This is a genomic window from Roseomonas sp. CECT 9278, assembly GCF_918698155.1.
GTDB lineage: Bacteria > Pseudomonadota > Alphaproteobacteria > Acetobacterales > Acetobacteraceae > Neoroseomonas.
Map to the genome: position 1 here is coordinate 56,558 of NZ_CAKKLX010000010.1, position 83,274 is coordinate 139,831.

The following is an 83,274-nucleotide window of genomic DNA, read 5'->3' on the forward strand; positions in this document are numbered from 1 at the left end:
CCCGACCCGCTGTTCAGGTTCTCGAAGCCGCTCAGCCTGTCGGTGCCGGCGCCGGTGACCTGGCCGGTCGTGACGTCGAGGCTGACCGTGATGTTCACGGATTCGGCGGAGTAGTCCGCCAGGTCGTTGCCGGTGCCACCGAGCAGGACGTCATCGCCCGCGCCGCCGCGCAGCGTGTCATCGCCGCCGATACCGTCGAGCGTGTCGTTGCCGCCGCCGCCATCGATCAGGTTGCGGGCGCCGTCGCCGGTCAGCAGGTCGCCCTGCGCGCTGCCGAGGATGTTCTCGAACCCGTTGATGTTGGTGAGGCCGGTGCCGCGATAGGTGCCGAGGTCCGCGGTGACGCCCGAGCCCGTCCAGAAGCTGTAGTCCAGCGTGTCGGTGCCACCCGAACCTTCGATCCAGGTCGAGATGTTGGACCCGTTGCGGATGATCAGCCGATCATCGCCGCTGTCGAGGATGACACTGTAGAAATCATCCACCGGAGACGTAATCACCCCCGCATTATCGAGCACGACATCGATATCGCCCGAAATGAATATGGCGATGCCGTTGGATTGTATCGTGCCCGTGTTTATCAATGTCAGAGCACCAGAAGTCGGAGCGGTAGCGAAGATCGCCGTGCCTTCCCCACCCTGCGAAATTGTCCCGGCATTATTGATAACCGCACCAGTAGGACTGCTGACGCTGATCAGGTCAGAGACGCTGTTGACGCCGATGAAGGCCCCAGCCTCCAGCGTGCCGGTCTCGGCGCCCGAAAGGTTCTGCTGCCCGCCTTGCTCGCCGGCGAGGATCGTGAAGCTCGTCATGTCAGGGAGTGCCCTTGCTGGTCTGAATGGCGCGGGGAGCGGCAGAGTTATTGAACGAGCTTCGCGTATCGGACGCCTTCGTCCTCGACACCTTCGAATGGCAGACCGGCGACGGCGGCGCCCGCTGGCACCGCCGGACGACGCACCGTGTGGGTGAAACCGCTGAGCCTGCGGGCGTCCCTTGCAGGTTCATGCCCGTTGCGGATAGCGCGGCGGGAGGATCATCGCGGCCACCATGAAAGGTGACCTCGATGCCGACGACGCTGGGCGTATTCCGAAGGTGGGCCTGTTCCACGAACGCGTTGACGGGCTGTCCGGTCGATCAGCTCCGTCGTCGGGAACTGGCGCCGTCATCCAAATGGGTGGCGCCCACGCCCTCCGGCACTGACGAATGCCCGCACCCAAGGCGGTGCGTCGGACCCGGCCCGGCTCACCGGGGCAGGACGCGGCAACGTCGGGATGACTTGGGCATCAGGTCTGCCCAAGGTTGCTCCACATGTTCGAATAGCTTCGGACGCCGCCAAACGCTTCAGGTCCCATGCCCGCGTCGCCGCGGACAGGACTGCTGCCCCCGCTCGCAGAGCAGAGCAGCTTCAGCATGCATAAACAATACGGCATGGCTCAAGCCGGGCGCGTTCCGCAGCGCGCGTCAAGAGCGACGCCATGCCTGAGGTGTCTGCGTGGCTGGGGCGCCAGGATTCGAACCTGGGAATGGCGGTACCAAAAACCGCTGCCTTACCGCTTGGCGACGCCCCATTAAGCCAAGGTATCGTCCGGCCTTCCCGCCTCCACCTCGCCCGCCCTCGGCAGGTCCGGCTGGCGGGCGACGCGCCAGATCGAAAAGCGACCGTCAACCCTGCTGCCGCCCGGCCGCGTGGCGCCGGGCGACCGCCTTATCCTAAACGCGCGCCGCGCGCGCAAGCCGCTTTGCCGCCGGCGCTCGGACATTGGGTCGGCTGTCGCGCAGTGCAGGACTATCCGCCGCCGCCCGACGACGTCTGGCGCAGCCGGGCGTCCCTGCCGATCGCGCAGCCGCGACGTCGCCGCAGCGCGGCCGGCATGCCGCCCACCGCAGCGTCCCGAGGTGCCGGGACGGCCCCGCATGATGGCCGCGACGCGACGAACCGCCCCGCGCGGCCATCCGCTGGTGCATGGCGCGCCCCATCCGTCACACGCGCTGCGCGTGCAGCCCGCCGCCCCATCGCCACCATTCCCCTGGCAGCCTTCCCGCGGCCTGCCGTGCGGCGGCCGGGTCCGCGAAGATCGCGAAGCAGGTCGCGCCGGATCCGCTCATGCGCGCCAGCAGGCATCCCGGCAGCCCGCGCAGCGCGGCCAGCACCTCGGCGATCGGCGGGCACAGCGCGATCGCCGGCGGCTGCAGGTCGTTGCCCGTGGCGGCCAGGTCGCGCGCCATCGCGGCGGCGTCGTCCCATGCCGCGGGCAGCACCGCGGGGGCGGAAAATCGCGCCGCGCGCGCGCGGAACACCGCTGGCGTCGCCAGGGCCACCCGCGGATTCGCGAGCAGGATGCCGAAGGCCGGCAGGCGCGGCGCCGGTCCCAGCACCTCGCCAATGCCCGCCATCCGGCAGCTGCGCGATCCCACGCAGCAGGGCATGTCCGCCCCCAGCGGCAGCGCGACCGCGGCCAGGCGCGCCTCGCTCCAGCCCAGGCCCCACAGCGCATTCAGCGCACGCAGCGCCGCCGCGGCATCCGCGCTTCCGCCGCCGATGCCCGACGCCACGGGCAGCGCCTTGTCCAGCACCAGCGCCGCCGCCGGCGCGATCCCCGCCGCCGCCGCCAGCGCGCGCGCCGCGCGCAGCACCAGGTTGTCCGGCTCCGCCGCGAGACCGGCGGCCTCGGCGCCGGCCACCGTCAAGTGCAGGCCGGCCGACGGCGCCGCCTCCAGCCAATCAGCCGCGCCGGCGAAGACCACCAGGCTGTCGAGCAGATGATACCCATCCGCGCGCCGCCCCGTGACATGCAGGAACAGGTTGACCTTGGCCGGCGCGGGCTCCCGCAGGGCCGCCGCGCTCAGCGCCGGTTCTCCGCCACCGGATTGGCCGGAAGGCCGTGGCGGATCTTGGCCTCGATCTTCGGACCCTCGTCGCCCTCGGGGCCGAGCGCCAGCGCGCGCCGCCACTGGAACTGCGCCTCGCGCTGGCGGCCCGCGGTCCAATAGGCGTCGCCCAGGTGGTCGTTGATCACGCTGTTGCGGGGCTCGAGCTCGACGGCGCGTTCCAGCCAGCGGACCGCCCCGGGCATGTCGCCGAGCTTGTACAGCGCCCAGCCCAGGCTGTCGGCGATATTGCCGTCCTGCGGGCGGAGCGCCACGGCGCGCTCCAGCATGCGGCGGGCCTCGGCCAGGTTCTCGCCGCGCTCCACCCAGGTGTAGCCGAGGTAATTCAGCACATAGGGCTGCTCGGGGCTGAGCTCGAGCGCGCGGCGGAAATCCGCCTCGGCCAGCGGCCAGTTGCCGCTGCGCTCGCGGGCGATGCCGCGCGCGTAGAACAACGGCCAATGCCCGGAGACCGGCGCCGGCACGCGCAGGATGGCATCGTCATAGGCCGCCGCCGCCTCGGCCCAGCGTTGCCGGCTGCGCAGCATGTCGCCCAGCCGGGCCTGCGACTGCGACGCTGTCGGATACGCGGCGGCGACGCGACGGAATTCGGCGATCGCCTCCTCCGGCCGATCGAGCCGGTCGAGCAGCGATGCCCGGCGCAAGCCCGCCAGGCCGGCCAGCGGATCATCCGCCGGCACCTGGTCCAGCTGCGCCAGCGCGGCGGCGTACTGCGATTCATCGGACAGCGCATCGGCCGCCAGCAACAGGGCCGGCGAGAAGCCCGGCCGCAGCCGCTGCGCCAGGCGCGTCAGCGCCAGCGAGAACTCGGCCGCGCCCTGCCCGCGCAGCGCCCCGGCCAGGGCCAGGTGCGCCTCCGCCATGCCTTCGACCGCCGAGGTCACCGGCCGCGTGGCAATCAGCTGGCGCATCGCCTGTTCGCCGGTGGCCAGGGCCAGGTCGTCCTGGCCGCGGGCCAATGTCTCCAGCAGCCGCTCGGCTTCGGATTCCCGGCCGCCGCGCGCCAGGATGCCGGCCGAGATCTGCACCAGGCGCAGCGTCGGGGGGCTGTTGTCGCCGATGGCGATGCGCACGAAGCGTTCGGCTTCCCGCGCGCGGCCCGCGAGGTCGCAGATCAGCGCGGCATGCAGCGCGTACAGCGTGCGTAGCCGGCCGGATTCCGACAGCGGCCGCAGCAAGGCCACCGCGGCATCGGTCTGGCCCTTGCCGTGCAGCGTCCAGGCCAGCAGCAGCGGCTGCAGCAGTTGCGCCGCCCCCTGGCGCGGCAGGGATCGGATGCGCGCCTCGGCACGGTCCCAACGGCCCGCCTGCGCCTCGGTGCCGGCGATCAGCATGGCGGCCAGCGGGTTGTCCGGCAGGCGGCGCGCCAGGCGAACGGCCTCGGGTCGCGCATCCAGCAGCGTGGCGACGAAGGCGCGCTGGATCACCTCGGGCTGGTCGGGATCGGCGCGCAGCGCGGCCAGCAGCGCATCGGCCGCGACCCGCGTGTCGGATTCGGATGTCGCGAAGCGCCCCGCCAGGTAGGCGCCGAAGGCGTTGCTCGGCGATGGCGTGAAGGTGGCTTCCCCGGCCCGGCCGCTCTCGGCCGCCGCGCAGGCGGACAGCAGGGTGGCAGCCAGCAGCAGGGCGCGCGATGACGGCAAGGTCAGCTTCATGCCAACATCCTAGAGCAGCGCCCCGTCCGATGGAACCGCGAGCGGCTCTCCCGCACGGCCCTGTGCGGCCCGGCTGCGATACTGTCCGGGGCAGGCAATCCGACCGGATGACTGCATCCGGGCTGAGCTTGGCCGCCATGCTGCGCGCCAGGGCTGATCGCCCTGGCGCGCGGTGCTATTCGATGGTGATGCCGGCGGCGCGGATCACCGCGCCGAGCTCCACCACCTCGCGACGCGCCAGCGCGTCCAGCTCCGCCAGGCTGAGCGCGGCGGTCGAGGCCCCGCCCTGTTCGGCGCGCTGGCGGATCGCGGGCGTCACGGCCAGGGCGCGCATCGCGGCGTTGATCCGTTCCTGGACCGGCGCCGGCGTGGCGGCGGGCGCGGCATAAGCGAACCACGCATCGAGGGTGAAGCCGGGCAGCCCGGCCTCCGCCGTGGTCGGCACATCGGGCAGGCCGGGGGCGCGGCGCGCGCTCGCCATCGCCAGGGCCTTCACGCGCCCGGCCTGGATCAGCGCGATGGCGGAGGACGGGGTGGTGATGAACATCTCGACCCGCCCGCCCGCGACATCCTGCAGGGCCGGTGCGGCGCCGCGATAGGGCACGTGGACCATCTCGGCGCCGATCGCGCGGGCGAACAGCACGCCGCCGATGTGCTGGATCGATCCGTTGCCGGAGGATGCGTAGTTCAACCGGCCGGGATTGGCGCGGGCATGGGCGATGAACTCGGCCAGCGTGGTCGCCGGCAGGTTCGGCGCCACCAGGATGACGTGCGGCGCCGTGGTCGCCATGCCGACCAGCGACAGGTCGCGGATCGGGTCCCAGGGAAGGTTCTGCATCATCGCCGGATTGCCGGCGTGGTAGCCGTTGTACTGCAGCAGCAGCGTGTGGCCGTCCGGCGCGGCGCGCGCCACCGCGCTGATGGCGATGTTGCCATTGGCGCCGGGGCGGTTCTCGATCACCACCGGCTGGCCGAGCGCCGCCGTCAGCCCTTCCTGGAACAGGCGCGCCGCGAAATCCGAACCGCCGCCGGGCGGATTGGGCACGATCACGGTGATCGGGCGCGACGGGAAGCCGGCCTGCGCGCGCAGCTGCGCGGGTGTGGCCAGGGCGGCGCCGGCGCCGAGCGCGGCGCGGCGGGTGAGGCGGGGCATGGCGGGTCCTCCGGTGCGGCGCCTCTGCGGGCGCGCTGATGCCGCAGGATCGGGCAGCCCTGCGCCGGGGGCAAGCCGTCGCGACTGGCCGCGCGGCGGTCGCGCGGCTAGGGTGCGCGCCAAATCCCACCGCGGAGGAATGCGCCGATGTCCTATCCCAACACCCTGCTGCACGTGAACGGCGAATGGCGCGCCGCGCGCTCCGGCAAGACGCTGAACGTGCTGAACCCCGCCACCGAGGAAGTGATCGGCACCGTCGCCCATGCCGAGAAGGCCGACCTCGATGAGGCGCTGGCCGCGGCGGAGAAGGGCTTCGCCACCTGGCGCAAGGTCTCGGCCTTCGACCGCTACAAGCTGATGCGCAAGGCCGCCGAGATCTTCCGTGGCCGCGCCGACGCGACAGCGCGGCTGATGACGATGGAGCAGGGCAAGCCGCTGCCCGAGGCGAAGATGGAGGTGATGGCCGCCGCCGACATCATCGACTGGTTCGCCGAGGAAGGCCGCCGCGCCTATGGCCGCGTGATCCCGGCGCGCGCCGAGGGCGTGTACCAGCTGGTGGTGAAGGAGCCGGTCGGCCCGGTCGCCGCCTTCACGCCGTGGAACTTTCCGATCAACCAGGTGGTCCGCAAGCTGTGCGGCGCGGTGGCGACCGGCTGCTCCATCATCGTGAAGGCGCCGGAGGAAACCCCGGCCTCGCCGGCCGAGCTGATCCGCGCCTTCGTCGATGCCGGCCTGCCGCCCGGGGTGGCGAACCTGGTCTATGGCGTGCCGGCGGAGATCAGCGAGTACCTGATCGCCCATCCGGTCATCCGGAAGGTCACCTTCACCGGCTCCACCCCCGTGGGCAAGCTGCTGGCGGGGCTGGCCGGCCAGCACATGAAGCGCGTGACGATGGAGCTGGGCGGCCATGCGCCGGCGATCGTGTTCGACGATGCCGACCTCGACCTTGCCGCGAAGACGCTGGCGGGGGCGAAGTTCCGCAATGCCGGGCAGGTCTGCGTCTCCCCCACGCGCTTCCTGGTGCAGGAGAAGCTGTACGACGGCTTCGTCGAGAAGTTCGTCGAGCACACCAAGGCGCTGAAGGTCGGCGACGGCCTGACCGAGGGCACCACCATGGGCCCGCTGGCGCATGACCGCCGCGTGCCCTGGGTCGAGATGCTGGTGCAGGACGCGCAGTCGAAGGGGGCCAAGGTCCATACCGGCGGCAAGCGCATCGGCAACAAGGGCTATTTCTACGAACCCACGGTGATGACCGACGTGCCGATGAACGCGCGGGCGATGAACGAGGAGCCGTTCGGGCCGATGGCGATGATCTCCCGCTTCAAGGACCTCGATGAGGTGGTGACCGAGGCGAACCGCCTGCCCTACGGCCTCGCGGCCTATGCCTTCACGCGGTCGGCCAAGACCGCCAATGCGGTGGCGAACCGGGTCGAGAGCGGGATGATGACGATCAACCACCTGGGCCTGGCGCTGCCGGAAGTGCCCTTCGGCGGGATCAAGGACAGCGGCTACGGCAGCGAGGGCGGGACCGAGGCGATCGAGGCCTACCTGAACACGAAGTTCGTGTCGCAGGCGGGGATCTGACGGGAAGGTTGGGGGAGGAGAACCTCCCCCAAACCCCCACCCTTTTTCTGGCACCTGGGAACTGACTTCGGCGGTCAGTCCCCAAGTGCCAGAAGAAGGAGGGGGCTCGGGGGAGTTCTCTCCCCCGACCTTGCCTTCGTCATGCGAACCCTTTTCCACGAGCGCGACTTCCTCCGCCTCTGGATGGCGGGCCTGTGCATCTTCGTGGTGCGCTGGCTGGAGATCCTGGCGGTGGGCGTGTTCGCCTATGCCGCCACCGGCTCGGCCTTCGTGGTGGCCGTGCTGACCATGCTGCGCCTGTTGCCGATGGGGCTGTTCGGCGCCTTCCTGGGGGCGGCGGCCGACCGGATGGACCGGCGGCGCGCGCTGCTGCTGGTGGTGCTGTCGCAGGCGGTGACCTCGGCGGTGATCGCGGCGCTGGCCTTCTTCGACGCCGTCGCGGTCTGGCACCTGGCGGTGGCGTCCTTCATGAACGGCATCGCCTGGGCGGCGGACAACCCGGTGCGCCGCGCGATGATCGGCCAGGTGGTCGGGCCGGCGCGCATGGGCGTGGCGATGTCGGTCGATGTCGCGACCAGCAATGGCAGCCGCGTGCTGGGGCCGACGCTGGGGGGCGCGCTGCTGGCGACGGTCGGGCTGGATGGCGCCTTCCTGCTGAGCGTCGTCATCTATGCGCCCGCGGTGGCGGCGGTGCTGCGGCTGCCACGCACGCCGCCGGCCGACGGCGCGGTGGCGACGCCCGTGCTGGCCAGCATCGCCGAGGGCTTCGCGCTGGTGCGGCGGGAGCCGCGGCTGGTGGGCGCGCTGCTGGTGACGCTGCTGTTCAACCTGTTCGGCTGGCCCTGCACCAGCATGATCCCGGTGATCGGCAAGGACAGGCTGGAGCTGGGCCCGCAGGGGGTGGGGCTGCTGGCGGGCATGGATGGCGTGGGCGCCTTCCTGGGCGCGGTGACCATCGCGCTGCTGGCGCGGCCGGCGCAGTACAAGGCAATCTACCTGGGCGGCATATCGCTGTTCCTGGCGATGACCGTGGCTTTCGCGCTGGCGACCGGGCCGCTGGTGGCAGGCGCGGCGCTGGTGCTCTCGGGCGTGGGCGGGGCGGCCTTCGCGATCATGCAGCCAACACTGGTCTTCCTGGGCGCACCGGCGGAGATGCGCAGCCGCGTGCTGGGGCTGCTGTCGGTCTGCATCGGGCTGGGGCCGATCGGGTTCCTGGCGCTGGGCGGGTTGGCGGAACTGTTCGGCGCCTCGGCGGCGACCGCCATGATGGCGCTGGCGGGGCTGGCGGCGATCGCCGCGACGCGGCGGTGGTGGAAGCACATCTGAACGGAGGACGACGCGATGGACATGCTGCTGCCCGGCGCACGGGCGATCGGCGAGAGGCTGAAGGCGCGCGGCGAGACGGTGGCGGTGGCGGAGAGCTCGGCCGGCGGGCTGGTCTGCGCCGCGCTGCTCGCGGTGCCGGGGGCGTCGGCGTATTTCCTGGGTGGGGCGGTGGTCTATACCAAGGCGGCGCGGGGCGGGCTGCTGGGCATCACGGATGCCGAGATGGCGGGGATGCGGTCGTCGTCGGAACCCTATGCGATGCTGCTGGCGCGCAAGGTGCGGGCGCGGATGGGCGCGGATTGGGGCTTCGCGGAGACCGGCGCGGCGGGGCCTTCGGGCAACCGGTATGGCGATGCGGCGGGGCATGCCTGCCTGGCGGTGTCCGGGCCGGTCGAGCGCGTCATCACGCTGGAGACCGGCGCGCCGGGGCGGGAGGCGAACATGCGCGCCTTCGCCGCCGCGCTGTTCCGCCTGGCGGCGGAGGTGCTGGAGTGACCAGGGCTTGCGCGTTTCCGGGTCCGGCCCGACCTTGACGCCGGGACGACCAGGGGAACGGGACGTGGCGCAATTCAAGGGCACCGAGCAGTACGTCGCGGGGCGCGACCTGGAGGTCGCGGTCAATGCCGCCGTGGCGCTGCAGCGCCCGCTGCTGGTGAAGGGCGAACCGGGCACCGGCAAGACCGTGCTGGCGCAGGAGATCGCGAAGGCGCTCGGCTATCCGCTGATCGAATGGCACATCAAGTCCACCACCAAGGCGCAGCAGGGGCTGTACGAATACGATGCCGTGTCGCGCCTGCGCGATGGGCAGCTCGGCGACCCGCGGGTGCACGACATCGCCAACTACATCGTGCGCGGCAAGATGTGGGACGCCTTCGAGAGCGAACAGCCGGTCGTCCTGCTGATCGACGAGATCGACAAGGCCGACATCGAATTCCCGAACGACCTGCTGCTCGAGCTCGATCGCATGCAGTTCTTCGTCTACGAGACCCGCAAGACGGTGGCGGCGAAGCACCGCCCGGTGGTGATCATCACCTCCAACAACGAGAAGGAGCTGCCGGACGCCTTCCTGCGCCGCTGCTTCTTCCACTACATCCGCTTCCCCGACCGCGAGACGATGGAGATGATCGTCAAGGCGCACTACCCCGACATCCGCCAGGGGCTGCTGCGCGAGGCGCTGAACGTCTTCTTCGAGATCCGCGAGGTGAACGAGTTGAAGAAGAAGCCGGCGACGAGCGAATTGCTGGATTGGCTGAAGCTGCTGACCATCGAGGACATGCCGCCCGAGGCGCTGCGGTCCTCCGATGCCAAGACCGCGCTGCCGCCGCTGTATGGCGCGATGCTGAAGAACGAGCAGGACGTGCACCTGTTCGAGCGGCTGGCGTTCCTGGCGCGGCGCCGCGGGCAGTAGCAGCGTGTTCGCGCCCTTCATCCTCGCGCTGCGCGCGGCGGGCGTGCCGGCCTCCATCATGGAGTACCTGGCCCTGCTGCGCGCGATGAAGGAGGGCGTGGCGGATTTCAGCGTCGATGACTTCTACCATCTGTGCCGCGCGGCGCTGGTGAAGGACGAACGGCACCTCGACCGTTTCGACCGCGTGTTCGGGGAGATCTTCAAGGGGCTGGAATCGCCACAGGGCGAAGCGCCGCGCAGCCTGCCCGAGGAATGGCTGCGCAAGATCGCCGAGAAGACCCTGACACCCGAGGAGATGGCGGCGATCGAGGCCATGGGCGGCTTCGACGCGCTGATGGAGACGCTGAAGAAGCGGCTCGAGGAACAGAAGGGCCGGCACCAGGGCGGATCGAAATGGATCGGCACGGCCGGCACCTCGCCGTTCGGCGCCCATGGCTACAATCCGGAAGGCGTGCGCATCGGGCAGGACAAGTCGCGCCACCGTCGCGCGGTGAAGGTCTGGGACGAACGCAACTTCAAGGACCTGGACGAGGACGAGGCGCTGTCCTCGCGCAACATGAAGGTGGCGCTGCGCCGCCTGCGCCGCTTCGCGCGCACGGGGGCGGCGACCGAGCTCGACCTGCCCGGCACCATCGGCGCCACGGCGCGCAATGGCGGGTCGCTCGACCTGCACATGGTCCCGGAGCGGCACAACGCCGTGAAGGTGCTGCTGCTGATGGATATCGGCGGGTCGATGGATGACCACATCCGCATCTGCCAGGAGCTGTTCACCGCCGCGCGGTCCGAGTTCAAGCACCTGGAATTCTGGTACTTCCACAATTGCCCCTACGAGCGCGTGTGGCGCACCAACCGACGCCGGCGCGAGACCGAGCGGCCGATGATGGAAGTGCTGCGCACCTACGGCCCCGACTGGCGCCTGGTGTTCGTCGGCGACGCCACCATGAGCCCCTATGAGATCATCCAGCCCGGCGGGTCCGTGGAGCACTGGAACGAGGAAGCCGGCCAGGTCTGGATGGCGCGCCTCACGCGGCACTTCCGCAAGGCCGCCTGGCTGAACCCGGTGGACCAGTCCCACTGGCGCTATACGCAATCCATCGGCGTGATGGAGCGGCTGATGGAAAACCGCATGTACCCGCTGACGCTGGCGGGGTTGGAATCGATGGCGCGCCAGCTCGCGCGCTGAACCATGTCCGCTTGCGCGATCCAGGCCGCCGGCCATCGCGCTGAATGAGGGAACGACCATGTCCGCTGCCACCCGCATCCCCCGCGGCCGCCAGTTCTTCGCCAATCCCGGGCCGACCAACATTCCGGACTCCATCATGAAGGCGGTGGCGCATGTCTCCGTCGACTTCAACGATCCCGCCTTCCTCAAGGTCTATGACGATGCCGTCGCCGGCGTGAAGCGCATCCTGCGCACGCAGCATGACGTGTTCCTCTACACGGGCTCGGGCCATGCGGCGTGGGAAGCGGCGCTGGTGAACCTGTTCTCCACCGGCGACGAATTGCTGGTGATCGAGACCGGCTATTTCTCGGAATCCTGGGCGAAGATGGCGCAGGATTTCGGCCTGGTGATCCGCACGCTGCCGGCCGACTGGCGCCGTGGTGCGGATTTCGCCGCACTGCGCGCGATGCTCGCCGCCGACAGCGCGCACGCCATCAAGGCGATCTGCGCCGTGCAGAACGAGACGGCGACAGGCATGGAACTGCCGCTGACGGAGGTGCGCGCCGCGCTGCAGGCCACGAACCATCCGGCGCTGCTGCTGGTCGACACCATCTCCTCGCTGGGGTCGATGGAATTCCGCATGGACGACTGGGGCGTCGATGTCGCGGTGGGCGGCAGCCAAAAGGGGCTGATGCTGCCCACCGGCATGTCCTTTACCGGTGCCTCGCCGCGCGCCATGGCGGCGCATGCGGCCTCCAGCCTGCCGAAGTCGTACCTCAACTGGTCGAACATGCTGACGCGCCGGCACAAGTCGTTCATCGGCACGGTGCCGACCTCGCTGTTCTACGGGCTGCAGGAATCGATCCGCCTGATCGAGGAGGAAGGCCTCGATGAGGTCTGCGCGCGACACGCGCGGCTGGCCGAGGCGGTGCGCCGCTGCGTGCGGCACTGGTCGGGCAATGACGGGCCGCAGCTCTTTTGCCTGTCGCCCGACCGCGTCTCCAACTCCGTCACCGCGGTGATGATGCCCGAGGGCCATGACGCGGACGCCGTGCGCCGCATCGCGCTGCAGATGTTCAACGTGTCGCTCGGTGGCGGGCTCGGGAAGCTGGGCGGCAAGGTGTTCCGCATCGGGCATCTGGGCGATCTGAACGAACCCATGATCCTCGGTACGCTCGCCACCGTGGAGGCCGCGCTGCGCGTCGCCGGCGTGCCGCATGCGCCAGGCGGCGTGAGCGCCGCGATCGAATACCTGGCGGACGCCGCGCGGCCGGCATAGGCGCCCATGGGCATCGAGATCGAACGCCGCTTCCTGGTCGCCGGCGATGACTGGCGCGGCCAGGCGCTGGGCCGGCAGCGGCTGGTGCAGGGCTACCTGGCGCGCGAGGACGGCGTGGTGGTGCGCGTCCGCCTGGCCGATGCGGGCGCCCGGCTGACCATCAAGGGCCCGGGCGGCCTGTCGCGCGCGGAATACGAATACGAGATCCCGCGCGACGACGCCCAGACGATGCTGGAGACCCTGTGCCGCGGCCGCGCCCTGGCCAAGACCCGTCACACCGTCCCGCATGGCGCCCTGCGCTGGGAGGTCGATGTCTTCGAGGGCGTGCTGGCCGGGCTGGTGATCGCCGAGGTCGAACTGCCCGCGCCCGACCATCCCGTGGCGTTGCCGCCATGGGTCGGCGCCGAGATCACCGGCGACGGGCGCTACGCCAATGCCGCGCTGGTGTCGGCCAGCGCGCCGCCGGAGGGGTGACGGCGCGCGCGACCACCCCTAGGCTTGCCCCCGTCCAAGCAAGACCCAGGGAAACGTCCGCATGAGTGCCACGACCCGCGCCGTCTATCGCCACGGCGACATGGCCCGCCTGTTCAACCCGGCCTCGATCGCCGTGATCGGCGCGAGCCCGCGCGCCGGGTCCTTCGCCGACCGCACCATCCAGGCGCTGAAGGACTATACGGGCCGGCTGTACCTGGTGAATTCGCGCTACGAGACGATCGGCGAGCGTGCCTGCTTCCCCTCGGTCGGCGCCATCCCCGAGAAGGTCGATTGCTGCATCGTGGTCGCCGCCAAGGACGCCATCGAGGAAATCGCGACCGACTGCGCGAGGGCCGGTGTGGGCGGCATCATGGTCTATGCCTCCGGCTTCGCCGAGACGGGGCGCGAGGCCGACATCGCGGCGCAGCAGCGCCTGGCGGCCCTGGGGCGCGAGGCCGGCATGCGCATCGTCGGCCCCAACTGCATCGGCATGCTGAATTTCGGCACCAAGGCGGGCGTGACCTTCATGATCCCGCCGCCGATGGAAGCGCCGCTCGGTCATGCGGTGGGCCTGGTCAGCCAGTCGGGCGCGCTCGGCTTCTCGCTCGCGCAGTCGGTGATGCGCGGCGTGTCGGTCAGCCACCTGCTGACCACCGGCAATTCCTCGGATGTCGATGTCGCGGATTGCGTGTCCTTCCTGGCGGATGATCCGGGCTGCCGCGCCATCGCCTGCGTGTTCGAAGGCATGCCCGATCCGCTGCGCTTCATCCAGGCGGCCGAGGTGGCGGACCGGGCAAACAAGCCGCTGGTGGTCTTCAAGCTCGGCACCGGGGAGGCCGGCGCGGCGGCGGCGATGTCGCATACCGGCTCGCTGGCGGGCGAGACCGCGGCCTACCTCGCGGCGTTCCACCGCGCCGGCGCGGTGGTGGTGAAGGATTTCGAGGCGCTGGTGGAAACCGCCGCCTTCCTCGCGAAGGCGCCCGCGCCCAGGGCCCGCGGCGTGGCGGTGGTGGCGGTCTCGGGCGGCGCCGCCATCATGTCGGCCGACAAGGCGGAGGCGCATGGCGTGCCGCTGCCGCAGCCCACGCCGCCCGTGCAGGCCATCCTGGAATCGCGCATCCCGGATTTCGGCTCGGCGCGCAATCCCTGCGACGTGACGGCACAGGTCGCCAACGACCCGGAAAGCCTGACCGTGTGCGCCGGCGCGATGCTGGGCGAGGAGCACTACGGCGCGCTGATCTACGCGCAGATCTACTCGACGGAATTGTCCGCCAAGCGCCCCGGCGAACTCGCCGCCATCGCCGAGAAGGCCGACAAGCCGATCTGCGTGGTCTGGACGACCGAATGGCTGGAAGGCTTCGGGTCGAAGGAAGCCGAGCAGAACCCGCGCATCGGCCTGTTCCGCTCGATGGACCGCTGCTTCGCCGCGCTGTCGCACTGGCATGACCGCGAGGCGCGCCGCGCCGCCGGCCCGCGCGTGCTTGCGCGCCTGTCGCGCCCGGAAGCGGCCGCCGAGGCCGCCGCACTCATCGCCGCATCGCAGGACCGCACGCTGACCGAACGCGAGGCCAAGGCCGTGCTCGCGGCCTATGGCGTGCCCGTGGTGCCCGAACGCCTGACCGGCAGCGAGGATGCCGCCGTGGCGGCGGCCGAGGCGCTCGGCTTCCCCGTCGCGATGAAGGTCGAGAGCCCCGACCTGCCGCACAAGACCGAAGCCGGCGTGATCCGCCTGAAGCTGAAGGATGCCGCCGAGGTGCGCGAGGCCTATCGCGCCGTCATGGCGAACGCCGTGCGCCACGCGCCTGGTGCGCGCATCAACGGCGTGCTGGTGCAGCCCATGGCGAAGCCTGGCGTCGAGGTGATGGTCGGCGGGCGCGTCGATCCGCTGATGGGTCCGCTGATCGTCGCAGGGCTCGGCGGCGTTCTGGTGGAGCTGATGCGCGATTCCGCGCTGGCACTGGCCCCGGTGACCAAGGCCGAGGCACGCGCCATGTTCGAGGGGCTGCGCGGGCGCGCCGCACTGGAGGGCTTCCGCGGCGCGCCGGCCGCCGATCTCGATGTACTGGCGGGGATCGTGGTCCGGCTGTCGGAGTTCATCGCCGACCAGCGCGGGCGCATCAGCGAACTCGACGTCAACCCGATCATCGTCGCTGGCAGCGACGCGGTGGCGGTGGATGCGCTGATCGTGAAGGCCTGACGCGCGGCGCGGCGGGCGTCACGCCCCGCCGCGCCGCAGCCTCAGGCCCATTCGGCCGTGGCGCGGTCGATCGCGCCGGTGCCGGCGGCGCCAACCAGCGGGCAGGCCAGCAGGATCGGCAGCGCCTGCGCGGCCAGGCGCAACCCGGCCTCGCTGTCGCTCGGGTAGTGCACGCCGAGCACCTCGCGGTTGCGCGCGATGCGTTCCGCGATCCGCCACAGCGGCGTGTTCTTCATGCGGTCCGCCACGCCCGGCAGGTCGCGCACCCGATCCGTGATGTCGCCGGCGATCGCGCCGTCGGTGGCCTCGGTGGCGCTGACCGGCGCGCGTGCGCCGCCGACACCCTCGCCCCAGGCCGGCCCGGGCATCACCTGGCCCAGCAGCAGCGCGAGCAGATAGGCCTCGGTGGCATGGCCGCTGGGGTAGGCGGCGTGGCCGGGCGGGTCGATCGGCGGCATCAGCGCCGGGAACAGGCGCGAGGGCCGCGGCCGCGCGTGCTGCATCTTGTGGTGCATCGCCAGGAACTGCCCGACGCGGATCGCGACATGCGCAAGCCGCGTGGTCCAGGGATGGGTCTGCCCGCGGAAGGTCAGCACGCCGCGGAAATAGCCCAGCACGTTGTCGCGCTGCTCCAGCGCCTCGGCCAGGACGCCGGCGCGGAATTCGGCGATCTCCTGCAACTCGGCCAGTTCCTGCTCGATCGGCGTCATCGCGGGCGGGGCCGGCGGCACGGGCACGATGGCCGGTGGCGGCGGGATGGCGATCGATGTCCAGACCGGCGTCGCGCCGCCCATCGTCTCCTGGGCGAATTGCGTCGTCGCGACCACGGCGAAATGAACGAAGGACCAGTCCTCCGGCCGGAAGGCGACCGGCGCATTGGCCAGCGTGCGACTGCGCAGGTCGGTGGCCAGGATCGCGAGATCCTGGGGCGGCCACCGGTTGGCGCGGAACCAGTCCTCGTTGGCTTCGAACGCCAGCGCGGGGCTCAGGCCGACGGGTCGCCCGCCCGAGGCCCGGCCACGTCCGCCGGCCGCCGCATTGTCCGCGTTGTCGGCATTGTCGGCGTTGTCCGCATTGTCTGCGTTGTCCGCATTGTCCGCCGGCCCGATACCGCCCATGCCCTCGCCTCCGTTCTGCGCGCAGCGCGCTAAGCTGGCAGACCCGCCGCGTGCAGGTCTGTGATGTAGCGCGCCCTGATGCGTTCGTCGCGGAACGGCATGCGCGTGCGCGCGTAGTCCGCGATGGAAAAGCCCGGCTCGACCGCGAGCAGCCGCGCGGCGATGTCGCGCGCCCGATCCGCCTCGCCGGCTGCCGCGAGCGCGGCCGCATAGACACGCAGCGTCGCGGTGAAGTTCGGCATCTCGGTGTAGGAGAGGTGATACCACTTGATCGCCTGCGCCATGTCGCCATGCGCGTAGTGCGCCAAGCCGAGCAGGTTGTAGTAGCTGAACAGGCTCTGGTCGAAGGGCGACAGCCGCAGCCCGTGCTCGGCATGGCGGATCGCATCGGCCGTCCGCCCGACATAGGACAGGGTGGCGGAGGACAGCAGCCAGGCCAACGCGCTGTTCGGGCAGGCCGACAGCGCGCGTTCGAAGAAGACCAGCGCGGTATCGTAGTCGTGGAACAGGAACGACCGCAGGTGCGCGTGCGTCGCCAGCGCGACGGCATTCTGGCGATCGAGCTCGATCGCGCGCGCCGACAGGTTCGCCGCCTGCTCCATGTCCGCGCGCGGATCCAGCGACCAGCCCTGCCCGACATTCAGGCTGTACCAGCGCGCGGCCCAGGCGGCCGGCAGCGCGAAGCCGGGGTCGTGCGCCATGGCGGTGGCGAACAGGCCGCGCGCCTCCGTGAAGCCGGCCCCGTCCAGTCGATGCAGCAGGCCGATGCCGCGCAGCGTCAGGTCATAGGCGGTGAAGCTCTCCGGCCGCTTGCGCAGCGCGCGCTGCAGTTCCGCGGCGCGGACATGCGGCGCGACGCCGGCGAGGATGCGTTCGACCAGGCGGTCCTGCAGGGCGAAGATCTCGCCGCCCTCGGTCTCGGCGCGATCGCCCCACAGGCTGGTGCCGGTCTGCGCATCGCACAATTCCACCTGCACGCGCACATGCCTGCCCGCGCGCCGCACGCTGCCGCTGACGACATAGCGCACGCCCAGCGCGCGGCTGACCTCCCGCGGGTCGATGTCGCGCCCCCTCCAGGCCAGTGTCGAGCTGCGCGACACCACCATCAGCTCGCGCAGGTTCGCCAGCGACACCACGATGTCGTCCACCACGCCATCGGCGAAGTAGTCGTCCTGCGGATCGCCGCCCAGGTTGCGCAGCGGCATCACCGCCAACGAGGGCAGCGGCGAGACGTCGGGCGGGCTGGGCAGGCGCGTCGGCGGCGTCTCGGGGTCGATGGCGAAGGCGCGCTCGGGCTGCGGCAGGTGCTTCAGCGTCAGCCAGCCGAGGTCGCGCACCGGCTGCGCCAGCGCGCCGGCCAGCCTGTCCTGCACCAGGGCCGACAGCAGCACGCCCCCCGCCGGCGCGTGTTCCTGCAAGCGCGCCGCGACATTCACGCCCTGCCCATAGATATCATGCGCGGTGGCGGTGATGTCCCCGGCATGGACCGCGATGCGCAGGGCCAGCGTCGGCGCCTCGGGCTCGGCCTTGTCCTCCTGCGACAGGCGCTGCTGCACCGCCAGCGCCCAGGCCACCGCACCCCGCGGCGCGTCGAATTCGGCCAGCACGCCATCGCCGGTGGACTTCACGATGCGCCCGCCGTGATCGGCGGCAAGGGGTCGCAGCACGCCGTCCAGCACCGCCATCCATCGGCGATGGGTGCGCGCCTCCTCGGTCGCCATCAGGATCGTGTAGCCGACCACGTCCGCGAAGGCGAAGGCGGCGAATCGGCGCGCGCCGGGCGCGTCCTCCGTCTCCAGCACTCGCGTCATGGGTTGGGCCGACATGGACCGACAGGTTCCAAAATTGTGCTGCGCCGCGATGACGGAGATTTCACGAAACGGGCCGGAAGTGCAAGGATGGCCACGTCCGCTGCACGGAGACCCTGACGATGGCGATCAAGGGCGAGAAGGAACGACCACCCCCGCCGGTGCGGCGCTGCTTCGTGTTCCGCGACGCGCCCTGGCTGCGGGAGGATGGCGAGCTCGCGAAGGCGTATGCCGATCCGGACCCCCTGCCGCTGTCGCGCCTGCTGGTGCGGCGGCTCGACCTCGATGGCGCGGATGCGCCGCCGGGCGAATTGCCGCTGCGTGTCACCCACCGCCCCCTGAACGACTGGCAGTTCGCCCTGCCGGAGGATCGCGAAGCCGCCGCCGAGCTGCCCGCGCGACGCCCGCGGCCGACCCACGCCGCGCTGGCCATCCGCTTCGCCTCGAAAGATGTGGCGCGCGCCTTCCGGGACCGCGCGAAGTCGGCGCTGGGCGGCTTCGACGACCCGGTCGCGGACCTGCGCCTGAACGCCGCGCTGCACTGGGGCACGGGGCGCGGCGAGGGCAGTTCCTTCGGCGACCTGGCCGATGCCCACCGCCTGATCCGCGCCGATGCGCTGGGCGCGGCCGGGCTCGATGGCGAAGGCGTGAAGGTCGTGATCATCGACCAGGGCGTGGATGCCAGCCGCCTGCCGCCAGGCAGCCGCTTCATGGGCGGCTGGTGGAAGCCCGGCCAGCCGGGCGCCGTGCCACCGGGCCAGGCGGCGAAGGACAACCGCCACGGCACGATGATCGCGCGCAACGTGCTGGCGCTGGCGCCGCGCGCCATGATCTTCGACTGCCCGCTGATCCCGCCGCGCATCCTGGGCAACATGCCGGCCTTCCTGTCGGATGCCTTCGGCGCCATCACGCGCATGGCGATCGATGTCGAGCTGCTCGGCCTGATCCGGCCCAAGGTGTTCCGCGGCCGCTGGGTCTTCGTGAATGCCTGGTCGATCTACGACGCGCGCGGCGAGGCGACGCCAGGGGAATACACCCGCAACCGCTACCATTGGGTGGCCTGTGCGGTGGATCACGCGGCAACGGTCGCCGATGTGGTCTTCGCCGCCGGCAATTGCGGCGCCTTCTACCCGGACGGGCGCTGCGCCGATGAGGTGATCGGGCCCGCCCGCAGCATCCTCGGCGCCAATTCGCTGGACAGCGTGCTGACGGTGGGCGCGGCGCGCACGGACGGCACCTGGGCGGGCTATTCGTCGCAGGGGCCGGGCCAGTTCCCGGCGTATCGCGGGCCGCCCCAGCAGAAGCCCGACCTGGCCGCGCCGAGCCACTTCCTGGTGCCGGACACCGCGCACCGCATCGCCACCGGGTCATCGGCCGCGAGCGGCGTGGCCGCCGGCGTGGTCGCAGCGCTGCGCACGCGCTGGAGCGACGCGGCCCTGCCCTCCGCCAAGCTGTTCGGCCGCCTGCGCGATGCCGCCTGGCAGCCCGATGGCAGCAGCGGCTGGAACAATCGCCACGGCCATGGCGTGCTGGATTGCGACGGCGTGCTGCAGGGCCTGGCCGGGGTGCCCGGATCGTGACCCGCGTCACGCCCGCCGCGCCGCCCGGCGTCGCAGTCTGTGCGCCATGGCGCCGTGGCGGCGCCGCGCCGGAGGCCCCCCATGCGCGCGATCCAGGACCCCGCCTTCCCGCATCTGGTGTGGTTGCGCCCGACCATGACTGAGCCCACGCGCACGCCCACGCTGGCCGACATCGCCTTCTTCCGCAACGCCGACCCGGCCGCGCTGGCGAAGCTTGCCGCCGCCGTGCGCTGGCGCACGGTGGAACCCGGCCAGGTGGTGGTGGACGAGGACGAGCCCTCGACCGACATCTTCTTCGTCACCACCGGCGCGGTGCGCGTGCAATTGCGCGCGGCATCGGGGCGCGAGGTGCTCCTCAACGAATTCGGCGCCGGCGAATTCTTCGGCGAATTGTCGGCGATCGACGGCGCGCCGCGCGCGGCCAATGTCACCGCCATCGCGCGGTCGCGGCTGTGCATCGTGCCGGCGCAGGCCTTCCTCGACTTCGTCTTCGCCACGCCGGCCGCCTGCCACGGTCTGCTGCGCACGCTGGCGGCGAAGCTGCGCCTGCAGACCGAACGCACGCTGGAGCGCGAGGCGCTGCCGGTGCGCCTGCGGCTGTTCTCGGAACTGCTGCGCCTGTCGCGCCCGCGCGCATCCGCGCCAGGCGAACGCGTGGTGTCGCCACCGCCGCCGCACCATGAACTCGCGGCGCGCATCGGTGCGCGGCGCGAAGTGGTCTCGCGCGAATTGTCGGAGATGACGCGCGAGGGCTGGCTGGCGCGCGACCGCCGCGCCATCCGCATCCTGCGCGTGGCGGAGATGCAGAAGCTGGTCTCGGCCGAGCTGCGCGCGCCCGCCGCCTGACCTGGACGCGCCCCGCCGCCTGCCGCAGCATCGCGGCAGGACGGAGGACTGCGATGACCAAGCCGCTGCTGCTGCTGTGGACCGACGGGGCCGAGCCCTATGCGCGCGCGATCGCCGAGGCAGGGCTGGCCGACCGCTTTCGCATCGAGACACTGCCGCGCGCCGCCACGCCCGATGATGCGTCGCTGGCCGAGACCGAGGCGATCCTCTCCTGGGGCCCGCCGGCCGGAATGCTCGCGCGCATGCCGAAGCTGCGCTTCGTGCAGGCGCTGACGGCGGGGGTCGAGCATTGGCTCGCGCGCGCCGACCTGCCGCCTGGCCTGGCGCTGTCCTGCGCGCGCGGGACGCATCGGGTGCAGATGCCGGAGAACATCCTCGGCGCGCTGTTCCACATCACCAAGCCCTATGCGGCGATCGCCGGCGACAATGCGGCGTCGCGCTGGACGCGACGCGTGTCCGCCACGCTGGCGGGGCAGACGCTGGGCATCCTGGGCCTGGGCGCGATCGGCGCGGAACTGGCGCGCAAGGCGGCGGCGCTGGAAATGCGCGTCATCGGCACCAAGCGCGGCGTCGCCGAGATCGCGCATGTGGCGAAGGTGGTGAGGCCGGAACGCACCGACGAGATCCTGGCCGAGAGCGACTTCGTGGTGCTGCTGCTGCCCGCCACGCCGGCGACCGAGAACTTCATCGATGCCGCGCGGCTGTCGCGCATGAAGAAGACCGCCTGGCTGCTGAATTTCGGCCGCGGCGCGCTGATCAACGATGCCGACCTGGTGGCTGCGGTGCGCGCGGGCACCATCGCCGGCGCCGTGCTGGACGTGTTCCGCACCGAACCCCTGCCCGCCGAGCACCCCTTCTGGGCGGAGGAGAAGATCATGGTCCTGCCCCATATCGGCGGGCTGCATCCGCAGCGCGATTCCATGGTGGCGGCGCTGCTGGTCGACAACCTGCGCCGCTTCGTGGACGGCGCGCCGCTGACGCAGCTGGTGGACCGGCAGGCAGGCTACTGATGGCCTACGCGCCCTTCGACCTGGCCGGCAAGGTCGCGCTGGTCACTGGCGGGAATTCCGGCATCGGCCTGGGCATTGCGGAGGCGTTGGCGCAGGCCGGCGCCGATGTCGCGATCTGGGGGACGAATGCGGCGAAGAACGCGCAGGCCGCGGCGGCGCTGACGGCGCATGGCGTGCGCGTGCATGCCGCGCTTTGCGACGTGGGGGACGAAGCCGCAGTGGATGCCGCCTTCGAAGCGACGCTGGCGGCGCTCGGGCGCGTCGATGCCTGCTTCGCCAATGCCGGCACCTATGGGCGCAAGGTGAAATTCACCGAGCTCGACAGCGCGGAATGGCATCGCGTGACGCGAGTGAACCTGGACGGCGCCTTCTACACGCTGCGCGCGGCGGCGCGGCACATGGCCGAACGCGGCGGCGGCGGGTCGCTGGTGGGCACGGCGTCGCTCGCGGCCATCGAGGGTGCCGCGCGCAACACGCAATATGCCGCGACCAAGGGCGCGATGGTCGCGATGATCCGCGCGCTGGCGGTCGAGATGGCGCGGCACGGTATCCGCGCCAACGCCGTGCTGCCGGGCTGGATCGAGACGCCGATGACCGCGCGCAGCGTGGGCGACGAGAAGTTCGCTGCCGCCGTGCTGCCGCGCATCCCGGCGCGGCGCTGGGGCAAGGGCGCGGATTTCGGCGGGCTCGCGGTCTACCTGGCTTCCGATGCGTCGGCCTACCACACGGGCGACGGCCTGGTGGTGGATGGCGGGTATTCACTGTTCTGAGGCAGATCCCGACCGGATCCACGCATCCGATCGGGAGTCGCGCTACGCGGTCGCCGGCAGCGCCCGCGCGCGCATCCAGTTCAGCGCGAGCACAGGCGCGGCGATGACCGCCCCCGCCGCCGTCATCACCACCGAGGGCGAGATCATCAGCAACGACGCCAGCACCAGCACGCCCTGCGACACCAGCCCCATATGCGTGAAGGCGTAACCCGTCATGCCGATGCCCAGCAGCAGCACGCCGATGGCGCAGGTGATGGTGGTGAACAGGAAGGCGCTGAGCGTGAAGTCATCCACCATGATCAGCATCACCGGCGCATAGGCGAAGACGAAGGGCACGGTCGCCTTCGCCATGCCGAGCCGGAACGCCGTGATTCCCGTGCGGAACGGGTTGGACCCCGCTATGCCGGCAGCGGCATAGGCGGCGACGCAGACCGGTGGCGTCAGGTCGGCGAGGATCCCGTAGTAAAGGATGAACAGGTGTGCGGCGAGCGGCGGCACGCCGAGCTGCTGCACGGCGGGCGCCGCGATCGCCGCCAGCACGATGTACAGCGCCGTGGTCGGGATGCCCGCACCCATCGCGATGCAGATCAGCGCGATGAAGACCAGCGTGATGAACAGCGTCAGCCCCTGCATCGAACCGATGCTGGCGGGCAGCATCTCGACGACGGGGCGGAAGAATTCCGCCGTCTGGACCGCCGCCTGCGTGACGATGAAGCTGACGCGGAAGCCCGCGCCGGTCAGCGTGACCACGCCCACCACGATGCCCACCGCCGCCGCCGCCGCACCGACCGCGAGCGCATAGCGCGCACCCATGTCGAAGGCGTCCCACAGGTCCTTCAGCGTAATACGGTTGCGCGGGTTCAGGAAGCCCACGACGATGCACGCGCTGATGCCCACGAAGGCCGCGAGGTAGGGCGTGTAGCCCTGCATGATGACATAGACCAACAGCACCAGCGGGATGACGGTCGGCCAGCCGTCGCGGATGGTCGGCCACAGGCGCGGGATCTCGTTCGGCTCCATGCCGCGCAGGCCGAGGCGCTTGGCTTCGAAATGCACCTGCACGAACACGCCCCAGAAATGCATCGCCGCCGGCACCGCGGCCGCGATCAGCAGCGTGGTCAGCGGGATTTCGAGGAATTCGATCATCACGAAGGCCGCCGCCCCCATGATGGGTGGCGTGATCTGCCCGCCCGCGCTGGCGGCGGCTTCCACCGCGCCGGCGAAATGCGGCTTGTAGCCGACGCGCTTCATCGCCGGGATGGTCAGCGACCCCGTGGTGACGGTGTTGGCGATGGACGACCCGCTGATCGACCCGAACATGGCGGAGGACACCACCGCCACCTTGGCCGGCCCGCCCGGATACTTCCCCGCGATGATCGACGCGATGTCGATGAAGAACTGCCCGAGCCCCATGCGCGTGGCCAGCACGCCGAACAGCACGAAATGGAAGACGAAGGTCGCGACCACCTTCACCGGAATGCCGAAGATGCCTTCCTGCGTGAGGTACACGTGGCTGAGGAAGGCCTCCCACGACGACCCGGGATGCGCCAGCACGCCCGACAGGTGGTTGCCGAACAGCCCGTACAGGATGAACACGATGACGATGGCGGGCAGCACCCAGCCCATGGCGCGGCGCGTGGTCTCCAGCACCAGCACGATCATGATCGTGCCCATGATCATGTCCGGCAGGTTCGGCATGCCGATGCGGAAGGTGAGCTCGTCGAACACCAGCGGCAGGTAGAAGCAGGATGCCGCGACAAGCGCCGCCAGCACCCAGTCCGTCACCGGCACGTTGCCGATGCGCGGGCCGAATTCGTGCTTGGTGGGGAACATGATGAAGATCAGGCCGAGCACCGCGGCCAGGTGGATCGACTTGTGCCAGTGCTCGGTCAGGATGCCGAAGCCGGCGGTGTAGTAATGGAAGGCCGACAGCGCCACCAGCATGGCCGAGACGAAGATCGCCGTCGGGCCATGCAGGTCGCGAAACGACACCTCGGTGTCGTACTTCTTCTCAAGCTCGGCGGCGGCGTCGAGGTCGAGCTTCGCAAGACCGGGCGCAGCGCCCGTGCCCTTGGGATCAGATGCGGACACGGGCCCTGCCTTCAGATGATCAGCGGAGGATGCCGGCTTCGCGGTAGAAGCGCTCTGCACCCGGGTGGAAGGGAACCACGCCGCGGCCGCTCAGCGCATTGGCGCGCACGATCTCGCGCCCCTTGGCATGGCCGCGGTCGAGCAGACCGCGCGTCGTGTCGGACCACAGCGCGCGGGTGATGTTGTAGACCAGGTCGTCCGGCAGGCTGTCGCGCACCACCAGCACGGCGCCGACGGTCAGCGTCGGCACGTCCTCGGTCAGGCCTTCATAGGCGGTGCGCGGAATGACGCCGCGACCGTAGAAGGGCGCGCGCTCGATCACGCGGGCGGCCTCGGCTTCCGGCACCGGCAGGAAGCGGCAGCCGGTGCGCGAGCAGAATTCGGTGAAGGCGGCCGCCGGGTAGCCAACCACGGTGATGGTGGCGTCCAGCCCGCGATCCTGCATGCGCTCGGTGCCCTGCGCCTGATTCAGGTATTCGGCGGTGAAGCCCTGCCCCGCCGTCAGGCCATAGGCCGACAGGATGAGTTCGGACCCGATGCGCGCACCGGACGCCTGCAGGCCGATCGCGATGCGCTTGCCGCGCAGGTCGCTGAAGGTCTGGATCGGGCTGTCGCGGCGCACCGCGGCGTGGATGTGCTCGGGGAACAGGTGGCCGACGAAGCGGATGCGGTTCTGCGCCGGCCGGCCCTGGAATAGGCCGGTCGCGGTATAGGCCCAGTGCGTCACGTCGGATTGCGCGAAGCCGGCCTCGGCATTGCCGGCCTGCACCATCGCGACGTTCTGCACGCTGCCCTGCGTGGCCTGCGCGACAGCGACCATGCCGGGGATGCCATCGGTCGCGCCGGCGGTGTTGCAGGGCGAACCCGGCGGGCAGGACAGCGCGTTCGCGATGATGCCGCCGATCGGGTAGTAGGTGCCGCCGGCGCTGCCGGTGCCGATGCGGAAAAATTGCGGCGCCTGCGCGAAGGCGGCGCCCGGCAGGGCGATGACGGCCGCGGTGGCGGCGGCAAGGATGTTTCGGCGGAACGTCATGGCGCGTCTCCCGATTCGTTGAACGGCGGGAGCCTACAGCGAAGCGTCGCGCGCGGGAAACCCGCCCCGGTCAGAAGGATCCGCCGGTGCGGAAGCCCCCGCCCTGGTCGCTCTTGCCGCCGGTGCGGAAACCGCCGCCCGTCGTGCCGCCGCCGCCGCCCCAGTCGCCGCCCTTCGGCCCGGCGCTGCCTGCCTGCTTGCCGCCGCGGTCCCAATAGGGCGCGGCATCCTCGCCGCCCCACCAGCCGCCGCCGGGTTGCTGCGGATTGGTGTGCCACGGCCCGGGCGCCGGCTTGCCCCAGGGCCCCGGCAGGGAATTGCCCCAGGGGCCGGGATGCGCGGTGCCCTGCGTGCGGTCGGGCACGCGCTGGCGTTCCATCCGGTCCCAGAAGCCATCGCGCGACAGCGCGCCGCGCAGCACCTCGCTCAGCAGCGCACCGACCAGCGCGCCGCTGGCGAAGCCCCATTCGCTGCGCTCGACGCCGCGGCTGCGCATGTCGCTGCGCAGCGCCTGCATCTCGGCGAAGCGGCGCCGCGCGCCCTCGGCCTGGCCCTGTGCATCCGCCAGGTCGCGTTCGATCCGCGCACGCTCCGCCGCGGCGATCTCGAGCCGCGCGACGATGGCATCGTCGTCGCGCGTGGGCGTGCGGGCCGCTTCCTCGCGCAACGTGCGCAGCGACCGCGCGCCGATGGCCGTTTCCAGCGCACGGATCGCGGCCTGCGAATCGGCGTCCTCCCCGGCAGCGAGCGCACTGCGCTTCGCCTCGGCGGCGGCAAGCGCGGCCTGCGCGGCCTCGACCGCATCCTCGGCGGCTTCCAGCGCATCGACCGGCGGACGGGCATCGCCCTCGGGCAGGCCGGCGATGACGCGGCGGCGGTCGAGCATGGCGCGCACCGCCGCATCCGCCGCGGCGCGCATCCGCTGCGCATGGCCGGTCATGTTGCCGGGCAGTTCCGACAGCAGGTGGTAGCTGCGCCGCGCCGGCTCGAAGTCGATCAGCCGGGCGACCCAGCCATCGATCATCGCGACCAGCGGGAAGGCCCGGTAGCGACCGGTGCCGTAGCCACGGTCCCACAGATACGCGAAGAGCGGATCGGCGCGGTACGGGCGGCCCTTCTCCTCGAAGTCGCGCGCGGCGAAGCCGGATTTCTGCTCGGCGTGCTGGGCGGTGCGCTCGGCCTCCTCCGCGGCGGTGGCCAGGCGGCGGTAGTCGGCATCCTCGGCGGCCTTGGCATCGGCGGCGCGCAGCGCGGCGGCCTCGGCATCCTGCGCGGCGCGGTGGCGGGTGGCCTCCGCGTCGCGCGCTGCCTCGGCGGCCATCAGCGCATCGCGCGCATCGAGCACGGCGCGCTGCGCGGCTTCGAGCTCGCTCGCGCGGCGGCGCAGGCTGGCCTGCACCTGCGCGCCCGCGGCATCCAGCGCATCGAGCGCCGACCGGCCATCGGCCAGTTCCAGCACACGCAGGCGCGCGAGCTCGCGCAGCGCGCCGGCTTCCTCGGATCGCAGGCCCTCGCGCCGCGCCGCCAGCGTGTCGGCCTCGGTCTGCGCGGCCGAGGCCTCGCGCTGCGCCTCGGCCAGGCGCTGGTCCATCTCCTGCAGGACCGCGACGCCGCTCACCATGACAGGATCGCCCCCCCGTTGGTCTGCACCGTCCAGTTCGTGGTGGTGCTGCCGGCGACCTTCTGCCCGATCACCGGCTGGTCGATGATGCCGTCCGCCAGCTTGTCGCGGCGCACGCGTTCGAATTCGGCCTCGGGGACGCGCAGGGCCCAGCGCGACACGCGCGCGACGCGGCCATCCTCCTCGCTGGTGATCGGCACCTCCACCGGGCGGCCGTCGCGGTCCACCGCCTCGACCACCAGGTAGTAGTTGCGCGCGCGCGGGTTCGCCGCCGGCACGCGCCACACGGCGGACGGCTCGCCGGGCCGGTTGACGATGCGGACCGTGTAGGCGGCGGCGAGGCGCGCCGCGAGGTCGTTCAGCGCGGTGCGGCGTGCGCGGGCCTCGGTTAGGTTGGCGGCGCGCGCCGCCGCCTCGCCCTCGGCCAGCAGGCGCGCGGCCTCGGCGCGCGGCGCGGCTTCCTGCGTGCCGGCGAGGACGCGGTCATGTTCGGCGCGCAGCGCACGCGGCAATTCGGTTTCGAGTTCGCGCGTGATGGCGGCCGCTTCGCGCGCACGCGGCATGGCCACGGTGACGAAATACACGCCCCAGCCCAGCACCAGCACGCCGAGGCCGGCGGCCGCGAACTTCCCCCACCGCCCGCGCGTCGCCCAGGCGGTGGCCAGGCTGCGCTGCCAGCCTTCGCCCTTCGGCGCATAGGCGAAGCGCTTTTCCTCCAGCGCCGCGATGCCCTGGTCGAGCACATGGTCCGACACCACGATGCCCTGCGAGGTGTAGATCTCGCGCAGGCGTTCGCGCAGCCGCGCCTGGCGGTCGGTGCCTTCCAGCTCGCGCTCGACCAGGCGATCGGCGTGGCGGATCGTGTCCACCACGTCCATCGCCAGCATGGTCTCGGTCAGGGCGGGCGCGGGCGCGCCCGCGCGCGTCTCACCCATTCGCGGCGGCGACCACGGTGGCGCGCTGCGCCAGCCTCGCCATGCGCTGCTTGGCTTCCTCGACCGACCGGCGGATCTCGTCGCTGTTCTGCGTCGCGGCGGTGCGCATCTCGTCGATGATCTCGATCGAGCGCTCCTGGTAGTTCACCACCGATTCGACCAGCTTCTTCACCGCGTCCGCCTGGATGGTCGGGCCGTAGCCGGCGCGCAGCGCGGCTTCCTGCACCTTGCCGCCGATCTCGGCGAGGACTTCCAGCGACTGGTTGACGCCGGCCTTCATGCTTTCCAGCGCGCGGGTGCTCTCGTGCAGCCCGTGCATGCCGGTGAAGGATGCGGTCAGCGCGGTCAGCACCGCCTCGTTGGTCGAGAAGAAGGAGACCGACTGCTGGTAGACGCGTTCCTTCGCCGTGGTGATCTGCACCAGGCGCGCCATGATCACTTCGGACGTGTTGTAGGAAACGGTCAGGTTGTCGGCGAGGTCCTTGGCGATCTGGTACTTGCCGTCCTCGGCCTGGAGGTGGCGCAGCGCCTCGTCGCGGGCGAGTTCCAGGCGGGCGCGCTCGGCCGGTTCCGCCGCCGCGGCGGCCTCGGCGGCCTTCACCGCCACGTCGGTCGCGTCCTTCGCGACATTGAGCCGCCCCTCGGCATTCTTCAGGACTTCCAGCGCCAGCACCTCGCCCTGCTTCATGGCGCCGCGGAAGTCGCGATAGGCTTCCAGGATGGCGTGCTCGCGGTCGATGTTCTCCTTGGTGTCCTTGGACACTTCCAGATAGGTATCGCGGATGGTGTTGAAGCGCGAGGCGATGTCGCCGCGCGTCGCCTTCTGCCAGATGTTCGACAGCCGCTCCATGGTGGAGATCTTGCCGTCCTCCATCTGCGCGACCATGCCCTTCGCATCGTCGCGGATGGAGTTGAAGGCGGTGGTGATGGTCTGGTAGCGCTCGCCCACCTCCATCGCCTTGATCTGCTCGCGCACCACCTCGTTGAAGTTGGAGGCCTGGTTCAGCACCCGCGCGATCAAGGTCACGCGGTCGGCGTCCAGCTCCATGATCTTCGACAGCAGGCCGGTGATCGGGGTTTCCTCCGCCGAGGCGGTCGGCATGGGCAGGCCGAGGTCGCGCAGCGCGCCCATCGCCTTGTCGAGGTAGCGCATGGGCTGCACGGTGACGGCGGTCTCGCTCATGCTCGTAGGTCTCCTGGCCTGTCGTTCCTGGCGGGCCCTTCATAGCGCGCCCGGGGCGCCGGAGTCAGCCTGTGATCGCGGTTGCGCGCGTCACACGACCGACACGTTGCTGCCCAGCAGATAGGCGGCGCCCGACCTGTCGCAGATGCCGCGGATCAGCGTGTCGAGGCTGCCCGGCACCGGGATGCCGTCGCGCAGGCGGCGCTGGCGCTCGGCTTCCTCGGGCTCGCCGGCGACCAGCACGGGCTTGGCGGGGTCGGCCGCCGGTGTGGCGTGCAGCACGTCGATCACGTCGTCCAGGTCGTCTTCGAAGTCGCCGGGCATGCGGAAGGCAGCCGGGTCGATCGCCATGAAGAAATGGCCGATGTCGTCGGGGTCGCCGGGCTTCTGCGTGCGGTTGCGGATCGGGCTGAAGGAGGAACCGACCAGCGTGCCGCCCAGGATATGCACCATCATCGCCAGGCCATAGCCCTTCGCGCTCGCCATCTCCGCCGAACCGCCGAGCGGCGAGAGCCCGCCATCGGGCCGGTTGAACACGATGTCGAAGCCCTGCTTCGGGTCGGTGACGGGCTGGCCCTTGGCGTCCAGCACCCAGCCCGCGGGCAGCGGGCGGTCATTGAGGTCGTAGACCTTCACCTTGCCCGCGGCCGTGGTCGTCGTCGCCATGTCCAGCACGAAGGGCGGGTGGCGCCTGGCCGGCGCCGCGAAGGCCAGCGGGTTGGTGCCCAGCACCGGCGCCGCGCCGCGCGTGGGCACCATGGTCACGCCGCGCGTGGCGGAGGTGACCATGCCGATCGCACCACGCCGCGCGGCGATGCGCGCATAGACCCCCGCCGCGCCGAAATGGTGCGAATTGCGCACGCCGACGATACCCACGCCGGCCTGTTGCGCCTTGTCCACCGCCAGGTTCATCGCGAAGGCAGAGACCGGATGGCCCAGCCCCGCCCCGCCATCCACCAGCGCGGTGCAGGCATTCTGCTTCTCGATGCGCGGGCGGGCCTGGAGGTTCAGCGAACCGTCCTTCACCCGCTTCTCGTAGGTCATCAGCATCGAGATGCCGTGGCTGTCGACGCCGAGCAGGTCGGTCTCGATCATCGCCTCGACCGTGGTGGCGAGCAGGTCGGGCGCCATGCCCCAGGATTGCAGGATGGCCTCGATCTGCGCGCGCACGCGCTCATGCGGGACGTTCACGGGGTGCCTTCGCGGATGACGGGGTTGGTCAGGTGGCCGATTCCGGTGATCTCGATATCCACCACATCGCCATGCTTGAGGTCCGGCGACGACCCATCCGTGCCCCACCAGATGATGTCGCCCGGATGCAGCGTGACGTTGCGCGTCATGGTGGCCATGAACTTCGCCACGCCGAACAGCATGTGGCTGGTGCGGAAGCGGGTGCGGACCTCACCGTTCAGCCGCACGATGGTCTCGGCGGCGTCGAGGTCGAAATCCGTCTCGATCCAGGGGCCCATCGGCTTGAAGGTGTCGGTGTTCTTGGATCGCCAGAAGGTGCGGTCGGATTTCTGCCAGGTGCGTTCGCTGACATCATTGCCGATGGTCCAGCCGAGCAGGCAGTCCAGCGCGTTCTCCTCGGTCAGGTGCTTGGCCTTGCGGCCCACCACGGCCACCAGCTCGCCCTCGTAGTGCACCTTCTCGGTCGCGTCGGCGGGGATGACGATGGTCTCGCCATGGGCGATCAGCGCATTCGCGGCGCGGTAGCCCATGTCCGGCTTGTTCGGGATGTTCGGCACCTCGCCGCGCTTGGCCGCCCCTTCCTTGACATGTTCCACGTAGTTGAGGCCGGCGCAGTAGAAGGTCGGCGGGATGACTGGCACCTCGATCTTGACGGCGTTCAGATCATGGCGGCGCGACGTGGCCTCGTGCCCGCGGAACGGGTCGCCGGCCACCTCGGCGATGCGGTCGCCTTCCAGGATGCCATAGGCGGTGCGGCCCTCGGCCGTGAAGCGGATCCAGCGCATCAGGCGGCCAGCGCCTGCTGGATGAAGCCGGGCTGGAACACCTTGTCGGCCATCACCTGGCAGCGCTTCATCAGGCGATGCTCGTTCGGCCCGTAGTCGGGGATGGCGTTGTGCAGCGTGCCGATATTGTCCCAGATCAGCAGGTCGCCCTCGGTCCATTGGTGCGTGTGCAGGAAGCGGTCCTGCAGCTGGTGTTCGAACAGGGCTTCCAGCACGCGATCGCTCTCGGCCTCGTCCAATTCGTTGATGCGCACCGCGTAGCCGGGGTTGCAGTAGAGCACGCGCCGCCCGGTGACCGGATGCGTGAGGAACACCGGATGCACCGAGGGCGGCCGCTTGGCGCGTTCCTCCGGCGTCAGCGGCTTGCGGTTGGCCGTCCCGCGCTTGACCATCATGTCCCAGAACTTGTTGAAGTCGTGCGTCGCCGTGGCGGTCTCCAGCCGCGTCTTCAGAGACGGGTCCAGCGCGTCATAGGCTGCATGCATGTTGGCGAAGACGGTGGAGCCCAGCACGCGCCCGTCGCGCCGCGGCACCTTGTGCGCGTTCAGCACGTTCACGAAGCCCATCGTGTCGCGATAGGACATGTCGGTGTGCCAATCCTGCCCGGCATCGGCCAGGCCGATCGGCGTCCCGTCCTCGACGATGTTGGACAGGATGCCGACCTCGGGGACCTGCGGGTCCTGAAACCTGCCCGACAGCGAGGTCTGAATCGACCCGAAGCACCGCGAGAAATCCCGCAGCGCCGCCGGTTCCAGCAGCTGGTTCGGGAAGCACAGCACGCCATAGCGCCCCAGCGCGCGCAGGATGGTCGCGAAATCCGCCGGATCCATCGGGCGCGACAGGTCGATGTCGGTGACGTTGGCGCCGAGAACGCCGCTGGTCGGACGGATGGTGGGCATGACGGTGTCTCCCTTCCTGCCGGTGCTGGAGCCATGGCGCGACCGGATGCGGGCGCATCCCGCGCGGAGCTTCGCGTCCCGCCGGGGCATCCCGGCCCCGTTGCGCCGACGCTACGCCCCGGCCCGGCCGCCGGCAAATCGCGACCGCGGGATTGGCGCGCGCCGCCCTTCGCGCCACCTTCCCACGGCAACAGCAGGCACTGGCAGGGCAAGATGACGACACCGGTGGTGGCCATCCTGGCGCAGGGCGCGATGGGGGCCGGCGTGGCGGCGCGGCTCACCGCGCGTGGCGTAAGCGTGCTGACCAACCTCGATGGCCGCAGCGCCGCCAGCGCGGCACGCGCGGCGGCGGCTGGGATGCGCGCTGTGCCGTTCGCGGGGCTGGCGCAGGCCGATGCCTTCCTGTCGATCCTGCCGCCCGACCAGGCGGAGGCGACCGCCGCCACCCTGGCGCCGGTGCTGGCTGCCGCACCCAAGCCGCCGATCTATGCCGACTGCAACGCGATCAGCCCGGAAACGATGGGGCGCATCGCCGCGACGCTCGGCAGCCATGGGCTGCGCGTGGTCGACGCCGGCATCATCGGCGGGCCGCCGCGGGAGGGTTACGCGGGCCCGGTGGTCTATGCCTCCGGCCCTGACGCGACAGCCTTGGCCGCGCTGCTGGCTGGCCGCGGCATCGACCTGCGCGTGGTGGAAGGGCCGCTCGGCGCCGCCTCCGCGCTCAAGATGTCCTATGCCGGCATCACCAAGGGCCTGGTCGCGATCGGTTCCGCGATGATGCTGGCGGCGACGCGTGCCGGCGCGGCGGATGCGCTGCGCGCCGAGCTCGCCGCGAGCCAGCCTGCGCTGTCGGCCTGGTTCGCACGCATGGTGCCGTCGATGTACGACAAGGCCTACCGGTGGGCGGGCGAGATGCAGGAGATCGCCGACTTCACGCACGCGGATGCCGGGGCCAGCGCGATCTATAATGGCGCCGCGGCCTACTACGCGCGGCTGGCCGAACCGGGGGCGGCGGAGGAGATCGCCGCGCTGCGTGCCTTCCTCGACGGCGGCGCGCCGCCGCGCGCATGAACGGCGCGCCGGACCATGCGGGCAGGACGCGGTTCTTCCGCGACTTCCTGCATTTGGCCGGGCCGTTCTGGCACGACGGGCCGCAGCGCTGGCGCGCGCGCGGGTGGACGTTGGCGATGGCGGTGCTGGGCGTGGCGCAGGTTGCGTTGGCGATCCGCCTGAACCTGTGGAACGCGGATTTCTTCGATGCGCTGGAACGGCGATCGATGGATCGCTTCCTCGCGCAGATCGGCGTCTTTGCGCTGATCGTCGCCGGCGCCGTGATCGCCAATGCCTTCCACATGGTCGCGCGGCGCCGTCTCAACATCGCCTGGCGCGCATGGCTGACGCTGCGCGTCGTCGGCGAATGGATGCAGGATGCGCGGCACTACCAGATCGCGCAGATTCCCGGCGATCACGACAATCCGGACGGGCGCATCGCCGAAGACATCCGCATCGCGACCGAATACGCGATCGATCTGGCGAACAGCCTGCTCTACGCGACGCTGCTGCTGGTCACCTTCGTGGGCCTGCTGTGGACGCTGTCGGGGCGGATCATGGTGTTCGGGTTCGACCTGCCGGGGCATATGGTGGCGCTGTCCCTTGCCTATGCGGCGGCGGGGTCCGTGGTGGCCTTCCTGCTCGGCCGACCGCTGGTGGGCGCGACCGACCTGCGCCAGACGCGCGAGGCCGACTTCCGCTTCGGCCTGGTGCGCGTCCGCGAAACCGCCGAACCCATCGCGCTCGCGCATGGCGAGGCGCGCGAGCGCGGCCGCATCACCGCGCTGTTCGACGGCATCCGCCCGGCCTGGGCGGCGCAGACGCAGGGGCTGTCGCGCCTGACCGGGTTCTCCGCCGGCTACCTGACGCTCGCGCCGGTCTTCCCGATCCTGGTGACGACGCCGCGCTACATGGCGGGCACGATCACGCTCGGCGGCGTCATGCAGATCGCGCAGGCTTTCCAGCAGGTGACGGCGGCACTGTCCTGGCCGGTCGACAACCTGCAGCGCATCGCGGAGTGGCGTGCCTCGGTCGAACGCGTCCTGTCGCTCGACGAAGCGGTGCGCGTTGTCGCGGCGGAGTCGGCGCGGACGGGGGCGGAGGCCATCGTGCTCGACCGCGGCGTCGGCCATGGCCTCGGCGCGCGCGACCTGTACGTAGCCGCACCGGACGGCACCGCGATCCTTTCCGACATCACGCTGCACGTCGCGCCTGGCGAACGCGTGCTGGTCGATGGCGACCCGGAAGCCGCGCAGGCGCTGTTCCGCGTGCTGGCAGGGATCTGGCCCTGGGGCCGTGGAATCGTGGACCTGCCGCCGGACGCCGACGTCACGACGATCGGCGAGAAACCGCATCTGCCCGAAGGCCCGCTGCACGATGCGCTGACCTTTCCCGAAGCCGCCGAGCGCTTTCCGCCCGAGGTCGCATCCGCCGCGCTGGCGGCCGTCGGTCTCGATGCGCTGGTGCCACGGCTGGCGGAGATCGCCGACTGGGACGCGATGCTGGGCGCGGTCGACCTGCAGCGCCTCGCCATCGCGCGGGTGCTGCTGCATCGGCCACGCTGGATCCTGCTGGGCGACACCACGACCGCCTTCGAACCGGCGGATGCGGACCGCACGGTCGACCTGCTCGCGACCGCGCTGCCGGACTCGGCTCTGCTGGTGCTGGGCCGCCATCCGGGCGCGACGGAACGCTTCACCCGGCGCCTCACGCTGCGCCGCGTGGCGGGCGGCGATGTCCTGCTGCACGAGATCCATGCGCGCCGCCAGGCGGCCACCCAGCCGCGCCGGCGCCCGCTGCCGCTGGTGGACTGGCTGCGCCGCGGCTACGACCACCGCGACATGCGCTGATCAGGCGGGGCTGTTCACGCCGAGGCGCGTCGCGGTCGCGAGGATGTTCGACCAGGTGTCCCCGGGCAGCGGCACGCCGCCGGCGGTGCGTTCGGCGCGGCGCTGTTGCTCAGGCTCACCGGGCAGCAGCACCGGTGCGGCGGCGTTGGCCGGGCGGCAGGCGGCGATCCAATCGGCATAGGCCAGGCCCATGCGTTCGAATTCCGCCTGGGTGCCGAAATGCTTCGGCGACAGGAACACCGAGAGCATCCCGTTGGCGATCCGCCCGCGCCCGCTGACCGGGCCGGAGGTGCCGCCGGCGGTCAGGCAGCCGGCCAGCATCTCGCACATGAAGGCCAGGCCCGATCCCTTGTGCTCGCCGAAGGCGCGGATCGCGCCCTGCCCGTTCGCCGGGTTGCGCGGGCCGACCGCATCATAGGGGCCGTACAGCGTGTGCGGGTCGGTGGACAGCCGGCCATCGGGTTCGATCAGCGCGCCCTCGGGCAGCTTCTTGCCGCCCGACGACGCGACCAGCACCTTGCCTTCCGCCACCAGGGAGGTCGCGAAATCCAGCACCAGCGGGCGGCCCGGCAGCGGCACCCCGATCGCGACGGGGTTGGTGGAGAAGCGCCGCTCGACACCGCCGAAGGGTGCCACCAGCACACTGCCGGCGACGTTGACGAAGTGCATGGAGATCAGCCCGGCGGCGATCGCCTGTTCGGCATAGTCGCCGACGCGGCCGATATGGCCGGCATTGCGCAGCGCGGTGACGCTGACGCCGTGCTGCTGCGCGCGCGCGATGCCCAATGCGACGGCCTGCGGCGCCACGGTCTGCCCGAAGCCCCACTTGCCGTCGACCAGCGCGAAGGCGCCGCCATCGGTGACGATTTCGGCATCCTGCCCCTTCACGACGAAGCCGGCTTCGAGCCACTCGACATAACGCGGCACGCGCACCACGCCGTGGCTGTCATGCCCGGCCAGGTTGGCGCCGACCAGGTGCGTGGCGATGCGGTTCGACTCCGCTGCGTCGCAGCCCGCCGCCAGGAAGACGTCGCGCACCAGCGCGGTCAGGGTGGGGACGGGGATGTGGTGCATCTGCATGTGCGTCGTTCCGACCTTCGCGGTCAGTCTCCAGGTGCCGGGAAATTGGGCCAGCGGTCCCCGCGGCGCTGCACGGCAACGTCGCGGGGCCCCGGTTCGGGGGAGGTCCCCCGTTCCTACATCGCCGCGATCTTCTTCGCCTGCGGCGCCAGCAGTCGCATGTAGGTGGGCGTCACCAGCATCTCGGTGATGTTGGCGCGGGCGGGCATGGTGGCGACGAACAGCGCCATGGCGGCGATGTCCTCGGGCTGCAGCAGGCGCTCGATGTCCTCGGCAGGCACGGGTTCGGGGCGGTTCTTGAGGATGTCGGTCGCGACCTCGCCCGGGCAGATGCAGCAGGAGCGGATGTTGTGGATCCCGTTCTCCTGGTTGATCGACTGCGACAGCGCCACGAAGCCGTGCTTGGCCGCCGTGTAGCCGGGCCCCGACAGGAACGAGATGCCCTTGCCCGCCATCGACGCGATCTGGATCAGGTGCCCGCCGCCGCGCTTGCGCATCCCCGGCAGCACGGCGATCGAGGTCATGAACGGCGCGGTCAGGTTGCCGTCGACCAGCGCGCGGATCGACTCCGGCGTCAGCTGGTGCATGTAGCGCCTGGGCAGGTTCACGCCGGCATTGTTCACCAGGATGTCCGGCCCGCCGATGCTGGATTCCACGGTCGCGAGGGCGGCGGCGATCTGCTTTTCGTCGGTCAGGTCGCAGGGCACGATCACCGCGCCACCGCCGATCATCGCCGCGGTTTCCTCCAGCGGCGCGGTGCGCCGGCCGGTCAGCGCGACCTTCGCCCCTTCCTGCGCGAACAGGATGGCGATGGCGCGGCCGATGCCGCTGCCCGCCCCGGTGACCCAGGCGGACTTTCCTTCCAGGCGCTTCATTCAAATGACCTTGTCGGTGGTGGGGTCGATCAGATGCATCTGGTCCATGTGCGCGATCAGCCGCAATGGCTGGCCCACCGCGGCCGGCGTCGCGGGATCGAGCCGCGCGGTCAGCTCCGCCCCCTCGAGCTTGAAGTGCGCGAGCGTCTCCATGCCCATGGGCTCGATGACTTCCGGCGTCAGGATCATCGGCGCGGGGTTGGTCTTGTCGGTGGGCTTGTCGTCGGTCAGGTGCTCGGGGCGGATGCCGAAGACCACGTCACGGCCGGCATAGGCGCGGTAGCGCGCGGTGCGGGCCTCGGGCACGTCCACGCTCATGCCCGCGGGCAGGTGCAGCCGCAGCGCGCCGGACATCTCCTCGAGCTTCGCCGGGATGAAGTTCATCGCCGGTGATCCGATGAAGCCCGCGACGAAGCGCGTGGCGGGCGTGTGGTAGAGCACCTGCGGCGGGCCGACCTGCTCGATCACGCCGTGGTTCATCACCACCACGCGGTCGGCGAGCGTCATCGCCTCGACCTGGTCGTGCGTGACGTACACAGTGGTGGTCTTGACCGTCTGGTGGACCTTCTTGATCTCGGTGCGCATCTGCACGCGCAGCTTGGCATCGAGGTTCGACAGCGGTTCGTCGAACAGGAAGACCTTGGGGTCGCGCACGATGGCGCGGCCCATCGCCACGCGCTGCCGCTGCCCGCCCGACAGCGCCTTGGGCTTGCGGTCGAGCAGCGGCGTGATGTCGAGGATGCGCGCGGCTTCCTTCACGCGGCGGTCGATCTCGGCCTTGGGGAATTTCCGCAAGGTCAGGCCGAAGGCCATGTTGTCGTAGACCGACATGTGCGGATAGAGCGCGTAGTTCTGGAACACCATCGCGATGTCGCGGTCGCGCGGCGGGATGTCGTTCACCACCGTGCCGCCGATGGCGATGTCGCCGGAGGTGATCTCCTCCAGCCCCGCGATCATGCGCAGCGTGGTGGACTTCCCGCAGCCCGAGGGGCCGACCAGGACCACGAATTCATGGTCCTCGATCTCGAGGTCGATGCCCTTGACCGCCTGCACGCCGCCTTCATAGGCCTTGATGATCTTGCGGAGCGAAACCTGCGCCATCTTGCGTTCAGCCTTTCGTCGCGCCGGCGGTCAGCCCGGCGATGTAGTAGTCCATCAGGAAGGCGTAGACGATCACCGGCGGCAGGGCCGCCAGCAGCGCACCAGCCATGATCTGCCCCCACACGAAGGTATCGCCGCGCACCAGCTGCGACACCACGCCGATGGTCAGCGGCATCTGGTCGGGCGTGGTGATGAAGGCGGTCGGATAGACGAAGGCCGCCCAGGACACGGTGAAGGCGAAGATCGTCGCCGCGATGATCCCCGGCAGCGCCACCGGGATGAAGATCTTCAGCAGCATCTGCGACCACGTCGCGCCATCGATCAGCGCCGCCTCGTCCAGCTCCTTCGGGATGGAGGCGAAGTAGCCGATCATGATCCAGGTGCAGAAGGGCACGGTCAGCGTCGGATAGACCAGCATCAGCCCCCAGATCGAGTTCAGCAGGCCGAGCCCGCCGACGATCTGGTACAGCGGGATGAACAGCAGCGTGTCCGGCACCAGGTAGGTCAGGAACACGCCGGTCGCGAGCACCTGGCTGCCCCAGAACCGCATGCGCGACAGCGCGAAGGCCGCCAGGATCGAGATCACCATCGTTAGGAACACCACCACCAGCGTGATCAGCACGCTGTTGATGAAGAAGCCCTGGAACAGCGGGTTCTCGATCAGTGCCCAGTAGTTCTCGAGCGTGGGGCTTCGCACCAGCCAGGGGTTGCCCTGCTGGTCGGCGATCTCGGCACTGGTCTTGAGGCTGGTGATGAACATGTAGACCGGCGGGGTCAGGAAGATGACCGCCGCTACGATCAACGAGATGTAGGACACCACCAGCGCCCAGCGCCGTTCCGACCGCAACGAGCCGGCCTTGTGGTAGATGCCGGGCAGATCCCGGGACGCCGTGCCGGCCGACATCACATCTGCTCCTTGTTGCGACGGGTCACGCCGCGCAGCACGAAGAAGGCGCAGATCGCGAGGATGGGGAACATGAACAGGGACACCGCCGCGCCGCGCGGGATGTTGCCCGACAGGATGCCGACCTGGAACGCATAGGAGGCGAAGACATGCGTGAGGTCGCGCGGCCCGCCATTGGTCAGCACGCGCACGATGTCGTAGTTCGCGAAGGTCACGATCAGGCTGAACAGCACGGTGATCGAGATGATGTTCGCCATCATCGGCAGCGTCACGTAGCGCAGCCGCTGCCAGGCGGTCGCACCGTCGATCGCCGCGGCTTCGTACAGTTGCTCGGGCACCGACTTCAGCGCCGCGAGATACATGATCATGAAGAAGGGCGCGCCGTACCAGACGTTGACGATGATGATCGACAGCCGCGCCCACCAGGGCTCGCCCAGCCACGGCACCTCGGGCACCGCGAACACCTGCAGCAGCCAGTTGATCGACCCGTAGGACGGGTCGAACATCCACCACCAGCCCAGCGTAGACAGCGCCGGCGGGATCACCCAGGGCACCAGCAGCATGCCGCGCCACTTGCGCTGCCCCTTGGTCGGGATGTGGTGCAGCATATGCGCCAGCCAGAAGCCGATCGCCGCCTTCAGCAGCACCGCGGTGATGGCGAAGATGCAGGACTGCCAGGCGACGTTCCAGAAGGTCTCGCTCTCGAACAGGATCTCGAAATTGCCGAGGCCCGTGGGCAGCCATTCGCCCTCCATGAAGCCGGTCATGCGCCGGTTCAGGGTGGACAGGTACATGCCGTAGGCCGCGGGGTAGGCGACAAGCCCGATCACGACCGCCAGCAGCGGCACTGTCATCACGAAGGCGATGGTCGATCGCCGGCGCGCAAGGCGCTGCAGGGACGAGACGCGGTTGCCCTCGATCGGCGGGAGCGCGGATGCGGCGACGCTGCCGTCGGCTGCCATGGCAGGTTTCCTTGGAATGGCGGGGAAAGGCGGGCGGCGCGGGGCCGCCCGCCGGCCCGGCTCAGCCGCCGCGGCGGATGGTGTTGAGCTCGCGCTCCACCCAGCCCAGCGCCTGGTCCAGCGTCTCGCCGCCCTGCACGATGCGCGCGATCAGCTTGGTGTTCAGGCCCTGGTTGTACATCTGCACCGCCATCGAGGCCGGCGCCGGCGCCATCGCGATCGACGTCTGCGACTGGTGATGCGGACGCGACGGGTAGTTGAACACCGACCCGACCGGCGGCCCCTCGGTCTCCCACACGCGGAAGTCGGTCATGCTGAGGAAGGGCGGGATGTCGTAGCCGCTCGACCCGTTGGTCTGACGTTCCGCCTGCGGGCGGTCGGACAGCCATTCCAGCAGCCCCTTCGCCGCCGGCTTGGCTCGGCTGAAGTTCCAGATGCCCCAGAAATACGGCAAGTAGGCGAGCTGGCGGCCCTCGGGCCCCGCCGGCATCGGCACCGTCCAGCACTGCTCGGCCACCTGCGGCGCGTCGCGCTTGGCGACCGCCCAGGCGGAGGGCGGGTTGAAGATCAGCGCCGACCGGCCGGAGATCAGCGCGCGGTTGTTGCCGCCATCGTCCCAGGCCCAGACATCGTTCGGCAGGAAGCGCGAGATGCGCGCGCACATCTCGACCGCCGCGCGCAGCTTCGCGTTGTTGCGCACCGTGACATTGCCGCGCGCATCCATCATGTGCGCGCCATAGGAATTGAACAGCGCACCCACCCAGTCCACCGCATCGGTGAACGACCCCATCGGCAGCCCGAAGGAGAAGCCGGCGCGATGGCACTTCTCGGCGGCCTGGGCGAAGGTCTCCCAGTTCCAGGTATCGGCGCCCGGACCGCGTTCATTGCGCGCGGGCCACATGGCGCGGATGTCGATCCCGGCATGCTGCTGCATGAGGTCGAAGCGCACGCAGGCGGGCTTGGTCTGCGTGCCGGCCACCGCCGGGATCGCCGCCCACTTGCCGTCATGCTTGCCGAGGTACTCGGCCGCCGGATTGACCGGGCCGTACTTGGCGATCAGCCGGCCCATCACGTCGTCCACCGGCTCCAGCATGCGCTGGTGGTTGGACGGCTCCCAGGTCGGGAAGGACATCAGGTCGTAGCCGGTGCGCGACTGCGCCTGCGCGTTGATCGTCAGCAGGATCTGGTTGCCGTTCGACGTGACGGTGTCGACCTGCACCTCGACCCGGTTGGCCCGGCCCCACTCGGCACAGAGTTCGCGCATCACCACGTTGCCGTTCGGCACCCAGTGGTCCCAGAAGCCGCAGCGCAGCGTGCCGCCGGTGCCCTGCGCGTGCACCATCGGCGCGCCGAGCGCGCCGGCCGCCAAAACGCCTGCCCCATTGCGCATCACGTGGCGCCGGGTGATCCCGTGTCTGGACATGCTTTCCCTTCCGTTCTCTCCCCGGGGCGGGCCTTTGCGTCGTGCCCGCTTCTCGGTCGGGGCAGGTTAGTCAGGGAAAAACATGGCTGGCAACAACCTTGACTCAGGTAAGCGCGCCGCCTTGCCCGTTGCCCCGCCGCGGCGCAGGCTGGCCCATCATGGATACGCACGCCTTCGATGCCATCGTCATCGGCGCGGGGATCGCCGGCGCCACCGCCGCCGCGCATCTCTCCGCCACCCGCCGCGTGGCCCTTCTGGAAGCCGAGGACCGCGCCGGCTACCACGCCACCGGCCGCTCCGCCGCCATCTGGATCCGCAACTACGGCAGCCCGGACGCGCGCATCTTCACCGCCGCCTCGCGCGCCTTCTTCGAATCGCCGCCGCCGGGCTTCGCCGATGCACCGCTGATGCGCCCGCGGCCTGTCGTGCACCTGGCACCACCCGACCAGGTCGACCACCTGCGCGAGATGGTCGCCGAGGGCGACGACATGCGCGAAATTCCCGTGGCCGAGGTGCAGGCCATGGTCCCCGCGCTGCGCCCCGGCTACGCCGCCATGGCCGCGATCGAATCCGACTGCTTCGACATCGACGTCGCCGCCATGCACCAGGGCTTCCTGCGCCAGGCGCGCGCCGCCGGCGGCACGCTGGCCCTGCGCGCACGCGCCGGGCGCATCTGGCGCAACGGTGCCGCGTGGTGCGCGCAGACCAGCGACGGCGCCGTCTTCACCGCCCCCGTCATCGTCAACGCCGCCGGCGCCTGGGGCGACGAAGTCGCGGCCATCGCCGGCCTCGACCCGATCGGCCTGCAACCCAAGCGCCGCACCGCCTGCATCATCGACCCGGGCGACCACGACTGCGCCGACTGGCCCTTGCTGGGTGATGCCGGCCACGGCTGGTACGTGCGCGCCGAGGCCCGCCGCAAGCTGATGGTCAGCCCCGCCGACGAGACCGACTCCGACCCCTGCGACGCGCAGCCCGACGAATACGACGTGGCGGTGGCGGTGGACCGCATGCAGCAGGCGCTCGACATACCCGTGGCGCGCATCGAGCACCGCTGGGCCGGCCTGCGCAGCTTCACGCCCGATCGCGGCCTCGCCATCGGGCAAGGCACCGAGCGCGGCTTCTACTGGATGGTCGGCCAGGGCGGCTACGGCATGCAGACGGCCCCTGCGGCGGGCGCGCTGCTGGCGGCGCTCGCCGATGGGCGCGACCCCGGCGCGCTCGCCCCCGCGGTGTCGCTGTGCGACCCGCTGCGCTTCGCACGAAAGGCCACGGCATGAGCGACACGCTGCCCAGCTTCGACGACGTCCGCGCCGCGGCCGATCGCCTCGCGGGGCGCATCCTGCGCACGCCGCTGATCCGCCACCGCCTGCTCGACGAGATCGCCGGCGCCACCGTGCTGGTGAAGCCCGAACCGCTGCAACGCACCGGGTCCTTCAAGCTGCGCGGCGCCACCAACGCGGCGCTGCTGCTGGATGCCGAGGCACGACGCGGGGGCATCGTCACGCATTCCTCCGGCAATCACGGCCAGGCCTGCGCGGCGGCGGCGCATATGCTCGGCATGAAGGCGACCATCGCGATGCCCAGCGACGCCCCCGCCATCAAGGTCGCGGCGACGAAGCGCTGGGGTGCGGAGATCATCCCGTATGATCGCCACGGCGTCGATCGCGACGCACTCGCCGCGACGCTGGCCGCCGAGCGCGGCGCCACCGTCATCCCGCCCTTCGACCATCCGCATGTCATCGCCGGCCAGGGCACCGTCGCGCTGGAATTGCTGGAAGATGCCGGCGCGCTCGGCCTTGAGCCCGACACCGTCGCGGTCTGCACCGGCGGCGGCGGGCTGATCGCCGGCTGCGTGCTGGCGCTGGAAGCCCTCGCCCCCAAGGCCGAGGTCTGGGCCGTCGAACCCGAGGGCTGGGACGATACGCGGCGCTCGCTTGAAGCCGGCCGTCGCCTGGCCAACAGCGTCACCGGCAGCCCCTTCTGCGATGCGCTGCTGGCCAGGCAGCCCGGCGCGCTGACCTTCGCCATCAATCATCGCCACCTGGCCGGCGGCGTGGTGGTGACCGAGGCCGAGGTGCTGCGCGCCATGCGCTTCGCCTTCGAGCACCTCAAGATCGTGGTGGAACCCGGTGGCGCGGTGGCGCTGGCCGCGGTGCTGGAAGGCCGCGTCGCGGCGCGCGGCGGCGTGGTGGGCGTGGTGGTCAGCGGCGGCAATGTCGACCCGGGGGTGTTTGCGCGCGCACTTGCCGGCTGAAGGTGCCGCACAACTCCTGATTGGTTGCGGCGCGCTCCGGCGCCAAAATACGATGCATCATCGGTACGATCGGGAGCAGCGCGCGTGTCGGGCACCTACACCGTTGCGATCAACGGCATCAACCCCAATCCCCCCTTTCCGGTGAACGAGAACATCCTGAACCGGATCACCCTGGGGCTCCTCACCGACTTCCTCGAAATCGACCTGCGCGACACCGTCAGGTCGGTCGGCAACATCATCACCACCGGTTCCGCGACGGCCGCAACGCTGAGGGTCAGCGGCCTCGCCGATGACGACATCATCAGCCTGCTCGACACCGGCACCGGGACCGGCGGTGTGCGGATCGAAAGCGGGATCGTGCTGTGGCAGGGCACGCCCTACGGCACCGTACGCGGCGGCGTGGGCGAGGATTTCATCATCGACTTCACCGGGTCGAGCAACATCACCTCGACCCTCGTGATCGAGCGGATCATGGAGGAACTCAGCTGGCGCAACCTGAGCCATGAGCCGACCCTCGAGAGGACCTTCGTCTTTTCGCTGACCGTGCCCTTGTACAACGCGACGGGCAGCGCCCAGACCAGGATGCGCATCACCGCCGAGAACGACCTGCCGCTGGTCACCAGCGGCGCGGCCACGAGCGTCATCACCGGCCTGAACCCGCTCAAGGTGGCCTATCGCGCGACCGCCGAGGACCTCGACGGCACCATCATCGGCTGGCGCCTGCGCGGCGCCGATGCCGCGCTGTTCACCGTGGATGCGAATGGCGGCGTGCGCTTCGTCGAATCGCCCGACATCAACGCGCCGGCCGATGCCAATGGCGACAACGTCTACGAGATCCTGCTCTCGGCGCAGGACGACGATTTCGGGCGCAGCGTCGACAAGGCGGTGCAGATCAGCGTGCGCGGGGGCAATGCGCCGCCCTCGGGCGAGGTCGTGCTGTCGCTCAACACGGCGAATGATGCGCTGCGCGCCAGCAGCACGCTGGCCGATGCCGACGGGCTCGGCGCCATCACCTACCTCTGGCAGATGCGCAACGAGACCACCGGCGCCTGGAGCAGCGTGCCCAATTCCATCAGCGCCACGCTGGCGGCGCTGCCCGGCCTCGATGACGTCACGCTGCGCGCGCTCGCCCGCTACACCGATGGCGAGGGCCGCGTCACCTCCGTGGCATCCACCACCTGGGCGGAACGCGGCGGTGCGGGCGACGACATCCTGACCGCGCCGGCCAACCGCCGCATGATCCTCTCGGGCGGCGCGGGCGACGATACGCTCACCGGCGGCAACTATGCCGCCACGCTGGAGGGCGGTCTCGGCGACGACCTGCTGCGCGCCGGCGCCGCGGCGGATCGTCTCGGCGGCGGCAGCGGCAACGACACGCTCTCGGGCGGCAATGGCCATGATTCGCTCGCCGGAGGCATCGGCAATGATTCCCTCGTGGGCGGCTTCGGCAATGACACGCTGTCGGGCGGCGCCGGGCAGGACACGATGTCGGGCGGGCCAGGCCAGGATGTCTTCGTGTTCGATTCCCGCGCGCCCTACGACCGCATCGTCCGCTTCTCCTCCGCCGACGACACCATCCTGGTGCGCGGTGCCGCCTTCGGCGGGCTGCCCGCCGGCCCGATCGGCGAGGCGCGCTTCGTCCTCGGCACCGTGCCCGACGCGGCGACGGCGCAGTTCCGCTACAACGCCGGCTACCTCAGCTTCGACCCCGACGGCACCGGCAGCGCGCCCTCCGTGCTCATCGCCGTGCTGGCGGGTGCGCCCGTGCTCACCGCCGCCGACATCGTCGTCGACTGACCCGCGGCGGGCTTGCCCCGCGCGGCGTTCGGCGCTTCCCTGCGGCAGCACCCGATCCTGCGGCCAACGCAGGACGCCCCGGAGGAACACGCCCCATGCGCCGTCGCAGCCTGCTGGCCGCCCCGCTTCTCGCCCTGCCCGCCACCGCGCGCGCGCAGGCCTTCCCCGCCCGGCCCATCACGCTGGTCAGCGGCTATGCGCCGGGGGGTTCGACCGACATCTCCGCCCGCCTGGTGGGCGAGCGCATGCAGGGCTTCCTCGCCCCCGACGCCCGCGTGGTGGTCGAGAACCGCCCGGGCGCGGCCGGGCGCATCGCCTCGGACTGGCTGCGCCGGCAGCCGGCCGACGGCTACGTGCTGATGCTGACCGAAAGCTCCTCGCACGCGCTGCTGCCGCATGCGGTGCGCCGCGGCACGCCCTATGACCCGGTCACCGATTTCACGCAGGTCGCGATGGTCTGCACCACCCCCTATGCGCTGATCACGCGCACGGATTTCCCAGCGCGCACGGCCCAGGACATGGTGGCGCAGCTGCGCACCGCCGAACCCGAATCGCTGCCCTTCGCCACCTCCGGCGTGGCCAATGCGACGCATTTCGCCGCGGAACTCCTGGTCAACACGCTCGGCCGCGGCGGGCGCTTCCCGAACGTGCCGTATCGCTCGGGCGGGCTGATGGTGGAAAGCATCGCCCGCGGCGAGACCGGCTGGGGCACCGCCGCGCTCGCCTCGGCGGCCGCGCAGATCCAGGGTGGGCGCATCCGCGGCATGGCAGTCACCTCGGCGCAGCGTTCGGCGTCCTTCCCCGACATGCCGACGCTCGCCGAAAGCGGCGTGCCGGGCTTCGACCTGGTGAACTGGTACGCCATCATCGGCCCGCCCAACATGCCGGCCGCGGTGACGGTCGCGCTGAACCGCGCCATCAACCAGGCGCTGGCCGATGCGCAGCTGCGCCAGCGCTTCCTGACCGCGGCACTCGACCCCTGGCCGGGCGACAATTCGCCGGAGGCCGCGCGCGCCTATTTCGCCGCCGAGCAGGACCGCTGGCGCGACTACGTCAGCCGAACGAACCTGCGCCTCGACGAATGACGCCCGACGCCGACATCGTCATCATTGGCGGCGGGTCGGCCGGCTGCATCCTGGCGGCGCGGCTGAGCGAGGACGCATCCTGCCGCGTGCTGCTGCTGGAGGCCGGGCCGCCGGATCGCGACGTCTGGATCAGCCTGCCCGCCGGCTATGCGAAGCTGTATGGCAGCGGCAAGTACGACTGGCGCTACGAGACGGAACCCGAGCCGCATCTGAACGATCGCCGCATCCACTGGCCACGCGGGCGCGTACTGGGCGGGTCCGGCAGCGTGAACGGCCTCGTCTTCCTGCGCGGATCCCCGCACGACTACGACCGCTGGGCGCAGGCGGGCGCTACCGGCTGGGCGTATCGCGATGTCGAGCCGGTGTTCCGCCGCATCGAACATTGGGACGGCGCACCCGACCCGGCGCGCGGCGCCGATGGCGCCATCCATGTCCGCGAACCGCGCAGGCTCGCCCCCGCCGCCAGGGCCTTCGTGGACGCCTGCATCGCCGCCGGCCTGCCGCGCAACGCCGACTGGAACAATGGCCAGCCGATCGACGGCGCGGGGCCGGTGCAGCTCAACGTCAATGGCGGCACCAGGTCCTCCACCGCGAAGGAATACCTGCGCCCGGCGATGGGACGGCCGAACCTGCGCGTCGAGACCGGCGTGCTGGCCACGCGCATCGTGGTCGAAGGCGGCCGCGCCGTCGCGGTCGAGGCGTTGCAGAACGGCCAGCCCGCCACCTTCCGCGCGGCGCGCGAGATCGTGTGTTCCGCCGGCGCGATCGAGACGCCGAAGCTGCTGATGCTGTCGGGCATCGGCGACGGCGCGGCGCTGCAGGGGCTTGGCATCCCGGTCGTGCATCACAGCCCGCAGGTCGGCCGCAACCTTCAGGACCACCTGATCGCGAAGTTCATCTACCGCTCGAAGCCCTGCGGCACGCTGAACGAGATCCTGCAATCGCCCTTCCGCAAGGCGAAGATGGGGCTCGACTACCTGCTCTCGCGCGCCGGCCCGCTGGCGATCGGCGCTGGCGAGGCGAATGCCTTCGCGCGCGTGACACCGGGTGCGGAGGAAGCCGAGGTGCAGTTCCTCTTCGTGAACTTCTCCACCTTCGACTACATGAAGGGCCTGCAGGACTTCCCGGGCTTCATGTTCAACTACGGCGCCTGCCGGCCCGACAGCCGAGGCGAGGTCTTCCTGAAATCCCCCGACGTGCGAGACAAGCCCGGCATCCGCGCCAACTACCTCGACCATCCGAACGACGTGCGCGTGATGCTGGGTGCGGCGCGGCTTGGCCGGCGCATCGCGCAGCAATCTCCGCTCGCCGCACTGATCGAGGAAGAACTCCGCCCCGGTCCCGACGCCACCACGGATGACGCGCTGCTGGACAACATCCGCGCCACCGCCGGCACGGTCTTCCACCCCTGCGGCACCGCGGCGATGGGCAGTGTGCTCGATCCGCAACTGCGCCTGCGCGGCGTGGCCGGGCTGCGCGTGGCGGATGCCTCGGCGTTTCCGCTGATCCCCTCGCCCAATATCCAGCCGGCGGTGATGCTGGTGGCGGAACGCGCCGCCGCCTTCATCGGGGCCGGCGCGAGCGTCCCCGCGTAGATCCGACGGCGCACACGACGCGCCGGAGGCATGGCCGCGAGCCCGCGCGCGCGGACATCGCTCTACGCATAGGCGAACATCGCCAGCCACCGCGCCAGCACGCGGTCCATCTGGGCGCGCTGCGCCTCGCTCAGTTCCTCGCGATGATTGCCGGGCGCGACCTGGCGGATATGCGCCGTGGGGTCCGGCGTCTCGGGCCGCACATCGTGGCGGTCGGCGATGCGCGCGCGCTCGGCCGCCGCGACATCCCAGCCGAACCAGGCGCAGATCGCATCGACCCAGGCGCGCTTGCGGAAGATCACGTCCTCGTAGCGGAACACCGCGGTGCCCTCGCGATGCAGGATGCCGCTGCCGACCAGCCTGTCGAACTGCGCATCCAGCCCGCGCGCCACCTGCATCACATGCGCATCCTTGCCGCGGGCGATCGCCCGGGCGCGGTTGCGCGCCATGAAGTGCTCGCCCTCCTCGGCCTTGGGCACGACATGGCTCTGCGTCACGGAATACCAGTGGGACACGGCCATGTCGCGCGGGTCGCGCACCAGCACCACGCAGCGCGCGGCGTCCAGGATCGGGATGGCGTAGGGCGGCGGGCCGCGGAAACCGCCGTAGCAATACCCGCGCGGGCGGAACAGCGCCCCGGCCTCGTGCGGCTGCTCGGTCAGGCGCAGCCCCTGGACGAAAAAGAAATCCTGCAGCGAGACATAGGCGAGCCCGGCCTGCGGCGCGAGGTCCTGCAGCAGCGCGAACAGCAGCGTCGACCCGGCCTTGGGCAGTGACATCGCCACCACGCTCGGCGCCTCCGACGGCGCCGGCGGCAGCTCCGGCAGGCGGATGCCGGTCGGCGCGAAGCGGAAGCGCAGCGCGTCCAGCGCCTCAGCCATCGAGGTAGCGGGCCGTCAGGTGATCGATGAAATCCTGCGGGTCGAGCGGCTTGCCGGTCGCCGCGCGCAGCAGCTCCTGGAAGCCGAGCAGCGATCCCTTCGCATGCACATGCACGCGCAGCCAGGACAGCAGCGGCGCCATGTCGCCCTGCGCCAGCGCGGCATCGAGCCCCGGCTCCGCCGCCCGCGCCGCCTTCATCAGCTGCGCGGCCGCCATCGCCCCCAGCGTATAGGACGGGAAATAGCCGAAGGCGCCGTCGTGCCAGTGGATGTCCTGCAGGCAGCCCCGCGCATCGTCGGGCGGGGTGATGCCGAGCATCCGCTGCATCCCCTCGTTCCAGGCGCCGGGAAGGTCGGCCACCTCCAGCCTGCCCTGGATCATCGCGCGTTCCAGCCGGAAGCGCAGGATGACGTGGGCGGGATAGGTGATCTCGTCGGCATCGACGCGGATGAAGCCGCGTTCCACCCGCCGCCAGTTCGCCGCAAGGTTGCCCGGTGCATAGGCCGCCGCATCGCCGCCGAAGGCCGCGCGCAATTCGCCGCCCAGGAAGCCCAGGAAGGCATCGGACCGGCAGGCCTGCATCTCGACGATCAGCGACTGCGATTCATGCGCCGCCATGCCCGCGGCATCGCCGACCGGCTGGCGCGCGAAGGCCGCCGGAAGGCCGCGTTCGTACAGCGCGTGCCCGGTCTCGTGCAGCACGCCGAGCAGCGCCTTCGACACGTCGCGCGCGTCGTAGAAGGTGGTCAGGCGCACATCGGTCGGCGTGCCGCCGCAGAACGGATGCAGCGATTCATCGAGGCGCGCGTGCGCGTAGTCGAGCCCGATGCGCGCCGACAGCCGGGCGCACAAATCCCGCTGCGCCGGCACCGGGAAGGGGCCGGGCAGCGCCACGGCCGGGGGGCGGGCGGCCTGGATCGCCTCGGCGCGCGGCAGGGCGTCGGCCAGGAAGGCCTCGTAGGCGGCGAAGACCGGTTCGACATCGGCGGCCGCCACGCCGCGCTGGTAGCCGTCCATCAGCGCATCGTAGGGGTCCATGGACAGCGCCGCGGCCAGCGCCTGCGCGGTCTCCCGCTGGAGGCGCACCACCTCCGCCAGGGCCGGCGCCACGTGGGCGAAGTCGGCCCGCGCCTTGGCCTCGCGCCAGATCTTCTCGCAGGCCGAATTGGCGCGGGTGCTCGCTTCCACCAATTCGGTCGGCAGGGCGGTCGCGCGGGCATGGCTGCGCACCATCAGCGCGAGGTTGGTCTCCTCCCACACGCCTTCGGGCCGCGCGATCTCGAGGTCCTCGGCGACCACCGGCGCGGTCAGCAATTCGTGCGCGAGGCCGGCCAGCGCGGCGAGCTGTTCGCCACGCGCCTCCCCCCCGCCCGGCGGCATCATCGCCGAAGCATCCCAGTGCAGCATCGCGGCGGCCTCGCCCAGCGCGGCGATGCGCGCGAAGCGGGCCTTCAGGCGGTCATAGGCGGCGTTGTGCATCCCGTGTTCAGTCCTTCAGCCGCCGCCGCGCCCAGACCAGGAACACCCCGGCAAGCGCGACGGCCAGGCCATACCACGTGATGGCATAGCCGAGATGGTTGTTGGAGGGGCGTGGCAGGCGGCGGTCAGCCTGCGGCAGGCCAGGCCCCTGCCCCAGCGCCACCAGCCCGAAGGGTGCCAGCTGCGGCAGGTCCAGCGCGGGGCCGATCACCACCGGGTCGAAGGTGTAGAAGCGGCGCCCGGCGGTGTCGTCGGTGGCGGAGAACATCCCGACGCGCTCGACCGGGCGCACCCAGGCGGTGACGCGCACCTCCCCCGCGGGCCGGTCGACCGTGGCGCGGCCCTCCAGCGGCACCCAGCCGCGGTCGACCAGGATGGCCGGCGCGCCGTCGCGCAGCAGCGGCGTAACGAGGCGCGCGCCGAGCGTCGCGCCGCGCACCTCGATACCGACCAGCGACTCGCGCCCATGATCCAGCCGTCCGGCGGCCTCGACCTTGGTGAAGGGGACCGGGTCGGCCGGCAGCGGCTGGGCGGGGCCGGCCTCGGCGGCATCGATGCGCGCCAGGATGCCGGCCTTCCAGCCCAGGCGCTGCGCCTGCCAGGTGCCGAGGGCGAGCAGCACCGCCAGCACCGGCAGGGTCACGAGGAGCGGCAGGATCAGCCGGCGCAGGCCGGGGCGTGATGACATGGCGCGGCTATATGGCCTCCGGCGCCCGGCCGGAAGCCCAGGCGGGATCAGCCCGCGTCGCGCCGGTGCCGCCATTGCAGCGCCGCCAGCGCCGCCTTGGCCACGCGCATGGTCAGCACGGACAGCGGCAGCACCACCGCCGGCCACAGAACGGCATGCACCCAGAGCGGCGGGGTGAAGCGCACATCGACCCAGATGGCGAGGCCCACGGTCAGCGCGCCGATGACGAAGATGCCCGCCACCGCCGGCCCGTCGCCGGCATCATGGGCGCGCAGGTCGAGCCCGCAGGCATCGCAGGTGTCGCGGATGTCGAGCAAGCCGCGGAACAGCGCGCCCTGTCCGCAGCGCGGGCAGCGCCCGAGCAGCGCGACCTTCCAGACCGGCGCGGCGATGGTCATGCCGGACCTCCCCAGACGAAAGCGGCCCGAGGCACAACCTCGGGCCGGGAGCGCACGGCACGACCGCGCCCAACCTGTGCTTCGCCGCCAAGGCTGCCGTGCACGGCGCGCAAGCCAAGCTGCCGGATGGCGGCGCCGGCGCTTGAGGCGAGATCAGTGTTCCGCGATGACGCCTGCGCCCCACCAGTAGATGCAGACGAACAGGAACAGCCACACCACGTCCACGAAGTGCCAGTACCAGGCGGCGGCCTCGAATCCGAAATGCCGTTCCGGGCTGAAATGCCCCTTGATGGCGCGGACCAGGCACACGATCAGGAAGGTGGTGCCGACGATCACGTGGAAGCCGTGGAAGCCGGTGGCCAGGAAGAAGGTGGAGGAATAGATGCCGCCGCCCGCGAAGGGGAAGGGCGAGATCGAATACTCCCAGGCCTGCAGCGAGGTGAACAGCAGCCCCAGCGCCACGGTCAGCGACAGGCCGGTGATCAGCGCCCTGCGGTCGTTCTGGAGCAGCGCGGCATGCGCCCAGGTGACCGTGCAGCCCGACAGCAGCAGGATCATGGTGTTGAGGAAGGGCAGGCCCCAGGGGTCGAAGGTCTCGATCCCGCGCGGCGGCCAGATGGACGGCGCGACGGCGCCCGAGACGTGTTCGGGGTACAGCGCGAAGTGGAAATAGGCCCAGAAGAAGGCGACGAAGAACATCACCTCGGAGGCGATGAACAGGATCATGCCGTAGCGCAGGCCGATCTGCACGATCGGCGAGTGCAGGCCGGGCGTCGCGCTCTCCTTCAACACGTCGCGCCACCACATGAACATGGTGCCGAGCGTCATCGCCAGGCCGAGGAAGAACACCCAGGTGATCGACGAATGCGCCCACAGGACGATGCCCAGCACCAGCGCGCCGCCGCCGAAGGCGCCGGTCAGCGGCCAGGGCGACGGATCGACCAGGTGGTACGGGTGCTTGTAGTGCGGCGCTGATTCGCCCTGGGTGCTGCTGGCCATCGGAGTTCCTGGACCTCGGATCCTGTGCAGGGGGGCTCGGCGCCCCTGCTGGTGTCGCGCCGCATCAATCCCGAAAAGCCGCGGCGGATCAAGCCCGCCGGCGGCATGAACGGGGGATGCCGCGCTCAGTTGGTGCGTGCCCCCGCCCGGCCGACATGCGGCCCCGCATTGGCCATCGCGCCGGCGCGCTGCGCGTCCTCGATGGTGCGGTAGAAGGTGTAGGAGAGCGTGATGGTGGTGATGTCGCGCGTGTTGGGGTCCTCGGCGATGCGGGGATCGACCCAGAAGCTCACCGGCATGTCCACGCGCTGGCCGGGCGCCAGCGTCTGCTCGTCGAAGCAGAAGCAGGCGACCTTGTGGAAGTACCGCCCGACCTTCTCCGGCGTGACGTTGTAGACCGACACCCCGGTCACCGGCGTCTCCGCGCGATTGGCGGCGGTATAGAAGGCGAGGCCTTCCTCGCCGAGCCGTACGGTCATGGCGGGCTGCTCCGCCTGGAAGCGCCAGGGCAGGGACCGGTCGGTCTGGGCGGCAAAGCGCACGGTGATGGTGCGGTCGGTCGCCCCCGGCGCGGCGAGCCCACGCTGCGTGGTGCCGTTGTAGCCCGTCACGCGGCAGAACAGGTCATAGAGCGGGACGGCGGCGAAGGACAGGCCGACCATGCCGAAGGCCACCCCGCCCATCACCAGGCCGAGCCGGCGGTTGCGCGTGCGGATGTCGGTCATCCGCGCATCACCCGCGCCATGCCGACGAAATAGAACAGCACCGACAGCGCCACCAGCACGAGCAGGATGGCGATGTTGCGCCCGCGCCGGCGCCGGTGGAACAGGGCGAGTTCCTCGGGCGTCATGTGGGCAGGACCAGACGGTCGATCGCCAGCGCGCCCAGCAGCACAAACAGGTAGTAGAGCGAGAATCGGAAGCAGGCCTTGGCCGGCGCGTCCTTGGTCAGGCTGCGCCCGGCCTCGTCCTGCTGGTCCCGCAGCACGGCCAGGGCATGGCGCAGGAACATCGCGCCGAGCACCGCCGCCACGATGGCGTAGACCGGCCCGGCGAAACCCACCAGCCAGGGCGTCAGGCTGAGTGGCACCAGCAGGGCGGTGTAGATCATCACCTGCCGGCGGGTTTCCTTCGCACCGGCGGTGACCGGCAGCATCGGCACGCCGGCGCGCGCGTAGTCATCATGCGCCCACAGCGCCAGCGCCCAGAAATGCGGCGGCGTCCAGGCAAAGACGATGGCGAACAGCAGGATCGGCACCAGCGTCACGTCGCCGGTCACCGCCGCCCAGCCGATCACCGGCGGGAAGGCGCCGGCCGCACCGCCGATGACGATGTTCTGCGGCGTGCGGCGCTTCAGCCACATGGTGTAGACGAACACATAGAAGGCGATGGACAGCGCCAGGATGCCGGCGGCAACCAGGTTCGTCGCGACCCACATCACGCTGACCGAGCCCACCGACAGCCAGATGCCGAAGGCGAGGGCCGCCGCCGGCGCGATGCGCCCGGCCGGAATGGGGCGCTTGGCCGTGCGGCGCATCACTGCGTCGATGTCTCGGTCGAACCACATGTTGATGGCACCGGCAGCGCCGGAGGCGACCGCGATGCACAGGATGGCGGTGATGGACAGCACCGGCGGCATGGCCAGCGCACCCGGCGCCACCAGCAGCCCGACCACGCCGGAGAAGACCACCAGCGTCATCACGCGCGGCTTCAGCAGCGCGATCCAGTCGCGCACCTCCGACATGTCATAGGAAGCAGGAAGGGGGGCCGTGCCCCCCTGTCCCCTTTGCAGCGCGGTGTCGCTCATGGCGGCTCCGTTCCGGCGCGCACCCTCAGCGGATGCGCGGCAGCTCGTCGAAGGAATGGAAGGGCGGGGGCGAGGAAACCTGCCATTCCAGCGTGGTCGCGCCGGGGCCCCACGGATTGGCCGCCACCTTCTCGCCGCTGCGGAAGGTCAGCCAGATCACGTAGAAGAACAGCACCAGCGACGCCGCCGAGATGTACGCCCCGACCGAGGCGATGAAGTTCCACGCCGTGAAGGCCTCCGGATAGTCCGGGTAGCGGCGCGGCATGCCCTGGTTGCCCGAGAAGTGCATCGGGAAGAAGGTGATGTTCACGCCGACGAAGGTCATCCAGAAATGCACCTTCCCCCAGAATTCGGGGTACTGGCGGCCGCTCATCTTGCCGATCCAGTAGTAGAAGCCGGCATAGATGCTGAACACCGCGCCCAGACTCAGCACGTAGTGGAAGTGCGCCACCACGTAGTAGGTGTTGTGCAGGATCTGGGTGATCGGCGCATTGGCCAGCACCACGCCCGTCACGCCGCCCACGGTGAACAGGAAGATGAAGCCGATGGCGAACAGCATCGGGGTCTTCAGCTCGATCGACCCGCCCCACATGGTGGCGATCCAGGAGAAGATCTTGATGCCCGTCGGCACCGCGATCACCAGCGTGGCCGCCATGAAGTAGGCGCGGGTGTCGACATCCATGCCCGACTGGAACATGTGGTGCGCCCACACCACGAAGCCGACGAAGCCGATCGCGACCATGGCGTAGGCCATGCCGAGGTAGCCGAAGACCGGCTTGCGGCTGAAGGTGCTGACCACGTGGCTGATGATGCCGAAGCCCGGCAGGATCATGATGTAGACTTCGGGGTGGCCGAAGAACCAGAACAGGTGCTGGAACAGCACCGGGTCGCCGCCGCCCTCGGGCCGGAAGAAGGCCGTGCCGAAGTTGCGGTCGGTGATCAGCATGGTGATCGCCCCCGCCAGCACCGGCACCGCCAGCAGCAGCAGGAAGGCGGTGACCAGCATCGACCACACGAACAGCGGCATCTTGTGCAGGGTCATGCCCGGCGCGCGCATGTTCAGGATGGTGGTGATGAAGTTGGCCGCGCCCATGATCGACGACGCGCCCGCCAGGTGCAGCGAGAACAGCGCCAGGTCCATCGCCATCGACGGGTGGAACTGACGGTCCGACAGCGGCGGGTAGATGGTCCAGCCCGCACCTGGGCCTTCGCCCACGAACAGCGAGGCGCCCAGCAGCAGGAAGGCCGGCACCAGCAGCCAGAAGCTGATGTTGTTCATGCGCGGGAAGGCCATGTCCGGCGCGCCGATCATCAGCGGCACGAACCAGTTGCCGAAGCCGCCGATCAGCGCGGGCATGACCACGAAGAACACCATGATCAGCCCGTGGGCCGACACGAAGGCGTTCCAAACCTGGCCGTCGCCGAAGATCTGCAGGCCGGGGTGCTGAAGCTCCATGCGCATCAGCACGGACAGCGCGACGCCGATCACCCCCGCGAACAGCGCGAAGATGATGTAGAGCGTCCCGATATCCTTGTGGTTGGTCGAGAACAGCCAGCGGTTGACGAAGCCGGGCTTGTGGTCGTGGTCGTCGTGGTGCGCGTCGGTTGCGGTGGCCATCGTCTGTCCTCTCGCGCCTTAGCGGCGCGCCTCCGCGATCTGAAGGCTGTCGGTCTGCTCGGGTGCGGCGGCCTGCACCGGGGCGGGCGCATCATCCGCGCGGGCGAAGCGCGTGCGCGCCGCGGCCACCCAGGTGTCGAATTCGGCCTGCGGCACGGCACGCACCGCGATCGGCATGAACCAGTGGTTGGTCCCGCAGATCTGGTTGCACTGGCCGTAGAACACGCCCTCGCGGTCGGCGCGCATCCAGGTCTCGAGCGCGCGGCCGGGGATGGTGTAGCGCTGGATGCCCAGCGCCGGCACGAAGAAGGAATGGATCACGTCATAGCCGGTGGTCAGCACGCGCACATTGGCGCCGATCGGGATCACCAGCTCATTGTCCACCGCCAGGCGGAACAGGTGGCGGCGTTCCGGCGGCAGTTGGTCCTCGGTCAGCGGATAGCTGTCGAAGTTGAAGTTGCCGTGGTCCGGATAGGTGTAGTTCCAGTACCACTGGCGGCCCTGCACGCTGATCGTGATGTCGGCGTCGGGCGTACGGTCCTGGTAGTAGATCAGCCGGAAGGACGGGATGGCGATGACCACCAGGATCAGCACCGGCACCACGGTCCAGGCCACTTCCAGCAGCGTGTTGTGGCTGGTGCGCGACGGCGTCGGGTTCACCTCGGCGCGATAGCGGAACACGCACCAGGCCAGCAGCACGAGCACGAACACCGTGATGACGACGATGATCCAGAAGACCAGCGAGTTGAAGCTGCTGATTGCTTCCTTGATCGGGCCGCCGGATTCCTGCAGGCCCATGCCCCAGGATTGCGGGGCGCCGACCATCCCCTGCGCCAGGACCGGGCCGGCCGCGAAGGCCAGGACCAGACCGAGCATTGCCGCCCACAGGCGCTTCGCGTCGCTCAACCGCATCACCATTCCCCGGGCGCGTTGCCCGCGCCGCCCCGCCAGAAACATGCACATGCGCCGATGGACTGGCGCGCGCGGACCATAGTCGCGGCACCCCGCACCGCACAAGTGAGCACGACCCGCGATCCGCCAACCCTGCGCCGGCGCAACGATGCGTCAGGGATGCCGACCGCGCGGCGTGATCCAGACCCCGCCCGGCGCGCCCCAGGGCTGCGCCGGCTGGATGGTCGGGTCGGGCGGGCACATCGGCCGCATCACGCCGCAATCCCAGACGAAGCGATCGGGCCGCCCGGTCATCTGGCCGCCGCGTTCGAACCGGCATTCGCACAGCTTGCCGGCCATGCAGGCCACCTGGCCCTCGATTTCTGCGGTGCAGGCGGGCGGCGCCTGCGCGGCCGCAGGGCCAGCAAGAATCAGGGCGAGCAGCCGGATCATGCGCATGCCGCGCAGCCTGCCCCGGCAAGGATTGCGGCTTCGTGCACGGACCGCCCCTTGCGCCCCGCCGCGCGCCGGCCTTCCTTCCGGCCATGACCCACCCACCATCGGCGACCGCGCCCTGGATCCGCTGATCCGCATCCTGGTGCAGGCGGCGCAGTGGCTTCGGCACCCGCCCTCGCGCACGCATGTCCGCATCATGGTGGCGGTGGTGGTGCTCGCGCTGGCGCTCGTGGCAATCGAGACCTGGGTCGGCTGGCCGGATTGGGGGCGGGTGGACCAGCGCGGCGGCCTGGTTGTCCGGCCCTGAGGCGGTCGCGCCACCAATATCTTGACGTGCCCCCCACGCGCCGCGATACGAACCCTGACCGGCGGGAAGACCGGCACCCATCGCATGGCCAAGGGTTATGCCATCGGGGGATGGGCCAGGCAGACCAGATTGACCGGGCGCCATTCGGGCGCCGCATCTCCGGCCTCTTGCGGGGCCGCCGCGAGACGTGAGGCCGTGCCATGCCGCTACCCGATTCGTCCCCCGACGCCGCCGTGCCGGCCGCCTTCGCGCGGCTCTGCGGCGCGCGCGCCTGGTCCGCCCGGCTGGCGGACCTGACGCGCCGCGCACAGGCCGGCCCGCTGTCCGGCCGGGCGGCGCAACAGCGCCATGCCCTGGAATTCGCCCTCGCCCGCGCCGCCGATGCCGGGGCCGCCGGCCGGCTGTCGCTGGCGGAACGGCGCGTGCTGGCCTTCGCGCAGGATGCGGTGCGCCTCGCGCGCGGCCTGCCGGAGGCCCCGCGCGCCCGCCTGCGCGCCCTGGTCCAGCACGGACTGACCGGCGAGGCGACGCTGATCCCGCTGTTCCACCTGCTGCGCACCGCGGCGCTGTACCGCGAGCGCGGCTTCGCCGTGGAATTCGCCGGCCTGGCCGAGGATGCCTCCTTCGACCTGCGCGTCACGCGCGAGGGCGTGACGGCCGAAGTGGCCTGCGAGACCGTCTCGGCCGAGGATGGCCGCCCCATGCATCGCGGCGACTGGTGCGCCCTGGTGGATCGCGTGCATCCGGAACTGCAGACCTGGCTGGCCGCCCATCCCGGCCGCTACCTGCTCAAGATGACCCTGCCGGATGGCCTGTCGGGCCCCGACAAGGCGGTCGAATTGCAGGGCCGCATCATGGCGCTGCTGGCCGCGCAGAAGCGGCAGGATTCGAGCGCCGATGCGGTGCTGAAGCTCGACCCGCTGGTGCTGGCCGGGGCGCAGGCTGCGACCGCCCTGCCGCGCAACCTGCGCGCCCAGTTCGGACCCGAGGCGCACCTGGCCGTCACCGGCGACCCCGCCGGCGGGTCGGTCTTCGTGATGGCGGCGCGCGCAGGGCGCGAGAATGCGGTGGCCGCTGCCGTGGTGGGGCGGATGCGGCTCGCGGCGGAAAGCCGCCTGACCGGCGCGGCCCCGGGCATCCTGTCGATGTTCGTCGAGGACATCGACCGCGCCGAATGGCGGTCCCTGCGCGAGACGCTGGAGCTGGAAGGCGCAGCGCGTCGCTTCCTGACCGAACCGGCGGCGCGGCGCGTGGTGGCGGCGGCCTGCGCCTCCCGCATGGAGATGTTCGGCCTGGCCCCGCCGGATGCGGCGGAAGATGGCGAGCTGCGCTTCCGCAACCCATCGCACCCGGCGGGCAAGCTGGCGGCGCTGGCGCCGGCGGTGACCTCCTCGATGTGACGGGCGCCGGTGTCGCCGTTCGGTCGCGCGCACCGCGGCATGCCGCGGCGGCCTGGACCGGACGGGGACGCGGGCTGGACGCTGCGCGGCTTGTCGCCTGCGCCGGCAGGGTGGCAGTCTTGCCAGGGCCCGCCCACGCGCGGGACGACCAGCAGGAGACACCGCCATGCGCCGTCGTTCCTTCCTCGCCGCCGCCGCGTCGGTGCCTGCCGCACCTGCTTTCGCGCAGAATTCGCGGGCGCGCACGCTACGCTTTGTGCCGCAGGCCAACCTGACCTCGCTCGACCCGATCTGGACCACCGCCGCGGTCACCGAGAACCACGGCTGGACCGTGTTCGACACGCTGTACGGCATGACCGACGACCTGCGCGTGCAGCCGCAGATGGCCGAGGGGCACAGTGTTTCCGACGACGGCCTGACCTGGCTGATCCGCCTGCGCGAGGGCCTGCGCTGGCATGACGGGGAGCCGGTGCGCGCGCAGGATTGCGCGCCATCGCTGGCGCGCTGGGCGCGGCGCGACACCTTCGGCCAGTCGCTCGGCGCCGTGGTCGATGCGTGGGAGGCCGCCGATGACCGCACCATCCGGGTGAAGCTGAAGTCGCGCTTCCCGCTGCTGCTGGAGGCGCTGGCCAAGCCCGCCGCCGTGGTGCCCTTCATGATGCCCGAACGGATGGCGCGCACCGACCCGTTCCAGCAGGTGACCGAGACGGTGGGCTCCGGCCCCTACCGCTTCCTGCGCGACGAGTATGTGTCGGGCTCGCGCGTGGCCTATGCGAAGTTCGACGGCTACGTGCCCCGGCAGGAGGCGGCGTCGCGCACCGCCGGGGGCAAGGTCGCGAATTTCGACCGCGTCGAATGGACCATCATGCCCGACAGCGCGACGGCCTCGGCCGCGCTGCAGGCCGGCGAGATCGACTGGTGGGAACAGATCAACGCCGACCTGGCACCGCGGCTGCGGCGCACGCGTGGCGTCGAGGTCGCGGTGCTGAACACGCTCGGCTACATCGGCGTGGCGCGCTTCAACAACCTGCATGCGCCCTTCAACAACCCGGCCATCCGCCGCGCGCTGCTGGGCGCCATCACGCAGGAGGATTTCCTGCGCGGCGTGACCGGCAACGATCCCTCCGCCTTCCGGCAGTGCCTGTCGATGTGGCCCTGCGGCACGCCGTATGAGAGCACCACCGCGAACACCGCGATGCAGGGCGCGCGCAACCTCGATGCCGTGCGCGCCGCCATTCGCGCCGCCGGCTACAACAACGAGAAGGTGGTCATCATCAACCCGACCGACTTCCCGACCATCGGGCCGTTCGGGCAGATCATGGCCGACCTGCTGAAGCGCCTGGGCATGAATGTGGACCTGGTCGAGACCGACTGGGGGTCGGTGGTGCAGCGCCGCGCCAGCAAGGAACCGCCCGAGCGCGGCGGCTGGTCGATCTTCCACACCTGGTGGCCGGGCGTGTCGATCATCAATCCCGCGGTCAACGCCACGCTGCGCGGCCAGGGCGATCGCGGCTGGTTCGGCTGGTACGACAATCCGCGCGTCGAGGCCGCGGCCGCGCAATGGCTGCTGGCCGAGACCGAGGCCGAGCAGAAGCGCCTGGCCGACGTGATCCAGCGCGAATCCTTCGAGAACGCGCCGATCCTGCCGCTCGGGCAGTTCTTCATCTCGACCGCCTACCGCAGCGGGCTGTCGGGCTTCGTGCAGGGATCGGGCGCCTATCCCTGGAACATCCGGCGGGCTTGAGCACGATGGCACGACTGACGCGCGACGAGATGCGCGGCAAGGCCCAGACGGTGCTGGGCCTGGTGGACCCGGCGGTGCTGGGCAGCACGCTGATGCACGAACACCTGATCTGGGACATCCGCCCGCCGTCGATCCGCGACCGCGACCCCGGCGCGGAACCGGGCCTGGCGAACCATTGGGGCATGAGCAGTTCGACCGCCGCCTCCCCCGCCAATGCCTGGCAGCCCAGCGTCGAGGTGGCGAGCGAGGCGGTGGCGGAGGCCGTGGCGGCCGGCTGCGAGACGATCGTCGAGTTGTCGATCGGCGGTCTCTCGCCCGACCCCGACGGGCTGGTGAAGGTCGCGCAGGCGACCGGCTGCCACATCGTCATGGGCTGCGGCCACTATGTCGAGGACTACCAGTTCCCGGCGAACCACACCCGCACCATCGACGACTTCGCCGCCGAGATGGTCGCGCAGGTGCAGGACGGCATGTGGGGCACGCGGGTGCGCGCCGGCCTGCTCGGCGAGATCGGCTGCCAGGATGCCTGGACGCCGCTCGAGCGCCGGGTGATGGCGGCGGCGCTGATCGCCCAGCAGGAGACCGGCGCGGCACTGACCATCCACCCGGCCCGCCGCCAGGATTCGCCGCAGGAGGTGATGGACTTCATCGCCGCGCATGGTGGCGCCGACACGTCGCGCATCATCATGGACCACATCGACCGCACGGTGTTCGACGACGATGCACTGTTCCGCCTGGCGGATACCGGCGTGGTGCTGGAATGGGACCTGTTCGGGCAGGAGAGCAGCCTGTACGTCCACAACCTGGACATCGACATGCCCAATGACGCGGGCCGTCTGCGCGCCATTCGCAAGATCCTGGACCGCGGGCACCGCGGCCAGGTCGTCATCAGCCACGATATCTGCCACCGCGCGCACATGACGCGCTGGGGCGGGTGGGGCTACGCCCATATCCACCGGACGGTGCTGCCGCTGATGCGGCGGCGCGGGTTCAGCGCGGCGGAGATCCAGGAGATCCTGGTGGATACCCCCCGCCGGCTGCTGACCTTCGTGTAGCGGCCGCGCGCGCCGTCAGGCCGCGCGCATGTCCATCGGCACCACGGGCACGCCGGGCTGTGGCGTGGGCTGCCAGGCAGCGCCGCGGCCGATGGTCGGGTCGCGCAGCACATAGCCACGGCCCCAGACCGTGCCGATCAGGTCGGTGGCGCCGGCTTGCGCCAGCTTCTTGCGCAGCTTGCAGATGAACACGTCGATGATCTTCACCTCCGGTTCATCGATGCCGCCATAGAGGTGATTCAGGAAGGCCTCCTTGGTCATCACCACGCCCTTGCGCAGCGCCAGGAGTTCCAGGATGGCGTATTCCTTGCCGGTGAGGTGGACCGTCCGGCCTTCGACCGTCACCTCGCGCGAGCCGAGGTTGAGGTTCAGCGGACCAACCTGCAGGGTCGGCTGGCTGAAGCCCTTGGCGCGACGCACGATCGCCTGGATGCGGGCGACCAGCTCCTGCTGGTCGAAGGGCTTGGTGATGAAGTCGTCGGCGCCCATGCCGAAGACCTTCACCTTGGTCTGCGGGCGCGACACGCCCGAGAGGATCAGCACCGGCGTCTCGATCCGGGCGGATCGCAGGCGGCGCACCACCTCGGATCCGTCGATGTCCGGCAGCATCAGGTCGAGGATCACGATGTCGTAGTCATAGAGGCGGGCCAGTTCGACCGCCTCCTCCCCGGTGTCGGCGGTGTCCACGATCATCGCCGCCTGCTTGAGCATCAGGGTGATGCCGCGAGCAGTTGTGAGATCATCCTCAACTAACAAGACGCGCATTTTGGTGCCCTCTCACGCTACAGGCGTAGAATACCACCTATGCGCGTATCCTCAAGCGGTTTTTCATCCCCTTTTTGCATCAAGAATGGTTGGTAAACGCTTGAATTGAGGAATGATAGCGTTTTTGAGACAAACCGACCCTTCAAGATTATCGCGGAAGGGAGAGCAACGCCTCTACCCAGGGTTGTGGCGCCTCGCGCGGCAGGAAATGGCCCGCACCCGGCACCACCAGGCGGCGAAACGGCCCCGAAAACCACCGCCCGCACCCCTCGCTGTTCGCCGGCGCGTCCACGCCGTCCTCCGCGCCATGCAACACCACGCCCGGAACCGTGATCGGCGGGCGCATGGCCAATTGGGACTCGATCCCCTCCAGCGCCGGATCGCCCGGCGCGGCCCGGTGCCGATGGCGATAGGACTGCACCACCGTCGCCACGAAATCAGGGTTGTCGAAGCTCGCGGCCGTCATCGCGTATTCGGCATCGCCCAGCGCATAGGTCGGCGACCACAGCCGCCACAGCAGCCGGCAGAATGCCGAGCGGTCGGCGGCAAGCCCGGCCGCCCCGCGCTCGGTGTGCAGGTACCACTGGTACCAGTACCGCAGTTCACGCTCCGGCGCGGCCGGTTCGCCCGACCTGGCGATATCCTGGATATTGTACCCGGTCGCCGAGACCAGGCCGATCACCCGGTCGGGCCACAGCGCGGCGACGATGCAGGCCGCCCGCCCGCCCCAGTCATATCCCGCCAGCAGCGCGCGGCGGATGCCCAGCGCATCCATCAGCGCCAGCAGGTCCGCCCCGAGCGCCGCCTGCTGGCCCGACCGCGGCGTGGCGGGATCGCGGTAGCGTGTGGGGCCATAGCCGCGCAGATACGGCACCACGACCCGCAGCCCGGCCGCCGCCAGCGGACCCACCACGCCGTCATAGGTGCGGGTGTCGTCGGGAAAGCCGTGCAACAGCACCACCGGCACGCCGGACTCCGGCCCGTGCAGCTCGACCGCGACGTCGAGCGCCCCGGCGGTGACCATGATATGCGCCATCTGCGCCGTCCTCCTGCGGTGTGGGCGCCGATGGTCTACCGACGCCGAGAAGGCTTCCAGAGCCCGACCGCCGGATGTGATGAACCTGAAGGCTCCGCGCCCGTGGCGGTGACACCAAGCCGCCGCCGGCGGCCACGCCGACTCCCTGGCCTACCGCCAGCGCCGATGCATCCACAGCCACTGCCCGGGATTCTCGCGCACCCAGCCGGCGATCACGTCGTTCATCGCCTGGGTGGCGGCCTCGACATCGATCAGCCCCTCGGCGTCGCGCGGCAGCGGGATTTCGTCGGTCAGGTCCAGGCGGAAGCGGCCATCGGGCAGGCGGATGGCGCGCGCGCCATGCACCGGGCAGTCGAAGCGCCGCGCCAGCTGCGCCAGCAGCGGATTGGCCTGCGCCGGGCGGCCCAGGAAATCGACCCGCGGCCCGCGGCCGAAGCGCTGGTCCACCAGCATGCCGATGTGCTGGCCGCGCTCCAGCGCGCGCGCCAGCTTGAAGGGCGCGGACATCCCCGCCGCCACCAGCGTGCCCATGCTGTCCTGGCGCAGGCGCAGGATTTCCTTCGCCACCGCCGGGCTGTTCGGCGTGCGATACAGCACCGCGCTCTCGATCCCGTGGCGCGCGGCGGCGATCGCCGGCAATTCCCAATTCGCCAGGTGGGCGGAAAACACGATCGCCGGCTTGCCGTCATCGCGCAGGCGTTCGTACAGCGCGACGGTCTCGGGACTGGCGGTGATGCGCCCGGCATCGGGGTGCGCGGGGTCGAAATCCCAGATGCGATCCATATGGACGTATTCGCAAGCGACGCGGCCCAGGTTGTCCCAGGCTTCGCGCAGGATCGCGGCGCGCTGCGCCTCGGTCTTGTCCGGGAAGGCGCCGGCGATGTTCTCCCGCGCGATGCGGTGCGCGCTGGTCAGCGGCCCCAGCGTGCGCGTGATGGCGGCGCCGATCTTCGGCCCGGAATCCGGACCCAGCAGGCGCAGCAACGCAAAGACCGCCCGGACCAGAAGCCCGAACAGGCGGTCGGCGAACAGCCACGCGCGAACCTTAAAGCGTAACAACGATCTTCCCGAAGACGCGCCGGCTTTCCAGCCGGTCGAGCCCCTCCGTGAAGTGCTCCACCGGCAGCACGGTGTCGAGCACCGGCAGGATGCCGCGCGCCATCTTGGCGTAGCCATCGGCGATGTTGCGCATCGATGCGCCGAACGACCCGAAGATGCGCAGCTGGCGCTGGAAGATCATCATCAGGTTGGTCTCGGCCGACACGCCGCTGGTCGACCCGCAGGTCACCAGCCGCCCGCCCATGCGCAGCGACAGCAGCGATCCCGCCCAGGTGGACGCACCCACATGTTCGAACACCACGTCCACGCCGACCTTGCCGGTCGCGCGGCGCGCCACGGTCGGGAAGTTCTGCGTGGAATAATTCACCACGATATCGGCGCCGAGCGCCTTGGCCTTCGCGCATTTCTCGTCATCGCCCGCGGTGGCGATGACCGTGCAGCCGAGATCCTTGGCGATCCGCACCGCCACCGTGCCGATCCCCGAACCGGCGGCGTGCACCAGGATGGTTTCGCCCGGTTCCAGCTTCGCGTTGTCGAACAGCATGTGCTCGACGGTCGAGAAGGTGATCGCCCCGCAGGCGGCATCGTCCCAGGCGATGCCATCGGGCACGCGCACCAGCAGACGCGCCTCCTGGTTCACCAATTCGCAGGCGAAGCCGCCGACGTGGAAGCCCTTCACGCCGCGGACGTTCTCGCAAAGATTATCCTGGCCCGCGCGGCAGCGCCGGCACGTCCCGCAGGTCAGCGCGCCATAGGGCGCGGCGCGGTCGCCGACCTTCCAGGCGGTCACACCCTCGCCCACCGCGACCACCTCGCCCACGGCTTCCGCGCCCACGATCAGCGGCATCTCGCGCTTGGCGAAGGCCATGCCGCGGAAGCCCCAGACATCGATGTGGTTCAGCGCCACCGCCTTGATCCGCAGCGTCACCTCGCCCGGGCCGGGCGGCGGCGGCGCGGACACGTCTTCCAGCCGCAGGTCGCGGTCGCCATGCAGGCGCAGCGCGCGCATCGTGGTCATGGCGCGGCACTCACCACCAGGCAGACATTCTGCCCGCCGAAGCCGAAGGAATTGGACAGCACGTGCCGCAACCCGCTCACCTTCCGCGCCGTGTTCGGCACGACATCCAGCGTGATCGCCGGGTCGGGCTCATGGTGGTTGATGGTCGGCGGCAGCACCTGGTCGCGGATGGTCAACAGAGACAGCGCGGCCTCGATCGCGCCCGCGGCCGAGAGCGTGTGCCCCAGCATCGACTTGTTCGACGAAATGGGCGGCGGCGCATCGCCGAAGACGGCGCGCATGCCCAGCGTCTCCATCTTGTCGTTCTCCGGCGTGCCGGTGCCGTGCGCGTTGACATAGCCGATATCCGCGGGCGCGATCCCGGCATCGGCGATGGCATTGCGCATCGCGCCGATGATGGCGTGGCCATCCGGGTTGGACCGCGTGCGGTGGAAGCTGTCCGCGCGCTCGCCGCAGCCGGACAGGATGCCCAGCACCGCAGCGCCACGGGCCGTCGCGTGCTCCAGGCTTTCCAGCACCAGCGCGGCGGCGCCCTCGCTCATCACGAAGCCGTCGCGCGTCTTCTCGAAGGGGCGCGATGCCCGTTCCGGGTCATCGTTGCGCGCCGTCAGCGCCGAGAGCAGCGAGAAGCGGATCACCGCCTCCGGCTGCACCGACCCGTCGGCGCCGAGGGCGATGGCAGCGCTCGCCTCGCCGCGCTGGATCGCCTCGACCGCCATCTGGATGGCGGAGGCCCCCGTAGCGCAGGCCGTGGTCAGCGCGATCGGCGCGCCGCGCGTGCCGAAGCGGGCCGCGAGCCGTTCGCCCACGCCGCCGAACATGAAGGTTTCATACAGATCCGACCGCCCGGCCGCGACATCCGTCGCCGCGCGATACGACCCATCGCCATTCGCCCGCCGCGCCAGCTCGAAACGCTGCGGCCATTCGTATTCGACCGGCGGCATGCCGACCATCAGCGGGCCGGGGAAGCCGCCCTCGGCGATCGCCGCCTGGGCCAGGGCCTCGGCCACCGCGGCGGCGGCCATGCGCTCGACCCGCTCGGGTGAGCTGACCGCGGCACCGCCCGCCGCTTCCTCCGGCAATTCGACCGTGCCGGCGATGGTGGTCCGCAGCTTGTCGGTGGGAAAGCGGCGGATGCGCGAAATGCCGGACTTGCCGGCCACGATCGCCGCCCAGTTCTCCTCGCGCCCCCAGCCGAGCGGGCTGACGATGCCGATGCCGGTCACCGCGACCAGCGGGCGCCCCAGATGGTCCTTCATGCCGCGCGCTCCAACAGGGCCAGGGCCTCGCCCCGCCACTGGCCGAAGCCGGTGACCAGGATGCGATCGACCGGCCCCTCGCCGGCATCCGCCGGGTCCATCGCGGGATAGAAGCCGCCGCGCGACAGCGCCAGCGCGCCCAGCGCGACATTGGCCGGGAAGGCCGCTTCGACGCCATGCCCCAGCAGCGACCCGGTGCGCCGCACCGCCGCCGCGCCCAGCCCGGCCAGGAAGGCCTCCTCCTCCGCCCGCGCCTCGGCCACGCCGGTCATGCCCGACAGCACGCCAAGGCCCGCGCCTGACGGTGCGCCGAGCGCCGCGTGCAGCGCCCGCGCCGCGCCGGCGGAAGCCCCGCCCGCGCGCTTGTGCGTCGCATCCGTCGCCACGCCCGCGATGCGCGCCAGCGGCACCGCACCGCGCGCAGCGGCGTGCTCCGCCGTCTCCAGCACCAGGAAGGCGCCGAGCGCCCCACCCACGAACCCGCCCGCGCCATCGCGCGCCGAGACCGCCGCGAAGGGCCCGCGCCACACCGCCCCGCCCGCGCCGTACAGCAGCACCAGGTCCCAGCGCTGCGACGCATAGGCACCGCCCACCAGCGCGATGCCCCCGCGCCCCTCGGCCAGCCGCGCCGCGGCAATCCGCACGGCATCGGCCGCGGCCGCTTCCTCGCCCATGAAGGTGCGCGAGGAGCCGGTCACGCCATGAACGATCGAGATATTGCCCGCCAGCAGGTTCGACAGCTGCGCCAGGAACAGCGTCGGCCGCAGGTCGGTGGCGAGGCGTTCATTCAGCACCGCCCCGGCCTGGTCGGCGGGCGTGGTGCACAGCGCCGTCGCCACTGCCTCGTCCACCGCCACGTCGCGCTCGCCCCCGCCGGCGGCGACGATCAGGTGCATGTCCGCCACCAGCCCGCGCGCGCCGGCCTGGTCGATGGCCAGCCCGGCGGCATAGGTGCCCAGCCGCTGCCAGGGCTCCATCTGCCGCTGGTCGCCCTTCTTCGGGATCTGCGCGTCGAAGCTCATCGCCGGCAGCGGATGCACGGCATAGGGGGCGAAGGCGGCCTCATCGACCACCGGCGTCGCGCCGGGCTGCGACAGCACGGCCCAATGCGCGTCCGGCCCCTCGCCCAGCGAGGAGACCAGCCCGATCCCGGTGATCACCACATCCTGCCGCGTCATGCGAGGCCGAGCTCCTGCCCACGCTGCTTCATCGCAGCCGCCAGTTCGGGCGCGGGGAAATCCATGATCCGCAAGGTCAGCTCCGCGTCGCAGATGCGCTTGCCGGCGGCCTCGATGCGCGCCTTGGTCACCGCATAGCCCGACCCGTCATGCAGCCGCTGCGCATGCACCGTCACCGGCGTGCCGGGACCCACGAAGGAGCGGAACTTCGCCTCCTTCACCCCCATCAGGAAGGGCATGCGCTCGAAGCCCATCAGCTTCAGCAGCAGCCAGCCGGAGGCCTGGGCCATCGTCTCGACCAGCAGCACGCCGGGCATCAGCGGGTAGCCGGGGAAATGTCCCTCGAAGACCGGCGAGGCCTCGGGGATGGTGCTTTCGACCACGATGGCCTCGCCTTCCAGCGCGGCCACCCGGTCGATCATCTGGAAGTATTCGAGGCGCATTTGTCTGGGCCGGCCGATTCAGACTTTCGCGCCTGCGGCGCTCAAATCGCTCCGCGCGCGTGCCGCGCGACAGTCATCGGACGGCCGGCACCATTCGCACACGGCCTCAGCCCCCCTTCGCGGCGACCAGCTCATCGATGCGCGCCGCCAGGTTCTTCATCACGAAGTACTGTTCGGCGGGCGCCGTGCCGGCATTGACTTCCTGCGTCCAGGCCTCGACCGGCACCTTGATGCCGAAGGCCTTGTCGATGGCGAAGACGATGTCGAGGAAATCCAGGCTGTCGATGCCCAGGTCATTGATGACATGGCTGTCGGGCAGGATCTTGTCGCGCTCGACCTCGCTGTTCTCGGCGATGATGTCGGCGATGCGGTCGAAGGACGAGGCCATGGGTGGCCCTCCGTGGGGAATCCGGGGTGGGGAGAGGGATGGGGGGCGTCTTTGGCGCGAATGGGGGCGGAAGGCAAGATTCGGGGACGCGACCGGGTGGCCGCGGCGCCCCGCCCCTCCCCCCCCGCATGGCTGGATCTGTTGCTGGGCTGCCGGGCCCGCGCGATCTTGCGTGCCGACCCCGGCCGCGCCGATATCATTCCGCATGCCGCACCGGCCAGGGACAGGAGGATGATTGAGCGGCAAGGAACCTGAGCAGGCCGGGAGTCCGGCCGCCCGGCACGGGCCGGCGGAAGCCGCGCGCCATCGGCTGAACCGGGCCTCACGGCCGCGCGCCCCGGCCCTCGGCTTGCTGCTGCCGGTCCTGGCGGTGCCGGCCTCCGTCCTGATGCTTGCCGGCAAGCTGAGCTGGGACGGCGTGATGGCGGATGGCACGACGGAAGTCGTGCGCATGGCCGATGCCGCCGCCGAGACCGCCGACCGCGCCCTGAGCAGCTATGCCATCGCCGCGGCGCGCATCAACGACCGGCTGGCCGAGCTGGCGGCCGCGACGCCGCCCGATGCCGACCGCCGGGCCCACGACCTGCTGGCCGAGCTGGTGGCCGAGTTCAACGCGGCGGTGATCGCCTTCGCGGTGGACGGCGCCGGCACGCCGATCGCCGCCAGCCACCTGTTCCCCGTCCCGACCCGCCCGTCGCTCGCGGATCGCGACTTCTTCCAGGCGCTGCACCGCGACGATGCGCCCGCCGTCCACATCAGCCGGATGTTCACCGGCCGCTTCGATGGGCGGCTGTTCTTCGCGGTCAGCCGCGGCCGCAGGGCCGGGGCGGCGGCGGCCGAACCGGGCCGCTTCGATGGGCTGGTGACCATCTCGGTCGACCCGAACTCGGTCGGCGCCAGCCTGCGCCGGCTGCTGCCCGAGCCCACGGACCGGCTGTTGCTGCTGCGCCAGGATGGCGAGCCGATCGCCAGCAGCCTGCGGCACGACGCACCCCTGGCGGCCGATCCGCGCGATCCGGGCTTCGACGCCCTGGCGCTGCGCGGTGCCGTGTCCGGGCAGTACTGGTCGGTGCCGCGCGGCGACACGCAGGAATGGCTGGTCGCCGTGCGCCGGCTCGATGGCTTCCCGGTCTATGCGCGCGCCAGCCGGCCCTACGCATCCATGCGGTCGCGCTGGCTTTCGGTCTTCGCACCCTACCTGGCCTTCGGCGTGCCCGCCATCGCGGCGCTGCTGGCGCTCAGTCTGCGCGTGCGGTCCGACCAGCAGCGGCTGGTGCAGGCCAATGCCGCGCTGCTGCGCGATGTCGAACGGTCCGCCGAGCGGCTGCGCCGCGCCGAGCGCTTCGCCCTGGTCGGCACCTTCGAGGTCGACCTCAGGAGCGGTGCCAGCCTGCGCTCGCCGGAATACATGGCGGTGCACGGCCTGGCCGCGCGCGGCGCGCGCGAAGTCCATGCCGACTGGGTCCGCCGGCTGCACCCCGATGACCGCGTGGCCGCCGAGGCCACGCTGCTGCGCGCCATCGCCGACGACAGCCCGGCGACCGACTACGCGCAGACCTACCGCACGCTCACGCCGGCAGGCGAGGTCCGCTGGATCGCGGCACGCGGGGAGATCGAGCGCGACGCCAGCGGCCGTGCGGTCACGCTGCGCGGCATCCATGTCGATGTGACATCCCTGCGCTCCACCGAGGTGGCGCTCGCCGAGACCGATGCCCGGCTGGTCCTGGCGCAGGATGCCGCCGGCATCGGCGCATGGGAATGGTCGCCATCGCTCGGCACGGTGTTCCTGGCGCCGCGTGCGCTGGATCTGCTCGGCTTTCCCCCGTCCGGGCCGCCGCCGGGCTGGCGCGAGGTGGTGCGGCGCGTCCTGCCCCAGGATCGCCCTGCCTTGTGGTGCGCGCTGCGCGACGCCCTCGCCACCGGCACGCTGCGGGTGGAGCTGCGCCTGGTGGCGCCCGGCGCGGGTGCCGCGATGCCGTGCTGGCTGATGGTGCGCGCCAGCGCGATCGACCTGCGCGACGGCAAGGGCCCGCGCATCCTGGGCGTCGCCTACGACATCAGCGAGCGCAAGCACGCCGAGACCCGCACGGCCCTGCTGGCGCGCGAGGTCGAGCACCGCGCGCGCAATGCCATGACGCTGGTCGGCGGCCTGGTACGCATGACGACCGCGCCGACCCACGAGGAATTCGTCGAGACCCTGGAAGGCCGCATCGCGTCGCTGGCGCAGACCATCACGCTGCTGGGCCGGTCGCGGTGGTCGGGGGCCACGATCGGCGACCTGGCACGCAGTGAGCTCGCCGCCTACCTGTCGGCGGCCAACGGCGGCAACGCCGTCCGCATCGAGGGGCCGGAGGTGATGCTGGCGGTCGACGCGGCTCAGCACCTGTCGATGGCGTTGCACGAACTGGCGACCAACAGCGCGAAGTATGGCGCGCTGTCCTCACACGAGGGCGTGCTGACGCTGGATTGGCAGGTCGAGGCGGCGAGGGTGACGATGCGCTGGACCGAACGCGGCGGACCGCCGGTGATGGCGCCGCCAGCGCATGAGGGCTTCGGCAGCTTCCTGATCCGCTCGACGGTCGAGCAGCAGCTCGGCGGCAGCCTCGACATGGCGTGGGCGACGGAAGGGCTGCGCTGCACCATCGTCTTTGCGCTGGATGCCGGCTGAAGCGCTCCGCCCGGCGGTCCCCGCAGGGTCCGCCGGGCGGATGCAGGCTCAGCCCCGCTCGGGGTAGGTGAAGGCGGGGCGCGCCTTCAGGCTGTCAACCGTGGCGCCGGGCAGCGTCCAGCGCGAACGGTCGGCGTTCCACTGCAGCTCGGACAGCGGCAGCGCCACGTAGCGTTCGCCGATGCCCAGGAAGCCGCCGACCGACAGCACCGCGATCACCGGGCCACCGGCGGGCGCGACCATCAGGTCATGGACCTCGCCGACGGTGCGGTTTTCCTCGTTGATGATGTTCGCGCCGATCAGGCGGCTGGCGCGCTGCGACTGCGCCGTCGTCATCGGCATCACCGCCGCGCCCTGCGGCGCCGGCACGTTGGCGCGCGGCATCGGGGCCGGGGACATCGGGGTGCCCGCGGCCGGCGGCGTGGTGGTGGACGGCGCGGAAGGCGCGGTCTGCGCCATCGCGATCGCCGGCAGCGTGACGGCGGCGGCGGCCATCGCAAGGGTCCTGAAGGTGGTGCGCATGGTGTCTCTCCGGTTTGTTTGCAGGCAGGAGTGCCGTGCGGGGTCAACCACGCAGCGCCGCCAAGGTTGCCCGGCGCGGATCCTTTTCCCCGGAACCACCGTTCACGATCGCGATGCATCCCGATGCCGCCTGGCGCGTTGCAGCGTGAACGCACGGAGGGTCGACGCATGGCCGCAGAGGATGGCGCGACGACGCCCGCGCTGGATCGCGCACGCCGCTTGGTGGGGGACGACCTGCAGGCGCAGCGCCGCGTCTGGCGCCTGCAACGCCTCGGCTGGGCGGGCATGATCGTGGTCGTCGCGGCATCGGCGGCGGGGCTGTTCGGCGCGGGGGGGCCGCTGGCGGGCGTATCGACGCGCGGCGCCACCGGGCTGGCGGTGGACTACGAGGCCGTGGTGCGGCGGTCGCGCGCCACCACCTGGACCATCGCGCTGCCGCCCGGCGCGGATACGCTGGTGCTGGCCGACCCCGCCACGGACCTGTTCCAGCCCCGCCTGGTGCTGCCGCGGCCGATCGACGAACGGCGCGTCGATGGCGGCCTCGCGATGACCTTCCACCCGGCGGCCGGCGGGCGGCCGAGCGTGCAGCTCAGCCTCACGCCCTCGGCGCCGGGCTGGCACGCGGTGCGGCTGTCCGCCGGCGGATCGTCGACGCTCCTGCACATCGCGACGCTGCCTTAGGAGGACCGCGATGGACACCGTGCTGCGCGCTGCCGCCGTCTACCTGGTGTTGCTGCTGCTGTTCCGCATCGCCGGGCGGCGGTCGCTGTACCAGATCACCACCTTCGACCTGGTCCTGCTGCTGGTGATCGGGGAGGCCACGCAGCCGGCGCTGCTCGGCGACGACCTGTCGGTCACCACCGCGGTGATCGCCATCACCACGCTGCTGACGCTCGACATCGTCTTCTCGCTGGTCAAGCGGGACGTGCCCGTGGCCGACCGGGTGCTCGATGGCCGGCCGACCCTGCTGGTGTTGCGCGGGCAGCCGTTGGATCGCGAGATGCGGATGGCGCGGATCGACCTGGCCGACATCCTGCAGGCCGCGCGCGAACGCCAGGGGATCGTGCGGATCGAGGATATCGGCATGGCGGTGCTCGAGGTCGGCGGGGCGATCTCGGTCATCCCGCGCGGGCATCTCGACGCCGCGATCCGCGCATGAACAAGGCGCACCGCCAGGGCCCTCGCGACCCGGCGCCGCCCGCGCCAGGCTTCACGGCGGCCGGCGCAACGGGAATTCTGTGCCTGGGCGCCACGCCGTGCGAAAGAGGATCGATGAAGCCCTTCGTCGCCCGCCATGCCGCACGGCTGCGGCTGCCGCAGATCACCGGCGCCGCCCAGCGGTTGCGCGACTTCGTGCTCGACCTGCGGGCGATCGGCGGCAATGCCGCCGCCGCCGCCGATCCGCACCCGCCGCACCCGTCCGACCTGCGTGTCGCGTCGTGGAACCTGCACAAATGCGTCGGCGCCGATGGCCGCTTCGACCCCCATCGCTCGGCCACGGTGATCGCGGAGCTCGGCGCCGACATCCTGGCCCTGCAGGAGGTCGACAAGCGGTTCGGCCGCCGCGACGGGCTGCTCGACCTCGCTGCCGTGCGGCGCCATGCGGGGCTGAAGCTGGTGCCGGTCTCGGACGCGCCGGCCGGCCATGGCTGGCACGGCAATGCGCTGCTGCTGCGCGAGGACCTGGCGGCGCGCGTCCAGCGCATCCGCCTGCCCGGGGCCGAACCGCGCGGCGCGCTGGTCGCCGAGATCGACCTGCCGCAGGGCCCGCTGCGCGTGATCGCGGCGCATTTCGGCCTGCTGCGGCGCTGCCGCACGCGCCAGGGCCACGCCATCCTGCGGACGCTGGCGGACGGCACCGAGATGCCCACGATCCTGCTCGGCGACCTCAATGAATGGAACCACGGGCCGCGTTCGTCGCTGCGCGTGCTGGAGCCGGTGTTCGGCCCCGCCACGCCCGCGCCGGCGAGCTTCCCGGCGGCCGTGCCGGTGCTCGCGCTCGACCGCATCCTCGGCCAGCCGGAAGGGCTGGTCACCGAGGTCCGTGCCTATGCCAGCCCGCTGGCGCGCGTCGCCTCGGACCACCTGCCGCTGGTCGGCCGGCTGCGGCTGCATGCGGTGGCCAACCGCGTCGCCACCGGATGAGCACGGGGCTGGAACGCCCACGCGCGCGCAGCCCGGGTCCGGTACGACCCGACGGGTTGGCGCAGGATGTCGCGGCCGCGCTCGACCGCCGCGGCGCGAATGCGGCGCAGGACGACCTGGTCGCGCTGGTGGCCGATGGCGCCACCGCCTTCCTGGCCCGCGCGGCGAGCGCACGGCGCGCCACCCGCAGCCTGGACCTGCAGTACTACATGTGGCGCAGCGACGTGACCGGGCGGCTGCTCGCGCGCGAGGTGCTGGCGGCCGCCGACCGTGGCGTGGTCGTGCGGCTGCTGCTGGACGACGTGTATGCGCCGGGGCGCGAGCGCACCCTGGCGGCGCTGGACGAGCACCCACGCATCGCGGTGCGGCTGTTCAACGGCACGCGCTGGCGGCGCTTCGGCGCGCTCGGCTTCCCGCTCGAACTGGCGTTCGGCGGCTGGCATCTGAACCGGCGGATGCACAACAAGTCCTGGATCGCCGATGGGTGCCTGGCGGTGGTGGGCGGGCGCAATGTCGGCGACGAGTATTTCGACCTCAGCGCCGAGGACCTCATCACCTTCCGCGACCTCGACCTGGTGATCGCGGGCGAGGCGGCGGCGCAGGCGCGGTCCGTGTTCGAAGCCTATTGGGCCAGCCCGCTGGCACGGCCGGCGGCCAGCACCGCCGCGACGGCGGCGCGGTCGGGCGGGCTGCGCGCGCTGCGGCCGGTCCTGGCGGCCGCAGCGCAGGCCCCGCAGGCGCAGGTGCTGCTCGCCGCGCTGCAGGACAACCCGCTGGACCATGTGCGCGACGACCTGGTGCGCGTGCCACGGCGGGCCGTGCAGATCGTCGCGGATCGGCCGGAGAAGGCGCGCCGCGGCCTGGGCGCGCGCAAGCGGGCGCGCGCGGCCGGCGGCATCGCGGCCGAGATCGCCGACGTGCTGCGCCTCGCACGGCACGAGGTGCTGCTGATCTCGCCCTACCTCGTGCCGGGGCGGGCGGGCCTCAGGCTGCTGCGCGAATTGCGCGGGCGCGGCGTGCGGATCAGCGCGGTCACCAATTCCCTGCTCGCGACCGACGTGGTCGCGGTGCATGGCGGCTATGCCAAGTATCGCCGCGCGATGCTGCGCATGGGCATCGACCTGCATGAACTGAAGCCGGGCACCGAGGATGAGCGCGCGAGCCTGCTGGGGTCGCGCGGCGCCGCGCTGCACACCAAGGCGGTGGCGGTGGATGGCGCGGTCGCCTTCGTGGGGTCGTTCAACCTCGACCCCCGTTCGGCGGCGCTCAACACCGAGATGGGCGCCTTCATCCGCCACCCCCGCCTGGCGAGCGCGGTCGCTGACGAACACGCCCGCCTGACCGACCCGGCGGTGAGCTGGCGCGTGGTGCTGGACAATGACGTGATGCGCTGGTGCGACATGGGTGCGGACGGGCCACGCCAGGTCGCGCAGGAGCCGCCGGCATCCTGGACGCGCCGCATCCTGGCCTGGCTGGTGCGCCGGCTGCCGGTCGAGGAACAGCTCTGACGCGCGCCGCGCCGCCGGGCGCCGGAGGGCATCGCCATCGCCCCGCGATGCCCGGGTCGGTCTGGCTGCGCGCGGCCTTCGCGCACGGCATGTCGTGCTGAGGCAGGCCGCGCGGCAGCCGCCACGGCCCATCGTGAAGCGTCAGCCGCGCCCGCCGGGAGCAGCCGGCACGCCATCGCGCGGGACGGACGCCAGGACGGCGCTATCGGCGCTGGCGCGCCCTGGGTGCGGCACGCGGAACCCCACGCGCCGCGCCGCCGTCAGGCCGCTTCGCCAGGCATCATCGCGGTGAACCACGACCCGCCATCGTCGCGATAGACAACCCACCAGGGCTCGCCCTGCTGCCTGGGCTCGATCGCAAAACGCGCGAAGCGCCAGCCATGGGGGGTCTTCACCTTCACGGGCATGGCCAGGATGCGGAACATCGGCGTCTCCTCGGGCAGCGGGTCGGTCTGCGCGGGCAACGCCGGCGGTGGCCTCGGGTTGCGCCGCCACCGCATCACGGCTTCGCGCGCGGCCCGGCGCGCCGTGCGCCGCAACCGCGGCAGCGCCGCGGCGTTGCGACCTCCAGCCGGCCCGCCCAGGGCCACGACCGGAGCACAGGAACATGCCACCGACCCCACACTGGTCCCGCCACCATGCAACCGCGCCGCGGCGCGGATCGTGAGTGTCGCCATGGACCGGCGTGACTTCATCCTTGGCATGATCGGCAGCGGCGCAGCGATGGCGATGCCTGCTGGCAGCCCCACCACCGGTTCGGGCGCGCGCCAGGCCATGGCGCCATCGGACGTCAGCGTGGCGTTCGGCGAGACCACGGTGGCGGAGATCGCCGCGGCCCTCGCAGCGCAACCGCATCGCCCGGCGCGCGCGGCGCTGCCGCAGCCGCTCGCGGACCTCGACTATGATGGCTATCGCCGCATCCGCTTCGACGCAACGCAGGCGCTGTGGGCCGATACCGACCTGCCGTTCCGCCTGCTGCCGCATCACCGCGGCTTCCTGTTCCGCGACCGCGTGGACCTGTTCGAGGTGGCCGAGGGCCGCGCGACGGCGCTGCGCTACGATCCCGCCCAGTTCGACTTCGACGGCATGGCCGCGCCCGACGCGGCGGCCGAGCTCGGCTTCGCGGGCTTCCGGGTGACCGGGGCGCTCAACCGGCCGGATCACTTCGACGAGATCTGCACCTTCCTCGGCGCCAGCTATTTCCGCGCCCTTGGCCGCGGCCAGGTCTATGGCATCTCGGCGCGCGGGCTGGCGGTCCGCACCGCCGACCCGGCGGGCGAGGAATTCCCCGCCTTCACCGCCTTCTGGATCGAACGCCCCGCCGCCGGCGCCACCAGCTTCACCATCCACGCGCTGCTCGAGAGCGCGAGCCTGACCGGCGCCTGGCGCCTGGTGGTGCAGCCTGGCGAAACCACGGTGATGGACGTGACGGCCCAGCTTTTCGCGCGCCGCGCCGTGCCGCGGATCGGGATCGCGCCCGGCACCAGCATGTACTTCTTCGGCCCCGGCGACCGCGCCGGCATCAGCGACTACCGCCCCGGCGTGCATGACTCCGACGGCCTGCTGATGGTGACCGGGCGCGGCGAGCAGATCTGGCGGCCGCTGCGCAACCCACGCGAACTGCAGGTCAGCGGCTTCCAGGACAGCACGCCGCGCGGCTTCGGCCTGCTCCAGCGCAGCCGCGACTTCGCGGCCTTCCAGGACCTCGAAGCCGCGTATCATCGCCGGCCGCATCTGTGGGTCGAACCGCTCGAGGATTGGGGGCCCGGCGAGATCCAGCTGGTCGAGATCCCGTCGCGTGACGAGATCCACGACAACATCGTCGCGGCCTGGTGCCCGCGCGGCGGGGTGCGGCCGGGCACGCCCGCCACGCTGCGTTACCGCCTGCACTGGTCGTCGCGCGAGCCCGCCGATGGCCGCCTGCTGCGCTTCGCCGCAACGCGCACCGGCACCGCCCAGGACCCGCGCGGCCGCCTGTTCGTGCTGGACACCTCGCCCACCGGCGGGGCGGCCGCGCCGCTGCCTGAGATCGCGATCGAGGCGAGCGCCGGCACCACGCGCCATGCCGTGGTCCAACCCAATCCCGAGACCGGCGGGCTGCGCGCGACCTTCGAACTGGTGCCCGGCACGGCGCGCGTCGCCGAACTCCGGGTGCGCCTGATGCGCCTGGGCGTACCGGTCTCCGAGAGCTGGGCCTACCGATGGACGGCATGACCGCAGCCGCGGCGGCGGACGAGATCCTGCCGGCCGAGGCGCCCCTTGCGATGCCGGTGCAGGACCTGCGGCAGCACGCCGAACCTGCGCCCGGCCGCTTCGGCTGGCGCATGGCGCTGCGGCGCGCGCTGGTACTGGGCGGGGCGGGCATCATCACCGGCTTCGCCAGCGCCGAGATGTCGCTCGTGCTCGGCCTGGCGCGCTGGACGGTGACCGGCGCGGCCCTGACCCTGCTCTATGCGGTGCTGCTGTTCTGGATCGCGCTGGCCTTCACCACCGCGCTGGCGGGCGCGGCGGCGATGCTGCGCGCGCACCGCGTGGTGCACGTGGCCCCCACCCCCGCCAGCCGCACCGCGCTGCTGATGCCGGTCTGCCACGAACACGTACCCGCTTTGCGCGCCACGCTGGTGGCGATGCGCGCCGGCCTGCTGCAGGCGGGTGTCGAGGACGATTTCGACATCTTCCTGCTGAGCGATTCCCGCGTGCCCGAGACGGTCGCGCAGGAACGCGCCCTGGTGCGCGACTTGCGCGCCACGCCCGGCCCGCCGGTGTGGTACCGCCGGCGCACCGACAATGAAGGCCGCAAGGCCGGCAATGTCGCCGAATGGATGCGCCGCTTCGGCGCGGCCTATGGCCAGTTCCTGGTGCTCGACGCCGACAGCGTGATGGAGGCGGATACGCTCGTCACGCTGGTCGCGATGATGGAGCGCGACCCGCGCGCCGGCCTGCTGCAGACGCTGCCGGTGCTGGAGGGCGGTCAGACCCCCTTCGCGCAGCTCCAGCAATTCGCCAGCGCGGTCCACGGGCCGGTGCTGGCGCATGGCCTGGCCTGGTGGCATGGCCGCGAGAGCAACTACTGGGGCCACAACGCGCTGATCCGCACGGTGGCCTTCGCGCAGGCGGCAGGACTGCCCGTGCTGCCCGGCCGCCGCCCCTTCGGCGGCGAGATCCTGAGCCATGATTTCGTCGAAGCCGCGCTGCTGCGCCGCGCCGGCTGGTCGGTGCAGATGGTGCCGGGCCTGGGCGGCAGCCACGAACGCGGCCCACCCACCCTGGCGGAGATGGCGCAACGCGACCGGCGCTGGTTCCAGGGCAACCTGCAGCATGCCGCGGTGATCGGCGCGCGCGGCCTGCACCCGATGGGGCGGCTGCACATGGCCTCGGGCATCGCGGCCTATGCCAGCGCGCCGTTGTGGCTGGGCTTCCTGGTGCTGGGCCTGGTGGCCACGGCGCAGGCGCGCCTGCTGCGCCCCGAATACTTCCCCGACACGCATGCGCTGTTCCCGCAATGGCCAGTGTTCGATGGCGAGCGCGCGGTGTGGGTGCTGGCGGGCACGATGCTGCTGCTGCTGGCGCCGAAGGTCATCGGGCTGCTGCTGTCGATGCTGCGGCCGGATCGCGCGCTTGGGCTGCTCGGCGCGCTGCGGCTGGTGGGCGGCGCAGTGCTGGAGATCCTCGTCTCCATGCTGCTGTCGCCGATCACCATGCTGACGCAATCGCTGCAATGGATCGGCGTGCTGCGCGGCGTCGATGGCGGCTGGGCGGCGCAGCGCCGCGACGGCGGCGGCGCGCGGCTGCGCGATGCGATCCGCGCCACGCGGGCGCAGGTCGTGCTGGGCCTGACGCTTACGGCGGCGGCCTTGTCGATCGACCCGATGCTGTGCCTGTGGATGTGGCCGGTGCTGGCCGGGCTGGTGCTGGCGCCGCTGGTGGTCGCCGCGACGTCCAGCCTGCGCCTGGGCGACTGGCTGCGCGCGTCGCGCCTGTTCGAGACCACCACCGATGTCGCGCCGGGCCCGGTGCTCCGCCAGGCGCGGCACGAGGCGCTGCAGGCGCCCGCCGCGCCCTGCGTGACGTGCCCGCCGATGCGCGCGCGATCGCCCGCCATGACGTGAGCGGCCACGCCCGCGCGACCGGCGCCCCACCACCCGGCGTGCAGCGCGCCACGCGCAGCGCAGGTCCCTCGGCGGTGCCGCACCCGCGGCAGCCCTATCGCGCGCGCGTCCGCGGCGTATGATCGCGCCGGGCGGGGGCCATGCAGCAGGGGGATCGTGCCGTGCGGGGGATGCGCATCCTCCTGTGGTATTGGGGGCGACGTGGCGGCGGGGCGCATTTCTCGCTGTGCCTGGCGCGAGCGCTCGCCCAGCGATCCGCCGGCATGGCGCTGTCGGTCTCGCGCCAGGGCGACCTGATCGATGCCTTCCGCGCCCTGCCGGTGCCGCGGCAGGAGGTCGACACCTATGTCGACCTGCTCGGCTTCGCCACCGGTTTCCTGCGCGTGCGGTCCCTCACCCGCGGCCTCGTCGCCTTCGCGCACGAACAGAAGGTCGATGTCGTGGTCTCCGCCATGGCGCATCTCTGGACGCCGCTGGTGGCCCCGGCGCTGGCGCGCGCGGGCATCGCCTATGTCCCGGTGGTGCATGACAGCGTGCAGCACCCCGGTGACGGCGACACCTTCTGGGAATGGCGCCTGCGACGCGAACTTGGTGCCACCCGCGCCGCCGTGGCGCTGAGCGATTGCGTCGCGGCCGCCATCGCGGCGCGGCGGCCGGGGCTGCCTGTCATCCGGCTGCCGCTCGGCGCGCTGGCGCCGAGCGGGATCGCCGGCGCGATCGGCACGGCCAAGACCTCGGACGTGCTCTTCTTCGGGCGCATCCGCGCCTACAAGGGCCTCGACCTGCTGCGCGATGCCTGGCGGCTGGTGGTGGCGGCGCATCCCGGCGCCACGCTGCGCGTGGTCGGCCAGGGCGACATCGCGCGCGCCGCGCCGGGCCTTGGCGACCTGCCCGGCGTGACGCTGGAACCCCGCTGGGTCGCCGACGAGGAGATGGCCCCGCTGCTCGCCTCGGCCCGCGCGGTGGTGTTCCCCTATCGCCAGGCGAGCCAGTCGGGGATCGTGCCGCTGGCGCTCAGCCTCGGCGTGCCGGCTGTCGCGACCGCGGTGGGCGGGCTGGTGGAGCAGGTGCGCGACGGCGTCTCCGGCCTGGTGGTCCCGCCGGACGCCGCGGCACTGGCCGCCGGCCTGCTGCGCATCCTGGACCCCGCGACGCGCGCGCGCCTCGCGGCCGGCGCCAGCGCGGAAGGGGCGCGCCTGGCGGATTGGAATTCGCCGGCCACGGCGTTGCAGGATGCGCTGGACCGGCTGCTGGGCACGGCCGCGGCACCCGCCCGTCCATGACGCCGCGCCCGGCGGCCGCGCCCGGCCCGCGCGTGCACGGCCCGCTGCATCGCATGTGGCGCCTGTTGCCACCGCGCCTGCGGCGCGAGGCGCTGTTCACGGCGATGGAATGGCTCGCGCCGCGCCCCGACGCCGCCGCGCCGCCGGCCTGCCGGCCGATCACCGTGGCAGGGTATTTCCGCGCCCCGAGCGGCCTGGGCGAGGGCGCCCGGCGCCTGGCGGACATGCTGGAGGCCGCCGGCGCGCCGGTGCATCGCGCCGACCTCACGGCCGCGCTGCGCCAGGGCCCGCCCGGCCCCGCGCCGGATGCGCCGGCCGGCCCCGGCACGCTGATCGCGCATGTGAATGGACCGATGCTGCCCTGGGCGCTGCGCGCGCTCGGCCGCGACGCGGTGCGCGGCAAGCGCGTGCTGGCCTTCTGGAACTGGGAACTGCCGCGCCTGCCGGCGGACTGGACCCGCGGCTACCGCTTCGCGCACGGCATCCTGGCCTCCACCAGCTTCGTCGCCGCGGCGGTGCGCCGGCCCGGCGGCCCGCCGGTCGAGGTCGTGCACTACCCCGTGCCGGACCCCGACCCCGCGCCCATGACCCGCGCCGCGATCGGCCTGCCGGAGGACGCGATGGTGTTCCTGTCGGTGTTCGATGCGGCGTCGTCGGTGGAACGCAAGAACCCGATCGGCGCCATCCGCGCGCATCGCGCCGCTTTCGGCGACCGGGCGGACCGCGTCCTGCTGCTCAAGACCTACAATACCGGCATGGGCGGCGCGGCCTGGCGGCAGGTGGTGGCGGCCTGCGACGGCGCGCCGAACATCCGCATCATCGACACCGAGATGACCCGCCGCGAGGTCTGGGGCCTGATGCGCCTGTGCGATGCCTTCGTCTCGCTGCACCGCGCGGAAGGGGTCGGGCTGTCGCTGCTGGAGGCGATGCGCCTGCGCCGCCCGGTGATCGCGACCGGCTGGTCCGGCAACATGGATTTCATGGACGCCGACAGCGCCCTGCTGGTCGGCTGCCGCATGGTGCCGGCACGCGATGACCGCGGCACCTACGGCGCGGCGCATGCCGACTGGGCGGAACCCGACGCCGCCGAGGCGATCGCCGCGCTGCGCCGCCTGGCGGAGGACGCCGCGCTGCGCGACCGCCTGGCGGCGGCGGGGCTGCGGCGCGCGCAGGGCCTTGGCATGGCGGCCTGCGGGGCGGCGGCGTTGCGCGCGATCGGGCTTGCCGCCGCGGTCACGCGATGCCCGGCGCCGTCGCCTCCAGCCGCGCCATGATCGCGGCCGCCGTCGCCGACCACGACGGCGCGCGGAAGCCTGCCGCGATGCGCGCCGACAGCGCGGTCACCTCGTCAGGATGCTCGAGCAGCCGGCGCAACACGGCAGTCGCGCCGGTCACGTCGTCGGGGTCGATCGGCACGGCGAAGCCACCGGCCGCCTCCGCGATCGCGCCCTGGCCGGTGGCGACGCAGGGGCGCCCCAACGCCAGGCTTTCCGCCACCGGCAGGCCCCAGCCCTCGACATGCGACGGGAACAGCGTGAAGCGGCAGCCGCGATAGAGCGCGGCGAGCGTCGCATCGTCGGGTTCGCGCACCCAGCGGATCATGCCCCCCAGCCAGCCGCAATTGCGCAGCGCCTGGAGCAGGTCGGCCACCATCCAGCCCTCCCGCCCCGCGAAGACCAGCGGCGGCACGGACCCCACCGGCAGCTCCGCCAGCAGGCGCCGCCAGGCGCGCAGCGCCAGCCAGTGGTTCTTGCGCGCCTCCAGCGTGCCGACCATCAGCACATAGCCGCCATCGCGCAGCCCCGCCGGCAGCGCCGCCGGCGCGGGCAGCGGCTGCAGGCCGACCGGCACGATGCAGGGCGCGCCGCGCAGCGCCAGGCCCTCGTGCGCCGCCCAGGCCGCGACGGCGGCGGCGGTCGCCTGCGAATTGGCGAAGACCAGGTCGGCCGCCGGCAAGGCCGCGCGCATGTGCGCCGCGAAGGCGGCGATCTGCGCGCGGTCGCAGAATTCGGGCCGCTGCACCGGGATCATGTCGTGCACCAGGATGGCGATGCGCGCCCCGGTCGCCGCCGCGGCCGCCGCCATCCGCGCCGGCTGGCCCGGTTCGGACCAGGGCGACCCGAAGGCGGCCAGCACGTCGCCGGGCCGCGCCAGGCGGCGCAGGTCGGCGCCCGCCGCCGGCCGCGCGCGCCACAGC

74 protein-coding genes and 1 tRNA gene (1 of these 75 running past the window's edge) are annotated in these 83,274 nt (G+C 71.4%); 32 read left to right on the plus strand and 43 right to left on the minus strand.

Going from position 1 to position 83,274, the window contains the following annotated elements; genetic code table 11:
• The 5 genes from LQ222_RS09065 to LQ222_RS09095 form a co-directional block, all read right to left on the minus strand.
• On the minus strand, positions 1 to 515 hold the 5' portion of the coding sequence (locus LQ222_RS09065; RefSeq protein ID WP_305800008.1) for a Hint domain-containing protein. The gene continues 1,879 nt to the left of window position 1, outside the view; the window shows 515 of its 2,394 coding nt (coding positions 1–515); it begins with the start codon at positions 513 to 515; its stop codon lies beyond the left edge, outside the window.
• A gap of 975 nt (positions 516 to 1,490) precedes the next feature.
• A tRNA-Gln gene (locus LQ222_RS09080) sits at positions 1,491 to 1,565 on the minus strand.
• 412 nt (positions 1,566 to 1,977) lie between these two features.
• Positions 1,978 to 2,844 carry a 4-(cytidine 5'-diphospho)-2-C-methyl-D-erythritol kinase gene (locus tag LQ222_RS09085; protein ID WP_230166022.1) on the minus strand — a complete coding sequence of 289 codons (867 nt, stop codon included), beginning with the start codon at positions 2,842 to 2,844 and terminating at the stop codon, positions 1,978 to 1,980.
• Positions 2,841 to 4,541 carry a tetratricopeptide repeat protein gene (locus tag LQ222_RS09090; RefSeq protein WP_230165931.1) on the minus strand — a complete coding sequence of 567 codons (1,701 nt, stop codon included), beginning with the start codon at positions 4,539 to 4,541 and terminating at the stop codon, positions 2,841 to 2,843. The genes LQ222_RS09085 and LQ222_RS09090 overlap by 4 nt, the downstream gene beginning before the upstream one ends.
• Positions 4,542 to 4,716: 175 nt before the next feature.
• A complete protein-coding gene (locus LQ222_RS09095) occupies positions 4,717 to 5,694 on the minus strand; it encodes a tripartite tricarboxylate transporter substrate binding protein (RefSeq protein ID WP_230165932.1) in 978 nt (325 codons plus the stop codon).
• Between the two features lie 147 nt (positions 5,695 to 5,841).
• Between LQ222_RS09095 and LQ222_RS09100 the strand changes: the two genes are divergently transcribed.
• The 8 genes from LQ222_RS09100 to LQ222_RS09135 all read left to right on the plus strand — a co-directional run bounded on the left by LQ222_RS09100 (position 5,842) and on the right by LQ222_RS09135 (position 15,124).
• Positions 5,842 to 7,278, plus strand: a complete 1,437-nt coding sequence (locus LQ222_RS09100; RefSeq protein ID WP_230165933.1) for an NAD-dependent succinate-semialdehyde dehydrogenase — start codon at positions 5,842 to 5,844, stop codon at positions 7,276 to 7,278.
• 141 nt (positions 7,279 to 7,419) lie between these two features.
• A complete protein-coding gene (locus LQ222_RS09105; protein ID WP_230165934.1) occupies positions 7,420 to 8,604 on the plus strand; it encodes an MFS transporter in 1,185 nt (394 codons plus the stop codon).
• A 15-nt stretch (positions 8,605 to 8,619) separates the two neighbouring features.
• On the plus strand, positions 8,620 to 9,099 hold the full coding sequence (locus LQ222_RS09110) for a CinA family protein (protein ID WP_230165935.1): 480 nt from the start codon (positions 8,620 to 8,622) through the stop codon (positions 9,097 to 9,099).
• Positions 9,100 to 9,163: 64 nt separating this feature from the next.
• Positions 9,164 to 10,012, plus strand: a complete 849-nt coding sequence (locus LQ222_RS09115) for a MoxR family ATPase (RefSeq protein WP_230165936.1) — start codon at positions 9,164 to 9,166, stop codon at positions 10,010 to 10,012.
• A 4-nt stretch (positions 10,013 to 10,016) separates the two neighbouring features.
• Positions 10,017 to 11,195 carry a VWA domain-containing protein gene (locus LQ222_RS09120; protein WP_230165937.1) on the plus strand — a complete coding sequence of 393 codons (1,179 nt, stop codon included), beginning with the start codon at positions 10,017 to 10,019 and terminating at the stop codon, positions 11,193 to 11,195.
• Positions 11,196 to 11,253: 58 nt separating this feature from the next.
• Positions 11,254 to 12,453 (plus strand): alanine--glyoxylate aminotransferase family protein, encoded by a 1,200-nt coding sequence (locus LQ222_RS09125; protein WP_230165938.1) that lies wholly within the window; start codon positions 11,254 to 11,256, stop codon positions 12,451 to 12,453.
• A gap of 6 nt (positions 12,454 to 12,459) precedes the next feature.
• On the plus strand, positions 12,460 to 12,927 hold the full coding sequence (locus LQ222_RS09130; RefSeq protein WP_230165940.1) for a CYTH domain-containing protein: 468 nt from the start codon (positions 12,460 to 12,462) through the stop codon (positions 12,925 to 12,927).
• 61 nt (positions 12,928 to 12,988) lie between these two features.
• Positions 12,989 to 15,124 carry an acetate--CoA ligase family protein gene (locus tag LQ222_RS09135; protein WP_230165942.1) on the plus strand — a complete coding sequence of 712 codons (2,136 nt, stop codon included), beginning with the start codon at positions 12,989 to 12,991 and terminating at the stop codon, positions 15,122 to 15,124.
• A gap of 41 nt (positions 15,125 to 15,165) precedes the next feature.
• Here the strand turns inward: LQ222_RS09135 and LQ222_RS09140 are convergent, their stop codons facing one another.
• Entirely contained in the window at positions 15,166 to 16,242 is a 1,077-nt protein-coding gene (locus LQ222_RS09140) for a hypothetical protein (RefSeq protein WP_230165944.1), read from the minus strand.
• 29 nt (positions 16,243 to 16,271) lie between these two features.
• On the minus strand, positions 16,272 to 18,068 hold the full coding sequence (locus tag LQ222_RS09145) for an adenylate/guanylate cyclase domain-containing protein (protein WP_230165945.1): 1,797 nt from the start codon (positions 18,066 to 18,068) through the stop codon (positions 16,272 to 16,274).
• A gap of 104 nt (positions 18,069 to 18,172) precedes the next feature.
• Here LQ222_RS09145 and LQ222_RS09150 point away from each other — a divergent pair, with 104 nt between their 5' ends.
• The 4 genes from LQ222_RS09150 (at position 18,173) to LQ222_RS09165 (ending at position 22,256) form a co-directional block, all read left to right on the plus strand.
• Positions 18,173 to 19,630 (plus strand): S8/S53 family peptidase, encoded by a 1,458-nt coding sequence (locus tag LQ222_RS09150; RefSeq protein WP_230165946.1) that lies wholly within the window; start codon positions 18,173 to 18,175, stop codon positions 19,628 to 19,630.
• 81 nt (positions 19,631 to 19,711) lie between these two features.
• Positions 19,712 to 20,476, plus strand: coding sequence for a Crp/Fnr family transcriptional regulator (locus LQ222_RS09155; protein WP_230165947.1), 765 nt, complete (start codon positions 19,712 to 19,714; stop codon positions 20,474 to 20,476).
• Positions 20,477 to 20,529: 53 nt separating this feature from the next.
• Entirely contained in the window at positions 20,530 to 21,486 is a 957-nt protein-coding gene (locus LQ222_RS09160; RefSeq protein ID WP_230165948.1) for a D-2-hydroxyacid dehydrogenase, read from the plus strand.
• Positions 21,486 to 22,256: an SDR family NAD(P)-dependent oxidoreductase gene (locus LQ222_RS09165; RefSeq protein WP_230165949.1), complete on the plus strand. Its 771-nt coding sequence runs from the start codon at positions 21,486 to 21,488 to the stop codon at positions 22,254 to 22,256. The genes LQ222_RS09160 and LQ222_RS09165 overlap by 1 nt, the downstream gene beginning before the upstream one ends.
• Before the next feature lie 42 nt (positions 22,257 to 22,298).
• Here the strand turns inward: LQ222_RS09165 and LQ222_RS09170 are convergent, their stop codons facing one another.
• The 8 genes from LQ222_RS09170 to LQ222_RS09205 all read right to left on the minus strand — a co-directional run bounded on the left by LQ222_RS09170 (position 22,299) and on the right by LQ222_RS09205 (position 31,994).
• On the minus strand, positions 22,299 to 24,347 hold the full coding sequence (locus tag LQ222_RS09170; protein ID WP_230165950.1) for a TRAP transporter permease: 2,049 nt from the start codon (positions 24,345 to 24,347) through the stop codon (positions 22,299 to 22,301).
• 19 nt (positions 24,348 to 24,366) lie between these two features.
• Entirely contained in the window at positions 24,367 to 25,380 is a 1,014-nt protein-coding gene (locus tag LQ222_RS09175; protein ID WP_230165951.1) for a TAXI family TRAP transporter solute-binding subunit, read from the minus strand.
• Between the two features lie 70 nt (positions 25,381 to 25,450).
• Positions 25,451 to 26,998: a hypothetical protein gene (locus tag LQ222_RS09180; protein ID WP_230165952.1), complete on the minus strand. Its 1,548-nt coding sequence runs from the start codon at positions 26,996 to 26,998 to the stop codon at positions 25,451 to 25,453.
• Positions 26,995 to 27,936 carry a DUF6384 family protein gene (locus LQ222_RS09185; protein WP_230165953.1) on the minus strand — a complete coding sequence of 314 codons (942 nt, stop codon included), beginning with the start codon at positions 27,934 to 27,936 and terminating at the stop codon, positions 26,995 to 26,997. The genes LQ222_RS09180 and LQ222_RS09185 overlap by 4 nt, the downstream gene beginning before the upstream one ends.
• Positions 27,929 to 29,119: a hypothetical protein gene (locus tag LQ222_RS09190; protein ID WP_230165955.1), complete on the minus strand. Its 1,191-nt coding sequence runs from the start codon at positions 29,117 to 29,119 to the stop codon at positions 27,929 to 27,931. Before LQ222_RS09190 ends, LQ222_RS09185 begins: the two co-directional genes overlap by 8 nt.
• 90 nt (positions 29,120 to 29,209) lie before the next feature.
• Complete coding sequence (locus LQ222_RS09195) at positions 29,210 to 30,310, minus strand: Ldh family oxidoreductase (protein WP_230165957.1); 1,101 nt, start codon at positions 30,308 to 30,310, stop codon at positions 29,210 to 29,212.
• Positions 30,307 to 31,095 (minus strand): fumarylacetoacetate hydrolase family protein, encoded by a 789-nt coding sequence (locus LQ222_RS09200; RefSeq protein ID WP_230165959.1) that lies wholly within the window; start codon positions 31,093 to 31,095, stop codon positions 30,307 to 30,309. The genes LQ222_RS09195 and LQ222_RS09200 overlap by 4 nt, the downstream gene beginning before the upstream one ends.
• Positions 31,095 to 31,994 carry a TauD/TfdA family dioxygenase gene (locus LQ222_RS09205; protein WP_230165961.1) on the minus strand — a complete coding sequence of 300 codons (900 nt, stop codon included), beginning with the start codon at positions 31,992 to 31,994 and terminating at the stop codon, positions 31,095 to 31,097. Before LQ222_RS09205 ends, LQ222_RS09200 begins: the two co-directional genes overlap by 1 nt.
• 213 nt (positions 31,995 to 32,207) lie before the next feature.
• On the opposite strand from LQ222_RS09205, the gene LQ222_RS09210 reads away from it, so the two are divergent.
• Entirely contained in the window at positions 32,208 to 33,065 is an 858-nt protein-coding gene (locus LQ222_RS09210; protein ID WP_230165963.1) for an NAD(P)-dependent oxidoreductase, read from the plus strand.
• Positions 33,062 to 34,894: an ABC transporter ATP-binding protein/permease gene (locus LQ222_RS09215; protein WP_230165965.1), complete on the plus strand. Its 1,833-nt coding sequence runs from the start codon at positions 33,062 to 33,064 to the stop codon at positions 34,892 to 34,894. Before LQ222_RS09210 ends, LQ222_RS09215 begins: the two co-directional genes overlap by 4 nt.
• On the opposite strand, the gene LQ222_RS09220 is transcribed toward LQ222_RS09215, so the two are convergent.
• From LQ222_RS09220 to LQ222_RS09245, 6 genes are all read right to left on the minus strand, one after another.
• Positions 34,895 to 35,974: a malate/lactate/ureidoglycolate dehydrogenase gene (locus LQ222_RS09220; RefSeq protein WP_230165966.1), complete on the minus strand. Its 1,080-nt coding sequence runs from the start codon at positions 35,972 to 35,974 to the stop codon at positions 34,895 to 34,897.
• A gap of 116 nt (positions 35,975 to 36,090) precedes the next feature.
• The gene (locus LQ222_RS09225; RefSeq protein WP_230165967.1) at positions 36,091 to 36,849 is read right to left on the minus strand and encodes an SDR family oxidoreductase; all 759 of its coding nucleotides are present in this window, start codon (positions 36,847 to 36,849) and stop codon (positions 36,091 to 36,093) included.
• Complete coding sequence (locus LQ222_RS09230) at positions 36,850 to 37,950, minus strand: ABC transporter ATP-binding protein (protein WP_230165968.1); 1,101 nt, start codon at positions 37,948 to 37,950, stop codon at positions 36,850 to 36,852.
• Positions 37,951 to 37,957: 7 nt separating this feature from the next.
• Positions 37,958 to 38,854 carry a carbohydrate ABC transporter permease gene (locus tag LQ222_RS09235; protein ID WP_230165969.1) on the minus strand — a complete coding sequence of 299 codons (897 nt, stop codon included), beginning with the start codon at positions 38,852 to 38,854 and terminating at the stop codon, positions 37,958 to 37,960.
• Positions 38,854 to 39,816: a carbohydrate ABC transporter permease gene (locus tag LQ222_RS09240; protein WP_230165970.1), complete on the minus strand. Its 963-nt coding sequence runs from the start codon at positions 39,814 to 39,816 to the stop codon at positions 38,854 to 38,856. Before LQ222_RS09240 ends, LQ222_RS09235 begins: the two co-directional genes overlap by 1 nt.
• A 61-nt stretch (positions 39,817 to 39,877) precedes the next feature.
• Positions 39,878 to 41,239: an ABC transporter substrate-binding protein gene (locus tag LQ222_RS09245; protein ID WP_230165971.1), complete on the minus strand. Its 1,362-nt coding sequence runs from the start codon at positions 41,237 to 41,239 to the stop codon at positions 39,878 to 39,880.
• A gap of 158 nt (positions 41,240 to 41,397) precedes the next feature.
• On the opposite strand from LQ222_RS09245, the gene LQ222_RS09250 reads away from it, so the two are divergent.
• The 5 genes from LQ222_RS09250 (at position 41,398) to LQ222_RS09270 (ending at position 47,973) form a co-directional block, all read left to right on the plus strand.
• Entirely contained in the window at positions 41,398 to 42,519 is a 1,122-nt protein-coding gene (locus tag LQ222_RS09250; protein WP_230165973.1) for an FAD-binding oxidoreductase, read from the plus strand.
• A complete protein-coding gene (locus LQ222_RS09255; protein ID WP_230165975.1) occupies positions 42,516 to 43,496 on the plus strand; it encodes a threonine/serine dehydratase in 981 nt (326 codons plus the stop codon). The genes LQ222_RS09250 and LQ222_RS09255 overlap by 4 nt, the downstream gene beginning before the upstream one ends.
• Positions 43,497 to 43,580: 84 nt before the next feature.
• Complete coding sequence (locus LQ222_RS09260; protein WP_230165977.1) at positions 43,581 to 45,293, plus strand: calcium-binding protein; 1,713 nt, start codon at positions 43,581 to 43,583, stop codon at positions 45,291 to 45,293.
• Positions 45,294 to 45,388: 95 nt separating this feature from the next.
• Entirely contained in the window at positions 45,389 to 46,378 is a 990-nt protein-coding gene (locus tag LQ222_RS09265) for a tripartite tricarboxylate transporter substrate binding protein (RefSeq protein ID WP_230165978.1), read from the plus strand.
• On the plus strand, positions 46,375 to 47,973 hold the full coding sequence (locus LQ222_RS09270) for a GMC family oxidoreductase (RefSeq protein ID WP_230165979.1): 1,599 nt from the start codon (positions 46,375 to 46,377) through the stop codon (positions 47,971 to 47,973). Before LQ222_RS09265 ends, LQ222_RS09270 begins: the two co-directional genes overlap by 4 nt.
• Positions 47,974 to 48,035: 62 nt before the next feature.
• On the opposite strand, the gene LQ222_RS09275 is transcribed toward LQ222_RS09270, so the two are convergent.
• From LQ222_RS09275 to LQ222_RS09320, 11 genes are all read right to left on the minus strand, one after another.
• Positions 48,036 to 48,854, minus strand: a complete 819-nt coding sequence (locus tag LQ222_RS09275) for a sulfotransferase domain-containing protein (protein WP_230165980.1) — start codon at positions 48,852 to 48,854, stop codon at positions 48,036 to 48,038.
• The gene (locus LQ222_RS09280; RefSeq protein WP_230165981.1) at positions 48,847 to 50,334 is read right to left on the minus strand and encodes a carboxypeptidase M32; all 1,488 of its coding nucleotides are present in this window, start codon (positions 50,332 to 50,334) and stop codon (positions 48,847 to 48,849) included. The genes LQ222_RS09275 and LQ222_RS09280 overlap by 8 nt, the downstream gene beginning before the upstream one ends.
• 7 nt (positions 50,335 to 50,341) lie before the next feature.
• Positions 50,342 to 51,022, minus strand: coding sequence for an SURF1 family protein (locus LQ222_RS09285; protein WP_230165982.1), 681 nt, complete (start codon positions 51,020 to 51,022; stop codon positions 50,342 to 50,344).
• Between the two features lie 47 nt (positions 51,023 to 51,069).
• Entirely contained in the window at positions 51,070 to 51,420 is a 351-nt protein-coding gene (locus LQ222_RS09290; RefSeq protein ID WP_230165983.1) for a DUF983 domain-containing protein, read from the minus strand.
• Positions 51,421 to 51,573: 153 nt separating this feature from the next.
• A complete protein-coding gene (locus tag LQ222_RS09295; protein WP_230165984.1) occupies positions 51,574 to 52,419 on the minus strand; it encodes a cytochrome c oxidase subunit 3 in 846 nt (281 codons plus the stop codon).
• Between the two features lie 125 nt (positions 52,420 to 52,544).
• Positions 52,545 to 53,144, minus strand: a complete 600-nt coding sequence (locus tag LQ222_RS09300) for a cytochrome c oxidase assembly protein (RefSeq protein ID WP_230165986.1) — start codon at positions 53,142 to 53,144, stop codon at positions 52,545 to 52,547.
• Positions 53,141 to 53,269, minus strand: a complete 129-nt coding sequence (locus tag LQ222_RS26205; protein WP_256444019.1) for a hypothetical protein — start codon at positions 53,267 to 53,269, stop codon at positions 53,141 to 53,143. The genes LQ222_RS09300 and LQ222_RS26205 overlap by 4 nt, the downstream gene beginning before the upstream one ends.
• Positions 53,266 to 54,225 carry a heme o synthase gene (locus tag LQ222_RS09305; RefSeq protein WP_374202159.1) on the minus strand — a complete coding sequence of 320 codons (960 nt, stop codon included), beginning with the start codon at positions 54,223 to 54,225 and terminating at the stop codon, positions 53,266 to 53,268. Before LQ222_RS09305 ends, LQ222_RS26205 begins: the two co-directional genes overlap by 4 nt.
• Before the next feature lie 25 nt (positions 54,226 to 54,250).
• A complete protein-coding gene (gene ctaD / locus LQ222_RS09310; protein WP_230165989.1) occupies positions 54,251 to 55,843 on the minus strand; it encodes a cytochrome c oxidase subunit I in 1,593 nt (530 codons plus the stop codon).
• Between the two features lie 18 nt (positions 55,844 to 55,861).
• Positions 55,862 to 56,755, minus strand: a complete 894-nt coding sequence (coxB, locus tag LQ222_RS09315) for a cytochrome c oxidase subunit II (RefSeq protein ID WP_230165991.1) — start codon at positions 56,753 to 56,755, stop codon at positions 55,862 to 55,864.
• 153 nt (positions 56,756 to 56,908) lie between these two features.
• The gene (locus LQ222_RS09320) at positions 56,909 to 57,193 is read right to left on the minus strand and encodes a hypothetical protein (protein WP_230165993.1); all 285 of its coding nucleotides are present in this window, start codon (positions 57,191 to 57,193) and stop codon (positions 56,909 to 56,911) included.
• On the opposite strand from LQ222_RS09320, the gene LQ222_RS09325 reads away from it, so the two are divergent.
• The 4 genes from LQ222_RS09325 to LQ222_RS09340 all read left to right on the plus strand — a co-directional run bounded on the left by LQ222_RS09325 (position 57,192) and on the right by LQ222_RS09340 (position 61,696).
• Complete coding sequence (locus tag LQ222_RS09325; RefSeq protein WP_230165995.1) at positions 57,192 to 57,497, plus strand: hypothetical protein; 306 nt, start codon at positions 57,192 to 57,194, stop codon at positions 57,495 to 57,497. The genes LQ222_RS09320 and LQ222_RS09325 overlap by 2 nt on opposite strands.
• A 200-nt stretch (positions 57,498 to 57,697) precedes the next feature.
• A complete protein-coding gene (locus LQ222_RS09330; RefSeq protein WP_230165997.1) occupies positions 57,698 to 58,897 on the plus strand; it encodes a hypothetical protein in 1,200 nt (399 codons plus the stop codon).
• Positions 58,898 to 59,063: 166 nt separating this feature from the next.
• Positions 59,064 to 60,641, plus strand: coding sequence for an ABC transporter substrate-binding protein (locus LQ222_RS09335; RefSeq protein WP_230165998.1), 1,578 nt, complete (start codon positions 59,064 to 59,066; stop codon positions 60,639 to 60,641).
• 5 nt (positions 60,642 to 60,646) lie between these two features.
• Entirely contained in the window at positions 60,647 to 61,696 is a 1,050-nt protein-coding gene (locus LQ222_RS09340; protein WP_230165999.1) for a phosphotriesterase, read from the plus strand.
• 15 nt (positions 61,697 to 61,711) lie between these two features.
• Here the strand turns inward: LQ222_RS09340 and ctrA are convergent, their stop codons facing one another.
• The 8 genes from ctrA to LQ222_RS09380 all read right to left on the minus strand — a co-directional run bounded on the left by ctrA (position 61,712) and on the right by LQ222_RS09380 (position 68,842).
• The gene (ctrA, locus tag LQ222_RS09345) at positions 61,712 to 62,461 is read right to left on the minus strand and encodes a response regulator transcription factor CtrA (RefSeq protein ID WP_230166000.1); all 750 of its coding nucleotides are present in this window, start codon (positions 62,459 to 62,461) and stop codon (positions 61,712 to 61,714) included.
• A gap of 148 nt (positions 62,462 to 62,609) precedes the next feature.
• A complete protein-coding gene (locus LQ222_RS09350) occupies positions 62,610 to 63,497 on the minus strand; it encodes an alpha/beta fold hydrolase (RefSeq protein ID WP_230166001.1) in 888 nt (295 codons plus the stop codon).
• A 150-nt stretch (positions 63,498 to 63,647) separates the two neighbouring features.
• Positions 63,648 to 64,556: a lipid A biosynthesis lauroyl acyltransferase gene (locus tag LQ222_RS09355; RefSeq protein ID WP_230166002.1), complete on the minus strand. Its 909-nt coding sequence runs from the start codon at positions 64,554 to 64,556 to the stop codon at positions 63,648 to 63,650.
• Positions 64,543 to 65,574 (minus strand): zinc-binding dehydrogenase, encoded by a 1,032-nt coding sequence (locus LQ222_RS09360; RefSeq protein ID WP_230166003.1) that lies wholly within the window; start codon positions 65,572 to 65,574, stop codon positions 64,543 to 64,545. The genes LQ222_RS09355 and LQ222_RS09360 overlap by 14 nt, the downstream gene beginning before the upstream one ends.
• Positions 65,571 to 66,833 carry a beta-ketoacyl synthase N-terminal-like domain-containing protein gene (locus LQ222_RS09365; protein ID WP_230166005.1) on the minus strand — a complete coding sequence of 421 codons (1,263 nt, stop codon included), beginning with the start codon at positions 66,831 to 66,833 and terminating at the stop codon, positions 65,571 to 65,573. The genes LQ222_RS09360 and LQ222_RS09365 overlap by 4 nt, the downstream gene beginning before the upstream one ends.
• Entirely contained in the window at positions 66,830 to 68,011 is a 1,182-nt protein-coding gene (locus tag LQ222_RS09370; RefSeq protein WP_230166006.1) for a beta-ketoacyl-ACP synthase, read from the minus strand. Before LQ222_RS09370 ends, LQ222_RS09365 begins: the two co-directional genes overlap by 4 nt.
• Positions 68,008 to 68,454, minus strand: a complete 447-nt coding sequence (locus tag LQ222_RS09375) for a 3-hydroxyacyl-ACP dehydratase FabZ family protein (protein WP_230166007.1) — start codon at positions 68,452 to 68,454, stop codon at positions 68,008 to 68,010. The genes LQ222_RS09370 and LQ222_RS09375 overlap by 4 nt, the downstream gene beginning before the upstream one ends.
• 106 nt (positions 68,455 to 68,560) lie before the next feature.
• Entirely contained in the window at positions 68,561 to 68,842 is a 282-nt protein-coding gene (locus tag LQ222_RS09380) for an acyl carrier protein (protein ID WP_188965576.1), read from the minus strand.
• A gap of 349 nt (positions 68,843 to 69,191) precedes the next feature.
• Here LQ222_RS09380 and LQ222_RS09385 point away from each other — a divergent pair, with 349 nt between their 5' ends.
• Positions 69,192 to 71,510, plus strand: a complete 2,319-nt coding sequence (locus LQ222_RS09385) for a PAS domain-containing protein (protein ID WP_230166008.1) — start codon at positions 69,192 to 69,194, stop codon at positions 71,508 to 71,510.
• A gap of 48 nt (positions 71,511 to 71,558) precedes the next feature.
• On the opposite strand, the gene LQ222_RS09390 is transcribed toward LQ222_RS09385, so the two are convergent.
• The gene (locus tag LQ222_RS09390) at positions 71,559 to 72,032 is read right to left on the minus strand and encodes a PRC-barrel domain-containing protein (protein WP_230166009.1); all 474 of its coding nucleotides are present in this window, start codon (positions 72,030 to 72,032) and stop codon (positions 71,559 to 71,561) included.
• A gap of 168 nt (positions 72,033 to 72,200) precedes the next feature.
• Between LQ222_RS09390 and LQ222_RS09395 the strand changes: the two genes are divergently transcribed.
• The 4 genes from LQ222_RS09395 (at position 72,201) to LQ222_RS09410 (ending at position 75,685) form a co-directional block, all read left to right on the plus strand.
• The gene (locus LQ222_RS09395; protein WP_230166010.1) at positions 72,201 to 72,713 is read left to right on the plus strand and encodes a hypothetical protein; all 513 of its coding nucleotides are present in this window, start codon (positions 72,201 to 72,203) and stop codon (positions 72,711 to 72,713) included.
• A gap of 10 nt (positions 72,714 to 72,723) precedes the next feature.
• The gene (locus tag LQ222_RS09400; RefSeq protein WP_230166011.1) at positions 72,724 to 73,191 is read left to right on the plus strand and encodes a DUF421 domain-containing protein; all 468 of its coding nucleotides are present in this window, start codon (positions 72,724 to 72,726) and stop codon (positions 73,189 to 73,191) included.
• A 113-nt stretch (positions 73,192 to 73,304) separates the two neighbouring features.
• Entirely contained in the window at positions 73,305 to 74,177 is an 873-nt protein-coding gene (locus tag LQ222_RS09405; RefSeq protein WP_230166012.1) for an endonuclease/exonuclease/phosphatase family protein, read from the plus strand.
• The gene (locus LQ222_RS09410; RefSeq protein ID WP_230166013.1) at positions 74,174 to 75,685 is read left to right on the plus strand and encodes a phospholipase D family protein; all 1,512 of its coding nucleotides are present in this window, start codon (positions 74,174 to 74,176) and stop codon (positions 75,683 to 75,685) included. Before LQ222_RS09405 ends, LQ222_RS09410 begins: the two co-directional genes overlap by 4 nt.
• Before the next feature lie 260 nt (positions 75,686 to 75,945).
• Here LQ222_RS09410 and LQ222_RS09415 read toward each other — a convergent pair whose 3' ends face one another.
• Positions 75,946 to 76,149: a hypothetical protein gene (locus LQ222_RS09415; RefSeq protein WP_230166014.1), complete on the minus strand. Its 204-nt coding sequence runs from the start codon at positions 76,147 to 76,149 to the stop codon at positions 75,946 to 75,948.
• 211 nt (positions 76,150 to 76,360) lie between these two features.
• On the opposite strand from LQ222_RS09415, the gene LQ222_RS09420 reads away from it, so the two are divergent.
• From LQ222_RS09420 to LQ222_RS09435, 4 genes are all read left to right on the plus strand, one after another.
• Positions 76,361 to 77,899, plus strand: coding sequence for a glucan biosynthesis protein (locus LQ222_RS09420; protein WP_230166015.1), 1,539 nt, complete (start codon positions 76,361 to 76,363; stop codon positions 77,897 to 77,899).
• A complete protein-coding gene (gene mdoH / locus LQ222_RS09425; protein ID WP_230166016.1) occupies positions 77,896 to 79,794 on the plus strand; it encodes a glucans biosynthesis glucosyltransferase MdoH in 1,899 nt (632 codons plus the stop codon). The genes LQ222_RS09420 and mdoH overlap by 4 nt, the downstream gene beginning before the upstream one ends.
• Before the next feature lie 170 nt (positions 79,795 to 79,964).
• Positions 79,965 to 81,077 carry a glycosyltransferase family 4 protein gene (locus LQ222_RS09430; protein WP_230166017.1) on the plus strand — a complete coding sequence of 371 codons (1,113 nt, stop codon included), beginning with the start codon at positions 79,965 to 79,967 and terminating at the stop codon, positions 81,075 to 81,077.
• Positions 81,074 to 82,351: a glycosyltransferase family 4 protein gene (locus tag LQ222_RS09435; protein ID WP_230166018.1), complete on the plus strand. Its 1,278-nt coding sequence runs from the start codon at positions 81,074 to 81,076 to the stop codon at positions 82,349 to 82,351. The genes LQ222_RS09430 and LQ222_RS09435 overlap by 4 nt, the downstream gene beginning before the upstream one ends.
• Here LQ222_RS09435 and LQ222_RS09440 read toward each other — a convergent pair.
• A partial coding sequence (locus LQ222_RS09440; RefSeq protein ID WP_230166019.1) for a glycosyltransferase occupies positions 82,311 to 83,274 on the minus strand: 964 nt, incomplete at its 5' end. The genes LQ222_RS09435 and LQ222_RS09440 overlap by 41 nt on opposite strands.

Coding starts and splice junctions, on each gene's coding strand:
- LQ222_RS09090 (WP_230165931.1), bottom strand. CDS start 4,541: ATGAAGCTGACCTTGCCGTCATCGCGCGCCCTGCTGCTGGCTGCCACC.
- LQ222_RS09095 (WP_230165932.1), bottom strand. CDS start 5,694: ATGCCCCGCCTCACCCGCCGCGCCGCGCTCGGCGCCGGCGCCGCCCTG.
- LQ222_RS09100 (WP_230165933.1), top strand. CDS start 5,842: ATGTCCTATCCCAACACCCTGCTGCACGTGAACGGCGAATGGCGCGCC.
- LQ222_RS09105 (WP_230165934.1), top strand. CDS start 7,420: ATGCGAACCCTTTTCCACGAGCGCGACTTCCTCCGCCTCTGGATGGCG.
- LQ222_RS09110 (WP_230165935.1), top strand. CDS start 8,620: ATGGACATGCTGCTGCCCGGCGCACGGGCGATCGGCGAGAGGCTGAAG.
- LQ222_RS09125 (WP_230165938.1), top strand. CDS start 11,254: ATGTCCGCTGCCACCCGCATCCCCCGCGGCCGCCAGTTCTTCGCCAAT.
- LQ222_RS09130 (WP_230165940.1), top strand. CDS start 12,460: ATGGGCATCGAGATCGAACGCCGCTTCCTGGTCGCCGGCGATGACTGG.
- LQ222_RS09135 (WP_230165942.1), top strand. CDS start 12,989: ATGAGTGCCACGACCCGCGCCGTCTATCGCCACGGCGACATGGCCCGC.
- LQ222_RS09140 (WP_230165944.1), bottom strand. CDS start 16,242: ATGGGCGGTATCGGGCCGGCGGACAATGCGGACAACGCAGACAATGCG.
- LQ222_RS09145 (WP_230165945.1), bottom strand. CDS start 18,068: ATGTCGGCCCAACCCATGACGCGAGTGCTGGAGACGGAGGACGCGCCC.
- LQ222_RS09150 (WP_230165946.1), top strand. CDS start 18,173: ATGGCGATCAAGGGCGAGAAGGAACGACCACCCCCGCCGGTGCGGCGC.
- LQ222_RS09155 (WP_230165947.1), top strand. CDS start 19,712: ATGCGCGCGATCCAGGACCCCGCCTTCCCGCATCTGGTGTGGTTGCGC.
- LQ222_RS09160 (WP_230165948.1), top strand. CDS start 20,530: ATGACCAAGCCGCTGCTGCTGCTGTGGACCGACGGGGCCGAGCCCTAT.
- LQ222_RS09165 (WP_230165949.1), top strand. CDS start 21,486: ATGGCCTACGCGCCCTTCGACCTGGCCGGCAAGGTCGCGCTGGTCACT.
- LQ222_RS09175 (WP_230165951.1), bottom strand. CDS start 25,380: ATGACGTTCCGCCGAAACATCCTTGCCGCCGCCACCGCGGCCGTCATC.
- LQ222_RS09185 (WP_230165953.1), bottom strand. CDS start 27,936: ATGGGTGAGACGCGCGCGGGCGCGCCCGCGCCCGCCCTGACCGAGACC.
- LQ222_RS09190 (WP_230165955.1), bottom strand. CDS start 29,119: ATGAGCGAGACCGCCGTCACCGTGCAGCCCATGCGCTACCTCGACAAG.
- LQ222_RS09200 (WP_230165959.1), bottom strand. CDS start 31,095: ATGCGCTGGATCCGCTTCACGGCCGAGGGCCGCACCGCCTATGGCATC.
- LQ222_RS09205 (WP_230165961.1), bottom strand. CDS start 31,994: ATGCCCACCATCCGTCCGACCAGCGGCGTTCTCGGCGCCAACGTCACC.
- LQ222_RS09210 (WP_230165963.1), top strand. CDS start 32,208: ATGACGACACCGGTGGTGGCCATCCTGGCGCAGGGCGCGATGGGGGCC.
- LQ222_RS09215 (WP_230165965.1), top strand. CDS start 33,062: ATGAACGGCGCGCCGGACCATGCGGGCAGGACGCGGTTCTTCCGCGAC.
- LQ222_RS09220 (WP_230165966.1), bottom strand. CDS start 35,974: ATGCAGATGCACCACATCCCCGTCCCCACCCTGACCGCGCTGGTGCGC.
- LQ222_RS09225 (WP_230165967.1), bottom strand. CDS start 36,849: ATGAAGCGCCTGGAAGGAAAGTCCGCCTGGGTCACCGGGGCGGGCAGC.
- LQ222_RS09230 (WP_230165968.1), bottom strand. CDS start 37,950: ATGGCGCAGGTTTCGCTCCGCAAGATCATCAAGGCCTATGAAGGCGGC.
- LQ222_RS09235 (WP_230165969.1), bottom strand. CDS start 38,854: ATGTCGGCCGGCACGGCGTCCCGGGATCTGCCCGGCATCTACCACAAG.
- LQ222_RS09240 (WP_230165970.1), bottom strand. CDS start 39,816: ATGGCAGCCGACGGCAGCGTCGCCGCATCCGCGCTCCCGCCGATCGAG.
- LQ222_RS09245 (WP_230165971.1), bottom strand. CDS start 41,239: ATGTCCAGACACGGGATCACCCGGCGCCACGTGATGCGCAATGGGGCA.
- LQ222_RS09250 (WP_230165973.1), top strand. CDS start 41,398: ATGGATACGCACGCCTTCGATGCCATCGTCATCGGCGCGGGGATCGCC.
- LQ222_RS09255 (WP_230165975.1), top strand. CDS start 42,516: ATGAGCGACACGCTGCCCAGCTTCGACGACGTCCGCGCCGCGGCCGAT.
- LQ222_RS09265 (WP_230165978.1), top strand. CDS start 45,389: ATGCGCCGTCGCAGCCTGCTGGCCGCCCCGCTTCTCGCCCTGCCCGCC.
- LQ222_RS09270 (WP_230165979.1), top strand. CDS start 46,375: ATGACGCCCGACGCCGACATCGTCATCATTGGCGGCGGGTCGGCCGGC.
- LQ222_RS09275 (WP_230165980.1), bottom strand. CDS start 48,854: ATGGCTGAGGCGCTGGACGCGCTGCGCTTCCGCTTCGCGCCGACCGGC.
- LQ222_RS09280 (WP_230165981.1), bottom strand. CDS start 50,334: ATGCACAACGCCGCCTATGACCGCCTGAAGGCCCGCTTCGCGCGCATC.
- LQ222_RS09285 (WP_230165982.1), bottom strand. CDS start 51,022: ATGTCATCACGCCCCGGCCTGCGCCGGCTGATCCTGCCGCTCCTCGTG.
- LQ222_RS09290 (WP_230165983.1), bottom strand. CDS start 51,420: ATGACCATCGCCGCGCCGGTCTGGAAGGTCGCGCTGCTCGGGCGCTGC.
- LQ222_RS09295 (WP_230165984.1), bottom strand. CDS start 52,419: ATGGCCAGCAGCACCCAGGGCGAATCAGCGCCGCACTACAAGCACCCG.
- LQ222_RS09300 (WP_230165986.1), bottom strand. CDS start 53,144: ATGACCGACATCCGCACGCGCAACCGCCGGCTCGGCCTGGTGATGGGC.
- LQ222_RS26205 (WP_256444019.1), bottom strand. CDS start 53,269: ATGACGCCCGAGGAACTCGCCCTGTTCCACCGGCGCCGGCGCGGGCGC.
- LQ222_RS09305 (WP_374202159.1), bottom strand. CDS start 54,225: ATGAGCGACACCGCGCTGCAAAGGGGACAGGGGGGCACGGCCCCCCTT.
- ctaD (WP_230165989.1), bottom strand. CDS start 55,843: ATGGCCACCGCAACCGACGCGCACCACGACGACCACGACCACAAGCCC.
- coxB (WP_230165991.1), bottom strand. CDS start 56,755: ATGCGGTTGAGCGACGCGAAGCGCCTGTGGGCGGCAATGCTCGGTCTG.
- LQ222_RS09325 (WP_230165995.1), top strand. CDS start 57,192: ATGCCGCGCAGCCTGCCCCGGCAAGGATTGCGGCTTCGTGCACGGACC.
- LQ222_RS09320 (WP_230165993.1), bottom strand. CDS start 57,193: ATGCGCATGATCCGGCTGCTCGCCCTGATTCTTGCTGGCCCTGCGGCC.
- LQ222_RS09330 (WP_230165997.1), top strand. CDS start 57,698: ATGCCGCTACCCGATTCGTCCCCCGACGCCGCCGTGCCGGCCGCCTTC.
- LQ222_RS09335 (WP_230165998.1), top strand. CDS start 59,064: ATGCGCCGTCGTTCCTTCCTCGCCGCCGCCGCGTCGGTGCCTGCCGCA.
- LQ222_RS09340 (WP_230165999.1), top strand. CDS start 60,647: ATGGCACGACTGACGCGCGACGAGATGCGCGGCAAGGCCCAGACGGTG.
- ctrA (WP_230166000.1), bottom strand. CDS start 62,461: ATGCGCGTCTTGTTAGTTGAGGATGATCTCACAACTGCTCGCGGCATC.
- LQ222_RS09350 (WP_230166001.1), bottom strand. CDS start 63,497: ATGGCGCATATCATGGTCACCGCCGGGGCGCTCGACGTCGCGGTCGAG.
- LQ222_RS09360 (WP_230166003.1), bottom strand. CDS start 65,574: ATGACCACGATGCGCGCGCTGCGCCTGCATGGCGACCGCGACCTGCGG.
- LQ222_RS09365 (WP_230166005.1), bottom strand. CDS start 66,833: ATGAAGGACCATCTGGGGCGCCCGCTGGTCGCGGTGACCGGCATCGGC.
- LQ222_RS09370 (WP_230166006.1), bottom strand. CDS start 68,011: ATGACGCGGCAGGATGTGGTGATCACCGGGATCGGGCTGGTCTCCTCG.
- LQ222_RS09375 (WP_230166007.1), bottom strand. CDS start 68,454: ATGCGCCTCGAATACTTCCAGATGATCGACCGGGTGGCCGCGCTGGAA.
- LQ222_RS09380 (WP_188965576.1), bottom strand. CDS start 68,842: ATGGCCTCGTCCTTCGACCGCATCGCCGACATCATCGCCGAGAACAGC.
- LQ222_RS09390 (WP_230166009.1), bottom strand. CDS start 72,032: ATGCGCACCACCTTCAGGACCCTTGCGATGGCCGCCGCCGCCGTCACG.
- LQ222_RS09395 (WP_230166010.1), top strand. CDS start 72,201: ATGGCCGCAGAGGATGGCGCGACGACGCCCGCGCTGGATCGCGCACGC.
- LQ222_RS09400 (WP_230166011.1), top strand. CDS start 72,724: ATGGACACCGTGCTGCGCGCTGCCGCCGTCTACCTGGTGTTGCTGCTG.
- LQ222_RS09405 (WP_230166012.1), top strand. CDS start 73,305: ATGAAGCCCTTCGTCGCCCGCCATGCCGCACGGCTGCGGCTGCCGCAG.
- LQ222_RS09410 (WP_230166013.1), top strand. CDS start 74,174: ATGAGCACGGGGCTGGAACGCCCACGCGCGCGCAGCCCGGGTCCGGTA.
- LQ222_RS09420 (WP_230166015.1), top strand. CDS start 76,361: ATGGACCGGCGTGACTTCATCCTTGGCATGATCGGCAGCGGCGCAGCG.
- mdoH (WP_230166016.1), top strand. CDS start 77,896: ATGACCGCAGCCGCGGCGGCGGACGAGATCCTGCCGGCCGAGGCGCCC.
- LQ222_RS09430 (WP_230166017.1), top strand. CDS start 79,965: ATGCGCATCCTCCTGTGGTATTGGGGGCGACGTGGCGGCGGGGCGCAT.
- LQ222_RS09435 (WP_230166018.1), top strand. CDS start 81,074: ATGACGCCGCGCCCGGCGGCCGCGCCCGGCCCGCGCGTGCACGGCCCG.